This window comes from Kutzneria chonburiensis (assembly GCF_028622115.1).
In the GTDB taxonomy this organism is placed as follows: domain Bacteria; phylum Actinomycetota; class Actinomycetes; order Mycobacteriales; family Pseudonocardiaceae; genus Kutzneria; species Kutzneria chonburiensis.
In genome coordinates, this window is record NZ_CP097263.1 from 4681035 (window position 1) to 4791722 (window position 110688).

107 protein-coding genes and 2 pseudogenes (2 of these 109 running past the window's edge) are annotated in these 110688 nt (G+C 69.9%); 45 read left to right on the top strand and 64 right to left on the bottom strand.

Annotated elements, in window-relative coordinates; all coding sequences use genetic code 11:
- On the bottom strand, positions 1-754 hold the 5' portion of the coding sequence (locus M3Q35_RS20880; protein WP_273943606.1) for an NADP-dependent oxidoreductase. 98 nt of this gene lie to the left of the window's left edge; 754 of the gene's 852 nt are visible here — the first part of the coding sequence; the start codon lies at positions 752-754; the stop codon falls past the left edge of the window.
- Between the two features lie 101 nt (positions 755-855).
- Here M3Q35_RS20880 and M3Q35_RS20885 point away from each other — a divergent pair, with 101 nt between their 5' ends.
- A complete protein-coding gene (locus tag M3Q35_RS20885; protein ID WP_273943608.1) occupies positions 856-1251 on the top strand; it encodes a winged helix-turn-helix transcriptional regulator in 396 nt (131 codons plus the stop codon).
- Here M3Q35_RS20885 and M3Q35_RS20890 read toward each other — a convergent pair.
- Positions 1248-1841 (bottom strand): TetR/AcrR family transcriptional regulator, encoded by a 594-nt coding sequence (locus M3Q35_RS20890; protein ID WP_273943609.1) that lies wholly within the window; start codon positions 1839-1841, stop codon positions 1248-1250. The two genes, M3Q35_RS20885 and M3Q35_RS20890, sit on opposite strands and share 4 nt — an antisense overlap.
- Positions 1842-2045: 204 nt before the next feature.
- On the opposite strand from M3Q35_RS20890, the gene M3Q35_RS20895 reads away from it, so the two are divergent.
- Entirely contained in the window at positions 2046-2735 is a 690-nt protein-coding gene (locus M3Q35_RS20895) for a LuxR C-terminal-related transcriptional regulator (RefSeq protein ID WP_273943610.1), read from the top strand.
- A 174-nt stretch (positions 2736-2909) separates the two neighbouring features.
- On the opposite strand, the gene M3Q35_RS20900 is transcribed toward M3Q35_RS20895, so the two are convergent.
- Positions 2910-4115, bottom strand: a complete 1206-nt coding sequence (locus M3Q35_RS20900; protein WP_273943611.1) for a DUF6986 family protein — start codon at positions 4113-4115, stop codon at positions 2910-2912.
- Positions 4115-5644 carry a malate synthase A gene (gene aceB, locus M3Q35_RS20905; RefSeq protein WP_273943612.1) on the bottom strand — a complete coding sequence of 510 codons (1530 nt, stop codon included), beginning with the start codon at positions 5642-5644 and terminating at the stop codon, positions 4115-4117. The genes M3Q35_RS20900 and aceB overlap by 1 nt, the downstream gene beginning before the upstream one ends.
- A gap of 90 nt (positions 5645-5734) precedes the next feature.
- Here aceB and M3Q35_RS20910 point away from each other — a divergent pair, with 90 nt between their 5' ends.
- Together M3Q35_RS20910 and M3Q35_RS20915 are read left to right on the top strand one after the other, a co-directional pair.
- A complete protein-coding gene (locus tag M3Q35_RS20910; protein ID WP_273943613.1) occupies positions 5735-6490 on the top strand; it encodes an IclR family transcriptional regulator in 756 nt (251 codons plus the stop codon).
- 8 nt (positions 6491-6498) lie between these two features.
- Positions 6499-6987 carry a 2'-5' RNA ligase family protein gene (locus M3Q35_RS20915; protein ID WP_273943614.1) on the top strand — a complete coding sequence of 163 codons (489 nt, stop codon included), beginning with the start codon at positions 6499-6501 and terminating at the stop codon, positions 6985-6987.
- Here M3Q35_RS20915 and M3Q35_RS20920 read toward each other — a convergent pair.
- Complete coding sequence (locus tag M3Q35_RS20920; RefSeq protein ID WP_273943615.1) at positions 6953-7312, bottom strand: YybH family protein; 360 nt, start codon at positions 7310-7312, stop codon at positions 6953-6955. The genes M3Q35_RS20915 and M3Q35_RS20920 overlap by 35 nt on opposite strands.
- A 70-nt stretch (positions 7313-7382) precedes the next feature.
- Here M3Q35_RS20920 and M3Q35_RS20925 point away from each other — a divergent pair, with 70 nt between their 5' ends.
- On the top strand, positions 7383-8264 hold the full coding sequence (locus tag M3Q35_RS20925; protein ID WP_273943616.1) for a LysR family transcriptional regulator: 882 nt from the start codon (positions 7383-7385) through the stop codon (positions 8262-8264).
- Here M3Q35_RS20925 and M3Q35_RS20930 read toward each other — a convergent pair.
- On the bottom strand, positions 8261-9595 hold the full coding sequence (locus tag M3Q35_RS20930; RefSeq protein ID WP_273943617.1) for a beta-propeller fold lactonase family protein: 1335 nt from the start codon (positions 9593-9595) through the stop codon (positions 8261-8263). The genes M3Q35_RS20925 and M3Q35_RS20930 overlap by 4 nt on opposite strands.
- Positions 9596-9776: 181 nt before the next feature.
- Between M3Q35_RS20930 and M3Q35_RS20935 the strand changes: the two genes are divergently transcribed.
- Positions 9777-10919, top strand: coding sequence for a class I SAM-dependent methyltransferase (locus M3Q35_RS20935; protein ID WP_273943618.1), 1143 nt, complete (start codon positions 9777-9779; stop codon positions 10917-10919).
- Positions 10920-10924: 5 nt separating this feature from the next.
- Here the strand turns inward: M3Q35_RS20935 and xylA (M3Q35_RS20940) are convergent.
- Positions 10925-12096: pseudogene (gene xylA, locus M3Q35_RS20940) on the bottom strand (xylose isomerase).
- A 49-nt stretch (positions 12097-12145) separates the two neighbouring features.
- On the opposite strand from xylA (M3Q35_RS20940), the gene M3Q35_RS20945 reads away from it, so the two are divergent.
- Genes M3Q35_RS20945 through M3Q35_RS20955 form a run of 3 tightly spaced genes read left to right on the top strand, consistent with a single transcriptional unit; the run spans position 12146 to position 14698 of the window.
- The gene (locus tag M3Q35_RS20945) at positions 12146-13405 is read left to right on the top strand and encodes a serine/threonine-protein kinase (protein ID WP_273943620.1); all 1260 of its coding nucleotides are present in this window, start codon (positions 12146-12148) and stop codon (positions 13403-13405) included.
- 16 nt (positions 13406-13421) lie between these two features.
- Entirely contained in the window at positions 13422-14027 is a 606-nt protein-coding gene (locus M3Q35_RS20950) for a hypothetical protein (protein WP_273943621.1), read from the top strand.
- Positions 14028-14053: 26 nt separating this feature from the next.
- Positions 14054-14698, top strand: a complete 645-nt coding sequence (locus tag M3Q35_RS20955; protein WP_273943622.1) for a DsbA family oxidoreductase — start codon at positions 14054-14056, stop codon at positions 14696-14698.
- 212 nt (positions 14699-14910) lie between these two features.
- On the opposite strand, the gene M3Q35_RS20960 is transcribed toward M3Q35_RS20955, so the two are convergent.
- On the bottom strand, positions 14911-16332 hold the full coding sequence (locus M3Q35_RS20960; protein ID WP_273943624.1) for an amidase: 1422 nt from the start codon (positions 16330-16332) through the stop codon (positions 14911-14913).
- Positions 16333-16357: 25 nt separating this feature from the next.
- On the opposite strand from M3Q35_RS20960, the gene M3Q35_RS20965 reads away from it, so the two are divergent.
- Entirely contained in the window at positions 16358-16846 is a 489-nt protein-coding gene (locus M3Q35_RS20965; protein WP_273943625.1) for a glutathione peroxidase, read from the top strand.
- Positions 16847-16913: 67 nt separating this feature from the next.
- On the opposite strand, the gene M3Q35_RS20970 is transcribed toward M3Q35_RS20965, so the two are convergent.
- Positions 16914-18455, bottom strand: coding sequence for a serine/threonine-protein kinase (locus M3Q35_RS20970; protein ID WP_273943627.1), 1542 nt, complete (start codon positions 18453-18455; stop codon positions 16914-16916).
- 207 nt (positions 18456-18662) lie between these two features.
- Between M3Q35_RS20970 and M3Q35_RS20975 the strand changes: the two genes are divergently transcribed.
- Both M3Q35_RS20975 and M3Q35_RS20980 read left to right on the top strand, forming a co-directional pair.
- Positions 18663-19913, top strand: a complete 1251-nt coding sequence (locus tag M3Q35_RS20975; protein WP_273943628.1) for an extracellular solute-binding protein — start codon at positions 18663-18665, stop codon at positions 19911-19913.
- A gap of 120 nt (positions 19914-20033) precedes the next feature.
- The gene (locus M3Q35_RS20980; protein WP_273943629.1) at positions 20034-21221 is read left to right on the top strand and encodes an SGNH/GDSL hydrolase family protein; all 1188 of its coding nucleotides are present in this window, start codon (positions 20034-20036) and stop codon (positions 21219-21221) included.
- Between the two features lie 69 nt (positions 21222-21290).
- Here the strand turns inward: M3Q35_RS20980 and M3Q35_RS20985 are convergent, their stop codons facing one another.
- Both M3Q35_RS20985 and M3Q35_RS20990 read right to left on the bottom strand, forming a co-directional pair.
- On the bottom strand, positions 21291-23822 hold the full coding sequence (locus M3Q35_RS20985; protein WP_273943630.1) for a hypothetical protein: 2532 nt from the start codon (positions 23820-23822) through the stop codon (positions 21291-21293).
- A 234-nt stretch (positions 23823-24056) separates the two neighbouring features.
- Positions 24057-24533: a winged helix-turn-helix transcriptional regulator gene (locus M3Q35_RS20990; RefSeq protein ID WP_273943631.1), complete on the bottom strand. Its 477-nt coding sequence runs from the start codon at positions 24531-24533 to the stop codon at positions 24057-24059.
- Between the two features lie 55 nt (positions 24534-24588).
- On the opposite strand from M3Q35_RS20990, the gene M3Q35_RS20995 reads away from it, so the two are divergent.
- Entirely contained in the window at positions 24589-24987 is a 399-nt protein-coding gene (locus tag M3Q35_RS20995; protein WP_273943632.1) for a hypothetical protein, read from the top strand.
- Positions 24988-24991: 4 nt separating this feature from the next.
- Here M3Q35_RS20995 and M3Q35_RS21000 read toward each other — a convergent pair whose 3' ends face one another.
- The 4 genes from M3Q35_RS21000 to M3Q35_RS21015 all read right to left on the bottom strand — a co-directional run bounded on the left by M3Q35_RS21000 (position 24992) and on the right by M3Q35_RS21015 (position 28356).
- On the bottom strand, positions 24992-25912 hold the full coding sequence (locus M3Q35_RS21000) for a GlxA family transcriptional regulator (protein ID WP_273943633.1): 921 nt from the start codon (positions 25910-25912) through the stop codon (positions 24992-24994).
- A gap of 69 nt (positions 25913-25981) precedes the next feature.
- On the bottom strand, positions 25982-26551 hold the full coding sequence (locus M3Q35_RS21005; RefSeq protein WP_273943634.1) for a DUF6886 family protein: 570 nt from the start codon (positions 26549-26551) through the stop codon (positions 25982-25984).
- Positions 26552-26560: 9 nt separating this feature from the next.
- Positions 26561-27217, bottom strand: a complete 657-nt coding sequence (locus tag M3Q35_RS21010) for a response regulator (protein ID WP_273943635.1) — start codon at positions 27215-27217, stop codon at positions 26561-26563.
- Positions 27214-28356 carry a sensor histidine kinase gene (locus M3Q35_RS21015; RefSeq protein ID WP_273943637.1) on the bottom strand — a complete coding sequence of 381 codons (1143 nt, stop codon included), beginning with the start codon at positions 28354-28356 and terminating at the stop codon, positions 27214-27216. Before M3Q35_RS21015 ends, M3Q35_RS21010 begins: the two co-directional genes overlap by 4 nt.
- A 129-nt stretch (positions 28357-28485) precedes the next feature.
- On the opposite strand from M3Q35_RS21015, the gene M3Q35_RS21020 reads away from it, so the two are divergent.
- The 3 genes from M3Q35_RS21020 to M3Q35_RS21030 are packed head-to-tail and all read left to right on the top strand — an operon-like array spanning position 28486 to position 31770.
- Positions 28486-30165 (top strand): hypothetical protein, encoded by a 1680-nt coding sequence (locus tag M3Q35_RS21020; RefSeq protein WP_337960617.1) that lies wholly within the window; start codon positions 28486-28488, stop codon positions 30163-30165.
- A gap of 58 nt (positions 30166-30223) precedes the next feature.
- Positions 30224-31213, top strand: coding sequence for a hypothetical protein (locus M3Q35_RS21025; RefSeq protein WP_273943638.1), 990 nt, complete (start codon positions 30224-30226; stop codon positions 31211-31213).
- Positions 31210-31770, top strand: a complete 561-nt coding sequence (locus M3Q35_RS21030) for a hypothetical protein (protein ID WP_273943639.1) — start codon at positions 31210-31212, stop codon at positions 31768-31770. The genes M3Q35_RS21025 and M3Q35_RS21030 overlap by 4 nt, the downstream gene beginning before the upstream one ends.
- Positions 31771-32082: 312 nt before the next feature.
- Here M3Q35_RS21030 and M3Q35_RS21035 read toward each other — a convergent pair whose 3' ends face one another.
- From M3Q35_RS21035 to M3Q35_RS21055, 5 genes are all read right to left on the bottom strand, one after another.
- On the bottom strand, positions 32083-32928 hold the full coding sequence (locus tag M3Q35_RS21035; RefSeq protein WP_273943640.1) for a 2Fe-2S iron-sulfur cluster-binding protein: 846 nt from the start codon (positions 32926-32928) through the stop codon (positions 32083-32085).
- Positions 32929-33001: 73 nt separating this feature from the next.
- Entirely contained in the window at positions 33002-34087 is a 1086-nt protein-coding gene (locus M3Q35_RS21040; protein WP_273943641.1) for a complex I 51 kDa subunit family protein, read from the bottom strand.
- An 8-nt stretch (positions 34088-34095) separates the two neighbouring features.
- The gene (locus M3Q35_RS21045; protein ID WP_273943643.1) at positions 34096-34656 is read right to left on the bottom strand and encodes an NADH-quinone oxidoreductase subunit NuoE family protein; all 561 of its coding nucleotides are present in this window, start codon (positions 34654-34656) and stop codon (positions 34096-34098) included.
- A complete protein-coding gene (locus M3Q35_RS21050) occupies positions 34656-36572 on the bottom strand; it encodes a molybdopterin oxidoreductase family protein (protein WP_273943644.1) in 1917 nt (638 codons plus the stop codon). The genes M3Q35_RS21045 and M3Q35_RS21050 overlap by 1 nt, the downstream gene beginning before the upstream one ends.
- Positions 36573-37085: 513 nt before the next feature.
- Positions 37086-38069, bottom strand: coding sequence for a 2-dehydropantoate 2-reductase (locus M3Q35_RS21055; protein WP_273943645.1), 984 nt, complete (start codon positions 38067-38069; stop codon positions 37086-37088).
- Positions 38070-38293: 224 nt separating this feature from the next.
- Between M3Q35_RS21055 and M3Q35_RS21060 the strand changes: the two genes are divergently transcribed.
- Positions 38294-39034: a GntR family transcriptional regulator gene (locus tag M3Q35_RS21060; protein WP_273943646.1), complete on the top strand. Its 741-nt coding sequence runs from the start codon at positions 38294-38296 to the stop codon at positions 39032-39034.
- Here the strand turns inward: M3Q35_RS21060 and M3Q35_RS21065 are convergent.
- The 4 genes from M3Q35_RS21065 to M3Q35_RS21080 all read right to left on the bottom strand — a co-directional run bounded on the left by M3Q35_RS21065 (position 39031) and on the right by M3Q35_RS21080 (position 45653).
- A complete protein-coding gene (locus M3Q35_RS21065) occupies positions 39031-40383 on the bottom strand; it encodes an OFA family MFS transporter (RefSeq protein WP_273943647.1) in 1353 nt (450 codons plus the stop codon). The two genes, M3Q35_RS21060 and M3Q35_RS21065, sit on opposite strands and share 4 nt — an antisense overlap.
- Before the next feature lie 153 nt (positions 40384-40536).
- Complete coding sequence (locus tag M3Q35_RS21070) at positions 40537-42675, bottom strand: acetate--CoA ligase family protein (protein ID WP_273943648.1); 2139 nt, start codon at positions 42673-42675, stop codon at positions 40537-40539.
- 10 nt (positions 42676-42685) lie between these two features.
- Positions 42686-43915: a formyl-CoA transferase gene (gene frc, locus M3Q35_RS21075; protein ID WP_273943649.1), complete on the bottom strand. Its 1230-nt coding sequence runs from the start codon at positions 43913-43915 to the stop codon at positions 42686-42688.
- 13 nt (positions 43916-43928) lie between these two features.
- Positions 43929-45653, bottom strand: a complete 1725-nt coding sequence (locus tag M3Q35_RS21080; RefSeq protein WP_379794346.1) for a thiamine pyrophosphate-binding protein — start codon at positions 45651-45653, stop codon at positions 43929-43931.
- A gap of 191 nt (positions 45654-45844) precedes the next feature.
- Between M3Q35_RS21080 and sucC the strand changes: the two genes are divergently transcribed.
- Both sucC and sucD read left to right on the top strand, forming a co-directional pair.
- Entirely contained in the window at positions 45845-46975 is a 1131-nt protein-coding gene (sucC, locus tag M3Q35_RS21085) for an ADP-forming succinate--CoA ligase subunit beta (RefSeq protein WP_273943651.1), read from the top strand.
- Between the two features lies 1 nt (position 46976).
- Positions 46977-47855 carry a succinate--CoA ligase subunit alpha gene (sucD, locus tag M3Q35_RS21090; RefSeq protein ID WP_273943652.1) on the top strand — a complete coding sequence of 293 codons (879 nt, stop codon included), beginning with the start codon at positions 46977-46979 and terminating at the stop codon, positions 47853-47855.
- Positions 47856-47913: 58 nt separating this feature from the next.
- Here sucD and M3Q35_RS21095 read toward each other — a convergent pair whose 3' ends face one another.
- A complete protein-coding gene (locus M3Q35_RS21095) occupies positions 47914-48813 on the bottom strand; it encodes an FG-GAP repeat domain-containing protein (protein WP_273943653.1) in 900 nt (299 codons plus the stop codon).
- A gap of 154 nt (positions 48814-48967) precedes the next feature.
- On the opposite strand from M3Q35_RS21095, the gene M3Q35_RS21100 reads away from it, so the two are divergent.
- The 3 genes from M3Q35_RS21100 (at position 48968) to M3Q35_RS21110 (ending at position 50918) form a co-directional block, all read left to right on the top strand.
- Complete coding sequence (locus M3Q35_RS21100) at positions 48968-49690, top strand: MerR family transcriptional regulator (RefSeq protein ID WP_273943654.1); 723 nt, start codon at positions 48968-48970, stop codon at positions 49688-49690.
- Positions 49687-50214, top strand: a complete 528-nt coding sequence (locus tag M3Q35_RS21105) for a hypothetical protein (RefSeq protein ID WP_273943655.1) — start codon at positions 49687-49689, stop codon at positions 50212-50214. The genes M3Q35_RS21100 and M3Q35_RS21105 overlap by 4 nt, the downstream gene beginning before the upstream one ends.
- A gap of 236 nt (positions 50215-50450) precedes the next feature.
- Positions 50451-50918 (top strand): hypothetical protein, encoded by a 468-nt coding sequence (locus M3Q35_RS21110; protein ID WP_273943656.1) that lies wholly within the window; start codon positions 50451-50453, stop codon positions 50916-50918.
- Here M3Q35_RS21110 and M3Q35_RS21115 read toward each other — a convergent pair.
- Genes M3Q35_RS21115 through M3Q35_RS21140 form a run of 6 tightly spaced genes read right to left on the bottom strand, consistent with a single transcriptional unit; the run spans position 50880 to position 56327 of the window.
- The gene (locus M3Q35_RS21115) at positions 50880-51764 is read right to left on the bottom strand and encodes a phytoene/squalene synthase family protein (protein WP_273943657.1); all 885 of its coding nucleotides are present in this window, start codon (positions 51762-51764) and stop codon (positions 50880-50882) included. The two genes, M3Q35_RS21110 and M3Q35_RS21115, sit on opposite strands and share 39 nt — an antisense overlap.
- Complete coding sequence (locus M3Q35_RS21120; RefSeq protein WP_273943658.1) at positions 51761-52843, bottom strand: MAB_1171c family putative transporter; 1083 nt, start codon at positions 52841-52843, stop codon at positions 51761-51763. The genes M3Q35_RS21115 and M3Q35_RS21120 overlap by 4 nt, the downstream gene beginning before the upstream one ends.
- Complete coding sequence (locus tag M3Q35_RS21125; RefSeq protein ID WP_273943659.1) at positions 52837-53373, bottom strand: hypothetical protein; 537 nt, start codon at positions 53371-53373, stop codon at positions 52837-52839. The genes M3Q35_RS21120 and M3Q35_RS21125 overlap by 7 nt, the downstream gene beginning before the upstream one ends.
- A gap of 41 nt (positions 53374-53414) precedes the next feature.
- Positions 53415-54275 (bottom strand): LysR family transcriptional regulator, encoded by an 861-nt coding sequence (locus tag M3Q35_RS21130; RefSeq protein WP_273943660.1) that lies wholly within the window; start codon positions 54273-54275, stop codon positions 53415-53417.
- 13 nt (positions 54276-54288) lie between these two features.
- Entirely contained in the window at positions 54289-55113 is an 825-nt protein-coding gene (gene fdhD, locus M3Q35_RS21135; RefSeq protein ID WP_273943662.1) for a formate dehydrogenase accessory sulfurtransferase FdhD, read from the bottom strand.
- Positions 55113-56327, bottom strand: a complete 1215-nt coding sequence (locus M3Q35_RS21140) for an MFS transporter (protein ID WP_273943663.1) — start codon at positions 56325-56327, stop codon at positions 55113-55115. Before M3Q35_RS21140 ends, fdhD begins: the two co-directional genes overlap by 1 nt.
- Positions 56328-56569: 242 nt before the next feature.
- Between M3Q35_RS21140 and M3Q35_RS21145 the strand changes: the two genes are divergently transcribed.
- Together M3Q35_RS21145 and M3Q35_RS48935 are read left to right on the top strand one after the other, a co-directional pair.
- Positions 56570-57745 carry a molybdopterin molybdotransferase MoeA gene (locus tag M3Q35_RS21145; protein WP_273943664.1) on the top strand — a complete coding sequence of 392 codons (1176 nt, stop codon included), beginning with the start codon at positions 56570-56572 and terminating at the stop codon, positions 57743-57745.
- 502 nt (positions 57746-58247) lie between these two features.
- Positions 58248-58619 (top strand): annotated as a pseudogene (locus M3Q35_RS48935) (pentapeptide repeat-containing protein); the annotation flags it as partial.
- A 522-nt stretch (positions 58620-59141) separates the two neighbouring features.
- Here the strand turns inward: M3Q35_RS48935 and M3Q35_RS21155 are convergent.
- Positions 59142-60224, bottom strand: a complete 1083-nt coding sequence (locus M3Q35_RS21155; protein WP_273943665.1) for a TetR/AcrR family transcriptional regulator — start codon at positions 60222-60224, stop codon at positions 59142-59144.
- A 100-nt stretch (positions 60225-60324) separates the two neighbouring features.
- On the opposite strand from M3Q35_RS21155, the gene M3Q35_RS21160 reads away from it, so the two are divergent.
- A complete protein-coding gene (locus M3Q35_RS21160) occupies positions 60325-61848 on the top strand; it encodes an acyl-CoA synthetase (RefSeq protein WP_273943666.1) in 1524 nt (507 codons plus the stop codon).
- A gap of 12 nt (positions 61849-61860) precedes the next feature.
- Here the strand turns inward: M3Q35_RS21160 and M3Q35_RS21165 are convergent, their stop codons facing one another.
- On the bottom strand, positions 61861-63060 hold the full coding sequence (locus M3Q35_RS21165; protein WP_273943667.1) for a glycosyltransferase: 1200 nt from the start codon (positions 63058-63060) through the stop codon (positions 61861-61863).
- Between the two features lie 104 nt (positions 63061-63164).
- The gene (locus M3Q35_RS21170) at positions 63165-63785 is read right to left on the bottom strand and encodes a helix-turn-helix transcriptional regulator (RefSeq protein WP_273944413.1); all 621 of its coding nucleotides are present in this window, start codon (positions 63783-63785) and stop codon (positions 63165-63167) included.
- Between the two features lie 164 nt (positions 63786-63949).
- On the opposite strand from M3Q35_RS21170, the gene folE reads away from it, so the two are divergent.
- From folE to M3Q35_RS21185, 3 genes are all read left to right on the top strand, one after another.
- The gene (gene folE / locus M3Q35_RS21175; RefSeq protein WP_273943668.1) at positions 63950-64537 is read left to right on the top strand and encodes a GTP cyclohydrolase I FolE; all 588 of its coding nucleotides are present in this window, start codon (positions 63950-63952) and stop codon (positions 64535-64537) included.
- A 10-nt stretch (positions 64538-64547) separates the two neighbouring features.
- Positions 64548-65417 carry a LysR family transcriptional regulator gene (locus M3Q35_RS21180; protein WP_273943669.1) on the top strand — a complete coding sequence of 290 codons (870 nt, stop codon included), beginning with the start codon at positions 64548-64550 and terminating at the stop codon, positions 65415-65417.
- 68 nt (positions 65418-65485) lie between these two features.
- The gene (locus tag M3Q35_RS21185) at positions 65486-65938 is read left to right on the top strand and encodes an HNH endonuclease (RefSeq protein WP_273943670.1); all 453 of its coding nucleotides are present in this window, start codon (positions 65486-65488) and stop codon (positions 65936-65938) included.
- Positions 65939-65966: 28 nt separating this feature from the next.
- Here the strand turns inward: M3Q35_RS21185 and M3Q35_RS21190 are convergent, their stop codons facing one another.
- Positions 65967-66788 (bottom strand): alpha/beta hydrolase, encoded by an 822-nt coding sequence (locus M3Q35_RS21190; protein ID WP_273943671.1) that lies wholly within the window; start codon positions 66786-66788, stop codon positions 65967-65969.
- Positions 66789-66851: 63 nt separating this feature from the next.
- On the opposite strand from M3Q35_RS21190, the gene M3Q35_RS21195 reads away from it, so the two are divergent.
- On the top strand, positions 66852-67175 hold the full coding sequence (locus tag M3Q35_RS21195; protein ID WP_273943672.1) for a winged helix-turn-helix transcriptional regulator: 324 nt from the start codon (positions 66852-66854) through the stop codon (positions 67173-67175).
- A gap of 17 nt (positions 67176-67192) precedes the next feature.
- On the opposite strand, the gene M3Q35_RS21200 is transcribed toward M3Q35_RS21195, so the two are convergent.
- The 4 genes from M3Q35_RS21200 to M3Q35_RS21215 form a co-directional block, all read right to left on the bottom strand.
- Positions 67193-67399: a DUF6924 domain-containing protein gene (locus M3Q35_RS21200; protein ID WP_273943673.1), complete on the bottom strand. Its 207-nt coding sequence runs from the start codon at positions 67397-67399 to the stop codon at positions 67193-67195.
- Between the two features lie 159 nt (positions 67400-67558).
- Positions 67559-68092 (bottom strand): GNAT family N-acetyltransferase, encoded by a 534-nt coding sequence (locus M3Q35_RS21205; RefSeq protein WP_273943674.1) that lies wholly within the window; start codon positions 68090-68092, stop codon positions 67559-67561.
- Positions 68086-69096, bottom strand: coding sequence for a GlxA family transcriptional regulator (locus M3Q35_RS21210; RefSeq protein WP_273943675.1), 1011 nt, complete (start codon positions 69094-69096; stop codon positions 68086-68088). The genes M3Q35_RS21205 and M3Q35_RS21210 overlap by 7 nt, the downstream gene beginning before the upstream one ends.
- Complete coding sequence (locus M3Q35_RS21215) at positions 69093-69848, bottom strand: MBL fold metallo-hydrolase (RefSeq protein ID WP_273943676.1); 756 nt, start codon at positions 69846-69848, stop codon at positions 69093-69095. The genes M3Q35_RS21210 and M3Q35_RS21215 overlap by 4 nt, the downstream gene beginning before the upstream one ends.
- 118 nt (positions 69849-69966) lie before the next feature.
- On the opposite strand from M3Q35_RS21215, the gene M3Q35_RS21220 reads away from it, so the two are divergent.
- Both M3Q35_RS21220 and M3Q35_RS21225 read left to right on the top strand, forming a co-directional pair.
- Positions 69967-70839 (top strand): helix-turn-helix domain-containing protein, encoded by an 873-nt coding sequence (locus tag M3Q35_RS21220; protein ID WP_273943677.1) that lies wholly within the window; start codon positions 69967-69969, stop codon positions 70837-70839.
- Positions 70840-70857: 18 nt separating this feature from the next.
- Positions 70858-72597, top strand: coding sequence for an FAD-dependent oxidoreductase (locus tag M3Q35_RS21225; protein ID WP_273943678.1), 1740 nt, complete (start codon positions 70858-70860; stop codon positions 72595-72597).
- Here the strand turns inward: M3Q35_RS21225 and M3Q35_RS21230 are convergent.
- Positions 72572-72874: an antibiotic biosynthesis monooxygenase family protein gene (locus M3Q35_RS21230; protein ID WP_273943679.1), complete on the bottom strand. Its 303-nt coding sequence runs from the start codon at positions 72872-72874 to the stop codon at positions 72572-72574. The two genes, M3Q35_RS21225 and M3Q35_RS21230, sit on opposite strands and share 26 nt — an antisense overlap.
- 158 nt (positions 72875-73032) lie before the next feature.
- Here M3Q35_RS21230 and M3Q35_RS21235 point away from each other — a divergent pair, with 158 nt between their 5' ends.
- The 4 genes from M3Q35_RS21235 to M3Q35_RS21250 all read left to right on the top strand — a co-directional run bounded on the left by M3Q35_RS21235 (position 73033) and on the right by M3Q35_RS21250 (position 78795).
- Entirely contained in the window at positions 73033-74145 is a 1113-nt protein-coding gene (locus M3Q35_RS21235) for an SDR family oxidoreductase (RefSeq protein ID WP_273943680.1), read from the top strand.
- A gap of 191 nt (positions 74146-74336) precedes the next feature.
- Positions 74337-76037 (top strand): ABC transporter ATP-binding protein, encoded by a 1701-nt coding sequence (locus tag M3Q35_RS21240; protein WP_273943681.1) that lies wholly within the window; start codon positions 74337-74339, stop codon positions 76035-76037.
- Positions 76030-77760, top strand: coding sequence for an ABC transporter ATP-binding protein (locus tag M3Q35_RS21245; protein ID WP_273943682.1), 1731 nt, complete (start codon positions 76030-76032; stop codon positions 77758-77760). Before M3Q35_RS21240 ends, M3Q35_RS21245 begins: the two co-directional genes overlap by 8 nt.
- Before the next feature lie 108 nt (positions 77761-77868).
- Positions 77869-78795 (top strand): SagB/ThcOx family dehydrogenase, encoded by a 927-nt coding sequence (locus M3Q35_RS21250; protein WP_273943683.1) that lies wholly within the window; start codon positions 77869-77871, stop codon positions 78793-78795.
- 6 nt (positions 78796-78801) lie between these two features.
- Here M3Q35_RS21250 and M3Q35_RS21255 read toward each other — a convergent pair whose 3' ends face one another.
- Complete coding sequence (locus tag M3Q35_RS21255) at positions 78802-79683, bottom strand: LysR family transcriptional regulator (protein WP_273943685.1); 882 nt, start codon at positions 79681-79683, stop codon at positions 78802-78804.
- A 336-nt stretch (positions 79684-80019) separates the two neighbouring features.
- Between M3Q35_RS21255 and M3Q35_RS21260 the strand changes: the two genes are divergently transcribed.
- Positions 80020-80238, top strand: coding sequence for a hypothetical protein (locus tag M3Q35_RS21260; RefSeq protein ID WP_273943686.1), 219 nt, complete (start codon positions 80020-80022; stop codon positions 80236-80238).
- A 66-nt stretch (positions 80239-80304) separates the two neighbouring features.
- Here the strand turns inward: M3Q35_RS21260 and M3Q35_RS21265 are convergent, their stop codons facing one another.
- From M3Q35_RS21265 to M3Q35_RS21275, 3 genes are all read right to left on the bottom strand, one after another.
- Positions 80305-81153, bottom strand: a complete 849-nt coding sequence (locus M3Q35_RS21265) for an NAD-dependent epimerase/dehydratase family protein (protein ID WP_273943688.1) — start codon at positions 81151-81153, stop codon at positions 80305-80307.
- A gap of 93 nt (positions 81154-81246) precedes the next feature.
- Positions 81247-82659, bottom strand: a complete 1413-nt coding sequence (locus tag M3Q35_RS21270; RefSeq protein WP_273943689.1) for a neutral zinc metallopeptidase — start codon at positions 82657-82659, stop codon at positions 81247-81249.
- A 111-nt stretch (positions 82660-82770) separates the two neighbouring features.
- The gene (locus M3Q35_RS21275; protein ID WP_273943690.1) at positions 82771-83922 is read right to left on the bottom strand and encodes a glycosyltransferase family protein; all 1152 of its coding nucleotides are present in this window, start codon (positions 83920-83922) and stop codon (positions 82771-82773) included.
- A 94-nt stretch (positions 83923-84016) separates the two neighbouring features.
- On the opposite strand from M3Q35_RS21275, the gene M3Q35_RS21280 reads away from it, so the two are divergent.
- Positions 84017-84532: a SigE family RNA polymerase sigma factor gene (locus tag M3Q35_RS21280; protein WP_273943691.1), complete on the top strand. Its 516-nt coding sequence runs from the start codon at positions 84017-84019 to the stop codon at positions 84530-84532.
- A 3-nt stretch (positions 84533-84535) separates the two neighbouring features.
- Positions 84536-84961 (top strand): hypothetical protein, encoded by a 426-nt coding sequence (locus M3Q35_RS21285; RefSeq protein ID WP_273943692.1) that lies wholly within the window; start codon positions 84536-84538, stop codon positions 84959-84961.
- Between the two features lie 122 nt (positions 84962-85083).
- Here M3Q35_RS21285 and M3Q35_RS21290 read toward each other — a convergent pair whose 3' ends face one another.
- A complete protein-coding gene (locus M3Q35_RS21290; RefSeq protein WP_273943693.1) occupies positions 85084-85527 on the bottom strand; it encodes a hypothetical protein in 444 nt (147 codons plus the stop codon).
- A gap of 25 nt (positions 85528-85552) precedes the next feature.
- Here M3Q35_RS21290 and M3Q35_RS21295 point away from each other — a divergent pair, with 25 nt between their 5' ends.
- The gene (locus M3Q35_RS21295; protein WP_273943694.1) at positions 85553-86929 is read left to right on the top strand and encodes a pyridoxal phosphate-dependent decarboxylase family protein; all 1377 of its coding nucleotides are present in this window, start codon (positions 85553-85555) and stop codon (positions 86927-86929) included.
- A 174-nt stretch (positions 86930-87103) separates the two neighbouring features.
- Here M3Q35_RS21295 and M3Q35_RS21300 read toward each other — a convergent pair whose 3' ends face one another.
- From M3Q35_RS21300 to xylA (M3Q35_RS21310), 3 genes are all read right to left on the bottom strand, one after another.
- Complete coding sequence (locus M3Q35_RS21300; protein ID WP_273943695.1) at positions 87104-88228, bottom strand: glycoside hydrolase family 99 protein; 1125 nt, start codon at positions 88226-88228, stop codon at positions 87104-87106.
- A 203-nt stretch (positions 88229-88431) separates the two neighbouring features.
- Positions 88432-89811 (bottom strand): xylulokinase, encoded by a 1380-nt coding sequence (gene xylB / locus M3Q35_RS21305; protein WP_273943696.1) that lies wholly within the window; start codon positions 89809-89811, stop codon positions 88432-88434.
- Position 89812: 1 nt separating this feature from the next.
- The gene (gene xylA / locus M3Q35_RS21310) at positions 89813-90967 is read right to left on the bottom strand and encodes a xylose isomerase (protein WP_273943697.1); all 1155 of its coding nucleotides are present in this window, start codon (positions 90965-90967) and stop codon (positions 89813-89815) included.
- Between the two features lie 98 nt (positions 90968-91065).
- Here xylA (M3Q35_RS21310) and M3Q35_RS21315 point away from each other — a divergent pair, with 98 nt between their 5' ends.
- A complete protein-coding gene (locus tag M3Q35_RS21315) occupies positions 91066-92040 on the top strand; it encodes a LacI family DNA-binding transcriptional regulator (RefSeq protein WP_273943698.1) in 975 nt (324 codons plus the stop codon).
- A gap of 100 nt (positions 92041-92140) precedes the next feature.
- Here the strand turns inward: M3Q35_RS21315 and M3Q35_RS21320 are convergent, their stop codons facing one another.
- The 3 genes from M3Q35_RS21320 to M3Q35_RS21330 form a co-directional block, all read right to left on the bottom strand.
- Entirely contained in the window at positions 92141-95086 is a 2946-nt protein-coding gene (locus M3Q35_RS21320; protein ID WP_273943699.1) for a glycoside hydrolase family 3 C-terminal domain-containing protein, read from the bottom strand.
- 350 nt (positions 95087-95436) lie between these two features.
- A complete protein-coding gene (locus tag M3Q35_RS21325) occupies positions 95437-97038 on the bottom strand; it encodes an FAD-dependent monooxygenase (RefSeq protein WP_273943700.1) in 1602 nt (533 codons plus the stop codon).
- 465 nt (positions 97039-97503) lie between these two features.
- Entirely contained in the window at positions 97504-98184 is a 681-nt protein-coding gene (locus M3Q35_RS21330; RefSeq protein WP_273943701.1) for a GntR family transcriptional regulator, read from the bottom strand.
- Positions 98185-98267: 83 nt separating this feature from the next.
- Here M3Q35_RS21330 and M3Q35_RS21335 point away from each other — a divergent pair, with 83 nt between their 5' ends.
- Both M3Q35_RS21335 and M3Q35_RS21340 read left to right on the top strand, forming a co-directional pair.
- Positions 98268-99113, top strand: a complete 846-nt coding sequence (locus M3Q35_RS21335; RefSeq protein ID WP_273943702.1) for a fumarylacetoacetate hydrolase family protein — start codon at positions 98268-98270, stop codon at positions 99111-99113.
- Positions 99113-100036: a VOC family protein gene (locus M3Q35_RS21340; RefSeq protein ID WP_273943703.1), complete on the top strand. Its 924-nt coding sequence runs from the start codon at positions 99113-99115 to the stop codon at positions 100034-100036. The genes M3Q35_RS21335 and M3Q35_RS21340 overlap by 1 nt, the downstream gene beginning before the upstream one ends.
- Before the next feature lie 3 nt (positions 100037-100039).
- Here the strand turns inward: M3Q35_RS21340 and M3Q35_RS21345 are convergent, their stop codons facing one another.
- Positions 100040-100495: an Lrp/AsnC family transcriptional regulator gene (locus M3Q35_RS21345; protein ID WP_273943704.1), complete on the bottom strand. Its 456-nt coding sequence runs from the start codon at positions 100493-100495 to the stop codon at positions 100040-100042.
- Between the two features lie 105 nt (positions 100496-100600).
- On the opposite strand from M3Q35_RS21345, the gene M3Q35_RS21350 reads away from it, so the two are divergent.
- Positions 100601-101056 carry a DUF2000 domain-containing protein gene (locus tag M3Q35_RS21350; protein ID WP_273943706.1) on the top strand — a complete coding sequence of 152 codons (456 nt, stop codon included), beginning with the start codon at positions 100601-100603 and terminating at the stop codon, positions 101054-101056.
- Here the strand turns inward: M3Q35_RS21350 and M3Q35_RS21355 are convergent.
- The 7 genes from M3Q35_RS21355 to M3Q35_RS21385 all read right to left on the bottom strand — a co-directional run bounded on the left by M3Q35_RS21355 (position 101039) and on the right by M3Q35_RS21385 (position 106535).
- Positions 101039-101644 carry a VC0807 family protein gene (locus M3Q35_RS21355; protein ID WP_273943707.1) on the bottom strand — a complete coding sequence of 202 codons (606 nt, stop codon included), beginning with the start codon at positions 101642-101644 and terminating at the stop codon, positions 101039-101041. The two genes, M3Q35_RS21350 and M3Q35_RS21355, sit on opposite strands and share 18 nt — an antisense overlap.
- 120 nt (positions 101645-101764) lie before the next feature.
- Positions 101765-102547 carry an MBL fold metallo-hydrolase gene (locus M3Q35_RS21360; RefSeq protein ID WP_273943709.1) on the bottom strand — a complete coding sequence of 261 codons (783 nt, stop codon included), beginning with the start codon at positions 102545-102547 and terminating at the stop codon, positions 101765-101767.
- 62 nt (positions 102548-102609) lie between these two features.
- Positions 102610-103254 (bottom strand): response regulator, encoded by a 645-nt coding sequence (locus M3Q35_RS21365; protein WP_273943710.1) that lies wholly within the window; start codon positions 103252-103254, stop codon positions 102610-102612.
- Positions 103251-104390 (bottom strand): sensor histidine kinase, encoded by a 1140-nt coding sequence (locus M3Q35_RS21370; RefSeq protein ID WP_273943711.1) that lies wholly within the window; start codon positions 104388-104390, stop codon positions 103251-103253. The genes M3Q35_RS21365 and M3Q35_RS21370 overlap by 4 nt, the downstream gene beginning before the upstream one ends.
- Before the next feature lie 58 nt (positions 104391-104448).
- Positions 104449-104982 (bottom strand): CGNR zinc finger domain-containing protein, encoded by a 534-nt coding sequence (locus M3Q35_RS21375; RefSeq protein WP_273943712.1) that lies wholly within the window; start codon positions 104980-104982, stop codon positions 104449-104451.
- Positions 104979-105890 carry a ketopantoate reductase family protein gene (locus M3Q35_RS21380; protein ID WP_273943713.1) on the bottom strand — a complete coding sequence of 304 codons (912 nt, stop codon included), beginning with the start codon at positions 105888-105890 and terminating at the stop codon, positions 104979-104981. The genes M3Q35_RS21375 and M3Q35_RS21380 overlap by 4 nt, the downstream gene beginning before the upstream one ends.
- Before the next feature lie 39 nt (positions 105891-105929).
- Entirely contained in the window at positions 105930-106535 is a 606-nt protein-coding gene (locus M3Q35_RS21385) for a class I SAM-dependent methyltransferase (protein ID WP_273943714.1), read from the bottom strand.
- 28 nt (positions 106536-106563) lie between these two features.
- Here M3Q35_RS21385 and M3Q35_RS21390 point away from each other — a divergent pair, with 28 nt between their 5' ends.
- A complete protein-coding gene (locus M3Q35_RS21390; protein ID WP_273943715.1) occupies positions 106564-107034 on the top strand; it encodes a GNAT family N-acetyltransferase in 471 nt (156 codons plus the stop codon).
- Here M3Q35_RS21390 and M3Q35_RS21395 read toward each other — a convergent pair.
- From M3Q35_RS21395 to M3Q35_RS21405, 3 genes are read right to left on the bottom strand one after another with little or no spacing between them, the layout of a single operon-like run.
- Positions 107016-107543 carry an ATP-binding protein gene (locus M3Q35_RS21395; protein ID WP_273943716.1) on the bottom strand — a complete coding sequence of 176 codons (528 nt, stop codon included), beginning with the start codon at positions 107541-107543 and terminating at the stop codon, positions 107016-107018. The two genes, M3Q35_RS21390 and M3Q35_RS21395, sit on opposite strands and share 19 nt — an antisense overlap.
- A 48-nt stretch (positions 107544-107591) precedes the next feature.
- On the bottom strand, positions 107592-108548 hold the full coding sequence (locus M3Q35_RS21400; RefSeq protein ID WP_273943717.1) for a DUF1152 domain-containing protein: 957 nt from the start codon (positions 108546-108548) through the stop codon (positions 107592-107594).
- Positions 108545-109027, bottom strand: a complete 483-nt coding sequence (locus M3Q35_RS21405; RefSeq protein WP_273943718.1) for a MafI family immunity protein — start codon at positions 109025-109027, stop codon at positions 108545-108547. Before M3Q35_RS21405 ends, M3Q35_RS21400 begins: the two co-directional genes overlap by 4 nt.
- 78 nt (positions 109028-109105) lie before the next feature.
- On the opposite strand from M3Q35_RS21405, the gene M3Q35_RS21410 reads away from it, so the two are divergent.
- Positions 109106-109303, top strand: a complete 198-nt coding sequence (locus M3Q35_RS21410; protein WP_273943719.1) for a hypothetical protein — start codon at positions 109106-109108, stop codon at positions 109301-109303.
- Here M3Q35_RS21410 and M3Q35_RS21415 read toward each other — a convergent pair.
- Positions 109284-109736, bottom strand: coding sequence for an RDD family protein (locus M3Q35_RS21415; RefSeq protein WP_273943720.1), 453 nt, complete (start codon positions 109734-109736; stop codon positions 109284-109286). The genes M3Q35_RS21410 and M3Q35_RS21415 overlap by 20 nt on opposite strands.
- On the bottom strand, positions 109723-110688 hold the 3' portion of the coding sequence (locus M3Q35_RS21420) for a TetR/AcrR family transcriptional regulator (protein ID WP_273943721.1). 78 nt of this gene lie beyond the right edge of the window; only the last 966 of its 1044 coding nucleotides appear in the window; its start codon lies beyond the right edge, outside the window — the gene reads right to left on this strand; the stop codon is at positions 109723-109725. The genes M3Q35_RS21415 and M3Q35_RS21420 overlap by 14 nt, the downstream gene beginning before the upstream one ends.

Genomic DNA, 110688 nt, shown 5'->3' on the forward strand with positions numbered 1-110688 from the left:
GGAGCCGGCCGGCGGCGTAGGCGGCGATGAGGGTGTCGAGGGTGTCGCGGTCGGGCTTGACCTGGACCTGGTCGACGCGGATGTCACGGTCGGGCGTGGGCTTGGCGGCGGCGTTGACGGCGACGAAGACGCCGCCGGCACGGACGGCGGTGATCAGCCCGGGACCGGCGATGCCGGCGTCGAGTACGGCGTCGAACTGGCCGTCGACCTCGCCGCGGCCGATGACGGACTTGGCGCCGAGGGAAGAGACGTACTCGGCGTCGGAGGCCATGGCGGTGACGTGCACGCCGGCGGCGGAGGCGAGCTGCACGGCGAAGCCGCCGACGGCCCCGCCGGCACCGGTGATCAACAGCGACTGCCCGGGCTGCACGCCGAGCAGGTCGAGGGCCTGCTTCGCGGTCTGCCCTGACAGCGGCACGGTGGCGGCGGCGACGGGGTCGACGCCCTCGGGCAGCGGCACGAACCACTCGGGCCGGACCGCCACCAACTCCGCATTGGTACCGCGTCGCGCCACGAACCACGGAACCATGCCAACGACCGGACGGCCGTCGACGGTGCCGGCGAAGTCCCAGCCCAGCACCACCGGCGCGGCCAGGTTGGGGATGCGCCCGGCCCGGACGGCCCGGTCGACCGGGTTGACGGTGCTGGCCCGCACCCTGACCAGGACCTCGTTCTCGGCCACGACCGGCTCCGGCCGGTCGACCAGGGTCAGGACCTCGGGACCGCCGAACCGCGGCACCTCGATAACTCGCATGACTGCCTCCTTGGTGGATGTGCTGCCACCATTCGGGGCCATGGGTACTGTTGGTAAGTAGGTACCGAAAAGTGCCCAAGGGAGTCAGGAGGAGGCTGGAGATGGCGCGGACGGCTGAGCAGCGGCGATCCGAGGAGAAGGTGGTCTACAACGCCTTCATGGCCACGTGTCCGACGCGCCAGGTGCTGGCCACCATCGCCGAGAAGTGGGCCGCGCTGGTCGTGTCCGCCCTCGCCGACGGCCCGCGCCGGCACGGCGAGCTGATGCAGACCATCCGCGGCGCCAGCCAGAAGATGCTCACCCAGACCCTGCGCAAACTCGAGCGCGACGGCCTGCTCACCCGCACCGTCACCCCCACCGTCCCGGTGCGCGTCGACTACGAGCTCACCGACCTCGGCCGCACCCTCGTGCCGGTGCTACTCGCCGTCAAAACCTGGTCGGAGACGCACATCGAGGCAGTCATGGCCGCCCGCGACGCCTTCGAAGCGCAGCGCTAGGCGGGAGAGCCCTCGCGGGAGAAGCTGCGCGCGATGATGCCCAGTGCCTCGACGATGTCGTCACCGTTCAACGCGGTGGCGGGGTCGATCAGCCACTGGGCCATGATCCCGGTCAGCAGCGCCTGGTTGAACGCGCCGAGCAGCGCCGCCCGCCGCTCGTCCGCCTCGGGGTCGACGTTGTTGAAGAGCAGGCCGAGACCGGGCTGGGCATCGGCATTGTCGGCGGTCAGCACCTGGCGGACGTCCTCGGCGTGCTCGACCTGCGCCAGCACCTCGAACTGCGCGGTCAACAGCGGTTGGTCGGCACCGAACAGCTCGACGACGCGTCCCCAGATCGCCGCGTACCGCTCGCGCGGGCCCAGGTGGTCGACCTCGGCCTCGGCCAGCGTCTTCGCCAGCTGGTCGCCCCACACCCGAGCCGACTGGATCAGGGCCTGGTTCAGCAGGGCCTCCTTGGACCCGTAGTGGTAGCCGATGGACGCCAGATTGGCGCCGGAGGCGGCCACGATGTCCCGCGCGGTCGTCCTGGCGTATCCCTTTTCGACGAGGCAGCGCTTGGCGCCGGCGAGCAGGTCTTCCCGATGTCCCATGGCGCGATTCTAGCGCCTTTCTATACATATGTCATAGACAAATTTCAGGACGACCGAAGGGCTTTATTCGCACCGCGTGACCACCATTTCAGAATCGCCGTCCCGGCGTCACGGAATAGTCACGAACCGGGATTTGAACGGGATATGAACGCCTTGCCCTAGCGTCAACGCCAGCTGAGGACCTTGGGGGTCAGGACGATGGCGATGAGCAACGTGGCGGCCGCGGGGGCCGTCCTCACGCTGCCGGCGCGGCGGGCGGTCACCGATGCGGTGTCGGTCGTCGTGGCCAGCGGCGAACCGGTGGTGAGACTCGGCCTACGGGTGCTGTGCGGGGACTTCGACGTGGTCGGCGAGGCCTCGTGCGCGCGCGACGCCGTGCGGGAGGTGCTGCTGCACCGGCCGGACGTGCTGGTGCTCGACCTGGCCGACAGCGACGCCGTGCTGACCGAGCTGCGGCGGTCGGCGCGGCACGTGGCCGTGCTGGCGCTGACGTCGTCGGACGACGACGACTCGCTGCGGGCGGCGCTGCGCTCCGGGGTGCGCGGCTACCTGCACAAGGACGCGGGACGCGACGAGATCGTGCGGGCGATCGCGGGCGTCGCGGCCGGCGAGATGATCTTCGGACGGGCGGCCGCCGACCGGCTGCTCGGGCTGGTCGGGCGGCCGCTGAGCGTGGCGACGACGCCGTTCCCGGGGCTGACCGGGCGCGAGCGGGAAGTGCTCAACCTGGTCGCGGCGGGGCTGTCCAACCAGCTGATCGCGCGGCAACTGCGGCTGTCGCCGAAGACCGTCAGCAACCACCTGTCGGCGATCTTCGCCAAGCTGCGGACCGGGTCGCGGGCCGAGGCGATCGTGCTGGCCCGCGAGGCCGGGCTGGGCACAATGCAGGCGTGATTCGATCGCGTGAGCCGGGCGATCCGCCGTCGCGGCGACGCCCGGCACTCGCCTGTTCGGCGAATTGGCCGACACGGGTGAGTCAACCTGATCCGCGCCTTATGAATCCTTCGACACAATCCAGCTTTTCGCGCAAGGCCTTTGAACTGGCCGATCAGACCGCTGTCCGCAGTATCAGCCGACCCGCCGCCGGGCGAAGCTGTCGAGGACGGACCGGGGCGCGCCAACGGCCTTCTCGACCTCGGCCGGGTCCAACGCGCCGCAGTCGAGGCCGCGGACGAGGGCGGCGCTCATGGCCTGGGCGGTGGCGGGCTCGTCGAGGAACGTGCCGGAGGTCTTGGACAGGTACGCCTTGAGCCGGGCGGCGGCCTGAGGGAAAGCGTTGCGGTAGAAGGAGAAGGTGGCCAGGTAACGGGTGGGGAGCTGATGCGGGTGCAGGTCCCAGCCCTGGTAGAGGGCATGCTCAAGGGACCGAGTGACGAGACGGGTGTGCAAGCGCCAACCGGCGTGGACGGCGTCGGAGTCGCCGACGGGCAAGATGTTGGTGGAGCCGTCGGAAACGGTGACGCCGGTGCCGGCGGCGGCCAACAGCATGACGTTCTTGGCGTAGTCGGCGACGGGATGGGCCATGGACTGGTGCGCGGCCGTGACACCGCAGGCGGCGCTGTAGTCGTAGGTGCCGTAGTGCAACGACGTGCAGCGGCCCTCGGAGGCGTGGATCATGCGCGCGACGGTGGCGGCGCCGTCGGGACCGAGCACGGCCTGGGTGGTCTCGATCTGGAGCTCGAAGCGGAGCTCCCCGGGAAACCGCTCCAGCTGCGTGCAGAGCCACACCATGGACTCGACCTGCTCGACGGACGTGACCTTGGGCAGGGTGACGACGAAGTTGGGCGGCAAGGGATTCAGCGCCTCGAGCAACAGTGCGAGGGTCCGAACGCCGCGACGACGGCCGGCAGGCTCGAAGCCCTTGATGCGGACGCCACAGAACGGAGACTGAGCAGCGCGAAGGACTTCGGCCGCGGCGAGCACGTGCCGGTCCTCGGTGGCATCGTCGGGAAAGCCGTAGCCGTCCTCGAAATCGATGCGCAGATCCTCGATCGGCTCACGGGAAAGCTTGTCCCGCAACCGATCGTAGACACCGACGGCGTCGAAGCCGGTGGCATCGGTCAGCGCGCCGGCGTTGGGGGCGAAGGTGTCGAGGGCGGCCAGGGCCCGGCCGCCCCACGTGCCGACCAGGTCGGGCCCGACCTGGTCCGCCGGCACGTACACGGTGTGCACGGGCTGGCGGACGCCGGTCGAACCCGGGAACAGCTTGTCCCGCAGGGCATCCACATCGGACAGTTGGCTGTCCAGTTCGGACACCAGCTTGTCGACGTCCATCAGTCGATCTTGGCGTAGGCCGGCAGCGTCAGGAAGTCCACGAAGTCGTCGTCCAGGGCGACCTGCTCGAACAGCTCCGCCGCCTCCTCCAGGTGGTCGCCGGACAGCGAACCCTTGACCTCGGCCAGCACCTGGCGGACCAGGTCGGCGGTGACGACCTGCCCCTCGGACAGCACGGTGCCGTTGTGCACCCACTGCCACAGCTGGGAACGCGAGATCTCGGCGGTGGCGGCGTCCTCCATCAGGTTGTGGATGGCGGCCGCGCCGTTGCCGGAAAGCCAGGACTGGATGTACCGCACGCCAACGTCCACAGCGGACCGAACGCCGGCGAAGGTGGCCTCGCCGGGCGTGGACTTGACGTCCAGCAGCTGGTCGGCGGTGACCTTGACCTCGGGCCGCAGCTTGTCCAACTGGTTGGGCCTGCTGCCCAACACCTCGTCGAACACCTCCTGGCACACGGAAACCAGGCCCGGGTGCGCCACCCACGAACCGTCGAAGCCGTCGTTGGCCTCGCGCGTCTTGTCGGCGCGGACCTTCTCCAGCGCGGCCGCGGTGACCTCGGGGTCACGACGGTTGGGGATGAACGCGGCCATGCCGCCCATGGCGAAAGCGCCGCGCTTGTGGCACGTGCGAACAAGAAGCTCGGTGTAGGCACGCATGAACGGGGCGGTCATGGTGACGGTGTTGCGGTCCGGCAGCACGAACTCCTCGCCGGCGTCACGGAAGGTCTTGATCAGGCTGAACAGGTAGTCCCAGCGGCCGGCGTTCAGCCCGGAGGCGTGGTCGCGCAGCTCGTAGAGGATCTCCTCCATCTCGAACGCCGCCGGCACGGTCTCGATCAGCACGGTGGCGCGGATGGTGCCGTGCGGGATGGTCAGCTTCTCCTGCGCGTAGGTGAAGACGTCGTTCCAGAGCCGGGCCTCGAGGTGGCTCTCCATCTTCGGCAGGTAGAAGTACGGGCCGCTGCCGCGGGCCAGCAGCTCGCGGACGTTGTGGAAGAAGTACAGCCCGAAGTCGACCAGCGCGCCGACCGCGGGCCGGCCGTCCACGTCGATGTGCCGCTCGTCGAGGTGCCAGCCCCGGGGGCGCATCACGATGGTCGCCGGGCGGACGTCGGAGCGCAGCGCGTAGTGCTTGCCCTCGGGCGAGGTGTGCACGATCGTGCCGCGCACCGCGTCGTACAGGTTCTCCTGGCCGGAGACGACGTTGTGCCAGTGCGGGGTGTTGGCGTCCTCGAGGTCGGCCAGCCACACCTTGGCCCCGGAGTTCAGCGCGTTGATCGCCATCTTGCGCTCGGTCGGCCCGGTGATCTCCACCCGCCGGTCCCGCAGCGCCGGCGGCGCCTCCGCCACCTGCCACTGCGCGTCACGGATGTGCGCGGTCTCGGGCAGGAAGTCGAGCTTCCGGCCCATAGCCACATCAGACCGCTTGGCAGCACGGGCGGCGATGAGCTCGTCGCGGCGCGGGGCGAACGTCCGGTTGAGGTCGGTGATGAAATCCACCGCCTCCGGGGTCAGGATCTCAGGCACTGTTTTCCTCATCGTGGAGTTTTTCTTCCAGAACCGTCGGCAGCCACGCTACCCTTGGGGTCCAGCCAAGTACAGGGAGACCCTGATCGCATGACGAACAACGGTGGGGTGCAGTCGGTCGAGCGCACCTTCGAGCTGCTGGAGCTGATGGCCGAGGCCGGCGGCGAGGTCGCGCTCAGCCAGCTCGCGGCCAGCTCGGGGCTGCCGCTGCCGACGATCCACCGGATCATGCGCACCCTGGTCGGCGGCGGCTACGTGCGGCAGCAGCCGTCCCGCCGCTACGCCCTCGGCCCGCGGCTCATCCGGCTGGGCGAGACCGCCAGCCGCACCCTCGGCGCGTGGGCCCGGCCCTATCTGGCCGAGCTGACCGAGGTCACCGGTGAGACCTCCAACATGGCCGTGCTGGACGGCGACCAGGTGGTCTATGTGGCGCAGGCGCCGTCGCGGCACTCCATGCGCATGTTCACCGAGGTCGGGCGGCGGGTCGACGTGCACTGCACCGCCGTGGGCAAGGCCATTCTGGCCCAGCTGCCGGACGAGACCATCGAGCAGGTGCTGGCGCGGGCGACCATGAAGCCGCAGACCGAGCGGTCGATCACCACCGTGGACGCCATGCGCACCGAGCTGACCGTCATCCGCGAGCAGGGCTACGCCGTAGACGACGGCGAGCAGGAGATCGGCGTGCGCTGCCTGGCCGTGGCCGTGCCCGGCTCACCGTCCAACGCGGCGATCTCCATCAGCGGGCCGGAAACGCGGATGGGCCTGATCGCCGTGGACGAGGTGGTGCCGCTGCTGACCAAGGCGGCCAAGGTGCTGTCCCGGGAAATGGACGCTGTCAAGGGATAATGGGCCCTGTGCCCCAACCCGGTCAGTCTGCCCTGATCATTCCCGTGCCCACCGCCGCGCCGCTGCTCGCCCGTGTGCGGGCGGCGTTTCCGGACGTGGTGCGGGAGGGCGACACCGGGCACGTCACGATGCTCTATCCGTTCACCACCGTCAGCCCCTCGCAGCTGGAGGACGTCGCCGCGTCGCTGACGCCGGTCGACGTTGTACTCGACCGTACAGTTCGGGAACCGGGATTTGTGGCGCTGACCTCGACGGCACTGGCGCCGCTGACCGAGCAGGTGCGGCGGAATTGGCCTGAGGTCGTGCCTTATGGCGGCCGTTTCGGGCCGTCGCCGGAGGCTCATCTGACGTTGGCGATGGGCGTGTCCGATGCGGACGCCGCCACCATCGCCGCTTTGGTTGCGCCGGTGCCGGCGAGGCTTGATCAGCTGTGGCTGCTCAGCTTCGCCGGCACGTGGCAGGTCACCGGGCGCTACGCGTTTCGGGGCGGTCGATGACGCGCAGCCAGGAGCCGTCGGCCTGCTTGCGGACCAGCTGAACCCGGCCGCCGGTGTTGTCCGAGGGGATCGTGGAGGTCAGGGCCAGGTCGTCGCCCTGGTAGACGGTGGGCAGGGCCGGCTCGACGGTGAACGTGCCGCCACGGGCGACGAGCTGCGCCATCAGCTCACGGATGGCGGCGCGGCCGACGGTCTGGGAGCCGGGCGGGAAGGCGAGCACGGCGTCGGGCTCGTACAGGTTGGCCATGCCGTCGGCGTCGCCGGCGTTGGCCCGCTCGACGAACAGGCGGGACAGGTCTTCCGGAGTCATCGCTGCGGTTGTCATGGCTCAAGCCTGCGCGGAGTGAAGCCAGAAGTCCAAGAACTAGTCGCGCTTGCTACTAGAATCCGTGGTTATGGAACTTCGCCAGCTGGAGTACTTCGTCGCGGTGGCCGAGGACGCCAACTTCACCCGTGCGGCGGAACGCCTGCACGTGGCGCAGCCGGGCGTGAGCGCGCAGATCAAGCAGCTGGAACGGGAGCTGGGCCTGCCGCTGCTGGACCGCACCGGCCGCACGGTGACGCTGACCGAGGCGGGTGCGGCGGTGCTGCCGTTCGCCCGGGCCGCGCTGGGCGCTGTCGCGGGGTCGAAGCAGGCCGTAGATGAACTGACCGGTATGGTTCGCGGCCGGGTGGCGATCGGCACCATCACGTCCTGCCCGGCGGTGGCCATCGCCGACCTGATCGACGGCTTCCACCGCACGTACCCGGGCATCGAGATCACGTTGTCACAGGACAACTCCGACCGGCTGGTGGACTCGGTCCGGGCCGGTGCCCTCGACCTGGCGGTGATCGCGCTGAGCTCGTCGACCAGCTACCCGGGCGTGGCGCTGAAGATCTTCGTGGACGAGCCGATGGTCGCCGCGGTCGGCGACGGCGACCCGTTCGCCGGCAGGGAATCGTTGCCCATCAAGGCGTTCCGCGACCGCGACCTGATCAGCATGCCGGTCGGCACCGGCATCCGGTCCTGTGTGGACGAAGCGTGCGCGCTGGCCGGCTTCACGCCGCGGATCGCCTTCGAGGCCAACGATCCGAACATGGTGATGCAGCTGGCACGACGCGGCCTCGGCGTCGCGTTCCTCCCGACGTCGATGGCCGCCGGGCCCGGACTCCACCCGATCGCCGTGGCCAGCCCGGCCCTACGGGGCCAGTTGGCGTTGGCGTGGCGGGCAGATGGTCCGATCAGCCCGGCGGCCACCGCGTTGATCGATCACGGCATCGCCGCACTCGTTTCCTAGCAGCTGACCAGAAGCGAGGTCAGCGCCGAGCACGTGACGGTGGAGCTGTCGTTGGCGGCGTTGCCGTCGGTCGGCGTGCTCGCGGTCCGCGTCGCGGTCACCGGCATCGAGCCGGAGATCGTCAGCAGACCCACGGTCAGCCGCAGCGACTTGCTGGCCGACGCCCCGTTGGCGATGGCGCCGAAGTCACAGGTCGCGGTGCGGGCACCGGCGTTGATGGTGCAGCCCGGCGCGTACGGCGAGACGAAACCGTTGGCGTAGCTGAACTTCACCGTGGAACTGGTCGAGATACCCGGGCCGTTGTTCTTCACCGTCGCGGTGAACGTGACCTCGTGCACCAGCAGGCCGGCCGGGTTGGCCGTCAGCTTCACCGACAGGTCGGCGCTGCGTGCGCCGATCGCGACCTCGTACGGCTGGCTGCTGTCCGGCGTCGGGATCACCGTGCTGACGGTGTTGCTGGCCGTGCTCAGCACGCTCACGCCGTTGCCGAAGTAGTTGCCCACGTACAGCGAAGCGCCGTCCGGGGTGGCCGCGATGCCGCCGAGCACGTTGGTGCGCACCGGGATCGTGGCCGTGACAGCGCCGTTGTTGAGCACCGAGACGGTGCCGTCGGCGGCGGTGACGTACAGCAGTCCCTGCGTGTAGGCCAGTTCCTGCGGGCTGCCGGCGATCGGGGTGCTGCCCGTCTGCGCGCCGGTGGCCGTGGCGAAGCGGGTCACGGTGTTGCCGACCGCATCGACCACCGCCAGCTCGCTGCCGTCCGGCGAGACCGCCAGCGCGCTCGGGTGTGAGGTGGCGATCGTCGACGTGACGGTGTTCGTGGCGGTGTCGATCTTGTACACGGTGCCGGCATTGGTGCTGGCCACGTACACGGCCTTGCCCTCCGGCGTGATCACCGCGACGCCCGCCGCCACCGAGCCGACCTGAATCGTGGCCGTCACGGTGTTGGTGGCCGTGTCGATCACGTTCAGCGAGTTCGTGCCGTCATTGCTGACGTACACGTGCTTGCCGTCCGGGGCGCTCGTCACATAGTTCGGGGCCCCGGTGACCGGGATGGTCGCGCTGACCGTGCTGGTGGCGGAGTCGATCACCGAGACCTGGGCGCTGCCGTGGTCGGCCACGTAGACCCGACTGCCGTCAGGAAGAACGGCCAGGCCATGGGGATTGACCCCGACCGGCACCGTCGCGGTGATCGCGTTGGTGGCCGTGTCGATCACGTACACCTGGTTCTGCCGGCTGTCGGTGACAAAGGCGTTGAAGCCGCCACCGGTGGCGGCCGAGGCCGGTGCGGCCAGGCCGAGTCCCGCGAGAACCACCGCGGTTCCCGCCACGACGAGTCTTCGGATCCCCTTGCCCGCACCACTCATAGCTCACTCCCGTCGACGTCCACCGCCGACAGGGCTCCGCCGGCGCATCGGGATTAGCGCGGTTGAGCCCAAAAGGGTTACACGTCACGTTCCGTGGGTGTCGTGCGATAGGACCACTGTTGCGCACCCCACCCAGGAGCTGCCGATGCCGAAGCCGGGAGTCGCCGTGCAGGTCGTGACGGCGATCGAGACCGTGTACGGCCTGCGGTTTCCGATCGGGATGCGCGCGTGGGACGGCAGCCGCGCCGGCGCCCCCGACGGGCCCGTCGCCGTGCTGCGGTCCCCGCGCGCCGTTCGGCAGCTGCTGCTTCGACCCGGGCGGTCCGGGCTGGTCAAGGCGTACGTGACCGGCCACCTCGACATCGACGGCGACTTCGCGGTGGGGCTGCGGCACTGTCGTGAGCTCGTCGCCCATGTGCACGCCCAGGGTCCGCCCGGCCCCGCGCACTGGCCGCGGCTCATCGGGCTGATCGCTCGTACCGGCATCGGTGGCCGGCGCGTGCCAGTCGACACCGAGCGGTCCACTGTGGACTTTCCACCGTCCATTCTGGACGACACCCTGGCCCGGTCGTGCGGGTATTGGACGTCTGACGGGCCCGAGTACCACCTGTCGGACGCGCAGCACGACAAGCTCGACCTGGTGTGCCGGAAATTGGGGCTGGGACCGGGGATGCGGCTGTTGGACGTCGGGTGCGGGTGGGGTTCGCTGGTGCTGCACGCCGCCCAGCACTACGGGGTCGTGGCCACCGGGATCACCGTGTCGGCCGAGCAGCGCGAATTCGTTCGCGCGCGGGCGGTTGAGCACGGGTTGTCGGAGTCGGTGCGGGTGTTGCGGGTCGCTCCTCGGGATATCGCGGACGGTTCGTTCGACGCCGTCGCGTCGATCGAGACCGGTGAGCACGTCAGCGCTCGGGACTATCCCGCTTACTGCCAGACCTTGCGGCAGTTGCTGCGGCCGGGCGGGCAGTTGTTGATGCAGCAGACTTCTGGTGGCGGGATGTTCACCGCGTCGTACATGACGCCGGCCATGGCCACGCGGCCGGTCGAGCACACCTTGGGACAGCTGCGGGATGCCGGGCTGGAGATCAAGGACGTCATGTCGATGCGGGAGCACTACGTTCGGACGATTGACGCTTGGCGGCACGCGTTGGACTTCAACTGGGAGGACGTGGTCGGCCGGGTCGGGTCGTCACGGGCCCGGATCTGGCGGTTGCAGTTGGCGGACAACGCGTTGGCCTTCGCCGACGAGAAGATGAGCGTGCATCAGATACTGGCGGTTCGGCCGTAAGCCGATCACACCGCCCCCACGAGATGCTCCAGCGCGAGCTGCGACAGGCGCACGAAGCCGTACCCCTGGCCCCGACCGCGTCCGGATCGAACTCGGTGTCGGCGGCGCGGAGATCGGCCACGGTCTCGCGGCGGGACAGCGTGGGCAGCAGGATCTCGTCAACCTTGGCCGCCCGCAACGCTTCCTGCACATCCGGGTCAGCGCGGAAAGCGGCCGCGCGTTCCTTGAGCAGCAGGTAGGTCCGCATGTTCGCGGCCGCGCTCGCCCACACGCCGTCGATGTCCTCGGTGCGCAGCGGCTTGTAGTCGAAGTGCCGCGGGCCTTCGTATCCGGCCTGCTCCAACAGGTCCACCAGGAAGAAGGCGGACAGCAGGTCGCCGTGGCCGAAGATCAGGTCCTGGTCGTAGCGGGGGCCGCGCTGGCCGTTGAGGTCGATGTGGAACAGCTTGTCCTGCCACAGGGCCTGCGAGATGCCGTGCACGAAGTTGAGCCCGGCCATCTGCTCGTGCCCGACCTCCGGGTTCACGCCGACGAGGTCGGTGTGCTCCAGCGTGGAGATGAAGCCGAGGGCGTGGCCGATGGTCGGCAGCAGGATGTCGCCGCGCGGCTCGTTCGGCTTGGGCTCGATGGCGAACCGCAGGGTGTAGCCCTGGTCGACGACGTACTGGGTGAGCACGTTCATCGCCTCGCGGTAGCGGTCCAGGGCCGCCCGGACGTCCTTGGCCGCGTCGGTCTCCGAGCCTTCCCGGCCGCCCCACAACACGTACGTGCCGGCGCCGAGCTCCGCCGCCAGATCCACATTGCGCAACACCTTGCGCAGCGCGAAGCGCCGCACCGAGCGGTCGTTGCTGGTGAAGCCGCCGTCCTTGAAAACCGGATGGGTGAACAGGTTCGTGGTGGCCATCGGCACGACCATGCCGGCATCGTCGACCGCCTTGCGGAAACGCTTCACCCGCTCCTCGCGCACGGCGTCGTCGGCGCCGAACGGGATCAGGTCGTCGTCGTGGAAGGACACACCCCACGCGCCGAGCTCGCCGAGGCGGTGAACCGATTCGACGGGGTCGAGCGCCGGCCGGGTCGGCTCGCCGAACGGGTCGTTGGCGCGCCAGCCCACGGTCCACAGGCCGAAGCTGAATCTGTCCGCCGGTGTCGGGTCCGCGGCCACGTCGACCTCCATCTGGCTTAGTTAGTTCGCCGAACTTACGCATCGGCAAGTCGGGCAGTCAATGACAGCCCGATTGCCCGTGGGCGAACGCGGGTACCTGGTCAGGGTGAGTCCTAGCGAAGCTTCGCCGCCGACGCCAGTGGCCGGAAGATACGCACTGGTCAGGACGCTGGGCGCGGGCGGAATGGGCGTCGTGTGGCTGGCCAGGGACCTGCTGCTCGGCCGCGAGGTCGCGGTCAAGGAGGTCACCGGTCAGGGTGAACGGGTGCTGCGGGAGGCCCGCACCGCGGCCCGGATCGTGCACCCGAACGTCGTCACCGTCTACGACGTGGTCGAGCACGACGACCGGCAGTGGATCGTCATGCAGCACGTGGAGTCGCGGACCCTGGCCGACGTGATCGCCGAGGAGGGTCCGCTGTCCCCCGACCGGACCGCGGAGATCGGCCTCGACCTGCTGGCCGCGCTGCGGGCGGCGCACGACAGCGGCGTGCTGCACCGTGACGTCAAGCCGGGCAACGTGTTGCTGGACCCCGCCGGGCGGGCGTACCTGGCCGATTTCGGCATCGCCAGCGCCGACGGCGACGCCAGCCTGACCGCGGCCGGCACGTTGGTCGGCGCACCGGCCTACATGGCGCCGGAGCGGCTGCGCGGGCTGGCCTGCGGGCCGGCGTCGGACTACTGGTCCCTCGGCGTGACGCTCTACGCCGCCGTGGAAGGGATCGTGCCGTTCGACCGCACGGATCCGTTGGCCACCATGACCTCCACGCTGACCGACCCGCTGCCGCCGCCGGTACGGGCCGAGTTCCTGGCCCCGCTGCTGATCCGGCTGCTGGACAAGGACCCGGATGGCCGCCCCGAGCCGGCGGAGATCTTCACGGCGCTGAGCGGCTCCGCACTCGTGCAGGCCACCGTGCCGATGCAGCCCGGTCCCCCGCACCGGCGGCGGGCCCCGATGGCCGTCGGCGCGTTCGTGCTGGCCGCCGTGGTCGGCGTGATGTTCCTGCTGCTCAGGACCGCTCCCCCGGGGCACCAGCCCGGCCACGACCCGGCCGCTCCCCCGTCGGCGACCACGACTTCCCAGCAGCCGGACCGCATCGCACCGGTGGTCGCCACCAACCCTTCGACCAGTAGCACTGGTTCGACCACCGAGTCGACCTCGGCCACGACGACCACGACCGGCGAGCCGACCACGACCGAGCCGCCCACCACGACGCCGCCGACCACCACCGAGCCGCCCACGACGACGGCGCAGCCGACAACGACACCCGAGAGCACCAGCACCCAGATCGAGGAAGAGACTTCCGTTTCGCCCACAGGTTGATGTTGGGAGGACGAGGGTGAAGTGGTACGCGGACCGGCCAGGCCGGTTCCTGCGGCAGGTGCTCGCCGATGTCGTCGCGCTCGCGTGGATCGGTGGCTGGATCTGGCTCGGTGTCCAGGTCCATGACACCGTGCAGCGATTACGGGGCCCGGGTGACGGGCTCGTCAACGCCGGCGGCGGGCTGCGGGACACCTTCCGCGACGCCGCGGCCAGCGCCGGCAAGGTGCCGTTCGTCGGCGAGCAGCTGGCCAACGCGCTCGGGGCCGGCACCCATGCCGGGTCGAGGCTGGTCGACGCCGGCAACGGGGAGATCGACATCGCCGAAAGCCTGGCGTTCTGGGTGCCGGTGGCGCTCGTGCTCGCGCCGGTGCTGTTCGCGTTGCTGCTCTGGTTGCCGCTGCGTGTCCGCTACGCGCGGTCGGCCGCGGCCGTGCGTCGGATCGGCGCTCTGGACGGCGGCGACGACCTGCTCGCGCTGCGGGCGCTGACCCGGCTGCCGCTGCGGACGCTGGCCCGGGTCAGCGACGATCCGGCCGGGGACTGGCGCAAGGGCCGCCGCCGGGTGATCGGCGAGCTGGCCGCCATGGAACAAAACTCGCTCGGATTGCGTCGCTCTACGTAGAGAAAGTCCGAGCTTGAGGAGTTGTGGTGCGCGTCGACGTCTGGTCCGACATCATCTGCCCGTGGTGCTATCTGGGCCGCGCGCGGTTCGAGCAGGCGCTGGCCGGGTTCGAGCACCGGGACCAGATCGAGGTCGTGCACCACTCCTTCCAGCTCGACCCGTCCTACCCGGCCGGGCACACCGAGCTCTCCACGGAGATGCTGTCCCGCAAGTACGGCATGGACGTCGCCGAGGCCGCCGCGATGGAGGCCAAGATGGAGCAGACCGCCGCGGCCGAGGGCCTCGAGTACCACATGGACGGCCTGCACATCGGCAACACCTCCGACGCCCACCGCCTCGTGCACCTGGCGGCTGACCACGGCCTCCAGGACGCCATGGTCGAGCGCCTGTTCCGGGCCCACTTCACCGAGCGGCGCTCCGTGTTCTCCCGGGAATCCCTGGTCACGCTGGCCGTCGAGGTCGGGTTGGACGCCGCCGAGGCACGCTCCGTGCTGGAGTCCGACCGCTACACCGACGCCGTCGCCGAGGACGCCGCCACGGCCGCCCGGCTCGGCGCCAACGGCGTGCCGTTCTTCGTCATCGACATGCGCTACGGCGTCTCCGGCGCGCAGCCCACCGAACTGTTCACCCAGGCCCTCACCGAGGCCTGGTCAACCTCCGCCCGAAGTTGAGTCGTGCTATGCGCATCCCCAATCGCCCCAGCTCACAGCGTCCCCCCGCCGGCCGGCCGTGGCCTCGCCGCCCCGAGGCCCGCACCGTCACCACTCGCTGAACCCGGGCCTGCCAGGTTCGCCGAGTAGAATTGAATCTTGGGGGATCCCAGGAGAAGTTGATCTTCGGGTCGGGAGTTGCCGGTCGGGTCGGGAGTTGCCGGTCGGCTCGGCTAGGCCGTCGGCAGGTCGGCCCGTCGCGGCACCCAGCCGCTGGCCGCCTCCAACTGGGCGCTGAGCGAGATCAGCGTCGCCTCGTCGCCCGGACGGCCGGCCAGCATCGCGCCGATCGGCAGGCCGTCGGCCGTCCAGTGCACGGGCAGTGACACCGCCGGCTGGCCGGTGGCGTTCTGGAGCGGCGTGAAGGCCACGAACTGCATGGTCCGCTCGAACTCGGCCGCCGGGTCGTCGCCGTCGGTGAACCAGCCGGCCGGCCGGGGCGGCATCGACAAGGTCGGGCAGAGCACGACGTCGTAGTCGGCGGTCCGGTCGATCACGAGCCGGGCCGCGCCCTGGAGAGCGGCCAGGATGGTCATCGCCTCGGCGCCGCCGATGCCGGCCCCGAGCTCCCGCAGCATCCGCGTCACGGGCCGGAGCAGCGACTCCTTGCCGGCCGGCACGGGCGCGCCGGCGGCCTTGAGCGCCCAGACCTTCGTGAACAGGTCGGCGAACTCCGGCCCGGCCGGCGGCTTGATCTCCTCCACCTCGTGCCCGGCGCCGGTCAGCAGCTCCGTGGCGACGTCGACGGCCCGCACGCACTCCGGATCCACGTCGACCCCGTTCGGCGCGACGGTGAACCGGCCGATGCGCAGCCGCCCCGGATCCCGGTCGGCCTGGGCCAGGTACGTCCCGTCCGGCCGAGGCAGCGGCACCAACCCGCCCGACCGGTACGCGACGAGGGCGTCCAGGCCGGCGGCGGAATCCCGCACGGTCCGGGTCAGCACGCCCCGTACGGCCAGCTGAGCGGGGTCGGGTGGCGTGGGGCCGCCGGACTCACGCCCGAACGACGGCTTGAGCCCGACCAGCCCGCACACGCTGGCCGGGATGCGGATCGACCCGCCGGCATCGCTGCCCTGGGCGATCGGCACCAGCCCGGCGGCCACCGCGGCCCCGGCCCCGCCGCTGGAGCCGCCGGCGGAGTGACCGAGATCCCACGGTGTCCGGGGCTCCTCGCCGAACTCGGTGCGTGAATGCGCGGTCAGCCCGAACTCCGGCGTCGCGGTCTTGCCCAGGCTGATCAGCCCGGCCCGCCGCAGCCCCGTCACGACGTGGGCGTCCAGGGGCGACTGGAAGCCGACCAGCGCCCGCGAGCCGAACGCCGTCGGGGCGTCTTTGGTGACCGACAGGTCCTTGATCGCCGTCGGCACGCCGTGCAGCGGCGGCAGCTCAGCGGCCGGCGTGCTGACTACCGCCTGCTCGGCTTCCTTGGCCTGCTCAAGCGCCAGCTCCGGGGTCGTCGTGACGAAGGCGTGCAGCAGGCCGTCCAGCCGGGCGATGCGGTCCAGGTGGTGCTCGACCAGCTCCACCGGGCTCACCGTCCGCGACCGGACAGCCGCGGCCTGCTCCAGCGCCGACAGCTCGTGCAACTCGGCCATGCCGATCCCCGTCTAGGCTTGATCCATGAGCATCCTGGATCTTCAGCTGACCACACTCGGCGGCGAGCCGACCACCCTGAGTGCGCTCGGTGACAAAGCACTACTGCTGGTGAACGTGGCCTCCCGCTGCGGCCTGACCCCGCAGTACGCCGGCCTCGAGCGGCTGCACGAGCGCTACGCCGACCGCGGCTTCACCGTGGTCGGGCTGCCGTGCAACCAGTTCATGGGCCAGGAGCCCGGCAGCAACGAGGAGATCCAGAGCTTCTGCTCGACCACGTACGGCGTGACCTTCCCGATGATGTCCAAGATCGAGGTCAACGGGGACGGGCGGCACCCGCTCTACACCGAGCTGACCCAGACCGCCGACGCCGACGGCGAGGCCGGCGACGTGCAGTGGAACTTCGAGAAGTTCCTGGTCGCGCCGGGCGGCAAGGTGGTCGGCCGGTTCCGCCCCCGCACCGAGCCCGAGGACGCCGGCCTGGTCGCCGCGGTCGAGGCCGTGCTGCCGGCCTGACGCCGATGCTGGGAAGGGGGCCTTCCTGCACTCGGAGTGTAGGAAGGCCCCTTCCCAGCATCAGGGGTCAGCTCTCCGGCTTCGCCGCGCCGATCTTGTCGATCTTCTGGATGTAGAGCTGGGTGTTCTCCCACTTCAGCCCGACGCCGATCTGCTGCACCGACTTGACGCCGTCCTTGGTGACGATGTGCTCGGTGGCGCGGATGTAGTAGTTGCCGGGCTGGACGTCGCTCAGCGTCACCGTCTTGGCCTTGCTCATCTCGGCCAGGAAGGCATCCGCGCCGCCCTGGAACCCGGGGAGCAGGTAGGCGGTGGCGGCGTTCTGCGCATTGCTCGGCAGCTGCGCGAAGAAGTCGGTGACCGTCTTCATCTGCACGTCCGGGCCGGGGTCGCCGTCGCCGGACAGCGGCTGCCGGTTGATGACCGTCGCGGCCGGCGTGGTCGACGCGGAGGTCGTGCTGCCGCCGCCACCGGTCGAGCCGCCGGTGCCGTCCGAGCCGCCGGCGTTGTTGTTGCCGCCGTGGTTGATCACCACGATCACGCCGACTATCACCGCGATGACAACCGCCGTGACAATCCCGATCAGCGGCCCACGCTTCATGCCGCCCGACTGCTGCGGCCCCTTCGGCCGAACGGGCGGCATTGCGGTGGTCGAGGTGGCTCGCGGGGCACCGCCGACCGGCGGACGCTGGTCGAGCCGGGTCGCCATCGGCATCGGGCGCTGCGCGGCCGTCGCCACGGTCGGCATGTGGGCCTGCTGCGGCACCGGCATCGGCGGCGCGGGCTGGCCCGCGGCCACCGCACCCAGCGCGTCCCGGCAGCGGACCATCGTCACGCGCTCGGTCGGCTCGGCCGACAGCAGCGACAGCAGCGGCTGCGTGAGCGGTCCCGCCTGGCGCGGCGGGTCGATCTGCCCGGACGCCACCTTGTGCAGCAGCGCCAACGGGTTGTCGCTGAGGCCGAACGGCGGAATGCCTTCCACCGCGGCGTAAATCGTTGCCCCGAGGGAGAAAACGTCGGACGACGGGGTCGGGTCATGGCCCTTGGCGATCTCCGGCGCGAGATAGGCCGGCGTGCCGGCGAGCATGCCGGTGGCGGTCACCGTCGAGTCGCCCTGAGCGCGGGAGATGCCGAAGTCGGTGATCTTCACGGTGCCGTCGTCGCCGAGCAACACGTTGCCGGGCTTGACATCCCGGTGCACGATGCCGGCGGCGTGCGCGGCGGCCAGCGCGTTGGCCACGTGCATGCCGATGCGCGCGGCCTCCTGCGGCGCCAGGGTCCCCTGCTCTTCCAACAGCTGGGACAGGCTGCGCGACGGCACGTACTCCATCACCAGCCACGGCATGCCGTCGCCCTCGTCAACGACGTCGAACACCGCGACCGCGTTGGGATGCTGCAGGCGCGCGGCGATCCGGCCCTCACGCATGGCGCGGCGACGCGCCTCCTCGGCGTCGGCCTCGCTCTGGCCCGGCTGCAGCAACAGCTGCTTCACCGCGACGGTGCGGTACAGCAGTTCGTCGTGCGCCTGCCATACGACGCCCATCGCGCCGCTGCCGATCCGTCGGCCCAAGCGGTAACGGCCCGCGACTACCCGGCCATCGACGGTCACGCCATCTCCTCGTTCATGGGTTCGCGCTGCTGCGCATGCGCCCGCCGAACCATGTCACCAGCCACGCGCGCCACGCTGCTGGCAGCCAACAACGGCAGACCGCCGTAGACAATACCCAGCCCCGCGCGAATGGAGGCATTGACACGGTGTCAAACCGTCTTCACTGTCGTCCCCACGCAACTGGGGTCCCGGCGGGGGGATGATCATATGAGACGGGTGCGCGGCTTCGGTGTGACGGTCATGGCGCTGGCGCTGCTGGCCGCCGGGTGCGCCGCGACGCCGGCCGCGCCGTCCGGGCCGACCACCACGCTCACCGTGTGGTTGATGAAGGAAAGCGCGCCGGACAACGTCATCTCCGAGCTCGACCAGCAGTTCCACACGCTGCACCCGGACGTCGAGGTGAAGCTGACCACCCTGGAATGGCCGGGACGGGACGCGCGCTGGCAGGCCGGCATGGCCGGCGCGACGCCGCCGGACGTGATGGAGATGGGCAACAGCGACGTGCTGGCCTACGCCAGCGCCGGCAAGCTGGCCGATCTCAGCAAGCAGGACTTCGAGAACTCCGACACCTGGCTGACCGGCCTGCGCGACGCCGGCAGCTACCAGGGCCGGCTCTACGGCGTGCCCTACTACGGCGGCGACCGGGTCGTCATCTACCGCAAGGACCTCTGGCAGCAGGCCGGCCTCGGCGATCCGCCGACCACGCTGGCCCAGTTGCAGGCCGACGCGCTGAAGTTGATGAACGCCAACAAGGCCACCGATTTCTCGGCGCTGTACTTCCCCGGTCGCTATCAGTACGCCGCCCTGCCCTTCGTGCTCGACGCCGGCGGGGCCATCGCCACGCAGCAGGACGGGAAATGGGCCGGTGCCCTGTCGTCGTCCAAGTCTCGGGCCGGGTTGCACGCCTGGGCCGACTTCGTGGCGAAGGTCTCCCGCGCGCCGGCCGACAAGGACGAGACCAGCGACGTGGACGCGCTGGGCAGCGGCCGGGCCGCGATGATCATCGACCAGGGCGTGACGGCCGGCGCCGTGGCCAAGAAGTACCCCACCCTCGGCGAGCAGCTGGGCGTGTTCCCGATGCCCGGGGCCACCGGGCCGATGCCGGTGTTCCTCGGCGGCTCCAACCTGGTCGTGCCTACCGCCGGTCACCACGCCGATCTGGCCGCGCAGTGGATCCGGCTGCTGACCGGCACCCAGTACGAGGGACTGCTCGGCCAGAGCGGGCTGGTGCCGAACAGCACCGGCCTGTCCACTTTTGTCAGCGGCATCACCGCGGTGGAGCTGACCGCCGCCGGCAAGTCCTGGTTCACGCCGCTGTCCACGCGGTGGTCGGCGGTGGACAACGCGAACGTGATCCAGGACATGCTCGAGTCGATCTACAACGGCCGGGCCACCGTCACCGAGGCGACGACGGCGGCCGATGCCAAGATTGGGCAGTTACTCAACGCGCCGGGCTGATTGCTCCGATGAATACCGGCTCTCGGGCCAAAAATCCCGCTCGGATCGTGTTGAGATCCGATGTCTGTGGGTATTGTCACCCCACCCGCCACAGTGACGTGCCGAGTGGAGCAGCCCGTGATGAGAAGACCCTTGCTGGTGGCCCTGGTGGCCGCGACGACGCTGACCGCCGGCGCGCTCCCGGCGTCCGGCGCGGCCGCCCAGCGGCTGGCCGCCTGGGCCCCGAGCATGACCATCGGTGGCCCGAACTTCAACGACCAGACCATTCGCATGGTGGTGCACAGCAGCATCGCCGGCACCTCGCCGCGCATCACCCTGTCCAACCTGCGCAGCACCACGCCGTTGGCCGTCGGGGCCGTTGACGTGGCCGTGCAGGGCAGCATGGCCACCGCGGTGGCCGGCACCCACCACACCGTCACCTTCGCCCGGTCGAAGACGCCGACCATCGCCGCCGGCGCCGAGGCGGTCAGCGACCCGATCCCGATGACCGTCGGCGCCGGGCAGAACCTGCTGGTCAGTGTGTTCCTGCCGAAGGCGACCAGCTCGGCCACCTGGCACTCGGACGCCTTCGACACCACGTTCCTGTCCCGCACCGGCGACCACACGCGGGACGACGCCGACGGAAACTACGTCGCGGCAAGGACTTCCTGGTTCTATCTGTCCGGTTTGGACGTCGTGCCGAGCACGGCCCGCAGCACCGTGGTCGCGTTCGGCGACTCCATCACCGACGGCTACAACACGCCGACCGGCGCGTACCAGCGCTGGCCCGACGACCTGGCCCGCCGCCTGGCCGCCGCCGGAACTCCCCGCGGCGTCGTCGATGCCGGGATCGGCGGCAACCGCGTGCTGACCGACGTGCCCAACATCTGGCAGGGCATCAGTGCCCTCAAGCGTTTCCAGCACGACGCCCTCACCATCGCGGGCGTGAAGACCGTGATCCTGTTGGAGGGCATCAATGATCTACACGCCGGCGTGAACACCGCCGGCGGCCCGCTGACCGCTCAAGACCTGATCAACGGCTACCAGCAGCTCATTGCCCAGGCGCACAAGGCAGGCGTGCGGATCATCGGCGGCACCATCATGCCGGACAACGAACCGGCCGACCGCGAGGCCATGCGCCAGACCGTCAACGACTGGGTCCGCACCAGCGGCGCCTTCGACGGCTTCGTGGACTTCGACCACGCGATGGCCGACCCGGCCAATCCGCACAGCCTCAACCCGCCGTACAACTCCGGCGACGGCCTGCACCCCAACGCGACCGGCATGCAGGCCATGGCCGACGCCGTGAACCTGACGCTGATCAGCTAGGAATGCAGGGAAGGACGCCTTACCTGCGTTGGACGCAGGTAAGGCGTCCTTCCCTGCATAACATAACGGTCAGACCGTTATCTGGAAGCCGTCGACGAGGAAGTACGTGCCGTCGACCTTGCTCACGGTCAGCGTGTGCTGGCCGGCCGGCAATCCCGTGACGGTGAACACCTTCTGCTGCACGCCGCGCTGCGCCGTGTTGGCGGTGACGTTCGGCTTGGCCACGCCGTCGAGCGTCACGCCGATCGTGCCCTCGTCGGAGTTGGTCTCGGTGATGAACGAGATTCCGGTGCCGGTGAAGGTGATCGTCGCCGACGCGCCGTCCTGCTGGCTGTAGTGGACGTTGCCGTTGAGGTCGCCGAAGCTGCGCCCGCCCTGGAACGACCAGCTGCCACGGTAGGCGATCCGCAGATCGTCGTCGTCGACCAGGGTGGACTTCGGCGTGTCCGGTCCGGCCGCGGCGAGGATGGCCAGTGCCGCCGGCGGCCAGTTCTGGTCACCGACCACAGTGGACGGTTGGAACGTGATGTTGGTGCCGTTGTTGTTGTAGTTGCCGGTGTCGGTGTAGTTGTCCACGATCTTGTCGTCGTGGATGGTCGGCGTCCACAGGTTCAGCCACAGCGAGCCGCCGATCGACTTCACCACGTTGTCGTGCGTGTACCACAGCGAGCTGCCCTCGTCGTGGTAGATGGCGTTGCAGCCGTTGACGCACTCGCCGAGCACGTTGCCGGTGAACTCGGACTGCGACGCCTGCCCGCCGAGGGTGTAGATCGGACCGCCGTCGTTGAGCTCGCCCATCACGCTGTGCACGTGGTTGCCGACGACGTGGTTGCCGCCGGTGTAGGTGGTGCCGTGCGCGCAGGGCTGCGGAAGTCCTTGCTTGGCCTGGAGATCGCAGCTCGACGCCCAGCCCCAGCCCCAGCCGATGGAGACGCCGGAGTACGGCGTGTAGCCGATGTCGTTGTGCGACAGCGTGGTGTTACGGCTGTGCCCGACGAGAATGCCGACGGAGTCGGCGAACTCCTGGCCGACGTACTGGATCGTGTTGTCGGACACCGAGTTGCCGCTGGTCATCAGCGCGGTCTGGGTCTGGTAGTAGTCGTCGACCTCGCCGACCGCGACGCCGATGCCGGACGTGTCGGTGACGGTCGAGCGGTAGACCGTGGAGTCCTGGGTCTGGTCGGCGAGATCGATGCCGCTGGTGCCCAGGTTGCGCACGGTGTCGTCGGAGAAGGTGATGCGCTGGCCGCGGTGCACCTGCACGGCGGCGGGAATGCGGATCGGGGAGCGGGTGGTCGGGTCCCACAGCACGCCCGCCTGGTTGTCGACGTACCCCTCGGCGGTGGGTGCGTTCCAGGTCGTGTAGGCGAACGTGATGCCGGAGAAGGTGATGTCGTGCACGGTGTTCACGACGTCGGGGATGACCGTGATGCCGTCGACCAGCATGTACTGCCCGCCGGTCTTCACCAGCTTGACCGTGTGCGGCCCCTTGGCCAGGCCGGTGACGCTCACGATCGCCTGCTGGGCAAGGCGTTCCGGTGAACTGGCGTTGACGGTCTGGGTCTTGGCGCCGTCCACGTAGACGTCGATCGTGCCCTCGTCGGAGTTGAGCTCCGAGAGCACCTGGACGCCGGTGCCGGTGAAGGCGTAGCTGAAGGAGTCGCCGTCGGTGCTGGTGTAGTGCACGTCCGCGCCGAGGTCACCGGTCGGCCGGCCGCCCGAGTAGCCCCAGCTGCCGGTGTAGGTGGCGCGCCAGTCGCTGTCGTTGAGCGGCGCGAGGTGGCCCGGCGTGCCGCTGATGTCCAGGAGTTGTTGCGCCGTCGGCAGTTCCACGTCGGCCTTGGCCAGGTTCTCGCCGGGTCGCGGCACGTAGTACAGGTAGCCGGCCGCGCCGTCGAGGTAGAACTGGCCCGGCGTGCCGAGCAGCTGGTAGGCGTTCTCCAGCCAGCTGATGCCGCCCAGCGAGGGCAATCCCGCGCCGTTGAACGGAAAGCCCGGGTTGGGCACGTTGTTGTGGTTGTTGTTCCAGCAGCCCGGATCGACCGTGAGGTCCGAGCCGCCGGCCGCGTTGTGCGTGATCGAGGCCAGCGGGCAGCGCATCTGCTTCCATGCGTTGTCGTTGACCACCTCCACCTGGCTCTGGTTGGTCCAGTTCGCGTACGAGCCGTCGGCCGTGGTGAATCCCGTTGCCGTGGCGGAGAAGCCGCCCGGGTTGGCCGCGCTGCGGGCTCTGAGCGCCCGTTTGCCGTCCACGAACAGATCCCGGCTCTCGGTTCCCTTCGGCACCGTGGCCCGGTAGATGTTCTTGGCCGCGTCGACCTTCGTGAATCCGTGCACCTGGCTCGCACCGCTGAACACCGGCCGCTGCCCCGCCGCCGCCCGGTAGACGACCGCGTGCCCCGATCGGCCAGAATCCTGCGGGCCTAAGGCGAACGGGCTGGTCAGCCGGTACGTGCCGCCGTTCAGCTCGACGACCACGTCACCCTGCTTCTGCCGGGCCTGGTCCCGCGCCGTGGTCAGGCTGCACGGCGCCTCGGCCCGGCACTGCGTGCCGCGCCCATCAGGCGAAACGTGCAGAACGTCCGAGGTATAGCTGGCCACACCCGCAGTGGTAGCGGCTGCTACCAGGTGTGCGGCGACAACAATGGCGAACCGCATCGGACCTCCATCGGACAGACGTCCGATGAATATAGACAGTCCCCCACCCCACGGCGAGAGCCAACTTTCGGTACCCGACCCGAACACCCTCCGCCACACCTCGTGTCACATGCGGTCCGGAGGTGCCGCAGGGAGGCAACAACGACGCTCATGTGACATTTGGGCGAGCTTGCGGGGTCAGGCCGAGGGGAGCAGGCGGGCGCTGGGGCCGGGGGTCGCCGTGACGTCGCGGGGGGCGAGCTGGCCGTGGCCGGCGTCGCAGCGGAGCTCGGCGTGCACGGGGGCGCCGCAGTCGCGGTGCTGGAGCAGCAGGGCGGGGCCCTCGGGGTCGGCGACGTGGCGGTCGCCCCAGTCGAGCAGGGCGACCAGGATGGGGTACAGCTCCTTGCCCTTGGCGGTGAGCCGGTACTCGTGCCGCGACCGCTGCCCGGGTTCCTGGTAACTCTGACGGTCGAGGATGCCGTGCTCGACCAGGGTGGCCAGCCGGGTGGCGAGCAGGTTGCGGGCGATGCCGATGCGCCGCTGGAACTGCTCGAACCGGCGGTTGCCGTAGAACGCCTCACGCAGGATCAACAGCGACCACCGCTCGCCCACGATCTGGAGCGTGCGGGCGATGGAGCAGTTCTCGGCGCTGTACGTGGTGCTGTCGGTCACGCGGGCCAGTGTACTCTGGGTCCCAATCTGATACTCAGACGGAGGATCGGGCGCGATGAAGCTGGCCGGCAAGACCGCTTTCGTTGCACCAGACGCAACCAACGCCGCAGTGGTGGCGGTGCTGCGGCGTGAGGGCGCACGGGTGGAGACCGAGGGGACGCTGGCGGCCGCGGCCGAGAAGTTCGGGGGCATCGACATCGTCTTCACCGGGGCCGGGCCCGACGCTCTCCCCCACCTGCGCGACAACGGCACCGTCATCGTCTACGGCCGCGCCCTCGCCCATCCGCCGGCTGCGCTGCTCGAACCCCGCCGGCTCCGGGTCAACTACGTGGTCGCGGACGCCAGGACCCCGCATCACGAGATCGCCGAGGCGGTGCTGTACCTCGCCTCCGACGACGCCTTCACGACGCAGGGCGAGGAGGTCGTGCTGACCCGCCTCGCCCTGGCGTCGTAACGGTTCAGGCGTTAGCTGCCACCCGCGCCGCAGCTCGCAGGGCCCGCAGCGTCCGGGAGTCGGAGAAGCCGACGGCCCGCGCCGCCCCCTCCACGGTCGTCCCGCTGGTGATCAGGTGCTCGGCCCGCTCCAGCCGCAGCGCCTGCTGGTAGCGCAGCGGCGTGAGCCCGGTGGCGTCCCGGAACCGCCGCGTGATGGTCCGCTCGCTGCAACCGAACTTGCGGCTGAGCTCAGCCAGCCGCAGCGGCTCGGTGTAGCGCTCGTCGATCACGTCCTGCAACCGGTGGACCAGGTCGGACAGGTGGCTGCGGTGCCGCAGCAGCGCGCTGACCTGCTCGTCGGTGCCGTTGCGGCGGGCGTACACGACCAGCGCCCGCGCGATCCGGCCGGCCATGGTCGGCCCGTGCCAGGTGGCCACCAGGTGCAGGCACAGGTCGATACCGCTGGCGATCCCGGCGGACGTGGCCAGATTTCCGTCCACTGTGTACAGAACGTCCCGCACGACCTCGGCCGCCGGGTAGCGTGCGGCCAGCTCGTCCTGGAGCTGGTGATGGGTCGCGCAGCGCCGCCCGTCGAGCAGCCCGGCCCGGCCGAGCGCCTCGGTGGCGGCGCAGACGCTGACCACCATGCCGCCCTGGCGGTGGTGCGAGCGCAGCATGGACAGCGCCCGCTCGCTCGGCGCGATGTCCTCAAGGGTCGCGCACTGTCGCCCCGGGACGATGATGATGTCGTTGGGAGACAACGTGGGCCACGTCGTCGAGGTCCGGACCGGCAGCAGCTCGGCGGTGATCACCTCGGGCTCGTCGGCCACATAGGACAGTTCGTAGGGCAGGCCGTAGTCACGCGCGGTGTGGAACACCTCGGCGGGACCTGCCAGGTCGAGCAGGTACACCTGCGGCTGAACCAGGAACACCACGCGGCGCATCGGACGCCTCCTCAGCTGACACCGGCCGGACTGTCCGGCGATGCTAGCGATGGTGTGGTTTCCGAGCCGTCATGTCGACCGGATGCATCCGCTTTCTGACTGGAAAACCGGGACTGCTTGCCCACGCGGGCAGCCGTTGGCCAGCCTGATGCCGCTGAAGCCCAGCGAGCTGACCGTCACCCGGTCCCAGAACGGCCACAGGTTCGGCAGCACGCGGAGCTGGATGCCGGCCGAGGCGTGCAGGTCGAACAGGTTGCCGACCCGCTCGGCCGGGCCGAGCGGGTGGACGGTGCGCGTCGACACGTGACAGTAGTCACGGAAGGGCTCGAACTCGTCCGCCGGCAGCCGGTAGGCATACAGCTCGACGGTCCGCATGGCCTCCAGCCAGCCGTACTCGACGGCGTGTATCCGCTGCTCATCGCCGATGATCCTCAGGCGGTCGTCCTCGGTGGTGTACTCCTCGGTCCAGGCCATGGCCCGCGGGCACAGCCGCGGGAACCAGTAGTCCGGCGCGCGATCGTGGTCCACGGCCCAGACGTAGGGTTCGGCCTGCTTGGCCGTCGCCGCGACGTGCGGCTCGAAGACGGTGATCGTGGGATCCTCGGAGAAGTGCAGTACCTGCCCAGGTTCAGGTCGCATCCGTCCAGGCTATTGGCCCCGCACAAGTCCGTTCAGGTGCGCGTAGACGACGGCGTGCACGCGGTCGCGCAGGCCCAGCTTGGCCAGGATCCGCGACACGTGGGTCTTCACCGTCTCCTCGCCGACGTGCAGCTTGGCCGCGATCTCGGCGTTGCTGTCGGCCGCCGCGACCAGCTGCAACACCTCGCGTTCACGGGGCGTGAGCTGGGCAAGCGCCGGCGGCTCCGACGGCGGCGCGACGGCCGTGGCGAAGCGGGTGATCAGCCGCTGCGTCACCGACGGGTCGATCAACGCGTCGCCACGGGCGGCCACCCGCACCGCGGTGATCAGCTCCTCCGGCGGCAGGCTCTTGAGCAGGAAACCGCTGGCCCCGGCCCGCAGCGCCCGGTACACGTACTCGTCGTGGTCGTAGGTGGTCAGCACGATGATCTTGGTGCGGTTGCCCGGCGCGGCCAGGATCGCCTCGGTCGCGGCCAGCCCGTCCATCTTCGGCATCCGCACGTCGAGCACGGCCACGTCCGGCCGCAGCCGCACCGTCTCGGCGACCGCCGCACTGCCGTCGCCGACCTCGGCCACACAGCGGAACTCGGCCTGGGTGTCGAGGATCGCGCGCATGCCGGAGCGGAACATCGCGTGGTCGTCGGCCAGCAACACGTCAACACTCACAGCGGGAACACCACCGACGTGCGCCACATACCGTCCTGGGGACCGCTGTCGGCAACGCCGCCGAACATGCCCGCCCGGTTGGCGATGCCGGCCAGGCCCCGGTGCGGGCCGTCGGACCCGCGGGTCTGCGCCGGCAGCGGGTTGGTCGTGGACAGCATGAGCGAGGTCTCGCCGTAGTCGATACGCATGGCGACGGACCTTCCGTCGCCGTGCCGCAGCGCGTTGGTGAGCATCTCCTGCGCGATCCGGTACAGCGCGATGTCCAGGGAATTCGGCAGGTCACGACGCCGGCCGGTGATCTTCAGCTCGGCCTGGAGACCGGCGTTGCGCACCCCGTCGAACAGCTCGTCGATGTTGTCAAGACCGGGCTGGCGGGTGCTGGCCCCGCTGTCGCCGTGCAGCAGGTCCAGCAGGTGCCGCAGCTCGACCATGGCCGAGCGGGCGGCGCTCTCCACCGCCGTCACGGACTTGCCGAGCTGCGGATTGCCCTGGTCGCCGGCCATGATCAGGCGCGCCGCGCCGGCGTGCACGTTGATCGCGCTGACGTGGTGCGCGATGACGTCGTGCAGGTCGCGGGCGATGGACGCGCGCTCCTCGCCGACCGCCTTGGCCACGGCTTCATTGGCGTCACGGCGTTCCTGCTCGGCCCGCAGCTCCAGCTCGGCCAGGTAGGCGCGGCGGGTCGTGGTGTAGCGGCCGACCAGCCACGGCAGCAGCCCGAACTCGACCATCATCAGCGGGATGAGCGGCCAGTTGTGCAGGCCGTTGGCCAGCAACCGGGCCAGGCCGACGCACGCCGTGGTGGCGACCAGGCTCAGCCGGGCCGGCCAGCCACGCAGCCAGGCGCCGGCCCGGTAGCCGGCGATCATGATGCCGGCGGTGTTGCCGCCGGCGCTCGGCGCGATCGCCAGCACGGCCAGGATCCGGACCAGCCCGTGCGCGACGGCGACGTAGCCCGACAGCCGCGCCGGGCCGGCCAGCCACAGGTCGACGCCGATGATGGCCAGCAACGCCACCACCTGCACGATGGTGGCGGGAAAGCAGTCGGCATAGAACACGTAGCCCACGTCCACGACCACGCACAGGGCGCTGACCAGCAACGACTGGCGCGCCAGCGTGCCGCGCACGGTCATGTGCATACGTTCCTCCCCTGGTCCCGGCCCTGATCATGCGTGAGTCACCCCTGAGACCGGATCCCTCCCGCGGGGGACAATGATCCCCGCCGACGTGGTGACCGCGGGGGTTTCGGTTCCCTAGCGTTGCCGACGATGAAAGCCACCGTTCTCGCCCTGCTGCTCGGGTTGCTGCTCGCCGTCCCGGCGTACGCGGATTCCGCGTCCGGCGGCGGGGACGTGCATGTCGCGCAGACACTCGGCGACCGCGAGCTCACCGTCACGCTGCGGCGGATCACCGGAGTGCCAGGACCCCTGCACGTCGACGTGCTCACGCATGCGGGATCGCCGGCGGGCACGCTGCGGCTGTCGATCACCGGTCCGGGGACCGCCGAGGGGACCGCCGTCGCCCTCGGCTCGCGGCCCGGGTCGTACGGCGGTGATCTTTCCGTCGACGCGGCCGGGCGGTGGGAGCTGGCCATCGACGACGGGCAGGAGGTCGCCCGGATCCCGTTCGTGGTGGCGGCGCAGCCGATCAGCCCGCCGGAGATGGCCGTGTACCTGGGGTTTCTCTTCGCCGGGGGCTGTCTGCTGGCGACGTTGGTGGTGGCGACCCGGGCGCGGCGCGGGTGGTGGGCCTTCGTGCCGGTCGGCGGGGCGGTGGCCGGGGTCGCGGTGGCGTTGACCGGCGCCGTGTTGTCGACTTCGCTGCCGTTGCCGCCTTTACCTGGTGTGCAGGTGGATGCGGATGGTGTGAACACCACTTCGCCGTATCAGCTGGCGCAGCCGTTGACTGCGGACTACTCGCGGCAGCCGGTGAATCTGTCGCTGTCGGCCAGTTCCGTGGTCACTGGGCAGAAGTCGTTGCTGTCGTTGGCTTTGAGCGACGGTGCGACCGGGCGTCCGGTCGATGACCTGATGGTGCACGACAGCGCCTTGATGCACCTGATCATCATCGGACCGTCGGGGCAGCTGTGGCACCTACACCCGATTCGGGTTGCGCCGGGGAAGTTCCAGGTGCCGTTGACGTTCCCGGTCGCCGGGCACTACGCCGTGGCGGCGGAGCTGGCCCGCATCGGTGGCGGGGTGCAGTTGGTGCGGTCGGCCACCGGGGTCGACGTCAGCGGTGATTCCGTTGCGGTTTCTGGTGATCCGTCGGGTGCGCAGGTAACCGTGCCGGACTTTGTCGCCGGACAGCCGGGCACCGTTGTCGCCCATGTCGGGTCGGACCTCCAGCCGTGGCTGGGAATGCTCGGGCACCTGATCGCCGTCGGGCCGCTGGGGCCGGGTGGTGCGCAGGCCGCGCCGGTGTGGGTGCACGCGCACTCGATGGGCGGCGACATGACCGGCATGGCGATGGCCGCCGGGTCGATGGGCGGGCTGATGCCGGTGAACGGGGACAGCGCGCCGGACGAAACCGTTGCCGCGTATGGACCGAACGTGGCCTTCACGTACACGTTCCCGCTGGCCGGTGATTACCGGGCGTGGATACAGGTGGAGCGGAACTACCACATCGAGACGATCCCGCTGACCATTCACGTGGCGGCTGCACCCGTTGTCGGGCAAGGGAAGCATTCAGTGCAGGCCCGGCTGGTGGACACCGGGACCGTGGAGCTGGACGTGACGCCGTCGGCCGGCGCGAACGTGAGCGTGCAGGCCGTGCAGCCGACGACCGGGTACTCATCGGGCGTTGTACAGGCCGTGGCAACGGATGTCGGGAAGTTCCGCGTCACCGGGCTGCCGCTGATGACGCCCGGGCAATGGGAGATCGTCACCACCGTACGAGATCAGTCCGGAGTGGACGAACACGTGTCGCCGGTGACGGTGACCGGATGAGGGGAAGGCAATGAGGCCGATAGGGGCCGGATTCGTGTTACTGGGCACGGGAATATCGTTGATCGGGACCTCGTGGGACGTGCAGTGGCACATCGACGTGGGGCCGGACACCTTCTTCACGTTGCCGCACCTGTTCATCTACGCCGGCAGCGCCATCGCCGGCATCGCCGCACTGTCGGTCGTGCTCGCCGTGACGGCCGCGCAGCGCCGCGGCGAGACGCCCGATCCCCGTGACGGCGGCGTGCCGATCCGGGTGTTCGGCGGCGCGTTCACCGCGCCGCTGGGCTATCTGGTCACCGGCGTCGGCGCTGCGGCATTCCTGTTGTACGGGCTCACCGATCTGTGGTGGCATACTGTATACGGCTTCGACGCAGTGCTGAATTCGCCGCCGCACGTCGCCCTGTTCACCACCATCTCCATCACCATGATCGGTGCCGTGATCGTGGCCGCGTCGGCCCGCGAGCTGTTGTGGGGCCGGATCGCCATGGCCATCAGCGTTCCCGTGCTGATGACGTTCTTTCCCATCACCGCCAACGCCTTCCAGGGCTTGCCGGTGCCGTTCGACAGCATCGTCGTGGCCACCGCGCTGATCATCGTGCTCTTGCTGGTGCTCACCCGTGTTGCCATCGGCCGGCCCGGCACGGCATTGGCCACCGCCGCCGCTTTGCTGGTGATGCAAGGGATTCTGTGGGTGTTCACACCGTGGGCCACCTCGCTGTACGCCGACTCCGTCGGGTTGCCGATGCGGGACGGCATGGGCGGTGAGCCGTCGCTCATCCCGTCCGGGATTCCGTTGGCCGGCATCGTCGCCGCCCTGGTGATCGAGCTGCTGTTCCGCCGCGGGGCACTGATCAGCGGCGGGGTCGCCGGCCTGATCCTCGGGTTCACCTTTGTCCTGCAACGGCCTTGGCTCGGCTATGCGGCCCCGGTGACCACCGTGGAGCTGATCGCCACGACCATCGCCGGCTGTGCTTTCGGCGTGGTGGGCGCGTTTCTCGGCCTGCGCTTCGGTGCCACGCTCCGGCTTCGGGAGAAGGTGACCGCGTGATCAAGCGTCTGTTCGCGCTGTTGGCCGCGATCGTGTTCGTGCCGATCGCCACTGCCGCACCGGCGATGGCCTACGAGCCGGTGAACATCGTCCACACCGAGCACGTCCAGGTCGGGCCGTACGGTTTGACCGTCGGCTTCTCGACGTGGCCGCTACGGGCCATGCAGTCGTTGGACTTCACCTTCGCACCCGACGGTGGCCTGGACGGCAAGACCGGGACCTTCATGCGCACCGGGCCTTCCGGCTCCCACACCCGGCCCGCATCAATGGTGAGGCATCCTCGAAAACGGGACGTCTGGGGCTTGGACGTGTTCGCCTTGCCGGTCGAGGGCCCGTGGAAGTTCGACTTCACGATCGACGGTCCGCAGGGCCACGGCACCGGCACCCTCTCCGGGCTCCAGGTGCTCCCCCAGCCCGGCCCGCCGCTCACGTTGAGCTGGATCGTGTGCGCACTGCCGTTCGTCGCGTTGATCGGCTTCTTGGTCGTGGTCTGGCGGCGCGGAAACCCGGGGCGGATTCGGGCATCGGGCGTGCCGACTGGCGTTGCCGCTGGTTGAGGCATGCGTGAGGGCCGGTAGCGGGAAGCTTCCGCTACCGGCTTTTCCTTGCGGTTGTACGGTTTGGTGCCCGCCCGCTGGTGGCGAGCTACCACCACCGCGCGGGCACCGCCGGCCACCGCAACGTCATCAGCCCGGCCTTCGGCATCGCCGGCCCGCCAGAGCAGTGCGTCGAGCGGGTCAAGGAGCTGGCGGCGCTCGGCCTGGACCGGATCGTCGTGCTCCCGGCGCTGAGCCAGGAGCCCACCGACCGCGACGACGTCGCCATCAGCCGGCGACGATGGAGCACGAGATCGTGTCCGCGTTGCGGGACTAGGTGTTCTGCACGTGCTGCCAGCCGAAACGGCCCTTGATGCAGAGGTTGCCGTGGGTCACCGAGCTGTCGTGCGGCGAGGTGACCTTGACGATCTCGTTGTCCTGCACGTGAAGCGTGAGGTTGCAGCCGACACCGCAGAACGTGCAGACGGTCGTGGTGGCGGTCTGGGCCGACTCGTCCCAGGTGCCGTCGGCCCGTTTGTCGAACTCACGGCGGAAGCTGAGGGCACCGGTCGGGCAGACCTCGATGCAGTTGCCGCAGTACACACAGGCGGAGTCGGGCAGCGGGGCGGAGAACTCGGTGGAGATGTGCGAGTCGAAGCCCCGCCCGGCGACGGCGATGGCGAACGTGTTCTGCCACTGGTCACCGCAGGCGTCGACGCACTTGTAGCACATGATGCACTTCGAGTAGTCGCGCACGTAGAGGGAATTGTCCACCAGTGCGGGCTGGGCGACGGTGGCGGCGTCGGGGCCGAAGCGCGCGGGATCGGCGCCGACGTCGGCCATCCAGTCGGCCACCTGGGGCGTGGTGGACAAATCCGTTGCCGAGCCAAGAAGTTCGAGCACCAGCCGACGGCTGTGGCGGGTGCGTTCGGTGTCCGTGTGCACGACCATGCCGGGCTCGACCTTGCGGGAACAGGACGGCACCAGCGTTCGCGAGCCCTCGACCTCGACCATGCACACCCGGCAGGCGTTGGCCGGCTCCAAGGTGTCGCCGTAGCACAGCGTGGGCATGTCCTTGCACGCGCTGAGAATGGTCGAGCCCTCCGGCACCGTGACGGGTGAACCGTCCAAAGTGAACTCGACCAGACGGCGCGGCAGTCCGATGTCGACAACAGTCACAGCCCCACCTCGCTGACGCTCGGCCGGTCTGCGACCGTGGTCTCTGTGCTCATTGGTTCCCTCGCAAGCTCGGTCACAGCTGCACCCCGAGACGGTCGATGGCGGATTCGATGGCGTTCCAAGCGGTCTGGCCCAGGCCGCAGATGGACGAGTCGCGCATGACCTGACCGACATCCCGTAGCAGCACGAGATCCTGGGCATCACCTTTGCGCTGCACGATGCGGTGCAAGGCTTCCTCCTGACGGACAGTACCGATCCGGCACGGCACACACTGCCCGCACGACTCGTCACGGAAGAACTCGGCTATACGCAAGAGGAAACCGCCGACATCAACCGTGCCGTCCAGGACAAGAACGACGCCGGAGCCGAGGGTGGTGCCGGCGGTGCGGGCATCCTCCATGGTCAGCGGCAGATCGATCTCGTCGGGGCGTAGGAACCCGCCGGCCGCGCCGCCCAACAGCACGGCCCGAAGATCGTCGACACCGCCGGCCAACTCCAGGAGCTCACGAAGTGTCGCGCCGAACGGCACCTCGTACACCCCGGGCTTCGGCACGGTGCCGGAGACGCAGAAGAGCTTGGACCCGGTGGAGCCAGCAGTGCCAACCTGTTGGAACGCCTCGCATCCCTCGGTCAGGATGAGCAGCACGTTGGCCAGCGTCTCCACGTTGTTGACCACGGTCGGCCGGCCGAACAGGCCCTTCTCCACCGGGAACGGCGGCTTGCTGCGCGGCTCGCCGCGGAAGCCCTCGATGGAGTTGAAGATCGCGGTCTCCTCGCCGCAGATGTACGCCCCGGCGCCCCGGCGGATCTCGATGTCGAAGTCGAAGCCCGGCTGGCCCATGACCGACGGGCCCAGGAAGCCGCGCTCCCGGCAGACGGCGATGGCGTTGCGCAGCAAGGAGAAGGCCCGTGGGTACTCACCCCTGATGTACAAGTACCCACGGGTGCACCCGGTCGCGTAGGCGGCGACGGTCATCGCCTCGATCACGCCGAACGGGTCGCCCTCCATCAACACCCGGTCCTTGAACGTGCCGGGTTCGCTCTCGTCGGCGTTGCACACCAGGTAATGCGGCCGCACGGGCTGCCCGGCGGTCGCGGCCCACTTGCGGCCCGTGGGGAACGCCGCCCCGCCCCGACCCATCAGCTTGGCGTCGGTCACCTCGCGGATCACGCCCTGCGGCCCGAGCAGGAAAGCGTTGCGCAGTGCCGCATACCCGCCGGCGGCGCGGTAGTCGTCGAGGCTGGCGGGGTCGACCGTGCCGACCCGGCGCAGCAGCCGTAAACCAGGATCCCCTGCTGCGGCAACGGAAGCTCCGGCATCAGGTACTCGGACCCCGCTCCGGCCTCGACGGCCAGCGCCGCCGGCGCGCGTTCGCAGACCCCCAGGCACGGGCTGCGAACGACGTAATCGGTCTGCGCGGCGGCCAGCGCCTCGGCGCCGTTGACCTTGCAGGCCAGGTCCACGCAGACGTGCACCACCTTGCGCGGCCGCTCCTCCATCGCGAACAGCGAGTAGAAGGTGGCCACGCCGTACGCCTCGGCCGGCGGCACGGACAGCCGACGGCAGATGTGGTTCAGCGCGCCTTCGCTGATCCACCCGACGGCGTCGTTGGCCGCGTGCAAAGCCGGCAGCAGCTGGTCACGTCCACAATCGGTGCCCTCCAACGCGGCATCGACGGCGTTCTGCTCCACTGTGGACGGAGCTGCCTCCAGGAAGCGCAGGTCCATCAGTGGTTCACCAGCTTGTCCACACGCACCGCGGCCGCCTTGTACTCGGCGGTGCCGGCGACCGGGTCGGTGGCCTCGATGGTGATCACGTTGGTGTTGATCTCGTCCGGGAAGTGGAAGGTCATGAACACCAGCCCCGGGCTGAGACCCTCGTCGATCCGCACCGGCGCGACGATGGCTCCGCGCCGCGACGAGACCTGCACCATCTCGTCCGCCACGACGCCGAGGTCCAGGGCGTCCTGGGGACACAGGTCCAGGGTCTCGCCGCGCCGCAGCGGGGACTCGAACCCGCCCGACTGCACGCCGGTGTTGTAGGAGTCCAGCCGCCGCCCGGTGGTCAGCCGCAGCGGGAACTCCGCGCTGAGCTCGTCCACCGGCGGGCTGTGCCGCAGCACCGAGAACGGCGCCGGGCGACCCCGCTTGACCGGGTCGGTCTCCCACAACCGGGCGTGCAGGAACGACGGTTCGAGGCTGTCCTCGTCCGGGCAGGGCCACTGGATGCCCCCGAGGTCGGCCAGCCGCGCGTAGCTCATTCCCCGGTGCATCGGGGAAAGCGCCCGCATCTCGTCCCACACCTGCTCCGCGCCGTCGTAGTGCCAGTCGTGACCCAGGCGCCGCGCCAGCTCGCAGAGCAGCTCGATATCGTCTCGCGCGCCATCGGGCGCGTCGACCGCCTTGCGCACCCGCTGCACCCGGCGCTCGCTGTTGGTGAAAGTGCCGTCCGTCTCGCACCAGGCGGCCGATGCCGGCAGCACGACATGGGCCAGCTGCGCGGTCTTGGTGAGGAAGATGTCCTGCACCACCACGTGGTCCAAATTGGACAGACGCTTGACCGTGTGCTCGCAGTCGGCCTCGGACTGCACGGGATTCTCGCCGATGATGTACACGGTGGTCATGTCGCCGCGTTCCATCGCCTCCAGCATCTGCGTGAGGTTCCAGCCCTTGCGGGGCTGGAGCTGCGAGCCCCACGCGGCGTCGAAGGACGCCCGCACGGCCGCGTCCTCGATGTCCTGGAAACCGGGCAGTCGGTCCGGGATCGCGCCCATGTCCCCGCCGCCCTGCACGTTGTTCTGGCCGCGCAACGGGTTCAGGCCGGCCCCGTAGCGGCCGACCTGCCCGGCCAGCAGCGACAGGTTGATCAGCGACAGCACGTTGTCGGTGCCGTTGTGATGCTCGGTGATGCCGAGCGTCCACGACATCTGGGCCCGGTCGGCCCGTGCGTAGGCGTGCGCCAGCTCGCGGATCAGCTCGGCCGGCACGCCGGTCTCCAGCTCCGCCACCGGCAGCGTCCACTCCTCCACCGACGCGGCGAACTCCTCGAAGCCCTCGGTGCCGCGCTCGATGAACGACTTGTTGGCCAGCCCCGAGTGGATGATCTCCCGGGCGATCGCGTTGGCCAGCGGGATGTCCGTGCCCACGTTGAGCCGCAGCCACTTGTGCGCCCACTTCGCCGTGCTGGTCAGCCGGGGGTCGACCACGTACAGCTTCGCGCCCTTGTTCACCGCTTTCAGCACGTGCTGGAAGAAGATCGGGTGCGCCTCGCGGGCGTTGGAGCCCCACAGCACGATCAGGTCCGCGTCCTCGATCTCCTGGTACGAGGACGTGCCGCCGCCGCTGTCGAACACCTTGGCCAGGCCCGCGACGCTGGGGGCGTGGCAGGTGCGGTTGCAGGAGTCGACGTTGTTGGTGCCGATGACCGCGCGGGTGAACTTCTGGGCCACGTAGTTCATCTCGTTGGTGGCCCGCGCGCAGGAGAACATGCCGAACGCGTTGGGCCCACCGGCCTCGATGTTGCGCCGGAACCCCTCCGCGGCTCGATCCAGCGCCTCGTCCCAACTCGCCGGCCGCAACACGCCCGCGTCGCGGACCAGCGGCTGGGTGAGTCGGACGTAGGGTTCCCGCTTCCTCCGGCCCATCACGCCTCCCGTTTCTGGGACCATCGCCTCGACCGGCCAACCCGGTCCGTTCTCCACACGCCGGCCGCCGCACCGGCCTTCCGGTCCAGCCCGACCACCGCAACCGGCCCGACCAACTCAGCCGACCCGACCCGTTCCGCAGCCACCGCCTGCCGACCATCTCCATCGGCCCAGCCCAGCCGCCGCAACCGGCCCGGCCAACTCAGCCGACCCGGCCCGTTCCGCAGCCACCGCCTGCCGACCATCTCCATCGGCCCAGCCCAGCCGCCGCAACCGGCCCGACCAACCCGGTCGACCCGACCCGTTCCACAGCCACCGCCGACCGACCATTTCCGACGGTCCAACCCGGCCACCGGAGCCGATCCGGCCAACCGGTCTCCCGGCCATCAACGGCTTCCCCGCGGCCCACCTGCCCGGCCACTTCCTCTTCCACCAGCCCGTTCACCAGGCCGTTTCTCTCGGCCCACCGGTCCGGCCGCCTTCACCCATCTCCTCGCGAAGACTGTATGCAATCTACGATATTCGCCTAGCCCGGTTCAGGGCAAGCAGGTCGACCGCGGCGTAGACATTGCGCAGGGTCGGGGCGGGGACGCCGGTCAACTCGGCCAGCTCGACGACGGCGCCGATGATGGCGTCGGTCTCCAGGGCCTTGCCGGCCTCGAGGTCCTGGAGCATCGAGGTCTTGTGGTTGCCGACCCGCCGCGCCCCGTCGATGCGCTTCTCGATGGACACCGACGGCTGCGCGCCGGCGGCCCGGGCGATGGCCACGGTCTCGGCCATCATCGACGCGACGACGGCTCGCGTGTCGTCGTGCTCGCAGATCTCGGCCATGGTCGCGCCGGTCAACGCGCTCAGCGGGTTGAAGGCGACGTTGCCCATCAGCTTGATCCAGATGTCGTCACGCAGCCGCGCCTCGACCGGACACTTGAGACCGCCGGCGATCATCGCGGCGGACAGGTCCTGGCAGCGCCGGGAGATCGAGCCGTCGGGCTCGCCGATGGAGAACCGGGTGCCCTCGAGATGCCGGATCACGCCCGGCTCCTCGATCTCGGTCGAGCAGTAGACGACGCAGCCGATGGCCCGGCGCACGTCGAGCACCTCGCTGACCGCGCCGCCCGGGTCGACGGCCTCGATCCGTTGCCCCTCAAGGGGATGACCGGCCAGCCCGTGGAAGTACCACCACGGGATGCCGTTCTGCGCGGCCACCACGGCGGTGTCCGGGCCGAGCAGCGGCGCCAGCAACTTGCCGCACGACGCGTAGGAGTTGGCCTTCAGGCCGAGGAAGACGAAGTCGGCCTGGCCGACCTCGCCGGGATCGTCGGTGACCGGCGGCCGCGCGGTGAAATCGCCGCGTGGGCTGAGCACCCGCACGCCGTCGCGGCGCATGGCCGCCAGGTGCGCGCCGCGCGCGATCAGATGGACGTCGACACCGGCCCTGTGCAGGGCCGCCCCCACATAGGCGCCGATGGCCCCGGCGCCGAGAACAGCGACTTTCATGGCTCACCTCAGTGTCGGCGGAGATTGAATACAGTATGCGATCTGGCGACGTTCGACGGTAGACCCCCGTGAGTGTTACGTCCGGTAGTAGTTCGATTGCACTGTGTGCACGATTTGCGCTAGCATGACCACGCGAGGTGACCCGTCCCACGGGGAGTGTCTTTTGCATACGAAATTCTGTAACCTTTAAGCACCGATCCCACGCTGTGCCCTAGGAGGCCCTGGTGAGCGAGCCCGCGACACCGTTCCCCGGCGGAGCGGTCAACCGGCGCCGGGCGACCCGCGGCACGCTCGGCGACTCGGCCGCCCGCAAGGTTGAGCGCCCGGCCCCGCTGCGGCAGGCCGTCTACGAGGCCCTGATCGAACTGATCGTGAACCGCACGCTCCAACCGGGACAGCACCTCGTCGAGATCGAGCTCGCGGAGTACCTGGGGGTCAGCCGCCAGCCCGTTCGTGAGGCGCTGCAACGACTTCAGACCGAAGGCTGGGTGGATCTACGCCCGGCCCAGGGTGCGTTCGTGCACACGCCGACCGAGGAAGAGGCCGACCAGCTGCTGAGCGTGCGCAGCGTGCTGGAGACCCACTCGGCCAAGCTGGCCGCCGAGAACGCCAACCCGAGCGACGTCCTCGTGCTGGAACATCTCCAGCTGGAGGGGGTCGACGCCCTGGAAAACCTGGATGTCGACCGGATGGTGGCGGCCAACGCGGCCTTGCACGCGTTCATCACCAAGCTGTCCGGCAACGCGGTGCTGGCTGAGCTCATCGGCCTGGTCGACCGCCGCGTGCGCTGGTACTACACGCCCATCGCCAGGCCTCGGGGCGAGGACGCGTGGGCCGAGCACGACCAGCTCATCCAAGCCATCGCCGCCGGCGACGCCGAGCAGGCCAGCCGGATCATGACCGCGCATACGGAACGGACCCGACTGGCCTACCACGAGGAACGTCAAGCTCAGGCGAACAGCTAAGCGGTGGTTGGGGCGCCGAAGCCCGAGGCCGCGGCCGACACCGTGGTCTTGGTCTTCGGACGTCCCGGTTGGTGTAGGAACAGCGTGATACCGGCGGCCAGCAGAGCAATGCAGCCGGCGAGGATGTACGCGCCGGTGTAGCCCCACGCGGTGACCACCATGGCGCCGAGACCGCCGCCACCGACACCGCCCACGAGCTTGGCGCTGTACACCAGGCCGTAGTTGGTGGCGTTGTAGTTCTCACCGAAGTAGTCCGGCACCAGTGCGGCGAACAGCGGGTAGAACGCGCCGCCGCCGAAGCCGACCAGAAACGCGAACACCATGAACAGCGCGATGTTCTCGGTGTTGCCCGCGTAGACCAACCCGAACTGCGCGATGCCGGCGATCACCAGCACCAGGGTCAGCGTCTGCCGCCGTCCGATGTGGTCGGACAGCCAGCCGACGAGCGCCCGGCCGGTACCGTTCACAATGGACAGGACGCCGGCCGAGGACGCCGCCACGAACGGCCCGAAGTGGCTGGCCGTCGCGAACTGCACCTGGAAGTTGATGCCGAACAGCGACACACCGCCGATGATGACCAGCGAGATCCACATCAGCGGCAGCATGCCGCTGCGAATGGCCTCGCCCGGGGTGAACTGCTTCACCGCGGGCGGGTTCTTGGCCAGGCTCTTGTTGGTCTTGGTGTTGCGCACCCACTCCTTGGGGTCGATGTGCTCGGGCCACCAGTTCTTCGGCGGATCCCGGAACATCAGTCCACACACGACCACCACGACCAGCATGTACAAGCCGATCAAGGACAGGATCAGGGTCGTGCTGCTCGGCGTGAGCACCGCGCTGAAGATGTAGATGAACGGCACCGCACCGTAGGCGAAGCCGCCGTTGACGAATCCGGTCCGCGCACCGCGTTTTTCCGGATACCACTTGCCGACCATGTTGATGCACGTGGCGTACACCAGGCCGGCGCCGATGCCGCCGCAGACCGAGTAGCCGAGGAAGGCCAGCCCGAGGCTGCCGCTGTACGCGATCGTGAAGTAGCCGATGCCCGACAATGCCGCGCCCAACAACATTGCCGAACGAGCGGAAACCACGTTCTTCTCGCGTAAGCGCCCCGCGGGGAAGGCGATGGCGGCCTGGAAGACCGCCCACACCGTGGCCAACCAGAACACCTCGGTCAGCGTCCAGCCGTTCTTCGCTTCTAGCGTCTTCACGACGGCACCCCAGCCGTATTCGTAGACGCTGACCGCGATCATCGCGATCCATGGCAGCCAGACCATCCAGGCTCGGGAACGTCCCATGATGTCCTGAGGACTCTCGCCGATCCGGTAGACCCTGCCGTTGTCGTCAGTCAACTCCCTGTAACTGGTGGAACTTGTGGTCATCGGAGCCCTTTCGCGTCATTGCGAGTCCCCAGTTCCCCTGTGTGTCCCTCCGAAGGCGTGTCATCGAGCCGCGAGTGAATCGCTAAGTCTGGACCGGCATCATGCCTCCAATCCGGCTGCTTGTCAGCCCTCCAACAGTCCTGCTTCCCTGGCCCAGCGGTACTTCGCGCCGAGGACGGCGACCGGCTTCTCCGTGGTGTACGGGTAGGCCACGATCCCGTGGCGGTACAGGAACTCGGCCGCCTGCTCGACCTCGACGTCGCCCGACAGCGACGCCACGACCGGCTTGTGGATGCCGTGTTCCCGGTACTGCTCGACCACGTCGACGACGAGCTCGGCGAAGACCATGGGCGGCGTGACGATGGTGTGCCAGTAGCCCAGGATCAGCGCGTGCACCCGCTCGTCGGCCAGGCCGAGCGCGATGGTGTTGCGGTACGTCGACGGCGGCTCGCCGCCGGTGATGTCCACCGGGTTGCCGGCCGCGCCGAACGGCGGGATGTATTCCCGGAAGGACCTGTCCAGATCCTCCGGAATGGACATCAGCGTGAGGCCGTTGTCCACGCAGGCGTCCGACAGCAGCACACCCGAGCCGCCGGCGCCGGTGATGATCACGACGTTCTCACCCTTGGGGGTCGGCAGCAGCGGCACGCCGCGGGCGTACTCCAGCATGTCGTTGAGGCCCGGCGCCCGGATCACGCCGCTCTGCCGCAGGATGTCGTCGTAGACCTTGTCGTTGCCGGCCAACGCACCCGTGTGCGAGCTGGCCGCCTTGGCGCCCTGCGCGGTGCGCCCGGCCTTGAGCACCACCACCGGCTTGGACTTCGAGACCCGCTTGGCCGTCTCCGCGAAGGAGCGGCCGTCCTTGAGGTCCTCGAGGTGCATGGCGATCAGCTTGGTGTTGTCGTCGTGCTCGAAGAACGTCAGCAGGTCGTCCTCGTCGATGTCGGCCTTGTTGCCGACGCCGACGATCGCCGACACACCCATCTGCGCCGACCGGCTGAAGCCGAGGATGGCCATGCCGATGCCGCCGCTCTGCGAGGACAGCGCGACTCCACCCTGCACGTCGTACGGGGTGCAGAAGGTAGCAGACAGATGCTCAGGTGTGTAGTAGTAGCCGTAGATGTTGGGGCCGAGGATGCGCACCTGGTGCTCACGAGCGATCCTCACGATCTCGTCCTGGAGTTCGTGGTTGCCGGTCTCGCCGAAGCCGGACGGGATCAGGATCGCGCCGGCCACGCCCTTCTCGCCGACCTCCTTGAGCGCCTGCGGCACGAACTTGGCCGGGATGGCGAACACGGCCACGTCCACGTCGCCGGGCACGTCGCCGATGCGGGCGAAGGCCTTGCGGTCCAGTATCTCGGTGGCCTTGGGGTTGATCGGGTAGATCTCCCCCCGGTAGCCGCCGCTGACCAGGTTCTTCATCACCGAGTTGCCGATCTTGCCGTCCTCGGCCGACGCCCCGATCACGGCCACCGCGGCCGGCTTCATGATCCGGTTCATCGCGGCCAGGATCTCCTGCTGGGAGAACCGGTACGGCTCGGTGGCGGCCTCGGCGTCGACCAGGATGCGCACGTCGACCGCGGTCGCACCGGTCGGCGTGGCCAGCACCGGGTTGAGGTCCACTTCGGACAGTTGCGGGAAGTCGCCGACCAGGTCGGAAACCCGCGTGATCAGGTCGGCGATGGCGTCCCGGTCGGCCGGCTCGGCGCCGCGCACGCCGCGCAGGATCTCGGCCGCGGCGATGCCGTCGATCATCGACAGCGCCTGCTCGCGATCCGTTGGCGCCAACCGGAAAGTGACGTCCTTGAGCACCTCGACCAGCACGCCGCCGAGGCCGAACGCGACGATCTTGCCGAAGGTCTGGTCGGTGGTCGCCCCGACGATGACCTCCTGCCCGGCCGGCAGCATCTGCTGCACCTGGATGCCGACGATCTTCGCGTTCGGGTTGTAGATCTTGGCATTCGCCGTGATGGTACGGAATCCGTGCGCCACCTGGGCGGCGTCCTTGATCCCGACCAGCACGCCGCCGGCCTCGGTCTTGTGCAGGATGTCCGGCGACACGATCTTCAGCACCACCGGGAAGCCCATCCGCTCGGCCAGCTCGACCGCCTGCTCGGAGTCGGTGGCCAGGCCCTCGTCGGGTGTGCTGATGCCGTACGCGTCGCAGACGATCTTGCCCTCGGGCGCGGTCAGCGAGTCGCGGCCGTCCGCCGCGACCTGCGCGAGCACCCGCTGGACCGCCTCGCGGTCGTAGTTGACCATCGTTGTCCCCTCAGATCACGCCGGCGGCGCGCAGCCGCTCCAGCTGGTCGGGGCCGTACCCCAGTTCGCCGAGCACCTCGACGTTGTGCTCGCCCAGCAGCGGCGAGCGGGTGATCTCCACCGACGAGTCGGAGAGCTTGAGCGGGTTGCCGACCGTCTTGTACGCGCCCCGGCCCGGGTGCGCCACCTCGACCACGGAACCCAGTTCGGCCAGCGTCTCGTCCTCGATCAGCTCCTTGGTCGACAGGATCGGCCCGCACGGCACGTTGACCGCGTTGAGCTGCTCCATGACGTCCCACTTGGTCAGGTTGCTGGTCCAGTCCTCGACCATGGCGAACACCTTGTCCAACTTGGACAGTCGGGCCTCCGGCGTCGCCCACTGCGGGTCGTCGGCCAGCTCCGGCTTGCCGATCAGCTCGGTGATCGGCCGCCAGCCCGGCGGCTGGATGATCACGTAGATGTAGTCGTTGGGCCCGCCCGGCGCGCAGCGCACCGCCCATCCCGGCTGACCGCCGCCGGAAGCGTTGCCGGAACGGGGAACCTCGTCGCCGAAGCTCTCGTTCGGGTACTCGCCGAGTGGTCCGTGGGTCAGCCGCTGCTGGTCGCGCAGCTTCACCCGGCACAGGTTCAGCACCGCGTCCTGCATGGCCACCTGCACCCGCTGCCCGCGGCCGGAGTTCGTACGCTGGTAGAGCGCGGCCAGGATCGCGGCCACCAAATGGATGCCGGTGCCCGAGTCGCCGATCTGGGCGCCGGTCGCGGTGGGCGGGCCCTCCTCGAAGCCGGTGGTGCTCATCGAGCCGCCCATGGCCTGCGCGATCACCTCGTACGCCTTGAAGTCGGCGTACCGGCCGGGGCCGAAACCCTTGATGGAGGCGTAGATCAGGCGCGGGTTGAGCTCGCTCAGCTTCTCCCACGAAAAGCCGAAGCGGTCGATCACGCCCGGCCCGAAGTTCTCCACCAGAATGTCCACTTCGGACACCAGCTTGGCGAAGATCTTGGCGCCGTCCTCGCTCTTCATGTTCAGCGTGATGCTGCGCTTGTTGGAGTTCAGCATGGTGAAGTAGAGGCTGTCCTCGCCCGGGATGTCCCGCAGCTGGCCGCGGGTGATGTCACCGCGGCCCGGCGTCTCCAGCTTGATCACGTCCGCGCCCAGCCAGGCCAGCAGCTGGGTCGACGACGGACCGGACTGCACGTGGGTCATGTCGAGGACGCGCACGCCCTCCAGCGCCTTTCCCATCACGGCCTCCAGCTCACTTGTACATGGTCTGGTTCATGGTTCCGGGGGCGTACGCGTCCGGGTCGACCCAGACGTTGATCAGCGACGGCAGCCCGGACTCGCGGGCCCGCAGCAGCGCCGGCCCGATGTCGGCCGGGTCGCGCACCTCCTCGCCGTGGCCGCCGAGCATCCGGGCGAACTCGCCGTAGCGCACGTCGCCCAGCGTGTTGCCGACGCGTTCCCTTGCCAGGCCGTACTTCTGGGCCTGGCCGTAGCGGATCTGGTTCATCGACGAGTTGTTGCCGATGATGCCGACGAACGGCAGGTTGAACCGGACCAGGGTCTCGAAGTCCCAGCCGGTCATGGAGAACGCGCCGTCGCCGAACAGCGCGACGACCTCCTTGTCGGGGCGGGCCAGTTTGGCCGCCATCACGAAGGAGATGCCGACGCCGAGCGTGCCCAGCGGCCCCGGGTCCATCCAGTGGCCGGGCGAGCGGGGTTGCAGCACCTGGCCGGAGAAGGTGACGATGTCGCCGCCGTCGCCGACGTAGATGGAGTCCTCGGTGATGAACTGGTTGATCTCGTGCATCAGCCGGTACGGGTGGATCGGGTTGGCGTCGGAAAGCAGCTGCGGCAACCGCTTCTGCCTGGCCTGCTCCTCCACCTTGTGCAGCTCCTCCAGCCACGGTTTGCGGCCGGTGGCCCCGTTGTCGACGCGACCGGAGGCGGCGGCGGTGACCGAGGAGAGGATCAGGCCGGGGTCGCCGACGATGCCGAGGTCGATGTCCCGGTTCTTGCCGACGGTGCGGTAGTCCAGGTCGATCTGCACCACCGTCGCCTTGGCGGAAAGCCTTCGCCCGTAACCCATCCGGAAGTCGAACGGGGTGCCGACGATGACGATCACGTCGGCGTTGTCGAAGGCGTAGCGGCGCGAGAGCTGGAGGTGGTGCGGGTCGCCGGGCGGCAGCGTGCCGCGGCCGGCGCCGTTCATGTAGGCCGGGATGTTCAGCGTGCGCACCAGTTCGACGGCCGAGTCGGTGCCGCGCGTCGTCCAGACCTGGCTGCCCAGCAGGATCGCCGGCTTCTTGGCGTGCACCAACAGGTCCGCGAGCTTCTCCACGGCGGCCGGGTCGCCGGCCTGCCGGGTCGAGGCCCGGTAGCGGCCGGCCTGCGGGATGCGGGCCTTGTCCACCGGCACCTTGTTGTCCAGGACATCGCGCGGGATCTCCAGGTACGACGGGCCGGGCGCGCCGTTGAGCGACTCGCGGAAGGCCATCGACACCATGTCGGCCGCGCGGGCGGTGTCCGGCACGGTGGCGGCGAACTTGGTGATCGGGTTCATCATGTCGACGTGCGGCAGGTCCTGCAGCGAGCCCATCTTGTGCTGGGTCAACGCGCCCTGGCCGCCGATCAGCAGCATCGGGCTCTCCGCGCGGAAGGCGTTGGCCACGCCGGTGACCGCGTTCGTGGTGCCCGGGCCCGCGGTGACCACCGCGCAGCCGGGCGTGCCGGTGATGCGGGCGTACCCGTCGGCGGCGTGCGCGGCGACCTGCTCGTGGCGGACGTCGACGACCTTGATGCCCTCGTCGACGCAGCCGTCGTAGATGTCGATGATGTGCCCGCCGCACAGCGTGAATATGGTGTCGACGCCCTCGGCCTTGAGCGCTTTCGCGACGAGATGGCCACCTGAGATCAACTGGGGCGCGGGGGCGGATCCGTTCGCCGTCTGGCTGTCTACCACGGGTTCTGTTCCCACCATGCTGGTCAACTCCTCGCCGGCTCCGCTGCACTGTAGATTGCATACGATATGGAGTAGGCATATGCTTACGCCTGTTCCGGCCCGGTGTCCAGAGCAACGCGACAACATTTCGCGACCTTGGCGCCCAGTGGGAGAACCCGAACTCCGGTAGGCGGAAAACCCGGCAGCCAACAGTCAGAGGAGGGCCGCACGTGGATCTGTTCGAGCACGAGGCCAGGGACCTGTTCGCCCGGCACGGCGTCCCCGTGCCACCCGGCGAGGTCACCACGACACCGGCGGGCGCGTTCGCCGCCGCGGTGGACATCGGCGGGCCGGTAGTGGTCAAGGCCCAGGTGAAGACCGGCGGCCGCGGCAAGGCCGGCGGCGTCAAGCTGGCGACCACGCCGCAGGAGGCGCAGGCCGCGGCCGAGGCCATCCTCGGGATGGACATCAAGGGGCACACCGTGCACAAGGTGCTGGTGACCGCCGCGTCCAAGATCGCCGACGAGTACTACTTCTCCTTTCTGTTGGACCGGGCCAACCGGACCTGGCTGGCGATGGCCTCGGCCGAGGGCGGCATGGACATCGAGGAGGTCGCGGCGACGCGGCCGGAGGCCCTGGTCCGCGAGCCCCTGGTCGACATGGACCTGGGCCGGGCCGCCGATCTCGCGCTGGCCGCCGGGCTGCCGGTCGAAGCGGCGGACGTGATCGTCAAGCTGTGGGAGGTGTTCGTCGCGGAGGACTGCACCCTGGTCGAGGTGAACCCGCTGGTGCGCACCGAGTCCGGCGAGATCATCGCGCTGGACGGCAAGATCACCCTGGACGACAACGCCACCTTCCGGCACTCGCTGCGGCCGTTCGGGGTCGAGGTCGCCGACCCGCTGGAGCGGGCGGCGCACGAGAAGGGGCTCAACTACGTCAAGCTGACCGGGGACGTCGGCGTGATCGGCAACGGCGCCGGGCTGGTGATGTCCACTTTGGACGTCGTCGCGCAGGCCGGCGGGGCCGGGCCGGCCAACTTCCTGGACATCGGCGGCGGCGCGTCGGCGCAGGTGATGGCCGACGGGCTGGAGATCATCCTCGGCGACGCCGACGTGCGCAGCGTGTTCGTGAACGTGTTCGGCGGTATCACCGCGTGCGATGCCGTCGCCGACGGCATCCTCCAGGCGCTGGGCATGCTGGGCTCGCGCGCGACCAAGCCGCTGGTGGTGCGGCTGGATGGCAACAACGTCAAGCGGGGACGGGAAATCCTGATCGAGGCCGGGCATCCGCTGGTGACCATGGTGGAGACGATGGACGACGCCGCGCGCACTGCCGCCCGGCTCGCGGCGCAGGGAGCGTGACATGGCGATCTTCATCGACGAGGGCAGCCGGGTCGTCGTGCAGGGCATGACCGGCGCGGAAGGCAGCAAGCACACCGCGCGCATGCTGCGGTCCGGCACCAACATCGTCGGCGGCGTCAACGCCCGCAAGGCCGGGCAGTCCTTGGCCGTGGAAGGCAAGTCGCTGCCGGTGTTCGGCGGCGTGGCCGAGGCGATGGCCGCGACCGGCGCCGATGTGTCCGTCCTTTTTGTACCGCCGCCGTTCGTCCGCGCCGCGGTGATCGAGGCCGTAGACGCCGGCATCGGGCTGGCGGTCGTGATCACCGAGGGCGTGCCGGTGCACGACACCGCCGCGTTCTGGGCCCATTCCGCCGGCAGCAAGACGCGGATCATCGGGCCCAACTGCCCCGGCGTGATCAGCCCGGGCAAGTGCAACGCCGGCATCATCCCGGCCGACATCACCAAGCCCGGCCGGGTCGGCGTGGTCTCCAAGTCGGGCACGCTGACCTACCAGCTCATGCACGAGCTGCGCGACTTCGGCTGCTCGACCGCCATCGGCATCGGCGGCGACCCGATCATCGGCACCACGCACATCGACGCGCTGCGGGCCTTCCAGGACGACCCCGAGACCGAGCTGATCGTCATGATCGGCGAGATCGGCGGCGACGCCGAGGAGCGGGCCGCCGCTTTCGTGCAGGCCAACGTGACCAAGCCGGTCGTCGGCTACGTCGCCGGTTTCACCGCGCCCGAGGGCAAAACCATGGGCCACGCCGGCGCCATCGTCTCCGGTTCGTCGGGCACCGCCGAGGCGAAGAAGGTGGCGCTGGAGGCCGCCGGCATCGCCGTCGGTCGCACTCCGGGCGAAACCGCTTTGCTGGCAAGGGAACTGCTCACGGCGTGACCCGAGCGCCGAGCGGCGATCCGGTGTCGACCCCGGATCGCCGCTCGGATTCAAGTTGTCAGACCGGGATGTCGCCGGCCGTGCCCCACTGCTGGGTGGCGATGTTGAGCGCGTACCAGACGCCGTTCGACGGCCGCCACACCACGAAGTCGGTGCGGTGGTCGCCGGTGAAGTCGCCCGCCACCGGAACGTCGCCGGCGGTGCCCCACTGCTGGGTGCCGCCGTTGAAGCGGTACCAGACGCCGTTGCTCGGCCGCCACACGGTGAAGTCGGCCCGGCCGTCGCCGCTGAAGTCGCCGATGACCGGGACGTCGCCCGCGGTGCCCCACTGCTGGCTGTAGGCCCCGCCGGTGCTGCTGTCGATCACGTACCAGGTGCCGTTGCCCGGCCGCCAGACGGCGTAGTCGCTGCGGCCGTCGCCATCGTAGTCCGCGGTGACCGGGACGTCGCCGCTCGTACCCCATTGCTGTGTAACGACTTGACCGTTACTCGAGCGGATCACGTACCAGACGCCGTTGCTGGGCCGCCAGACCGCGAAGTCCGTCCGGTGGTCGCCGTCGAAGTCGCCGGTGACCGGGACGTCGCCGGCCGTGCCCCATTGCTGGGTAACGACCTGACCGTTACTGGACTTGATCACGTACCAGACGCCGTTACTGGGCCGCCAGACGGCGAAATCCGCCTTGCCATCGCCGTCGAAGTCACCGGCCACCGGGACATCGCCGCTCGTACCCCACTGCTGGGTAACGACCTGACCGTTACTGGACTTGATCACATACCAGACGCCGTTACTCGGGCGCCAGACCGCGAAATCCGCCTTGCCGTCACCGTCGAAGTCGCCCGCGATCTTCTGCGACGACGGCTCGAACTGCGCCGGCGCCGCGTGTGCCGCCAGCGGCAGCATCGTGGTGGCCGCGATCAGGACGGCGAGCGCCGAACCGAGCTTTGTGCCGATTCGCATTGCTGTTGACCTCCCCTTGGTCGTTGCGAGGAAGACTCTCCCAGTGCCCGGTCACGCCCGTCAGAGCCGTTCACCTCAAGGGTGTCGGGATAATTTCCCGGCCAAACCCCGTAACGCTTGACCTTGTCGCAGCGTGCAGGTGTTTGCTTAGACCATGCGGATCGGGGAGCTAGCCGGGCTGGCCGGAGTGTCGACGAGGACCGTTCGGCACTATCACCGAATCGGTCTCTTGCCCGAGCCTTCGCGACGGGAGAACGGGTATCGGACCTATGAGCTGCGGGACCTCGTGCTGCTGCTGCGAACCCGACGACTCGTCGAACTCGGGCTGTCGCTCGAGGAGGTCGCCGACGCGCTGTCCGACGACCGCGGCCGGGATCTGGTGGAGATCATCCGGGAAATCGACGCTTCCTTGGCTTCGCAGCAGGAGCAGATCGCCCGGCAGCGCGCCGCCATCGCCGACCTGCTGGCCGCCGACGGTGATCTGCGTTCTCCCGCCCTGGTCGACGTGCTGTCCTCGTTGGGCGATCATCCCGCTCGGGAGCGGGAAAGCCTGGTCGCCGAGCTCATCGAGTCCCTGACCGGGAACCTCGACCTGTACGAGTCCGTCGCCGCCGATCCCTCGTTGCGGTCCCAGATCCTGGCCGTCGAGACCGAGTTCGCCGCCCTGGTCGACGTTTCCCCGACCTCCCCCGTCGTCGAGGAGCTTGCCTCCCGGGCCCGGTCGTTCGGCCCTGCCGTCGCCGCCCTGCTGCCGACGGACGCCAGTGTGGACGCCGACGCCGAGACCCTGTTGTCCGCCGTCACCTCCGGCATGTCGCCCGCCCAGGTTCGCTGCCTGCGCCTCATGTTCTCGTACTGGCAGGAGGAGATGACGTGATCCGCTGCTTGGTGGAGTGGTTGTTTCGCCGCCGTTCCCTCGGGTTCCACTATGGACGATCGTTCCGCCCGATCATCTTGGTGTTGCTCGTCCTGACCATTGTGGAGGGTGTGATCGCCGAGCTCGTCCTGGGCTACCTGCTCGCCGGCACCTTCTGGCCTTGGCTCACGCTCGCCCTGCACGTGTACGGGCTCTTGTGGGTGCTCGGCGTGCTGGCTTCGCTCGAAGTCCGGCCGCATGTCATCGAGGACGACGCACTCGTGTTGCGCGACAGCGCTTTCAGCCAGCTGTCGATTCCCCTGTCGGCTGTGCGTTCGTTCTCGAAGATCTCCCGCGCGGGGGTGCTTCGCTCGGGCCTCAAGGTCCAGGGCGATGTGGCGATGTTCGCCTACGGGGACGCCAACATCACCGTGCACATCGAGCCCGTGGACGACCCGCGCTTGGCCGGCGTTCGGCAGATCCAGTTCACAGTGGACGATCGGGAGAGTTTCCTCGCCGCCGTCGAGGGCGTCCGGGCGGCGTGAGGTTCCTGCTCGTCCTCCCCGAAGCCGAGCAGGAACCGCACGGGCGGCCGAGTCGGACCTCTCCCCTGGTCCGCACGCCCGCCCCTCGTCAGGCGCGTGGGCCATTCGACTCAACCAATCCACCCCTCGGACGGCCACCGGTGGTAACACCAGTTGACCGCCGCCGGACCAGTCTATGGCAGCGACCGGGGGTGTCAACTACTCTTGGGTCGGCCGGCCCCTGGGGTCGACATCAGTTGAGCGGAGTGGGGGACGCCATGCTGAGCTTCCGGGACAAACTCAACGCGGCATTCGACGCGGTGCGGCCCAACGGGCCCGACGGACCGGAGTACCGCAACACCGAGGTGGCGGCGGCGCTGGGCGAGCTGGGCGTCAAGGTCACGGGCTCCTACCTCGGCATGCTGCGCGGCGGCGAGCGGGACAACCCGACGGTGAACGTGGTGCAGGGACTGGCCACGTTCTTCGACCTGGACCCCGTGTACTTCCTCACGCCGACGACGCCGCAGGCGGCCGAGAAGGTGGCGGGCATCCACGGCGACCTGATGCGGCTGGCGGAATGGCGGGACAAGGGAGTCCTGGCCTTCGCGCTGCGGGCGATGCTGCTGGAGCAGGACAGCGGCCAGCTCGCGGAGGCGGCGAAGGTGCTGCTGGAGCAGGTGATGGAATTACGACGAACGGACCGCGGCGAGCCGGGTCAGCCATGACCGGCCCAACGCGGGCACGGCGACAGCGAGCTGCCGCGCGGTTCCGACGCTGACCCGCTGGGAAAGCACGTCGTAGTCGGCGCGTTCGATGGCGCCGAGAATGCCGCCGTACAGGTCCATCCCGGCCAGGGCGGTCTGACGGCCGACGGGCTCCAACAGCGGCACGCCGGCACGGGCCTGGCGGTAGAGCTCGCGGGCCCGGGCGATCTCGAACTTGATCAGGGAACGGAACTCGGGGCTCAGGCCGATCTCGGTCACGGTGAAGCGGCGAAGATCCTCGGCCGGCAGGTAGACGCGGCCGCGGCGCAGGTCGTCGCCGACGTCACGCAGGATGTTGGTGAGCTGGAAGGCGATGCCCATCAGGCGCATGGCCTCGGCGGCTTCGGCCGAACGACCGCCGAGCACGGGCACCAGCTGCAAGGCCATGGTGCCGGCGGCGCCGTGCATGTAGACCTCGAGGTCGCTGTAGGTCTCGTACGACGTGACGACCAGGTCCGAAGCCATGGCGTCGAGAAAGGTCTCGACGAGGTGCACGGGAATGTCCCAGGTCTGCAAGGTGTGCAGCAGCGCGCGGCCGAACTCGTCGGCGGTGTCGCCGGCCTTCAGATCGGCGAGGATCTGGTCACGCCAAGGCGCGAACGAAGCGGTGTCGGAGCCGTCGACCATCTCGTCGGCGTGCCGGGCGAAGCCGTAGATGGCCTGCACGAACGGCCGCCGGGCCGGCGGCAGCAACAGCGAAGCCAGGTAGTAGGACTTGTCGTGCGCGGCCAGCAACTCCTTGCACCGCAGGTAGCACGCACGCAGCTGGGGATCGCGGATGCCGGCGGCATCGAGCTCAGAGGTCACGGCTGTCCTTGGTAGGCGGCCAACACGTCGTCGAGCGGACGGGACCGCGCGGCCCGCGCGATCCCGAGCCACCAGTCTATGTCCCCGGCCAGATCGGGCCCGTCCAGCCCGGTCTCGCCGGACATGGTGGGGTGCAAGGCAAGCAGCCCGTCCCACAGCTCGATCACCCGCCGGTACACCAGGGCGTGCTGCTGCCCGGGCCGCAGCCGCAGCCGGTCGTGCCACTCGGACCGCGGCGGATCGAGCGTGACCGTGGCGCCGGTCAGCAGGCGCCACAACGGATATAGCCGCCGACGGTGGCGATAATGCCTGGTAGCGCGGGCAAACGCCTCGATCCGCGGCCCCCAGGCCGGCGCGGTCACGCCGACGAACGCAGTCACCAGACTCACCGCGACCAAGGCGCCCTCGGCCTGGAGCTGCACCCACGGCGGCGTGATCCCGAACGCCTCGGCCAGCTGGTATCCCACCACGTGCACACAGAACAACAGCCCGAATACGCAGCCGATGGTGTGAAGCCGCAGCCCACGCCGCAGCCACGGCAGGTCGGCCTTGGCCGCCCAGCGCCACGACGCCGAGGTGAAACTCGCGATGGTGTAAGCGAAGTAGCTGACGATCACGACGTAACTCAGGGCAGCCACGGGATGCACCGGGCCGGGGGTGACCATCCGACCGGCCGGTCCGCGCAGGAAGTCGACGTCACGGGGCATGGTCGCGAACAGGATCAGCCCGACCGCCAGCGCCGAAACGCCGATCACCGCCGAACGCCGCACCAGCGAGGCAACTTTGGTGCGCTGCAAGGGATCCGCAGTGGCCAGCCAGAAGAAGGTCTGCGTGAAGAAGCCGCCGGCGCAGGCGATCACGTGCAGCAGCGGCCAGGCCAACGCCCAGCCGGCCCAGCGGTCCACGCCCACCGCGAACGACTCGATCTCCAATGGCACGGCCAAGAACCACGCGGCGAAGCCGAGTGCCAGCACGTGCCCGGGTCGCCGGTCGACGGTGACGCGCACGAGCATGCGCAGCCGGAGCATCAGCGCGGCGGCGGCGACCACGACCGTGGCCACCAGGGCGACGGTCAGCACAGTTCGCGGGCCAGGGCGTCCACGATCTGCGCCTCGGCCTCGGTGAGGTTGCGGTGTCCGGCAGTCGGCGCGAGCTCGCCCAGCGCCCGCACGGCGGCGCCGGCGAACACCTCGGCCTCGACCTCCTGATCGTCGGTGAAGCCGCCGCGGCCAAGAATCCGCGACAGCAGCGCCGGGCTGAGATTCGGTACGAGCGCGTTCAGCACTTTCATCAGGACGTCCCGCGTGGCTGGGTCGACGTCGCAGGTCCTCGCGTGCCCGGGCAGCAGCATGTGCCCGATCTCGTGCCAGATGACGTGGATCTGGTACAGCGCGCTGGATCCCACCGATTGGTAGACGATGTAGTCGGCGTCGGCCATGCCCAGCCAGGCCCCGCTGATCGATGTCCGCAGCGGCAACGGGATCAGGTGCAGCGGCCGATCCCGGTCCCGCGACAGCCGTTGGCACACAACGCGAACGTCCGGATGCAGGAAGTCACGACGTCGGAGTTCGCCCAGCACGTGATCGACCGTGGCGCGCCGCCTACCCATGTGGAGGGCACTCCCCTCGGATCCGTGCGTGGTAGACCATTCTAGCGCGCGTGGCGCAAGCGGTTGGCGTCGGCGATGATGGCTGCCCCAAGGGCCCTGGCCGTCTCGGTGCGCACACGGGGCGGCGGCGACAGTACGAACTCGACCTCGCCAAGGGCCGGAAGTCCCTGCTGGGGGCCGAGTTCGACCAGATCGTGCGGGATGAGGCTACGGGTGTGAGCGGTCACGCCGAGTCCGGCCAGCACGGCCGCGCGCAGCCCGCTCAGGCTGGTGCTCGTGCAGGCGATGCGAAACCCTCGGCCATGCCACTGCAGGGTTTCCAACGCTTGCGCACGGCTGACGCTCGGCTCCGGGTACAGGATCAGCGGGACATCGGCGGCGGGATCGATCCGGGTGGTCTCGGTGCCGACCCAGACCAGCCGGTCCCGCCACACCAGCTGCCCGTGGGCCGCGCCCAGTTGCCGTTTGCCGAAAACAAGATCCAGTTGGCGAGCTTCCAACTTGCGGTGCAGTTCGCCGCTGAGCCCCACGGTCAGCTCCAGCTCCACGCCGGGATGGCGCCGCCGGAAGTCCCGCAGCACGTCGGTCAGGTACGTGGCGACGAAATCCTCCGAGGCCCCGAACCGCAGCCGTCCGCGCAGCTGAGGTCCGGCGAAGAAGCTCACCGCCTCCCGGCCGGTGTCGAGGATGGTGCGGGCGAAGCCGACCATGGCCTCGCCGTCCGGCGTCAGCTCGACGGTGTGCGTGTCGCGCAGGAACATCTGCTTGCCGAGGGTCGCCTCCAGCTGCCGCACGTGCTGGCTGATCGTCGACTGCCGGACGCCGAGCTGGTCGGCGGCCTGGGTGAAGCTGAGCGTCTGAGCGACGGCCAGGAAGCTCTCCAGCTGTGCCGGCTTGAACATGGGGCCAGCGTAATCAGAGTCCCAGTCGTCGGCTGCCGGTATAGACGTTCATGGACGTGCCGCGCAGGAAGCCGATCAGCGTCAGCCCCATCTCCGCGGCCAGCTCGACGGCCAGCGAGGACGGCGCCGACACCGCGGCCAGCACCGGGATGCCGGCCATCACCGCCTTCTGCACCAACTCGAAGGATGCTCGGCCGCTGACCATGAGCACGGTTCCGCTCAACGGCAGGCGGTCCTCCCGCAGCGCCCAGCCGATCACCTTGTCCACGGCATTGTGTCGGCCGACGTCCTCGCGCAGGCACAGCAGCCGACCGTCCCGGGTGAACAGTCCCGCGGCGTGCAGGCCACCCGTTCGATCGAACACCAGCTGGGCCGTGCGCAGGGTGTCCGGCATCGTGGTGACGGTGTCGATGTCGACCTGGAGCTCGTCGTACTCGACGGTCCAGCGGCTGGTCGCCCGCACCGCGTCCAGGCTGGCCTTGCCGCACAGGCCGCACGAGGAGGTGGTGTAGAAGTTGCGCTCCACCGACGGATCCGGCGGCGGCACCCCGGCGGCCAAAGTAACGTCCAGGACGTTATATGTGTTGCCGCCGTCGACGGTCGCGCCGGCGCAGTACCGGATCGCGTTCAGCTCGCCGGCCTTGCCGATCACGCCCTCGGAGACCAGAAAGCCCGCCGCCAGGTCGAAATCATGGCCGGGCGTGCGCATCGTGACCGACAGCGGCTGACCGCCGACCCGGATCTCCAGCGGCTCCTCGGCGGCCAGGGTGTCCGGCCGGGCGCTCACCCGGCCGTCCACCACCCGGACGACACGTCGCCGTGCCGTGACGCGGCCCATCAGGCCGGCACCAGCAGTCGCGGGACGCCGGGTTGACGCAACATGGCGGCGGCGACGGCGCCGAGGACGCCCAGGCCCGCCGCGAGCAGGAAGCCCGCCGCGAAGCCGTACATCGCGACCATGGTGGTCGCGAGGCCGATGCCGACGATGCCGCCGACCGCCTTGGCGCTGTAGACCAGGCCGAAGTTCAGCAGGCCCGCCTGGTCGCCGAAGTGGGCTTCGACCAGGGCCGGCAGTAGGGCGTAGCAGCAGCCGGCGGTGGTGCCGACCAGCAGTGCCGCGAACACCATGAGGACGCCCGACTGGTGTTGACCCGCGACGATCATCAGGAGTTGCCCGAGGGCGCCAAGGGCCAGCGCCGCGCGGACCACCCGTCCGACGCCGAACTGCTCGCCCGCCCAGCCCGTCGCCCAGCGGGCCACGCCGCTGGCCAGCGTCAGCACGCAGACCGTGACCGCCGCGAACGCGTAGCCCCATCCGCTGGACGCCACGAACGCCGCTGTGTAGGCAACGTCGAACAGCCACGCCGCCGCCGCGCAGGCGACCAGCACGTACATCACCGCCGAGGTCGGGCAACGCAGCAGTTGGCCCGGCGTGTAGTTGCGGATCGCCGGGCGGCTGTGCCGCAGGCTGAGGTTCACAGTCTTGTCCAGCGCCCACTTCCGCGGGTCCGGCTTCGCCGGCCACCAGTCCGCCGGCGGCTCCCTCAGCACGATGCCGGCCGCCGTGATCACCACCAGTGCGATGATCGGCAGCGGCGTCGCGAACAACACCGCACCCGCCGCGAACGACCCGCTCACCAGGCCCAGATACGTTCGCCTTTCCGGGAACCACTTCGCCACCACGCCGAAGCACGTGCCGTACACCACCGCCGCCCCGAGGCCGCCCAGCACCGCCGTGGCCGGTCCTTGGAACAGGTCTCCCGCCGCCGTCAGGACTGCCCCCGCCGGCATCGCCAGCATCGGCTTCACGTGCAGTCGTTCCCTCAGCCAGGCCATCGGGAACACCGCAACCGCTTGCGTGGCCACCCAGATCGCCAGCAGCCAGTAGTCCCCGCCCACGATCAGGCCGAAGCCGTACTGCCCTGCCCCCGCGACCAGCATCGCCACACAGGCCGCTGCCAGCACCCAGTTCCTGGAGTGCCCCAGCAGCTCACGATCGCTCTCCCCGACCCGGTACCGCCGGCCGTAGAAGTCGGTCACTTCGGTTGCCATCGGTCTCACCTACCCGCAGTCGTCGATGCCGCTCGCCGGCCTTGTTCCCTCGTGCCCGTTCACCGAGCCCGCCGATCCACTCGCCCTGCCACGCCGTCCGGCCAACCGAACCGGCCGGCCACCAGCCCGCCCGTCCCCGCGCTTCGATCACCCGGCCATTGGCCCGTCGACCCTCCGAGCCGGCCTCCTCCACTCGTTCGCCTCACACCAGATTGCATACAGTATGTGATAAGTTGTATAGCATGACCACGGGCTGGACGGAAGCCAGGCAGGTCGCGCGGGACGCGGCCGAGCCGCTGGAGGCGATCACGGTCGATCTGGGCGGGGCGCTGGGGCTGGCGCTGGCCGAGCACCTGCCGGCCCTGGTGTCACTGCCGCTGTGCGACACGTCGGCGATGGACGGCTACGCGGTGCGGGGCACGGGCCCGTGGCAGGTGATCGGCCGCCGCCTGGCCGGAGCGTGCACGTCAGGCGCGGCATTGGAACCGGGTCAGGCGTTGGAGATCGCCACCGGCGCGCCGATTCCCCTTGGCACCTGGGCAGTCCTACCGGTCGAACTGTCCGCACTGGAGGGTTCGACCGTCGCCGGTGAGCTGCCGGGCAAGCACCACATCCGCCGCCGCGGCGAGGACATTCCCCGCGGCCGCCGGGTGTTGCAGGCCGGCAGTGTCGTCACGCCGGCGGCGCTCGGACTCGCGGCGAGCGTGGGCTACGACGTCCTTCGCGTGCACCGCAGGCCCCGAGTTCGCGTCGTGGTGAGCGGCGACGAGCTGCTCACGACTGGCCTGCCCACTCACGGCCAGGTCCGCGACGCCATCGGCCCGCTGCTGCCTGGCCTGATCACTGCGGCCGGCGGCGAGCTGCTCGACACCCAGTTCGTCGCCGACCGCGCCGGCGCGCTGTCCGAATCCCTGGCCTGCGACGACGTGGATGTGGTCGCCGTCTGCGGCTCCACCTCTGTCGGACCCGCCGACCACCTGCGTCCCGTACTCGGCGCGCTGAAGGCTGACGTTCTGGTCGACGGCGTCGCCTGCCGCCCCGGCCATCCGCAACTACTGGCCGCTCTACCCGACGGCCGGCACGTCGTCGGCCTGCCCGGCAACCCTTTCGCCGCCCTCGCCGCCGGCCACACCCTGCTCGCCCCGCTCCTGCACGGTCTCGCCGGCCACTCCCCCAAGGCCCCACTCACCGGCCGTCTCCGCGGTGCCGTCACTGCCCGTGCCACCGAAACACGCCTCGTACCCGCCGTTCGCACCGACGACGCCCTCGTCCCCGTCGGCCGCGACCGCGCCGGCAACCTCTGGGGCGCTGCCATGGCCGACGTGCTGGCCGTCGTCCCTCCACAGTGGACCGGTCCCGAGGTCGAGGTCCTCCCCTCTGAAACCCCCTCCGGCGCCCTCTTCGCGCTGCCAGAATGACTGCGTGAAGTCCCCCGACCCGGACCCCACCTATCGCGTGCTCTCCGTGCGCACCATCGCCCTGGCTGCCGCCGCCTTGGTGCTCATCGGCGTCGGCGTAGCCATCTGGCTGCTCTTTTCCTACGGCGACGGCTCCCCCGAGTCCACCAACCGTCTCGACGCCATCAAGACCGCCGGCACCATAGTCGTCGGCACCGGCGGCGCCGGCGCCCTCTGGTTGGCCGCCCGCCGCCAGCGCACCAGCGAAATCGCCTTGCGCCAAAAGGACCTCGACCACGAAAAGGTCGACCGCGCCTTCGCCCTCCAGGAACGCACCGCCGCCGCCACAGAGGCCGATGCCCTGGAACGCCGAGTAACCGACCTCTACATCAAGGCCGCCGAGCAGCTGGGTTCGGAGAAGGCACCGGTCCGGCTCGCTGGCATGTACGCCCTGGAGCGGTTGGCCCAGTCCAACCCCGACCAACGCCAGACCGTGGTCAATGTCCTGTGCGCCTACCTCCGCATGCCCTTCGAGGAGGACGGCCCCCGCGACGAGCGGGAGGTCCGCCTGACGGCCCAGCGAATCCTGGGTACGCACGTGGCGAAGGGCGATGCTCACTGGCCGGACCTGGACCTCGATCTGACCGGCGCGACCCTGTTCGAGCCGAACATCAAGGGCGCGGCCATTCGCAAGCTGAACTGTACGAGCGCCCGACTGTACGGCAAGACAAAACTCAGCACGACCACTATCGGCCAGGCATCGTTCGATTCCGCCGAGTTCCGGGGAGTCTTGACCTTCACCGATACGACCTTCACCGGGACAGTCGGGTTCACGAACGCCCGGTTCTGTAGGTACGCCGACTTCGAGAGCATTCGGTTCGAGGACGATGCACTGTTCGCCGGAGCCGAGTTTCCAGCCGGGGTGACCTTCCACGAGACGGCGTTCGGTTCAGTAGCGGGGTTCAACCGCGCCACATTCGCCGATGACGCCCGGTTCGACCGCACTCGATTCATGGGTTGGACAACCTTCGCCGGCGCGAAGCCCAGCGGCGCGATGCGTTTCACCGAGGTGGAATTCGCCGGGGAGATCCGGTTCGATCGGGTCGAGTTCCCCGGGCTCACCGACTTCATCGACATCGCGTTCGGCGGCTATGTCGAATTCAGCCAAGCCCGGTTCCACGGCCACACTCGGTTCAGGAACGTGTATTTCGGTGACTGCGCGCGCTTCAAGACGGCCCAGTTCGCTGGTGACACCCGGTTCGACCGCGCCTGGGTGCGGCTGGACGTGCCGGACGCCGTCACACGGGTCTGGCCGACGGTCCAGCGACCGTATCCCGGCACGTTCCAGGTCGTGCCCGAGGCGGGCGGTCCCGCCCGCGATGGCGAGTGGGGGCTGCTGAGGTACATCGGAACGCTGTCAACTCCACAGCGCGGCGTGGGCGAAGGTGGCGATCTCCGGGCGTCCGCGGAGGTCGGGGACCTGGGTCAGGGCGTTGATGATGCCGATGGCGCCGAGGACGCGGGTGCCGGCGAGGTCAACCGACAGCTCGGGGCGGGCGCGCTGGAGGAGGGCGGAGAGCTCGAGGGTGTACTCGCGGCGGGAGCGGTCGAGGGTGTCGGCGGTGAGGACCTCGGCGAGGAGGAGGCGGACCAGGTCGGGATTGGCGGTGGCGAAAGAGAAGTAGGCGTCGAGGGCCCGGGTCAAAGCTGACGAAGGACCGGAAGCGGTGCGGAGGACGTGGTGCAGGGAAAGCCACATGGACTCGGTGCCGCGGGAGAGGGCAGCGACCAGAAGCTCCTGCTTGCTGGCGAAGTGGTTGTAGACGGTGGGGGCGGCGATGCCGGCGGCCTCGCCGATGTCGGCGATGCTGACGGCGGACGAGCCATGGGCGGCGAAAAGGCGGGACGCGGCGACGAGGACGGCCTCGCGGCGGGAAACGACGGGCTGGGGATCGGAACCGTCCAAAGGGGACGGTTCACGGTCAAGCGGCAGGGGGACGGCGATCAAAGCCGAAGCGATGTCGGAGAGCTCGGCAGCGGTGACGTCGTAGCGGTGGTAGGAAACGCTGGCCATCAACGCGGTGATGGCCCGGGCCCGGAGCAAACCCTGATCGGGCAAGGGAAGGGCGACGCGCTCTACGCCGAGACGCAGGCGTCGGCGGACGGCGCGGCGTTGCTCCACGGACAGGTGCCAACCCTCGCGGTCCCACAACACCCCGAACTCCCGACGAGCCAGGACAACCGAGGAAACGGCGAGCAAGGTGCCGGAAACGTCCAACGGGGCGGCGGCGAGAACGGCCTCGAGACGGTCGAGGCTCTCGTCGACGACGGCGGCGAGCAGGTCGTCCTTGCCCCGAAAGTGCCGGTACAGCGCACTGGCCCCGATCCCGACCTCGGCGGCGATGTCGCTCATGCCGACCCGGTGGAAGCCGTGCTGCCAGAACAGGCCGGCAGCGGCGGCCAGCACCTGCTGCCGACGGTCGCGGGGACGGATGACCATGGTCGATAGTGAACCACGCGTCGGTCCATCGGGCTGAGAACATGGCGATCGACGTGCGGTATCGGCTACAAAGTGAATGCCGATACGGAGGGAGCGGGCCATGGAGCTGACCCAGTGCGTGCACCGCGCGGTCCGGCAGACGCCGGACCGGCCCGCGACGATCTTCGGCGACCGGGTCCGGACCTGGGCGCAGAGCGCGGACCGGATCGCCCGGCTGGCCGCCGCGCTCCAAGACCTCAAGGTCGCGCCGGGCGACCGGGTCGGGCTGCTGGCGCTGAACTCGGACATCTACCACGAGCTGCTGCTCGCCGTGCCGTGGGCCGACGCGGTGGTCACGCCGGTCAACACCCGGTGGTCGGTGAGCGAGATCGCCTTCTCGCTCACCGACTCCGACACCAAGGTGCTGTACGTGGACGAGACGTTCGCCCCGATGGTGCCGCAACTGCGCGAGCAGGCCCCGTGCCTGACCACGGTCATCGGCGGCGCGGAGGTCGTGGACTACCTGATCGACACCCACGAGCCCATCCCGGACGCGCGCCGCGGCGGCCAGACGCTGGCCGGCATCTTCTACACGGGCGGCACGACCGGCCATCCCAAGGGCGTGATGCTCAGCCACGCCAACATGATCGTCTCGGCGCTGGGCAGCGCCGCCGCCGGCACGTTCGTCGAGCCGGGCGGCCGCTCGCTGCACACGGCGCCGATGTTCCACCTCGCCGACATCGCCGCCTGGACGGCGCGCAACCTCGTCGGCGGCACGCACGTGATGGTGCCCTCCTTCACGCCCCAGGGCGTGGCCGCGGCGATCGAGCGCCACGAGGTGACCGACGTGCTCCTCGTGCCGACGATGATCCAGCTGCTCGTCGACTCCGGAGAGGCGGCCGCGTATGACCTGTCGAGCCTGCGCCACCTGGTCTACGGCGCGTCCCCGATCTCCGATGCCGTACTGGACCGCGCGGCGAACCGCTTGCCCGGCACGGAGTTCATGCAGGCGTACGGCATGACCGAGCTCGCGCCGGTGGCGACGCTGCTCAGCCCCGAGGCGCACCACAACGCCCGCCTGTGCCGCTCGGCCGGCCGGGCCGCGCCGCACGCCGAGGTGATGGTGGTCGACGAGCAGGACCACGAGGTGCCGCGCGGCACGGTCGGCGAGATCGTGGTGCGCGGCGGCAACGTGATGCTGGGCTACTGGAATCGGCCCGAGGAAACGGAAACCGCGCTGCGCGGCGGGTGGATGCACACCGGCGACGGCGGCTACATGGACGAGAACGGTTACGTGTACATCGTCGACCGGCTCAAGGACATGATCGTCTCGGGCGGCGAGAACGTGTACTCGGCCGAGGTGGAGAACGCGCTGGCCAAGCACCCGGCCGTCGCGTCGTGCGCGGTGATCGGCGTGCCGGACGAGCAGTGGGGTGAGCGTGTGCACGCCGTTGTCGTCCTGGTGGACGGGCACGAACCGAGCGCCGAGGAGCTGCGCGCGCACTGCAAGGAGCACATCGCGAGCTACAAGGCGCCCCGGTCGGTGGAGTTCGTGGCGGAGTTGCCGGTGTCAGGGGCCGGCAAGATCCTCAAGCGGGTGCTGCGGTCCCGGCACTGGGAGGGCCGGGACCGCGGAGTCCAATAAATTGAACACTGCTTAGTTCACAAGGAGATCCGCGGCGATCTCGACGCCGTCACGGACCATCTCCGCCGCCACACCCTTGGCCGCCGACGCAACTTCGGGTCGCAGCGCGCGATCGACGGCCGCGGTCAACGACTCCACGGTCGGCTCGGTGCCGTCGTGCCGAACGCCGATGCCCAGCGCCGCAACACGATCCGCCCAGTAGAACTGATCGTAGCGATGCGGCACGATCACGTGCGGCGTGCCGGAGATCGAGGTGACGGTGGTGGTGCCGGAGCCGCCGTGGTGCACCGCCGCGGCCACCCGCGGGAACAGCGCCTGGAAGTTGGCCTCGCCGATGAGTAGCACGTCGTCGGCCGCGGCGGCCAGCTCCAGATCGGCCCAGCCACTGGAGATCACGGCCCGACGACCGCAGGCCCGCGCCGCCGCGACCATCGTGGCCACGACCTCGGACCGGGTGTCGCCGGTGCTGCCGAAGCCGAAGAACACCGGCGGTTCGCCGTCGTCCAGGAACCGCGCGAGATCGGCCGGCAGCGGCCGGGTGTCCCGCATCAGCCACGCCCCGGTCTGCACCACGTCAAGATCGCCGGGCCACGGCCCGAGCACCGGATCGGCCGCCAGCCACGGGCGTGGCGAGTTCATCTGGCTCAGCACGTCCTCGATCGGCTCAAGCCCGATCGACGCCCGGTTGGAATTGACCGCCGGCCGCCACTGCTCGTTCCACACCTGCGATTCCAGCGCCCACAGCGCATGATTGTCGGCGTCAGCCGGATATACCCGTCCGGGCAGCGGCGCCGGCGGGAGTTGCCCGGAAGGGAGTTGATTCGGGCTGAATGTGGCGTAGACGTGGCGAATACCGAGTTTTTCCGCTATCGAGGGCGCCGCGATCTGCAACGCCGACCAGCCCAGGATCACCTCGCAGCCATCGGCCGCCGGCAGCAAGGTCTCGAACTGCGTGGCCACGGTGCCGTTCATCAGCTGCTGACGGCCCTCAGGCGTCGCGCCGAGCCGCCTGACCTCGGAGTCCGGCTTCGTGCCCGGCCGCACCTCTGGTCCGAGCGGCACGAAGTCGATGCCCAGCCCTTCGATCCATTCCCGGAAATCCGGCGGCGCGCACAACCGCGCCTCGTGCCCGATTTCCCGTAGCCGAAGAGCCAACGCGACCACTGGCTGGACGTCACCGCGCGACCCGATGGTCGACAGCAACACGCGCATGGGAAATACCCCCGTCACTCATCGCTTTACGGAGGCAATTGTGCGCCGATGCGGGGGCCTTGCGGCAAGTCCCCCCATCGGTTATAAGGTGAAGTGGGAGAAAATCACTCCTCCGGGCGCGGCCGCAGCTCGACGCAGCAGCCGCCGGCGCCGCCCGGCGCGAGCACCGCCTCCACGGTCCGGGCCTCCAGCCCGTCGATCACGCCCTCCAGGAACGCCCGGTTGATGCCGCACACCAGGTCGCGGGCCTTGGACGCGAGCGGGTGGAACGGGCAGTCGCGCATGCGGACGGTCGTCGGGGTGTCCCGCAGCGGCTCGAAGCCGTGCCGCGCGAGCAGCCGGCAGGTCATGGTCAGCGCGCGCTCGGTGCCCAGCCGCCCGGGCCGCTCCCCCTCACGCTCGGCCGTCCCGACCTCGCGGCCGCGTTCGGTGGCGATGGGTTCGGCCGAGCCGCGCGGATCCTCCGACAGCACGGCGTCGATGAGGATGTCGGCCAGCAGGTCGTACTGCCGGGCCGGGATGCTGACCTGCACGTCCACGTCCGACGGCTCGTACACCTTGGGGGCACGGCCGACGCGGCCGACGCCCTCGTAGTGGGCCCGCAGCAGGCCGGCGTCGACCAGTTTGTCCAGGTGGAACGCGGCGAGCTTGCGGGAGATGCCCACGGCGGCGGCCGCCTCGTCCCTGGTCACGGGGTGTCGGGCGGCGCGGATGAAGTCGAACATGCCGCGGCGCAGGCCGTCGTCGAGGGCGGCAACGGCGCTGATCGCCCGATCGGTGCTCACCCTACCCAGAATATCGCCTACGACCGTGTCCGCAACCACACTTCTTGACCTGCGACGGTAATAAGACCAACATCTATTGGCGAAACTAGGGCGAAGGAGGGCGCATGCAGGCGTTACGGGTGGTTCACGAGCCCGAGACCGGGGTCGATCTGGCCGCCGCCGAGCGCGCCGCCGGCGACCTGCTGCGCGCACTCGGCGTGGACACCGACAGCGAGAGCCTGCGGGCCACGCCGGGACGGATGGCGCGGGCCTACGCCGAGCTGTTCACGCCGCGCCCGTTCGATCTCACCACGTTCCCCAACGACGAGGGCTACGACGAGCTGGTGCTGGCCCGCAGCATCCCGGTGCGGTCGGTGTGCGAGCACCACCTGCTGCCGTTCGTCGGCGTCGCGCACGTCGGCTACCTGCCGGACAGCCGGATCCTCGGACTGTCCAAACTGGCCCGTGTGGTCGAGCATTTCGCCAGCCGGCCGCAGGTCCAGGAGCGGCTGACCAAGCAGGTCGCGGACTGGCTGAGCACGCAGCTGGCGCCCAAGGGCGTCGGCGTGGTGATCGAGGCCGAACACACGTGCATGACGCTGCGCGGCGTGCGGGCCTCCGGGTCGAACACCGTCACCTCGACGATGCTCGGCATCCTGCGGTCCGACGCGCGGTCGCGCCAGGAGTTCTTCGCGCTGGCCGGGGTCAAATAAGCTAGGCCGGGTGTCGAACCGTCCCGAACTGGTCGCCCTGCGGTCGTTCCTGAGCGTGTACCGGACGGGCGGGGTCGCCCGGGCGGCCGAGGCGCTGCGGCTGTCGCAGCCCGCCGTGTCGCACCACATCAAGGCCATCGAGGAGTCGGTCGGCCGGCCGCTGTTCCGGCGGTCCGGCCGCGGCATCGCGCCGACCGAGGCCGGGCACAGCCTGGCCGCCGAGGTCGCCGAGCACATCGACGCCCTGGAAGGGGCGCTGGACGGACTGCGCTCCGCCACCCTGTCCGGGGCCGGCCCGGTGTTCGTCGGCGCCCCCGTCGACCTGCTGGAACGCTATGTCGTCACCCGGATGACGCCGCTGCTGGCCGAGGGGCTGACCGTGCGGTGCCGGGTCGGGCTGTCGCCCGATCTCGTGCAGGCGGTGCTGCGGGACGAGATCGACGTGGCGCTGCTGACCAAGATCGAGGGCGTTCCGACCCGGCGGATGTACCTCGTGCAGCTGCTGGAGGAACGGTTCATGCTGGTCGGGCCGGCCGGCGACGAGCCGTACGAGCCCGGGCAGGAGCGGCGGTTCGTCGGCTACTCCGAGGAGATGCCGATGGCGCGACGCTATTTCCGGGAGTGTTGGGCCATTCGGCCGCCGGCGCCGGCCCTGATCGTCAATGATTTTCGGGCCGTGGTCGCCGCCGTGCTGGCCGGGGCCGGGCTGACCATCGCGCCGCACTACCTGGTCGAGGAGCACCTCGCTGCCGGCCAACTTTCCGTGCTGCACAAGCCTTCCCAGCCCGTCGTCAACACCGTCCACATCGGAACGCGACGGGGCCGGGAGCACCTGCCGCGGATCCGGGCGGTGTTCGGCGCACTGTCCTCTGTGGACTAACCCGATATACCGATTGACGGCCACCTGCCCCGCGCACAAGATTGTCAGCGTGAGAGGAGGTGCTGGTCATGGGCGTATTAGTGCTGAACGCGAGCTTGGAGCCGCTGCATACCGTGTCGGTGCCGCACGCCGTCCGAATGCTGATACGTGAGGTCGCCGAGATCCACGAGGCCGACGCCGGCACGAAGTTCGGCCACTACCCGCTGCCGCGGGTCGTGCGGCTCGTGCGGTACGTGGTGATGAAGTGGCGCTACAGCCGTCCGCCGAGCTGGACCCGGCGCGCCGTGCTGAAGCGTGACAACCACCGCTGTGCCTATTGCGGCGGCCCCGCCGACACCATCGACCACGTCGTCCCGCTGTCGCGCGGCGGCGCCCGGACCAGTTGGCTCAACACCGTCGCCTGCTGCGGCGGCAGCGCCCGCAGCTGCAACGCCCGCAAGGGCAACCGCCTGCTGTCCGAAGCCGGCATGCGGCTGCTCGTGACGCCGCACGTGCCGACCTGGGCCGAGCTCTGCTCCTGACCGTCCACTGTGGAACCGCCGGCTGTTGTCACAGCCGGCGGTGCAGGAATTCCGCCGCGGCGTCGGCCGCTTGGCTCACGTACGGTTCCACGTCGTAGAGATCGATGTGCTGCTCCGCGTCCAGCCAGCGGATTTCCTTCGGGCCGGCGGCATCCTCGTACGCCGCGGCCGCCAGCTCCGGAGAGCAGTAGTCGTCCTTGCGGCCGTGCACGATCAGCAGCGGCGTCTCGGTCAGCAGCGGCGCCGCGCCGAGGGCGTCGAAGGTCATCAGCGAGTGCAGGGAGCCGTAGGTGACGCGGTTCTCCCAGTGCTCCGCCTTGGCACGGTCCGTGCCGTAATAGGCATACGGCTCATCGCCGGCCATCGCCGCGAGGCCGTTGGCCGGGGCCACCGCCGGGAGTTCGTCGTCGTAGCGGTCGATGAAGGTGCGGATCGCCTCGCGGTAGCCGCTGAAACGGACGGGGCTGTTGTACGCGCCGGCAATGCCCACCACGGCCTTGAGACGCGGATCCGTCGCCGCCGCCTTCACCGCGTAACCGCCGCCCAGGCACACCCCGACCACGCCGATCCGGTCCGTGTGCTCCGCCAGCACACTCACCGCCGCTCGTAGATCCGCCAGCTTTCCCTGACTGTCTTCGTGCACCCGCCGGCCGCCGCTTTCCCCGAAGCCCCGGTGGTCGAAGGCCAGCGTCGTGATGCCCCGCTCGTGCAGCAGGCCGGCGTATGTGCCCACCACCTGCTCCTTCACCCCCGTGAACGGCCCCGTCAGCACCACCGCCGGCGCATTCGTTGCCCTGTCGAGGTTTCCGACCAGCTCGATGCCGTCGGCCCGGAACGTCACGCGTGTCATGGCCCCGACCCTAGATTTCCGTTTTCCCCACGGCCAGAAGGCACTTCGCGGTAACCTTGCCCCGTGTTCGTGCCGGACGTGCTGTTGGAGAGCTGCGCCACTCGGCAGGCGTTGGAACGACTCGCCTCCAAGTGGCGGGTGCTCGTCGTCTACGTCCTGCTCGCCGGGCCGCAGCGCCATGCCGAGCTCCGGCGGCGGCTTCCCGGCATCAGCGCCAAGGTCCTCACCGAGACCCTGCGCGACATGGAGTCCGACGGCCTCGTCTCCCGGCACGTCCTCAAATCCTCGCCGCCGCAACACGTCGAGTACGCCCTCACCGAACTCGGCAAGACCCTCGAACAGCCCCTCGCCGCCATCTGCGAATGGGCCTTGACCAGCTCTCGGTGAGTGAGGGACCGGCCAGGTCAGTCGGCGAAGTCGGCGAAGTCCATGTTGCCGATGCTGAGGTTCGCGGACATGTCGGCGAACCGGTCCACGGGCAGCCGGAACGTCCGTCCGGGCTCGTCGGCCAGGTCGACGGCCAGCAGGCCCTCCCCACCATCGGCCAGGAACAGGTAGAAGATGCGGTCCTCCTCGGCCGCGGCGGCATCGGCGGCGACAAGGGAATGCACGGTGGTACCGGCGAAGGCGGGGTCACTGACACAGGTCGCATGGTTCGCCGAGCCCCGATCGCAGTGTCTCCCACCCGGCGTCGTCGGTGAAATCGGTGCGGAGCACCAAGGAGGTCAGGTCGTCCGGCTGGGGCAGGCTCATGGACGAAGGCTTAGCGGTCAGTCCTCGACGAGTTCGCCTTCGAGCAGGCTCATGATGATGAGGTCGTACCACTTGCCGTCGCGGCGGAAGCGTTCGCGTTCGCGGCCGTCCTCGACGAAGCCCAGTTTCTTGTAGACGTGGCGAGCGGGCTCGTTCTCGGGGACGACCCAGAGGGAGATGCCGTGCAGGCGCATCTGGTCGAAGCCGTAGCGGCACAGCACCCGGATGGCGTCGGTGCCGTAGCCGCCGTTGCGGTAGGCAGCCTCGCCGATGTAGACGTCGAGCTCGGCACGGGCGTTCTCGGGTTCGGCGCCGGTGAGGGCGATGGCGCCGATGGGAGTCCGGTCGGCGAGGGTCTCGACGCACAGGATGAGCTTGTCGTAGGTGTTGGCGGGACGGTCCTCGCCGAGGCGCTTGGTGAGCTGGGCGAGTGACTCGGGATAGGCGTTGACCATCCACTGGAGCACCTCGGGATCGGAGTTCCAGCGGTAGAGGGCCTCGGCGTCGGAGGGTTCCAGGGCGCGCAGCCGCACAAGCTTCCCGGTCAGCATGAGCCGAACGTAACAGCGGCGGGCAATCGATTTAGCTCGACTTCCCGTGGCCTGAACGTCTTCCGATAATCCTGCGGACTGACACCGACGATGCGCCGGAAAGACGGCCGCAACGACACGCCGGCGGTGAAGCCGACCCGCCGGGCGATGACGTCGACCGGCAGGTCGGTCTGCTCCAACATCCGCTGCGCCTGGAGAATCCGTTGGTGCAGCAGCCATTGCAGCGGTGAGATGCCGACGACGGCCCGGAACTGACGGTCGAAGGTGCGACGCGACAGGTGCGCACGGGCAGCCAACACATCCACTTCCAAGGCCTCGTCGAGGTGCTCAAGGGCGAAGGTCATGGCCTGCGCCAACTGATCGCCGTCGGGCATCTCCAGAATGGGGTGGTCGATGTACTGCGCCTGCCCGCCACTACGTTGTGGCGCAACGATCATCCGCCGCGCGATGGCCGTCGCCGCTGACGCGCCCCACAGTCGCCGCACCACGTGCAGGCACGCATCGATGCCGGCGGCGGAGCCACCGCTGGTGATCACGTCGCCGTCGTCGCAGTACAGGACGTCCGCATCCACTGTTACCAAAGGATAAGACGCGGCCAGCACTGGGGCGTGGAACCAGTGCGTGGCCGCGCGCCGGCCGTCGAGCAGCCCGGCGGCGGCCAACACGAAAGCGCCCATGCACTGGCCGATGACCAACGCGCCGTCCTCGTACGCGGCACGAAGGGCCCGCAGCGCCGGCTCCGGCGGCCGCTCGGCGGTGTTGCGCCACGACGGCGCGACGATGATGCCGGCGCCGTCCAACGCGTCCAATCCATACGGCGGCACGACCTGGACGCCGCCGGTGGTGGTCAGCGGCCCGGGCTCGCCGGCGACCGGCCGCAGCGTGAAGTCCGGTGCGCCACTGGAGGTCCGGTCCACGCCGAACACGCTGATCGGCACCGACGTCTCGAACATCGGTGCGCGGTCGAACATCAGCACCGCGACGGTGGCCTTGTCCCGGCTCATGCGCCCAGTATCACCACCTCGCCGGCCGGGGGCATGACCAGCCGGTCGGACAGGCCACGCTTGGCGAACGCCGCCGGAACGGCCGACCGGTCCTCGGTGAAGTGGCCCCAGCCGTCGATGTGGATCGGCACCACGGTCTTGGCCTGAAGGATCTCCGCCGCCCTGGCCATCTCGTCGGCCCCGAGCGTCAGGTAGGCGTCCATCAGCGTGCTGCGGCCGCGCCCGCCGAACAGCACGGCGATGTCGATCGGCCCGAGGTTGTCGGCGATCTCCTGCACGATCCCCAGCGACGCGTTGTCCCCGCTGACGTAGACGCTCGGCAGGTCGGGACCGGTCAGCACGAAGCCGCGCACCTCGCCGGTCAGGTACTCGCTGCCCATCGGCCCGTGCCGCGCCGGCACGCCGGTGACTCGCACGCCGCCCACGTCGATGCCCTGCCAGAGCGGAAGTTCCCGTGCTGGACCGCCGATCCGCTCGGCCGTGCCAGCGGTGCCGAGCACGAGCGGCACCCGCTGGAGGTATTCACGGCCGAGGTCGTCGAGGTTGTCCGGGTGCTGGTCGTGGGACAGCAGGACGGCGTCCACCGGTCCGAGCTCGTCCGGACCGACTGCCGGCCCGATGAGCTTGACCTGGACCCGGGTGCCGATCGGGTGGTCGCCCGGCGGGTCGAAGGTCGGGTCGGTCAAGAAGCGCACGCCACCGAGCTCGAGCAGGGCGGTCGGACCACCGATGAACTGCACCGTTGTCGTCATGAGCAGATCTTGACCGGCCACGCGGCGGGGCCGTGAGTGGCTTGTCGGCTGACCACCGATCGATTCCAGCCACGACAGGTAGTTGTGAGTTCAACTAACACGGCGTAGGCTGGCGACCGTGCGCGAACTCGGCCTTCGTGACACCAACGGCATTCTGAGCCAGCCGTGGGTGCGGCCGAGGCGGTCCAGCGCCGGACTGGGCTGGGACCGTATCTTCGTCTCCACCCAGGCCGAGCGGGCCTACCGGGCCAGCTTCGACGCCGCGCACACCAGCATGGTCATCCTCCATCTGGACGGACCGGTACAGGTGAGCCGCGGCCGCAGCCGCCCGTGCACGGTGCCGGCCGGCGGCCTGTTCGTGCACCCGGCCGGGCACGATCTGACCGTGGAATTGGGCGGCAGCCTGAACACCGTGCACGTCTACCTGACCGACGACGCCTTCGGCGGGCCCGTCCAACTGGCCGAGGAAGTCGGCGCCGTCGACCCACTGGTCGAGCAACTAATGTTGGCGTTGGATGCGGTGCTGCGCGACTGGGAGCCGTCGGCCCGCACCTACGTGGACCATCTGACCGCGCTGCTGGCCAGTCACCTGGCCCGCCGTCGCGAACCGCCACCGGCCGTCGGACTGACCGAACGCCAGCTCGCGGCCGTCCGCGACCTGATCGAGGCCCGCATCGCCGAGCCGTTGCCACTGGCCGATCTGGCCGATGCGGCGGCGCTGAGCATCAGTCAGTTCGTCCGCCAGTTCAAGGTCAGCACCGGCGACACGCCCCACCGCTACCTGGTCGGCCTCCGACTCAAACACGCCCAACGTATGTTGCATACAAGCAGCCTGCCCATTGCCGACATCGCCGTCCGATGTGGATTCAGCCACCAGGAACACCTGACCCGGGTGATGCGGTCACGGCTGGGCGCGACTCCGGGCGCGTTGCGTGCACGTGCACAAAACGTGCAGCCCGGCGCGCATTCCGTGCAGGCGAAGCGGGGTTGACCCGGACATACTCGGCCGATGACCCACGACACGGATGTCCTGGTCGTCGGCAGCGGGCCGGCCGGCGGGTCGGCCGCGCTGCTGCTGGCCACCTACGGCGTCAGGACCACGCTCATCACGAAGTACGGCTGGGTGGCGAACACGCCGCGGGCGCACATCACCAACCAGCGCACCATGGAGGTCCTGCGCGACCTCGGGATCCAGGCCGAGGCCGAGGCCCAGGGCACGCCGCAGCACCTGATGGGCGACACCGTCATGTGCACCTCGCTGGCCGGCGAGGAGATCGGGCGCATCCGCACGTGGGGCACCGGCGACGCGTCCGCGACCGAGTACGGCGCGGCCAGCCCGTGCGGCATGATCGACCTGCCGCAGACCTACCTGGAGCCGATCCTGGTGTCGCGGGCCGCCGAGCGCGGCGCGAAGGTCCGGTTCGACACGGAATTCCTTTCCCTGCACCAGGATGACGACGGCGTCACGGCGACCGTGCTGGACCGGGTGCGCGGCGAGACGCAGACCATCCGGGCCCGCTACCTGATCGGCGCCGACGGCGGCCGCAGCCTGGTGGCCGAGCAGCTCGGCCTGCCGGTCGCCGGCCGCACCGGCAAGGCCGGCAGCATGAACATCGTCTTCGAGGCCGACCTGAACCGGTACGTACAGCACCGGCCGAGCATCCTGTACTGGGTGATGCGGCCGGGCGCCGAGACCGGCGGCATCGGCATGGGACTGGTGCGCTGCGTGCGTCCGTGGCACAAGTGGCTGCTCACCTGGGGCTACGACATCGACCAGGCGCCGCCGGAGGTCGACGACGCGGCAGCCACGGCGATCGTGCGGGACCTGGTCGGCGACGCCGAGCTGGACGTGGCCATCGAGTCGACGTCGCTGTGGACGGTCAACCACAGCTATGCCACGGAATACTCGTCGGGCCGGGTGTTCTGCGCCGGCGACGCCGTGCACCGGCACCCGCCGTCGAACGGCTTGGGCTCCAACACGTCCATTCAGGACTCGTACAACCTGGCCTGGAAGCTGGCCATGGTGTTGCGCGGCGAGGCCGATCCGGCGCTGTTGGACACCTACACCGCCGAACGCGCCCCGGTCGGCCGGCAGATCGTGGACCGGGCCAACCTCAGCCGCGACCAGTTCCTGCCGATCTTCGAGACTTTGGGCATCGCCGGCGGCGGTGACGACGAGGCGATCACGTTGGGGATGAAGGCCTTGGACGCGCCGGACGCGGACGGGGCGGCGCGGCGGGCCCGGATGGCCGAGGCCATCGAGCTGAAGAACTTCGAGTTCAACGCGCACGGCGTGGAGATGAACCAGCGTTACGAGTCGACCGCGGTGATCCCGGACGGTTCGCCGGAAGAGGTGTTCCGCCAGGACAAGGAGCTCTACGTCCAGGCCACCACCCGCCCCGGCGCGCGGCTGCCGCACGTGTGGCTGGTCGGCGCGGGCGGCCATCGACTGTCCACACTGGACCTTGTCGGCCAGGGCCGTTTCACGCTGCTCACCGGCATTTCCGGCGCGGCCTGGATCGACGCCGCCGCGTCACTCCCGCTGACCGTGATCAGGATCGGGGTCGACGGACTGCGCGACGCTTACGGGGATTGGTTGCGGGCCAGGGAAATCGAGGAGGACGGCGCCCTTCTGGTCCGTCCGGACGGCTACATCGCCTGGCGCGCCGCGCGGCTGCCGGAGGATCCGACCGCCGCGCTGGCGCGGGCGTACACCTCGGTGGTCAGGCCGACTTCGGACCCGCGCTGAGCACGACCTCGAACTCCAGCACGCTGGCGCCGGTCCCGACGGGCCGGCCGCCACCGTGGTTGCCGAAGGCCTTGGCCGCCCACGCCTGATAGGCCTCGTCGGACTCCCAGCGGGTGTAGACGAAGTAGCGGGTCTCGCCGGCCACCGGGCGCAGCAGCTCGAAGCCCAGGAAACCGGGCTCGGAGTCGACCGCGCCGGCCCGCGCGGCGAACCGCTTCTCCAGCTCGTCGCCCTGGCCTTCGGGGACCTCGACCGCGTTGATCTTCACGACTGCCATGGCCGCCAGCCTACGCCCGGCGCGGCTGTGGCCCAGCGCACACGGCCGGCCGGCACGAGGCACCTTTGCACGGGCAAGTCGGCCCGAACGTCCGCTGAACCGATCCTCTCCGCTGGCTAGCATCGAAGAACCGCCATGGGGAGGGAAGAGGCATCGCCGTGCACGTCGTCACCGGAGCTACCGGCCTGGTCGGTGCCGCGCTCGTGCTGGAACTGCTGCGCCGCACCGACGCGGACGTGACGTGCCTGGTGCGCCCCGGCCGCAGCGACGCCTCGACCCGGCTCACCGCCGCGCTGACTCATGCCGCACGGGCCTTCGGCCATGGCGAATCGTTCGCGGCCGATATCCGGCACCGCTGTGCGGCGGTGGCCGCCGACGTCGATCTTCCGCTGTGCGGCGTCGATCCGTCACGATTGCGTGGTACGGAGTTCTGGCACTGCGCGGCCGACCAGCGCTACGAGGAGCGGCACTGGGAAGGTTTGCAGCGCACCAATGTGCTGGGCACCCGGCACGCCGTCGATCTCGCGACCGAGCTGGGTTGCCGGTCCTTCAACCATTTCAGCACCGCCTACGTCGCCGGCCGTCGCAATGGGACAGTCCGTGAGCGCGCCGTCACGGATCCGTTGCACAACAACCGGTACGAGGAAAGCAAGATCGCCGCCGAGTGGGTCGTGCTGGCCGCCGACGGGCTGGTGAAGCGGATCCTGCGGCCCGGCATCGTGATCGGGCACAGCGTCACCCGTGCCGTGGTCGGCGGCCATTCCGGCATGTACGGCATACATCGTCAACTCGTGCAGCTGGAGCGCATGCTCTCGATGCTCGGCGATCCGGCGGTGCGCACCCGTCCGCTGCGCCTTCGGGCCGACCGGGCCACGCCCGTCGACCTCGCCCCGGTCGACCTCGTCGCCGCCGACGCGGTGTCGCTCAGCCGCTCCGGGCAGGCCGGCGTGTTCCACCTGACCCACCCCACCGGCATCCGCCTCGGTGACGGCCTCGACCTCATGTTCGACGTTGCCGGGCTGCCGCGGCCGCACTACACGTACTCCGACACCGCCTTCACCGCCGCCGACCGGGAGTTCGACCGCAAGATCGACTTCTTCCGGTCGTACCTCACCGGCCACAAGACCTTCGACCGCAGCCGGCTGCTGGCCGCCGTGCCCGCGCCGGCCGTGTCGGGCTGGCAGCTGGACCGGGCCGTGCTGCGCGAGTTCCAGCTCTGGTACCAGTGCCACGCCACCTCGCGACAGTCGGTGCCGTCGCTGAGCCGCTAGTCGCTGAGCCGCTAGCCCCGCCCGCTCCCCGCTGCTGTCACATGCGGTCCGGATGTGCCTCTGGGAGGCAAGTATGACGCGCATGTGACATTCGAATGTGCGCGAAAGCGGCATTCGGTGTGACTGAGAGCGGGACTCGCGAGGGAATGGGGTTGCGTGGCGCCGCCGCGTGCGGTTCTATGCTCGGCCTCATGGGGGACTTCGCCGGCGCGCTGTGGCGCGCCCATCGCGGGCTGGCCACGGCCTGGTGGATTCTGGTGCTGGCGCAGGCAATGCTGCCGGCGGCCTTCGCGTACGAGGTGGGCTCACTGATCGCCGCGGCGGACAAGACGGGGCCGCTGATCGGCCTCGGCACGGTGTTCCTGCTGATGCAGATCCTGGCCCCGCTGCACGGCCAGGTCAGCACGAACCTCGGCGCCCACCTGTCGTCCCGGCTCCAAGACCGGCTGATCACGGCGGCGACCGGCCCGCCGGGCATCGCCCACCTGGAATCGGCCGCCCTGACCGGTGAACTGGCCGTGGCCCGCGACTTCGACCTGGGCATTTCGGGCCCGCCGCTGGCGCTGTCGATGGGCCTGATCGCCGGCAGCCTGGTCGAGGCGCTGGCCGGCGCCGGCCAGGCGATCCTGCTGGCGACGTGGCACTGGTGGGCCGGCGCGCTGCTGGGCACGGCCTGGCTGGCCACGCACTGGCTGCTGCGGGACGCGGCGCGGTGGAGCCGGGACACGCCTGAGGTGCGGTACGCCCAGCGGCGCGCCGAGTACACGTACCGGCTGGCGGTGGATCCCCCGGCGGGCAAGGAAATCCGGCTGTTCGGCCTGAGCGACTGGACGGTCCGCCAGTTCGTCCACAACAGACAGAAGCTGGTCGATCTGCGCTGGCAGGCCACGAAACTGCGGCAGCGCGGGCTCGGCGTCACGCTGGCCGTGCTGACCGTGGCGAACGGCCTGGTCTTCTGGACGCTGGCGACCGATGCCACGGCGCTGGGCGTGAAGGCGACCTTCGCCCAGGCGGCGATCGGCACGGCGGCGCTGGCCTTCGGCGGCCTGAACTGGGCGTTGCCGCCGGCAATCGAGGCCGTCAAGGCGGCCGATCGGCTGGACCGAAGCATGGCCGAGGTCGGTGCACTGCCATGCGGATCACGCATACCTTCCGGCACGGCCCTGCGGTTTCGGCATGTCCGTTTCAGCTACCCGAACGCCGACAAGCCGGTGCTCGACGGCCTTGATCTGGACATCCCGGCCGGGACCTCGCTGGCCGTCGTCGGGGTCAACGGCGCCGGCAAGACCACGCTGGTCAAGCTGATCTGCCGGCTTTACGACCCGACCGCCGGCACGGTCGAGGCCGACGGTGTCGACTTGAAGACCCTGGACCTGACCAGCTGGCGCGGCAACGTCACCGCGGTGTTCCAGGACTTCATCCGCTACCAGTTGCCGCTCAAGGACAACGTCGCCCCGACCGGAGCATCCGAAGAGGACATTCGCGCCGCGCTGGCGGCCACCGACGCCGAATTCGCCGACCTGGACACCGTGCTGTCCAAGGGATACGACGGCGGCACGGATCTATCCGGCGGCCAGTGGCAGCGGGTCGCGCTGGCCCGCGCGCTGGCCGCGGTGAAACAGGGCGCCGGCATCGTCGTCCTGGACGAGCCGACCGCGCAGCTGGACATCAAGGGCGAGACCGAGGCGTTCACGCGGTTTCTCCAGCACACCAAGGGCTGCACGACCATCCTCGTCTCGCACCGCTTCGGCACGGTGCGCCAGGCCGACCGGATCTGCGTGCTGGACAACGGAAAGGTGGCGGAGTTGGGCAGCCACGACGAGCTGATGGCGGCAAACGGCAAGTACCGCACCATGTTCGACCTCCAGGCGGCGAGGTTCCAGCATGACTGAGCTGCCGGGCTGGCTGCCCTCCCTGCTCCGTTCGCTCCGGCTCGGCTACCGCGCCAGCCCGCCCCTGATCGTGGTGGCCTTCGTGACCACGGTCGCCGCCGCCGTGCCCGATGCCTTGCTGGCACTGGCTTTCTCCCTCCTGGCCACGAACATCGCCCTGTCGGCAACGTTGTTGGCCGTGCTGTCCATCGGCAGCTGGTTGCTGGCCACGGTCAGCGCCCGGGCCAACCGGCGCTTCGCCGACCGCGCGGCGATCGTCATGGAGGAGCACGTCGCGCGCCTCCAGTCGACCGTCACGACCATGGAGCACCACGAACGGCCCGAGATCATGGACCGGATCTCGGTGCTCCGCGATCACGCCGACGCGCTGAGCGAGCTGTACCAGGAACTTTTCGCGGCCCTGGGCGCGCTGGCCCGGCTGGCGATCACCGTGGGCCTGCTGATGGCTGCGAACCCGTGGTTCGGGTTGCTCGGCGTCGTCGCCGTCCCCGCGGTGCTGGTGTCGACCTTGCGGGCCAACGCCGAGCGGCGGGCCGAGGAAGCCGGAGCGCAGCACGACCGGCTGGCCAAGCACCTGTTCGAGCTGGGCACGACGCCCGGCCCGGCCAAGGAGATCCGCGTCTTCGGCGTGCAGAACAAGATCGTCACCCTGAGGCGCGAGGCCTGGCGCAAGCGGCACCGGCCGCTCGCCCGGGCCCGCTGGCAGACGGCCGGTTGGCAGGCCGCCGCGCACGCCCTGTTCGGCCTGGCCTTCCTCGCGGCGATCGCCTCGACCGTGCACGAGCCGCCGACGTTGCTGCTCGTGCTCGCCGCCGGCGGCCGGCTCGCCCAGTACGTCGCCAACACCGTGCAGCAGACGCACTTCTTCCGCACGATCTGGCTCGACGTCTCGCGCCGGCTGGCCTGGCTGGAGGACTACGCCGCCGCCCAGACGCGCAACGCGGACCGCGAACCGCCGGGCCGGCTCGAGCACGGCATCCGCCTGGAGCACGTCACGTTCCGCTACCCCGGCACCGATCGCAAGGTGCTCGACGATGTCAGCATCACCCTGGACGCCGGCACGACCGTCGCCGTCGTGGGCGAGAACGGCGCCGGCAAGTCGACGCTGGTCAAGCTGTTGTGCCGGCTCTACGAGCCGACCGGTGGCCGCATCCTGGTCGACGGCGTCGACCTGGCCACGATCGACCCGGCGCGGTGGCGGGAACGGGTGTCCGGGGCGTTCCAGGACTTCTTCCCGTTCGAGTACACCGCCGGTGAATCCATCGGCATCGGCGACCTGCCGCGCATCGATGATCCTGTCGCACTTCGCACCGCCGTCACCCGCGCCGGCGCCGGCGACGCCGTGCCGGATCTGGCCCGTCAGCTGGGCGTGACCTGGGCGAACGGGGTCGATCTCTCGCACGGCCAGTGGCAGAAGGTGGCGCTGGCCCGCGGCTTCATGCGCCCCGATCCGCTGCTGCTCGTGCTGGACGAACCCACCTCGGCGCTCGACGCCGCCACCGAGGACGCGCTGTTCGAGCGCTACGCCGACGCCGGCGGCCACGGGGTGACGGTGCTGGTCTCGCATCGGCTGGCCACGGTGCGGATGGCCGACCTGATCCTCGTGCTGGACGGCAGCCACCTGGTCGAGCGGGGTTCGCACGCCGAACTGATGGCCGCCGACGGCCGCTACGCGCGGCTGTACCGGATCCAGGCCCGCGCGTACGGCCGAACGGGCAGTTGATCCAGGTCGTGGCCGATCCCGGTTTGGCCACCCCCGGTTAGACGACGATAACCTGACGGTCATGGACGAGTTTGTGGACACCGACGCCGTGTTGCCCGGCGTGACCTGATGCGGCTGCGGGTCTCCGCGTGCGGCGGGGTGTTCATCACCGATGGCCAGGTGGTCTGGGACGACTACCTGGAGCACCGGCAGTTCGTGCTCGGCACCGACACCGACGAGGTGATGCGGTGGTTCCTGCGCTGGCGGGACCGCGACTCGGTGCCGGAGCGGCTGCGGCCGGCCCGGGACGGGCTGCTGGCCAACGCCGTCCTGGTCGCCGAGGGCTCCCAGCGTGACGCCCAGGAGCAGGCCGTGCTGCACGCCTGGGATCGGTGGGGTCCGGTCACGCGGGCGTATCACTACTCGACCCGGACCACCCGCGACACCCCCTTCCTGGACGCGGGCGTGCCGGTCGACCGGCTCCGGTCGGTCGACACCTTCCGTGATGCGGAACGGGTTCCGTTGCCCTCGGTCGAGCAAGCCCAGTGGCGGCACCGAGATCTGCTCGACGTGCTCCGGCTTCGCCACGACAGCCGGGATTTCGGCCGCGGGCCGCTGCCGCTGGCCTCGCTCGGCGCGCTGCTCCAGGCCAGCGCGGTCAACTCGACCGAACTGTACGCGGCAGTACGGGACGTCGAGGGGCTCGAGCCCGGCGTCTACCACTACGACTGCCGCCCGCACGAGCTCGCCCTGGTCGGTGACGCCGTGCCCGACGCCGACCTGGTCGCGGCCTGCGGCGACCAGTCGTGGGTCGCCGGCGCCGCCCTGGCCGTCTTCTACACCAGCATCGTCCGTGATCACGACACGCCGCGGGCCTATCGCGTGCTGCAACTGGACGCCGGGCACATGAACCAGACGCTGTCGCTCACCGCGACCGCGCTGGGCCTGCGCAGCACGTTCACCGCCGCGATCCGGGACGAGCTGGTCGAGGAGCTCATCGGCTGCGACCCGGCCACCGAGTTCGCCATCGGCTGCGCACTCGTCGGCCCCGCCTGAGTTCGATCACGCGAACGCCTCCTGGGCCAACGCCGCGAACTCCTGGATGAGCCGGCTGCGGCGGCCCGCCTCCCAGGCCAGGCACACCTGGTTGGGCGGGATGTCGCGCACCGGCACGTGCACGATGTCCGGCCGGGTGTAGAACGTCGCCGTAGATAACGGCAACACCGTTACTCCGCGCCCGGTGGCCACGTGCTCCAGCTTCTCCTCCACCGCGGCGAAGTGCCCCACCGGCATGCGGGTGCCTTCCCGCAACTCGGTGGCGATGTCACGCCACTCCGGCACCGCGTCCGGGTGCTGGAGCAGGTGCTCGTCAGCCAGATCGGCGATGGCGATCGTCTCCTTGCCGGCCAGCCGGTGATCGGCCGGCAGCACGGCCACCCGCGGCTCGGTCAGCAACGGCCGCACGGTCAGGCCCGACTGGTCCACCGGCAGCCGGATGAGGGAGACGTCCACGCGGCCGTCGTGCACCACCTCGACCTGGTCGTCCCAATTCGTACGGACCACGTTGACCGTCAGCCCCTCGTGCCGCTCGGACAGCGCCCGCACGGCGGCCGTGACGATCAGGCCCGGCATGAAACCCACCGTGAAGGCATTCTTGCCCCTTGCGGCCTGACCCACCCGCAGCCTCAACGCATTCGCACTGGCCAGTAGCGGCCGCGCGTCGGTCAGCAGCTGTTCCCCCGCCGCCGTCAATTCGGTGCGCCGACGGTCCCGGACGAACAGCTGCGCCTTGAGCTCGTCCTCCAGCGCCCGGATCTGCCGGGACAGCACCGGCTGCGCGATGTGCAGTCGCTCCGCCGCTCGCCCGAAGTGCAGCTCCTCGGCAACGGCGACGAATTTTCTCAAGCGCTCCAGATTCAGCGCCGGCCTGCTGTAATCCGTCACAGCCCCTCCTCGACCCGTCGCGGCCAGCCGACGCCCGCGCACGTGTGGGCTGTTGCTCCGCCACTCCATCCTGCCGCGCGACGCCGGCTCCGGCACGTTCGCCCATCGAACCGCGCCGGTCCGTACCGCCGAAATGGCAGACCTTCCCGTAGTTGCTCGATATTCCCCGCGGATTGCCGATAGTGGGTAAATTGGTTGGAAGATCTGTCAATTCCTGCTCGAAGCACCCCCGACGTAAATCGGGCATCGATCCTTGCTCAGCAGGCGCAATGCCGTTGATGCGACGACAAGATCTCCTTACGGTGGTCATCACCGACGAAACCGAGGAGAGTTCGGATGAAGCGAGTACTCATTGCTGTTGCCGCCACGGGAATCTGCCTCACGGCGGCGATCGGAATGACACCCGTTGCGAGTGCCGCGCCAGCATCCAGCCTCACTGTGACGGGCAATCAGTGCACGGCCGGCGGCGGCACGGTCAAAAAGTTCGAAGTTCTTGGACACGTGCGGCTCGTCTGCTCCGGCGGCAGGTACGACCGCCAGTGGATCAAGGGCTGAGAGCCTGGTCCGTAGTGCAACCGCCGATCACCGTACGTGCGGTGATCGGCGGATACGGGGCCACCGCTACAGGGCCAGCTCGGCGACGGCGTCGGTGTGCCGGGGCTGCCAGCCGAGCTCGCGCCGGGCCTTGGCCGCCGTCAGCTGCTGGTCGAGGGCGAACGCCTCGGCGATCGGCCCCATCCGCCGGGTGGCTTCGGCCGTATCGACGGTCTTGATCTGCGCGCCGGTTGCGTGGGCCAGCGAGCGGCTGACGTCGGCGATGGTCGGGTTCTGGTCGTCGACGCCGGCGAAAACGCTGCGGGGCTTGGCGTTCAGCGCCCGCACGTACAGGTCGGCCAGGTCCTCGACGTGCACAAGGGCCCAGTGCGTGTGGCCGTCGCCGATCTGGATCAGCTCGCCGGACTCACGGGCCGGGGCGAGGTAGAACGCCTCGATCAGGCCGCCGTTGTTGCCGTAGACCAGACCGGGCATGACGATCACCGGTCGGCCGCCGTTGGCCAGCACCTGCTTCTCGTTGTCCAGCCGCCACGACGTGAGCGCCGGCGGGGCCATCGGGTGCCGCTCGTCGGCGATCCCGTTGGTGTTGCCGAAAACCCAGGTGCCGCCGGTGTGCACATAGGTGCCGCGGTCGGCCAGCCCGTCCTGCATGGCCAGCGCGGCGGCGAGGTCGACCTCGGCCGTCCGCTCGTCGGCCATGCCGAGGTGGATCACCGCGTCGGCGTGGGAAGCCTGGCCCCGCAACACATCCGTGTCGGTCAGCCCGCCACGGACGGCGGTCGCACCGGCGCTTTCCACGACGGCGACGGACTTGTCGGTACGGGCCAGTGCGGCGACCTCGTGGCCGTGCCGCACCAGCGCCCGGATCGCCGGGCCGCCCACATAGCCCGAGCCGCCGGTGACGAAGACCTTCATGACCTGGATCCTTTCGTTGCCTGACAAGAGCTTCGCCCCGGTCAGGCCACGATGTCCAAGACCCTTTGCCGCGCCTGTGATGCCGTATGGGTATCAGTACTTGCTGGTGCAGATGGCCGGCCCGGTCGAGGTGAACCCGTCCCGGAAGGCCTGCACCCGGGCGAAGCCGGACGGCACGGCCGCGCCGTTCACGTCGGCGGCGATCAGGCTGGATCCCATGAGCATCTCGGCCACGGCCTCGTCCAGGTCACCGGGTGACAGTTGCAGCGCCCCCTGGTGGCCGGGCGTGATCGTGCCGGCCCACATGCCGGTCAGGCACGCCGTGAGCTGGCCGGTCGCCGGACCGTCGACGGGGTGCCCGGTCGCGTGTTCGACGGCGAGTGCGAACCGCGACGCGATCTCGGCGAAAGCGGCGAAGTCACCGATGCCTCCTTTGGCGCCCTGCCGCGGCGACGTGCCGATCCGCGTCAGGTTGGGCAGGTCGAGCGTGATCTGGTCGGTGGTGGGGCAGTAGGCGGCCGGCGAGGTCGCCTTGGCGTCCGAACAGGACGGTGCGCCGGTCACCAGCTGCGCCTTGGCGTCCGGGAAGGCGGCCTTGAGCGTGGTCTGCAGGTCGCGCAGTGCACTGGGGTCGCTGACCCGGAGATTTCCCTTGCCCAGGCCCTGATCCTGGTCCTTGGGGTCGAACTGCTGCTCGGTGATCCGGCCCTGCACCTCGCGTACGTCGATCTGCGCGCAGCGCTTGGCGCCGTCGGAGAAGCCGAGCTGGAACGCGGTCACCCGGTCGAAAGCGTTGCCGTGCGCGCCATCCGCGGCGGCACTGGAGCCGGCGGTGTCGCGGATGAAGAACAGCGTGGCCATGATCGAGTTCAGGCCGGGGCCGGTGGAGAGCTGGAAGTGCGGCGCCTTGTTCTCCGCCACCGCGCGGAAGAACGTGCCGGCGTAGCAGTCGGCCTGCTGCTCCTTGACGATCGTCGGCGTGGCCTGGTTGACGTTGCCGAGCCGGAACTGCACGGCGTGGCCGAGCTCGTGGGCCAGCACCGCGACCACGGACATCGGGCCGAAGGAGTCGTTGAGCCGTGGCAGCAGCTCGGCGCGGTCCCAGGACACGGTGTCGTCCCTCTGGCAGTAGAAGGCGTTGACCAGCCCGGCGGTGCTGGAGTTGCACACCTTCAGCGCCGGCCCGTCCGACCGGTACGAGAGCAAACCCTTGACCGGCTTGAACTCCTTGCCGAAGTCGGCCGGCAACTCCTGCTGCCAGAACGACTGCACGTCGGCGACGGCGTTCGCGGCCAGCCGGTCCACCGCGCTGCCGTCGGTGTTGGCCACCGGCAGCCCGGCATCGGCCACGCCGGGCCGCGGGCCGCTGTCGCCGCTGGTCACGGCCAATCCGGCGACCTGGTTCGGGTCGGGGCGTTCGACCGCGCCGGTGCCGGCCACGACCCGGGCGCACCCGGTCGTCAGCACGGCGAGCGCGGCCAGCACGACGACGGCCTTGCGGATCATCGGGATTCTCCAGCGGGACAAGCGGTTCCGGCGGGTCCGGAGGCCGTTCGCGAGGTACACGGACGGCTCCCGGCACCGGTTCACGCCGGACGCCGGATGTTGCCCGTTTGCTCAGATGGCGTACTTCCAGCCGGTCAGCGCGTAGGCCCCGATCCACCCGCTGAGCAGCGCCGACGCCACGAGTACGGCCAGCACGGTGCCGCTGCGGCGGCGGGCGAGTCCGATGGCCACCGGGATCAGCAACGTGAACGCCGGCACGAGCAGCCGCATCTTGGAGTAGGTCACGCCGCTGGAGCCCGCGGTCATCACCACCAGCCCGATGCCGTACGCGATCAGCGGCCACGGCAGTTTGCGCACCACCCCGACCACGCACAACACGATCGCGCCCAGCACGACCAGCATGTTGGCCGTCTCCATCACCGACGAGTCCGTGGTCAGCACGGTCCGTACGAACTGCCAGGTGTTGGCGCCGAAGTCGAAGGCCGTGCCCCAGCCGGCCTTCTGCACCTCGAACCAGCCGGTCAGACTGCCGGTGCGGTTGGCGACCCAGCCCAGCCACGCGACCAGCCCAAGTGGACAGACCGCCGCGGCCAGCCAGGCTTTCGTCGTCTGGCCGTACACGATCACGGCCACGAACACGATCAGGATCAGCACGCCCGCGCTCGGCCGGACCAGACCCGCCGCCGCGCAACAGGAAGCGGCCAGCCACCAGCGGCGTTCCATCACGCCGACCAGCGTCCACGCGGCCAGCGCGCTGAACAGCGCCTCCGAGTACACCATGGACAATGTGACCGCCATCGGCGTCGAGGCGAACAGGGCCACGGTGATGAGCCCCACTCCGCGGTCTTTGGGCAGCCGCACGATGCCGTAGGCCGCGAACAGCCCGGCGATCAGGCTGGCCACCACGCCGACCAGCGGTAGCGCTGTGTCCGTCAGCCGGCCCAGCATGCCGACGACCAGCGGATATCCCGGGAAGAAGGCCAGCGTGGTGTCCGCGTCGAAGTGTCCGGCCGCGTCCACCTTGCCGGTGAAGTTGACCGCGTAGCCGTCGCGGGCGATCGACAGGTACCAGTCGCCGTCCCAGGCTTTCAGCACGTCCAGAACGTTTCGGTCGTGCACCGCGGCCAGCACGGCCAGTATCGCCACGCCGAGCAGGCGCACCGCCAGGTAGACGCCGGCCGGGGCCAGCACGTGCCGGGCCATGCGGTGCAGCCTGTTCTCGGCCGGCACGGCCAGGTCGGGCGCGAGGAGTTCGGTAGTCAAGTGTCGTCCGGAGGGCAGGCGGACGCCGCCGGTCGGCGCCCCGTTCATGGCTACCTATGCCGCGTGGTGGCCGGCGGGTTGCACGCGATTTTCGATGGCATACTCGGTTCCGGTGGACGACGACTTCAGCGAGTACTTCGCCGCGCGGGCGCATGCCCTGCGGGCGACCGCGTACCTGCTGTGCGGCGACTGGCACCGGGCCGAGGACATCACGCAGGTGGCGATGACCAAGCTCTATCTGGCGTGGCCCCGGCTGCGGGCCGTCGGGCTCGACGCCTACGCGCGCAAGGTGGTGGTGCGGACGTTCCTCGCCGAGAACCGTCGGCTGTGGCGCAAGCGCGAGCACCTGACCCATGAGCCGCCCGAGCTGCCCGTCGGTGCCGGCGACACCGAGGACCGCCTCATGGTGCAGGCCGCCCTCGCGGCAGTGCCGCCGCGCCAGCGCGCTGTGCTCGTGCTGCGTTACTGGAACGACCTGTCGGTCGAGGAGACCGCCGAGGCCCTCGGCTGTTCGACCGGCACCGTGAAGAGCCAGGCCGCCCGGGGCGTCGCCGCGCTGCGTCGGCGGCTCGGCCCCCATTTCGACGTGCTGTCACCGGACGGGAGGTGAGCCGTGGACCCCGATCTCGATGCCGAGAAGGTGCGGGCCCTGCTGGCCCGGGCCGGTGACCAGCCCGGTCCGCCGCTGGGCTTCACCCCGGCGACCATCGCCCGCCGAGGCCGCCGCATCCGCCTGCTGCGCTGGGGCGGCGCCGCCGCCGGGGCGTTGGTCGTGCTCGCCGGCGCCACCCTGTCCGTGCTGCTGCTCGCCACCCGCCCGGCCGAGCCCGCCGCACCTCCCCCGCCGCCCGCCACAGTGCCCGCCGCGACCACCACCGTCACCACGACCACGAGCGGCACCAGGACCACCACCGGCACCGGTGCTCCCGACGACACCGCGGCCGGGACCGGCGCCGCCGACCTGACCACGACCACGTCCCGCCAGCTCACGGCGACAACCACCACGACCTGGCTACCCGGCGACCCGACACCGACGTGAGGTCTTCGGCCGATGTAAGACCCAAGCCGCTTTGAGGTCTTACGCCGGCGCGGCCGCCGTCGACCACGGCCACCGACGCGAGGCCCTCACGCCGATGTAAGACCCATAACCGGTTACAGGTCTTACGCCGGCGGGATATCGGCACTGACCACCGTCGCGCCACGGTCGTCGACCACCGCGACCGAGGCCAGGTCCGAGGGGTCGAGCGTGACCGCGCCGTAGATGGGGAAGGGCGGCTGGTCGCTCTGGACCCAGCCGCCGGCCTCGTAGGCCTTGCCGGCATGGTCGTAGGCGAACAGCCGGCAGCGGGTGCCGCGTGGCACGGTGGCGTCTTCGATCTCGATGCCCAGCCAGCCGTTGGCCGGCGACACCGCCACGCGCAGGGTCGCATTTCCGCTGCGGCCGGTCACCTCGCGGGTGCCGGGCGCGGGCGGGCCGTCGTCGGTGTCGTTGTCGGCGTGGGCCAGCGTGAGCGGCGGCCGGGGCGCGGTGGCACGGCCGATCACGACCCCGGTCGTGACCAGGGCAGCGATCACCGCCACGGCGACAACGGTCCGCACCCACATGACCGGCCACCCTAGTCTTGGCCCCATGTTCGCGAAACTGGCCGAGGACCTGGCCGACCTGCCCGAGCTGCTGACGCAGACCCGCGACTACGCGACCCGCATCCTCGCCGGCCTCGACAACCGCCCGGCCGCGGTCATGGCCGGCTCGGACGACCTCCCGGTCTCGGTCGTGGGTGCGGAACCGGGAGCGGTGGGGCTGCCGGAGTCGGGGGCGGGGCTGCGGGCGGCGATGGAGGCGTTCGCCGACCGGTGGGAGCCGGGGTTCGCGAGCAGTGCGGGCCCACGCTACCTGGGCTTCGTGACCGGGGGCTCGACGCCGGCGGCGCTGGCCGGGGACTGGCTGACGTCGACCCTCGACCAGAATGCGCACGGGTCGGTCGGGTCGTCGGCGGTGGCGCTGGAGCGCGAAGCGGTGGCGTGGCTGGGATCGCTGTTCGGACTGGATCTGCCGGGTGCGTTCGTGACCGGGGCGACGATGTCGAACCTGGTCGGGCTGGCCATCGGCCGCGAATGGCTGGGCACGCTGCGCGGGGTCTCGGTGACCGATGAGGGGCTGGCCGAACCGGTGCGGGTGCTGTCCGGCACGCCGCATTCGAGCATCGGGAAGTCGTTGTCGATACTGGGAATCGGGCGCAAGCGACTGATCTCCGTGCCTACACTGCCGGATCGCGAAGCGGTCGATGTCGGCGCACTGGAACGGGAACTGGCCGAAGGGCCGGCGATCGTGGTGGCCAATGCCGGCACGGTCAACACGGTGGACTTCGACGACATCCGGGCCATCGCGGACCTGAAGGCCCGCTATCAGTTCTGGCTGCACGTGGATGCCGCGTTCGGTGGCTTCGCGGCGGTGTCACCGACGTATGCGGGGCTGCTGGACGGCTGGGAGAGGGCCGATTCCGTGTGTGTCGACCTGCACAAATGGTTGAACGTGCCGTACGACTCGGCGGTGCAGTTCACCCGCCGGCAGGATCTCCAGGTGCGGGTGTTCGAGAACCAGTCGCCCTATCTCGGCACGCCCGGGGCCGTGCCCGACCCGATGCACCTCACGCCGGAGACGTCCCGCCGTCTGCGGGCACTGCCGGCGTGGTTCGCGCTCTTCGCGTACGGCCGCAAGGGTTATCGGGAGATCGTCGAGCGCAACATCGCCTGTGCTCAGGAGATGGGCACTCGACTCGCCGCCAGCGAGGATTGGCGGCTGCTGGCCCCGGTACGGCTCAACGTGGTCTGCTTCGCGCCCGTGGGTCGTGGGATCCCTGAGGTACTGGATGCCTTGTCCCGCAGCGGCGAGGCGTTCCTGACGCCGACCGTCTACAAGGGAGTCCCGGCCATTCGCGCCGCCTTCAGCAACTGGCGCACCACCTCGGCCGACGTCGACCGGGTGTGCCGGGCCTTGGGGGTGTGACGGGGCGCAGGCCGCAGGCCGCCTCCGCCCCGCCTTGATCAACCGTGCTGAGCAGGCCCCCGATTCCAGTGTAGACCTCGAACCTGGCAGCCCGCTCACTCGAAGATCGACTTCGTCAGGGATCCCCCGAAATTCAATTATACTCGGTGAACCTGGCAGTCGAGGGCGGCCGGATCAGCTCGGGCTGGTCGGTCGGGCGGGGGTCAGGGCGATCTGCTTCTTGAGCATGCGGCCGCCGTCGGCGGTGAGGCGCAGGTAGTAGTCCGACGAGCACCAGGTGCCGTCCTCGTCCAGGCCCAGCAGGCCGGAGCCGGCCGGCACCCACGACGAATCCGGGGCGGTCTTGGCGATCTGGTTGCCCTCGGTGAACTCGTCGAACATCGATATGTAGATGCCCTGCGCGCCAACACGAACCATGTTGTAGAACTGCCGCCACATGAAATCGCCGTGCCGGCGCTGACGGGCCGACACGTCGCCGGGGAGGACGCACGGCTGGTAGTCGATGCCGTGGCTGGTGCAATCGGCCTGATCACCGACGTTGATGGTGTTGTAGACGTTGTCGGAACCGGCGGCATCGCTGATGGCGCCGACCATCCACGGGGAGATCATGTTGAAAGCGTGGTAGGTGTCGAGGAAACCGGTGCGGGTGCCGGCGCCGCCGACGCGCCATTCCCGTGGCACGCCGCCCACGACGTAACAGCCCTGCCCCTTGAACCAGTTGATCACGTCGAGGCAGGTGCCGGCGTCCCACGGGTGATTCCCGTCGCTGAAGCCGAAGCCCCAGATGCCGACGACCGGCTTGCCGTTCTGGCGCGCATACGCCGACGATGAGGTGTAGGCGCGCATCTTGTTGGTCCAGTCGGCTTTCATCTCCGACTGCATGCTCGTCCAACCGCTGGCGTCGTACATGATGTAGAACTTCACGCCATGGGTCTCGGCCGCCGACCGCACCTTGGCGGTGATGGCGTCGCGGGTCGGACCCTCGCTGCCGTTGGGGTTGAAGCGTTGCAGGGCCGCGGTGTCGCACCCGTAGGCGCTCATCCACCCGAAGTGCATGTCCACGGTTTGCTGGTCGTACGAAGAGAACAGGGTGGCTGGATTGCCGTTGTTGAGGTTGCCGTACCCGGTCTGGTAGCCCCTAGTGAACTCCCGCATGTCCGGCCACGCCTTGATGGTGTTGTTGTTCGAAGGCGACGGGGCCTGGCCGCCGTTCTGGCTCCAGTGCCACCACGTGTTGATCGGGGCACCGTCGCCGATGCAGGCGTACCAACCCTGGTAGCCCACGGTTATCCTGCCCACGACGTCACCGACCGGACTCGCGGACGCGCTGGGTAAGTAGGCCGTGCCCGCGGCGGCAGCGGCCGCCGCGGCGAGAAAGGCCCGTCGAGACAATCCCATGTCGAATACTCCTTGTCATCGTTGACAAGAAGACCCTTGTGGCGGCAAGGACCTCGCCAGTGGGGCGAGACTAGGCCGAAAGTGGCTGGGGCGCAACGGGTCTGTTATGGACGGTCGAGCACCAGTTCGCGGGCATACGTGTAGCGCTCACGCACGGAAGGCACCGGAAGCGCCTCGTAGCAGCGGGAAGTGAGCGCGCTCCACTGTGGAGGGTCGATCGCCCCGCTCAACGCCCAAGCGGCCTGTCTGGCGGCGCCGTCGGCGACGAATTCGCTCGGCTCGGGAACCACGACGGGGCAACCGAAAACCGTGGGCGCGATCCGACGGACCGCCTCGGATCTGGCGCCGCCGCCGACGATCACCACGCGGGACGCCGGAATGCCCAGCTCCACCAAGGCATCCACGGCGTCGGCGAGACTGCACAGCAGGCCCTCGACGGCAGCCCGGGCCAGGTGTGCGGGCGTGGCGGTGTCCAGCCGAAGCCCGTGCAACGTTCCGGAGGCATCGGGCCGGTTGGGGGTGCGCTCGCCCTCCAGGTACGGCACCAGCACGAGACCGCCGGCACCGGGCGGGGCCGACAGGGCCAACGACGACAGCTCGTCCACGCCGATACGCAGCATTCGGGCCGTGGCGTCGAGCACCCGGGCGGCGTTCAACGTGCACACCAACGGCAGGAAACGGCCTTGCGCGTCGGCAAAGCCGTTCACGACCAGACTGCCGGCCGGCTTGACGCTGGACGCGAAGGCCGTGCCGGAGGTGCCGATGGACACCACGACATCGCCCGGTTCCGCCTGCACGCCAAGGGCTGCCGCCGCATTGTCGCCGGCGCCGGCGGCCACCAGGGCACCGGAAGCCGTGTGGCCGGCGGCGGCCGAGGGCTCGAGCACGCGCGGTAGCTCGAGGGTGCGGCCGAAGGCCTGGGCGAGCAGATCCTCGCGGTACGAACCGGAAGACGGCGACCAGTAGCCGGTTCCGCTGGCATCACTGCGATCCGTGTGCCGATCGCCGCCGGTCAGCCGCTGCGTCAACCAGTCGTGCGGCAGACACACCGCGGTGGTACGGGCGGCGTTGGCCGGCTCGTGCTCGGCCAGCCAGCGCAGCTTGGTGATGGTGAACGACGCCACCGGCACGCTGCCGACGGCGTCGACCCACGCCTCCGGCCCGCCGAGCTCCGACACCAGGTCGGCCGCGGCGGCTGCCGACCTGGTGTCGTTCCACAGCAATGCCGGCCGGACGACGTCGCCGGACTCGTCCAGGCACACCATGCCGTGCTGTTGGGCGCCGACGGCGAGCGCGGCGACGTCGTCAAGCCCGCCGGCGTCCGCGATGGCCGTGTCCAGCGCCTGCTGCCACGCCGCCGGATCGACCTCCGTGCCGACCGGATGGACGGCCCGGCCCGAGCGGACCAGGGCCCCGGTGTCGGCGTCCCGCACGACCACCTTGCAGGACTGGGTGGACGAGTCGATCCCGGCGACGAGCGTCATGTCAGCGGGCTCCCAACGCGTGCTCGACGGCCAGCTGCGACAGCTCGACGAAGCCGTAACCGCGGGCGCCCACGGCATCCGGGTCGAAGTCGGCGTCGGCGGCCCGGAGGTCGGCCACGGTCTCGCCGGGAGCCAGCGTGGGCTCGGCCAGCTCGGCAACCTTGGCCTGCGCCAAGGCTTCCTGCACCGCCGGGTCGGCACGGAACGCCGCGGCCCGCTCCTTGAGCAACAGGTAGGTCCGCATATTGGCGGCCGCGCTGGCCCACACGCCGTCGACGTCCTCGGTACGCAGCGGCTTGTAGTCGAAGTGCCGTGGCCCGTCGTAACCGCCGTTCTCCAGCAGGTCGACGAGGAAGAAGGCGGACAGCAGGTCGCCGTGGCCGAAGATCAGGTCCTGGTCGAACCGCGGCCCCTTCTGCCCGTTCAGGTCGATGTGGAACAGCTTGCCCTGCCACAGCGCCTGCGAGATGCCGTGCACGAAGTTCAACCCGGCCATCTGCTCGTGCCCGACCTCGGGGTTGAGACCGACGAGGTCGGAGTGCGCCAGGGTGGAGATGAAGCCGAGGGCGTGGCCGATCGTCGGCAGCAGGATGTCGCCGCGGGGCTCGTTCGGCTTGGGCTCCAACGCGAACCGGATGTCGTACCCCTGGTCGACCACGTACTGCGTGAGCACGTTCATCGCCTCGCGGTAGCGGTCCAGCGCGGCCCGCACGTCCTTGCCCGCATCGGTCTCGGAGCCCTCACGCCCGCCCCACAGCACATACGTGCTCGCGCCCAGCTCGGCGGCGAGGTCGATGTTGCGCAACACCTTGCGCAGCGCGAAACGCCGCACCGAGCGGTCGTTGCTGGTGAAGCCGCCGTCCTTGAACACGGGGTGTTTGAACAGGTTCGTGGTGGCCATCGGCACCACGATGCCCGTCTCGTCCAACGCCTTGCGGAACCGGGCGATCCGGTCCTCGCGCACGGCGTCGTCGGCGCCGAACGGGATCAGGTCGTCGTCGTGGAAGGAGACGCCCCATGCGCCGAGCTCGGCCAGCCGGTGCACGGACTCGACCGGGTCGAGGGCCGGCCGGGTCGCGTCGCCGAACGGGTCGTTGGCGGGCCAGCCGACCGTCCACAGACCGAAGCTGAACCTGTCTTCCCGCGTGGGCTGCACAGCGCCTCCTTAGTTAGTTCAGTGCCCATACTAAGTGTCTGCCGGCCGGTGTCAACCGCCGCGTGTTGCCCACGCGCGCGGCCAGGTAACGTGAGCTCATGCGGGTCACGATCGCCGAGGTCGCCCGGCGGGCACGGGTGAGCAAGACGACCGTGTCGCGGGTGCTGAACAACAAGTCGGATGTGGACGCGGCGACCGCGATCCGGGTCCGCGAGGTGATCGCCGCCACCGGCTACATCCCCAGCGCGGGCGCGGTCGGGCTGGCCAAGGGGCGCACCAACACCGTCGGCATGCTGGTCCCCGGGCTGACCTGGCCCTGGATGGGCGACGTGCTCCAGGGCGTGGCCGACGTGCTGGAGGCCAAGGGCTACGGGCTGCTGCTGAACACCGTCAACCGCGGCGCCGACTCCATGACCCAGTTCTCCCGGCACGTGTCGGCCAAGGCGTTCGACGGGCTGCTGCTGGTCGAGCCGCCGGACACGCTCAGCTACATCCAGACCCTGCACGAGTCCGGGCTGCCGGTCGTGATGATCGACGACCGCGGGCACCACCCCGGTTTTCCCTCCGTCTCCACCAGCAACCGCGCCGGCGCCGCGTCGGCCGCCCGGCACCTCGTGTCCAGGGGTCGCCGCCGAGTCGCGATGATCACCGGGCCGGCCGGGTTCGGCTGCACGGTGGAGCGGGTGCAGGGCTTTCGTGACGTCATGGCCGAAGTCGCGCTCGTCGAGGGCGACTTCACGCCCGAGGGCGGCCTGGCCGCCATCCGCGAGATTCTCGCCTCCGGTGTCGAGTTCGACGGCGTCTTCGCGCAGAACGACATGATGGCCGTCGGCGCGCTGGACGGCCTGCGCGAGGCCGGCCGCTCGGTGCCGGGCGACGTCGCCGTGATCGGCTTCGACGACATCGCCCTGGCGACCCATTCCGTGCCGGCGCTGACCACCGTCCGCCAGCCTTCGCGTGAGATGGGCGAGGCGGCGGCCAGCCTGCTGCTGGACAACCTGCTCAACGGCACTCCCCTGCCGGACGAGCCGCACGTGGTGCCGACCTCCCTGGTAGTCAGAGACTCCGCCTGACCCCCGCGAGTCCCGCTTAGCGTCACACCGAATGCGTGAAACAGATTCATGCATTTCGGTGTGACTGTGGGCGGGACTCGCGGGGGTTGGGGCTTCGGGGTCAGGTGGCCGTGGTCACGGTGATGGTCCCGGTCAGCGGCAGGTTGCGCGACGAGTCGCCGACGAAAACACCGTAGGAACCGGTGTTCGTCGACCATGTTCCGTTCCAGTGGGCGAGATCCCGTGGCGTCAGGGTGAAGGTGACGACCTGGCTCTGCCCCGGGCTCAGGGTGACCTTCTGGTATCCCTTCAGCTGGTGCGGCGGCTCGCCGTTGGCGGCGGGCTGGCCGACGTAGAGCTGGGCCACCTCGGCGCCGGCTCGCGTCCCGGTGTTGGTCACGGTCGCCCGCACGGTGGCGGAACCGTTGGCCTGCGCGGAAACCGTCAGGCCCGAGAAGCCGAACGTGGTGTACGACAGCCCGAATCCGAAGGGGAACAACGGCGTGATGTTGCGGGAGTCGTACCAGCGGTAGCCGACGTTCATGCCCTCCGAGTACTCGATCCGGTCGTTGGCCCCGGGGAACTGCTGCGTGGACGCGGTCGGCATGTCGACGATGCTGCGCGGGAACGTGACCGGCAGCTTGCCGGACGGGTTGACGTCGCCGTACAGCAGCGCGGCGATGGCGTTGCCGTTCTCCTGCCCGGGATACCAGCCCTCGATCACCCCGGCCACGCTGTTCAGCCACGGCATCGTCACGGCCGAACCGGTGTTGAGCACGACGATGGTCCGCGGATTGGCCGCCGCGACCGCGCTGATCAGGTCGTTCTGCGAGAACTGGAGGTCGATCGAACTCAGGTCGTCGGTCTCGCTCTCCCCGTACGAGGCGAAGACGACCGCCACGTCCGACTTCTGCGCCAGCGCCACGGCGGCCGGAATGTCCGGCGTCTGCACGTGTTCGCCGGCGCCGGCCACCCACTGCACACTCACACCGGCACCCGCGCGCTTAGTGATTCCGTTGATCGGATTGACCGCGGCGGGTGAAGGATTGACCTTGGCGCTGCCGCCGCCGATGTTCTGCGGGTCGATGGCATCCCCGCCGAGCAGCGCGATCGACTTCACCGACGACGCCAGCGGCAGCACGCCGTTGTTCTTCAGCAGCACCGATCCCTGCGCGGCCACGTCCTGCGCCACCTGGGTGTGCGCGGCGCTGGTCACCACCGCGCCGGTGTTGCCGGTGGGTCCGTGGTCGAACAGCCCGAACCGGAACATCTGGGTCAGCACCCGCCGGGTCATGTCGTCCACAGTGGACTGTGACACCCGGCCCTGGTTCACGGCGTCGATCAGCGCCTGCCCGAAGAACGCACCGCCGGGCATCTCCATGTCCAGCCCGCCGTTGGCCAGCTGCGGCGCGCCGCCGGTGGCCGAACCCCAGTCGGAGCCGATGAATCCGCCCCATCCGGTGTCCTGCTTCAGGGCGGTGTTCATGACGGCCGAGTCCTGGCAGGCCGGGGTGCCGTTGATCTGGTTGTAGGCGCACATCACCGACGCGGCCTGCCCCTGCGTCAACGCGGCCTGAAAGGCCGGCAGGTAGATCTCGTGCATCGTGCGGTCATCGATGATCACGTTGTCCGACGGGGTTCCCCGTGACGCGCCGCCCTCGACGTTGTAGGCGGCGGCGTGCTTGACCTGCGCCATCACGCCCTGGCCCTGGATGCCCTGCACGGTGCCGACGGCGGTCTGCCCGGCGTGGTAGGGATCCTCGCTGTAGGTCTCGAAATCCCGGCCCCAGCGCGGATCCCGGACGATGTTGATCGTCGGCCCGAGCACCACGTTCGCGCCCTTGCCGGCGAACTCCTGTCCCATCACGGTGCCGTACTGCTTGGCCGCGTTGACGTCCCAGGTCGCGGCGACCGCGGTCGGGTCGGGCAGCTCGGTCACGCCGTCGAGGCTGTCGCCGACGCCGGCCGGCCCGTCCTGCAACCCCATCGCCGGCACGCACAGCGCCGGGATCGGGTCGGTGTTGCCGATGTACGGCCCGGTGGCCCCATTTCCGTGCAGCACGACGACCTTCTGCGCGTTGGTCATGGCGGCCATCAGCTGGTTCACCCGGTCGGCGACCGGCGCGGTCGAGTTCGACCACGGGCAGTTGCCCGGTGGCTGGGTTGTCGTGGTCGGCGGCGCGCCGACGGTGTGGATGATGAACTCCCACAACGAATAGCCCCACTGGGTGGCCCGCGCGGTGCCGAGCATCCGCACGTAGCGGCCGGATCCGTTGACGGTCAGGACCTGGTTGCCGGCCACGCCGGCCATCGGCTGGGTCAGATTGCTCCAACTGTTGCCGTCATTGGAGATCTGCACCTGGAACGACGACGCGTAGGCCGCCTCCCAGTCCAGCTCGACACCGCAGACCTGGCGCACGCTGCCCAGGTCGACGCGAAGCGACTGCGGATCGGAGGCGGCGCTGGACCACCGGGTGCCCGAATTTCCGTCTACGGCGGCGGTTGCCGGGAACGCGCCGGCGTCCTGTGTGGACGATGCCAGCACCGGCTGGTTCAGGGCCGAGTTCACGCCGGTGTTGCAGGCCGCGGCGACATCGTCGCCGTAGACCTGGAACTCCCACAGCGAATACCCCCACTGGGTAGCGCGCTGGGTGCCGTACATCCGCACGTAGCGGCCGGTGCCGGACACCGACAGCGTCTGCACGCCGACGACACCCGCGGTCACCGGGGTCAGGTTGGTCCAGTTGACGTTGTCCGAGGACACCTGGAGCTGGAACGCCTTGGCGTAGGCGGTTTCCCAGTTCAGCACAACCTGGGTCAGCGTGTGCGGGCCGCCGAGGTCGACGGCCAGCCACTGCGGGTCGGCGGCCTGGCTCGACCAGCGGGTGCCGGGGTCGCCGTCCACGGCCGCCGAGGCCGGGAAGGCGGCGTTCTCGGTGGTCAAGGCGGTGGCGGTGTGCCCCTGGGAGAGCAGGGTGGGCGCGGCGTGGCCGACGCCGGGCACGGTGAGCAGGGCGGTCACGATGACGGCCGCGAGCGCGGCCACGAGCAGATGGATGGATCTCACGGGGCCAGATCTCATGGGGCGGCGAACCCTTCGCACGGTGGGCAGGGACGTGCGGCTCGCGGATCGCCCGGCCGGGAGGTGGGCCCGGCCGTGGGAACGCTCTCACCCTCAGGCTACGAACGCTGTCAACCGTCGCTCTTGACGTGGGCGTCACACCGTTGTTAACTGCACCACACACCTTCGGAACCGGTTCCGGAGCCTGCCCGATCCGTCGGCCCCGCTCTCGGCTCGCGGGGGTCGGCGGGATGAAGCTCCTGCTCAGACCCCGTACCGCGGGCAGTGGGGCCCGCGCCGGGACACACGGACAGGCCGGGTCGCCGTGGCGGCGGCGACCCGGCCCCCAAAAACCGTCAACAGGCGCCGCGCACCATGTCCGCCAGCAACAGCGGGTCGTCCGGCAGCTGCCGGCCGCGCCAGGCGACGTGATCGTCCGGGCGGACCAGCACGTACGGCTGCCGGTACAGCTCGGCGACCGCCGGATCGGCGCACTTGAGGATCTGCAGCGGCACGCCGCGCCGCGCGAAGGCCCGCACCACGGCGTCGAGCCGCTCGTTCGGCGCGAAGCACAGCAACACGAAGCCGTCCCCGAAAACGTCCAAAGTGGACACTCCGGGCCGCAGCCAGGCATGGGCGGCCCGGAACCCCGGATCGCTGCTCGGCCGCCACGGCGCGACCATCTTCACCTCGTCGCCGATGACCAGCGACGAGGTGTAGCCGTGTCCGAAGTGGACCTCCGGCGCGTCCACGTCCCAGTGGGCGACGCTCTCGGCCAGCTGCAATCCCAGCTCGGTACGGGCCAGCACGCCGTCCGAGTCGTCGTCCCGCAGCCGGCTCGACAGGTCGTCGGAACCGCGGGTGCGCAGGGCGATGCCCGCCGCCTCAAGGCCTTCGAGCGCGACCGGCCGCCGCTCGGCGTCATAGCTGTCGAGCAGCCCGGCGCCGGCCCAGCCGTCGTGCTCCGCGGCCAGCTTCCAGCCCAGGTCGGCCGCGTCGGCGATGGCGATGGTGCGGCCGAAGCCGCCGGGCGCGGACAACGTGTGAGCCGCGTTGCCGACCAGGAACACCCGCCCGGACCGGTAGCGGTCGGCCACCATGTGCGGCACGTGGCTCTGCTCGTCGGACAGCACCTCGGTCGGCGTGTCGAAGGCGATCGCGTCGCGCACCAGCGTCGCCGCGTCGACCGCGCCGACCTCACTGCCCGCGATCAGCTTGAACGTGCCGCAGTTGTCCATGGCCTGCAACGGAAAGCGTGAGCCGCCGGACTGGAGCAGGAAGTACGTCAGCGCCGGCCGGTGGCCGCGGGCGGCCAGTCCCTCGGCCAGCCGCGGCGCGCGGAACACGATGCTGCGCAGCAGTTGCGGCTCGAACCGCGGCGTGGACTGGATCCCGCAGGCGCTGCGGACCAGCGAACACGGCCCTTCGGTGCTGACGAGATAGTCGGCGCGGATGGTGGTCGTGTCGCCCTCGCCCAGCCGGCTGACCCGGGCGGTGACGCCGGCGCCGTCCTGGGTGAAGCCGTCGAGCCGGTGCCGGAACAGGATCGCGCCGCCCGGATGGGTGCCGACGGCGGTCTGGAGCACCGGCAGCAGCCAGTCCTCCGGGCAGATCTGCTCGGGCTCGGGCGTGTGCGTGTCGTGCGTGAACCGCTCGAACCGGTGGATCTCGTGTCCGCCGACCTGCGTGACCCAGGCGATGTCGGCCGGCCGCCGGCCGGGGAACTCGGCGCAGCGGATCTTCTCGGCCACCCCCCAGCGCCGGAACAGCTCCATCGAACGCGGTCCGATCGGGCTGACCTCGGGTGTCTCCACCCGGCCGTCGCCCGTTTCCAGCACGAGGCAGCGCACCCCGCGCCGCTCGAGGTCGAGCGCGAGCGCGAGGCCGGCCGGGGTGGCCCCGGCGATCAGCACATCGGTCTCGTCCACGTCGTCCCACCGCTTCCGCGTCCCGGACATCTCGTTCACACCGCCGCCACGCGCGCACCGCCGACACGGAACGGTGGATCGAATTCCCGCACTGCCAACCCCCCATCGCGACGTGTGCCGCATTCACGTCAATTCTGCGCACGGCCCCGTCGAACCGGTCAAGTCCGCGTGCCCGATCGGCCTTGCGTTCGATGCCCGAATTGATGCGGTGGCGAAAGCGGTCAGCGGTCCGGAATTGTATACATTGACGCGGTCATGAATTAATGTAACGGGCCCGCAGTCGGAAAACCTTTGCCAGACACCGACTTCACCAGGGCATTCTCCTGGATTCGCACACGCGTGCGGTTCGTCATGCCGTCATACATTGTGCCGCCGATCCAAAACCGGATCGGCGGCCGAGATCGTCCGCGGACGGGCCGGCCGCCGGCAGCGGCCGGACGGGAACCGGTTCGATGCCGGAGCAGCTGGCCCGGCCCGGGTGCGCTGTGGGCGACGTCACTGCCCGGGCTCGGCCGCGTCCTTGAGCAGCTGCGTGGTCAGCGAGATGTGCTCACCCAGCAGCCGCACCGCCAGGTCGGTGTCACGGGAGATCACGGCGTCGAGGATCGCGCGGTGTTCGGCAGCGACGTCGCGCCCCTTGGCCTGGGCCGGCGTAATGGACCACTGTCGGTAGAGTTCGGCCTCATCGCGCAGACCATTGGCCACGTCACGAAGTCGGCGATTGCCGCAGCCGGCCAGCAGCGCCTCATGGAAGGCGGTGTGGGCGGCCGACCATTCGGCCGTTGATCTGGCCGGATTGTCGGGGTCGAGGTAGGGCGCGCGTTCCAGCAGGTGGTGCGCGGCAATGGCATCGGCCTCCCAGCGCACGTCGCCCTCGGCGATGGCCATGCGCAGCACCAGGCATTCCACCTCGACGCGGGCGATGGTCAGCTCGGACAGGTCCTCGACCGACAGCGGCGTCACGACGTAGCCCTGATGGGCCTGGCTGCGGACCAATCCGGCGGACGCGAGCCTGGTCAGCGCCTCGCGCGCGGCCCCGACCGAGGTGTCGTAGCGCCGGCACAGCTCGGGGAACTTCAGCCGCTGCCCGGGCGGCAGCACGCCGCCGAGGATGTCCTCGCGCAGTCGCGCGTGCACGCCGTCGGTGCGGGTGGCCCCGGTGCCGGTGGTCGCCATGCACAGAAACTACCTCAGTGCGAACGTTGACTCAACTTTCGAAAGTTGCTTCAATCAGGTGACGACCCGAGGGAGGCACCACCATGAGGCTGGCCGACATCAACGGCCGCGCGGCCGTCCTGACCGCGCCCGACCGCGCCGTGGACCTGGCCGACGCCAGCGGCGGCCGGTTCTCGCCGGACATCCAGCTCGCCTACGAGCAGTGGGACGAGGTGACGGCGTTCGCCGCGACGCTGGACGACAGCTCGGCGGTCGCGGTGTCGCCCGCGGACTACGGCAACCCGGTCCCCCGGCCCCGGCAGATCTACGCCATCGGCCTGAACTACACCGAGCACGCCAAGGAGTCGGGCTTCGCCGTGCCCGACTCGCCGACCGTGTTCACCAAGTTCGTCACCTGCCTGACCGGCCCGACCGGCGAGATCGCGCTGCCGCCGGGCAGCGTGGACTGGGAGGTCGAGCTGGTCGCGATCATCGGCAGGGCCGCCGACCACGTGGCCGTCGCCGACGCCTGGGACCACGTCGCCGGCCTGACCGTCGGCCAGGACCTGTCCGAGCGCGAGCTCCAGCGGACCGGCCCGGCGCCGCAGTTCAGCATGGCCAAGTCCTACCCCGGTTTCGGGCCGCTGGGCCCGGTCGTGGTCACGCCGGACGAGCTGCCCGACCGTGACGACCTGGAGCTGGGCTGCCTGATCGACGGCGAGCAGGTGCAGAAGGGCCGCACCGACGACCTGGTGTTCTCGGTGGCCGAGCTGGTGTCCTGGCTGTCGGCCATCACGCCGCTGCTGCCCGGCGACATCATCTTCACCGGCACCCCGTCCGGCGTGGGCATGGGCCGCAAGCCGCAGCGTTTCCTCAAGCCGGGTGAGGAACTCGTGACCTACATCGAGGGCATCGGCACCATGCGCCACACGTTCAGCGGCGGTGCGTGATGGCTCTGCACGGTCTGGCGGCCATCACCATCGGCGTCCCGGACGTGGCCGCGACCACCGCCTACTACACGGAATTCGGCCTCACGCCGTCGGATGACGGCTGGCTGTCCACTGTGGACGGCGGTCGCCAGCTGCGGATCGTGCCGGCGCCGACGCGGCGGCTGGTCGAGGTCGCCGTACGGGCCGATGACGCCGACGACCTCGGTGCCGTGGCCTCACGGCTGGCCGGCATCGACATCTCCGTGGACAAGAACGTCGAGAGCGTGACGGCGGTGGAGCCGGCGACCGGCGTGCGCGCCGTGGTCCGGATCGCGCCGCGTATCGCGCAGGAGCCGACCATCCCGCCGCCGTTCAACGCCCCCGGCCACGTGGTCCGCGTGGGCGCACGCACGCCGGGCATCTTGCGTACCAACAAGGTCAAGCCGCGCAAGCTCGGGCACGTCGTGATCGGCTCCACCGACTACGGCGCCACCCGCCGGTTCTTCACCGACGGCCTCGGCTTCAAGCTGAGCGACGAGATGAAGCACGAGGGCGCGTTCCTGCGCTGCTCCACCGATCACCACAACGTGTTGGTGCTCAAGGCACCCGTCACCTACATGCACCACAGTTCCTGGCAGGTCGACGACATCGACGAGGTCGGCCGCGGCGCGTCGGCCATGCTGGAGGAGCACCCCGAGCGGCACGTCTGGGGCCTCGGCCGGCACCACGCCGGCTCGAACTTCTTCTGGTACCTCAAGGATCCGGCCGGCAACTTCTCGGAGTACTACTCCGACATGGACTGCATCGTCGAGGACGCGGTGTGGAAGCCGGAAGTCCTTGAGGGGGCCAAGGGTCTGTTCAACTGGGGGCCGAAGCCGCCGCCGTCGTTCATCAAGCCCGAGGACCTGGCCGAGCTGATGACCGGCTCGCACCAGCCCGGCTGAGGTCTACGCCGGGGCGATCCTCGGGTTGCGGATGTGCTCGTACACCACGCTGGTCCGCACGTCCGCGACCTCGGGGCGCTCGGTCAACCGGTCGATGACGAAGCTGTACAGGCTGTTGTTGTCCGGCACGGCCACGTGAATGAGGAAGTCCTCGCTGCCGGAGACCACAAAAACGCCAATGGTCTCGGGCAGCCGGGCGGCCCACTGCCGGAACGCCTCGATGTGGCGGCGGGACGGCGGCCGGATGCGCACCGCGATCAGCGCCTGCACGCCGCGGCCGATGGCCGGCAGGTCGACGTCCACCAGGTAGCCCTTGATCACGCCGCGTTCGCGCAGCCCCCGCACTCGCTCCAGCGAGGTGGACGGCGAGACACCGGTCGCGGCGGCCAGGTCGCGGTTGGTCTGCCGTGCATCGTGCTGCAGGGCCAGCAGCAGCGCCTCATCAAGTTCGTCCAACATCCGTATTTCCGCTCCAGTGCCGAACGAAGTTCGGCACTCATGGTAAGTGCTAGTGACTCCGCCTAGCATCTCGGCCATCCACCGCACGTCATGAGGAGCTTGGCCATGCTGCCCGCGTTCGCCCCCGACGAGATCCGCATCGACCAGCCCACCCGGCAGGCCCGGCTGAAGTGGGTGATGGTCGTGGACCGCGACCTCAACCCCGGCCTGATCGCCAACGCCGTCGGCTGCCTGGCCGCCGCGGTCGGGCACGCCGTGCCCACGCTGCTCGGCCCCGGCGGCGCGGACGCCGTCGGCCAGCACCACCCGGGCCTGCCCTGGACCGGCTGCTCGATCCTGGCCGCCGACCGGGCCAAGGTCGCCGCGGTGCGGGCCAAGGCCATCGGCAAGATCGGCGTGCACGTGGTCGACATGCCGGAACCGGCGCAGACCAGCCGGGTGTACCAGGAGTACCTGGACACCCTGGCTTTGTCCGACGACCTCCGTTACTACGCGATCAGCCTGGTCGGGCCGCGCAACGTGGTCGACAAGCTGGTCGGCGGGCTACGCCTGCTGGGCTGATGCGTGCCACCGGCGGCGCATCAGGAAGATCACCAGCAGGCCGGCGGCGATGATGCCGAGGCCGATCGGGTTGGACACGGCCAGGAACACCGGGGTCGGCAGCAGCAGCGCGAGGGCAACGGCGACCACGGCGTGCAGGGTGAACATGCCGCCGAACACGAGGGTCAGCGCCAGCGCCCGGCCCTTGGTCGGCACCCGCATGCCGGGGTTGCGGCGGGACAGGAACTGGAAGATCACGCCGACCAGCGGCCGGCCGATCAACGCCGACAGCAGGAACAACACCCCGATCGGGCCGGTGATGATCACGCCCTGGACCTTCACGATCAGCCCGTCGCCACCGGTCAGCAGCTGCGCGGCCACGGCGACCACGAAGCCGACCACCGAGATCGCGCCGACGATGTCCAGCTTGCGGCGCACCAGGAAGCCGACAAGGGTGACGGCCAGCGGGATCGCGCCGGCGATGATCAGCGCGGTGACGTCGTCGGCGAAATACGGCCGCACCAGCGTGTACACCACCAGCGGCACCACCGCGTTGAGCACGATGCTCGGCAGGAACCGGCGTAGCTGGACGGGTTGCGGCGTGGTCATTGCTCTTCCTCCCCAGGTCGGGTTTCGACGCCGTTCAGCGTCCCGCCGACCGGGGTGGGGGTGCGTCGGCTCCGGGATGGAAGCCGGGTGGAGGTTCGTCTCCACCCTGGGGTCGACGCCTCAGCAGGCGAACTTCGCCCCGTCCCGGCTGACCAGGCCGCCGTCGAAGTGCGTCGGCAGCACCCGGGCCCCGCGATCGGCGGCCCAGCCGAGGATCTGTCGCCTCGACCGCCGCGCCCGCGCCCCGTCCAGGCAGAACATGCTGTCGGCGTCGGGCTCCAGGATCTGCGCCGGGTTGTGCAGCAGATCCCCGACGAACACGGCCTCGTCCCGCAGCTTGAGCACGCTCGACCCGGGCGTGTGGCCGGGCGCCGCCTCCAGCAGCAGCCCGTCGGCCACGCGGTGCGAGTCCCGCCACAGCACCGCCTGCCCGGCCTCGACCACCGGGCGCACGCTGTCGGCGACCACCTGGTCGTCGGCGAAATGCGCGTAGTCGGCCGCCGGGATGAGATAGGTGGCGTTGGGGAAGGTCGGCACCCAGCAGTCGTCGACCAGCCGCGTGTTCCAGCCGACGTGATCGGCGTGCAGGTGGGTGTTCACCACCACGTCCACCATGGCCGGCACCACCCCGACCGCGGCCAGCGCGATCAGGAAATCGGTCTCCAGCTGGTGGAACGACGGCATGTCCGGCCGGTCCTTGTGGTTGCCGATACCGGTGTCGACCAGCACGACCCGACCGCGGTCGCGGATCACCCAGGTCAGGGAGCTGCTGACCAGCCGGCCGTCGGCGGCGTCCCACAGGTCCGGGCGGTCGTCCCAGAACCGCTGCGGCAGGTCGGCGAACACCGCGGTCGGCGGGCGGGTCGGCCACGCCTTCTCCAGCACTCGGTCAATCTCGGCCATCCGCCGATGCTGACCGCTCGGGGCCGCCGGCGAATCAGTCATGTGACTGCCCCGGTGTCTGCCTACCGTACGGTTCCGGTCTCCCACGCCCAGATCGCCACTTCGGTGCGGTTGCGCGCGGCCAGTTTCCGTTGCACCGCGCCGAGGTGCGTCTTCACCGTGGACAGCGAGATGACCAGCTCGGCCGCGATCTCGGCGTTGGTGCGGCCGCGGGCCACCAGCCGGATGACGTCGAACTCGCGCTCGGTCAACGGCTCCAGCGGCTTGCGCTCGACCCGCGCCTCGGCGAAGTGGGCCAGCAGCCGGGTGGTGATCGACGGCGACACCAGCGCCTCGCCGTTGGCCGCCGCGTGCACGGCCTCGATCAGCAGGCCCGGCCCGGCGTCCTTGAGCAGGAAGCCGCAGGCCCCGGCGCGCAGCGCCGCGTGCACGTTCTCGTCCAGGTCGAAGGTGGTGACCACGACGACCCGCAGCGGATCCCGCACGTCGGGGCCGGCCAGCAGGCGAGTGGCCTGGAGGCCGTCCACCACCGGCATCTTGATGTCCATCAGGGTCACGTCGGGCCGCAGCTGCCGGGCCAGCGCCACGGCCTCCCGGCCGTCCGCGGCCTCGCCGACCACCTCGATGTCCGGTTCGCCGGTGAGGATCAGCCGGAACCCGGTCCGCACCATGGCCTGATCGTCGGCGACCAGGACCCGCAGGCTCACACGGTCCTCCCCAGTGGCAGTCGCGCGCACACCCGCCAGCGCTGTCCCGGCGCCGCGCCGGCCAGCAGACTACCGCCGAGCGCCTCGACCCGCTCCGCCATGCCGACCAGGCCGTACCCGCGATCGCCGGTCGGGGCGGACCGCACGCCGTCGTTGACGATCTCGACCACCAGCCGGTCGGCGTCGATGTGCACGTCCACCGCCAGTTCCCGGGCCTGCGGGGCATGCCGGTGGGCGTTGGTCACCGACTCCATGATCACGCGATGCACGGTCGTCGCGGCCTCGGGCGTCACCGCCAGCACGTCCAGTCCATCTTGGACGGTCAGCGTCACACCCGGCGGCACGGCTTGTTTCACGGCGTCGAGCAGATCGTTCGGCGTGGCCCCGAGATCGTTTGCGGTGCGGAGCATGCCGACCAGCCGGCGCATCGCCGCCAGCGCCTCGGCGCCGGCCTGCTCGATCTCGCCGAACACCTCGTCCCGTTCGGGCGCGACCCGGCGGCCGGCCTGCGCCAGCACGACCACGCCGGTGATGTGGTGCGCCACCAGGTCATGCAGCTCGCGGGCCAGCAGCAGCCGTTCGCCCGTGCGGACTTCGGTCAACGCGCTGCGGCGTCGGGAATCCGCGTCCCTGAGCACCAGGCCGACGGCCACCGCGCCGCCCCACAGCACGGCGACCGGCACCGCGAGCAGGCCGCCGAGGCCGTAACGGAACAGCGCCTGGACGATCATCGCCACCGCCCCGGCGGTCACCACGATCGCCGCCGGTACCGGGTTCAGCCGCCGGCTGGCCGAGCCGATGAGCAGCGCCAACGCCATCAGCGCGGTGACGTCGAGTTCCACCGGCAGCGGCTGGCCCAACTCGGCCGTGATCAGCAGGGCTCCCGTGCCGACAAGGGAAAGCGCCGCGACCACGCAGCCGAGCAACAGCACCCGGTTCGGAAACCGCCGGCGCAGCAAGGCCAACACCGCCACCGCCAGCGCCTGCCCGGGCACGAGCTCGAACGCCAGCGAGCTCGGCAGCTGCGTCGGCACGCCCGCGCGCACGGCCCAGCCGAAGTCCACGGCCAGCAGTAGGCCGAGCACCACGCACTCGGCCACGAGCGGACCCCGTCGGCCCGTCCAGCCGTGACTCATAGCGATGATCCTGCCGCCGATCGCCTGCCGCCGCCTCGACCGAAAGTCTGATTGCCAGTCACCACAACGGGGAATGCGGGGCGGCGGTGACCTGCCGGGACCGGTGGGCCCGCACGTTGGCGGCGTTGCCGCAGGTGGCGACGTCGCACCAGACCCGGCTGCCGTTGCGGGAAGAGTCGTAGAAGGCGATGGCGCAGCCCTCGTTGCGGCACACCTTGAGGCGAGGCCAGGTGCCGGTTGCCCGGGCCAGCAGGCATTCCGCGGCGACCGCGGCCTGGAACCACGACGCGCCGGCCGGCACGGCCACGGCGGACTCGGCGTCGATCCTGATCTCGACGGCGCCGACCAACGTCGCCGGCTCGCCCTTTACCAGGCGCCGCAAGGAATCACGGAGTTCCAGGAGGTCGAAGAGGTCCTCGTAGGTCAGTTCCGGCGCGCCCGGGATGCCGGCGAACCACGCCCGCGCGGTGTCCATGCCGGACAGCAGGTCCCAGTCCGGATACTTATGTGTGCCAACGGTGTTGAGCAGTTCCTGGGTGAGCCGGAGCTCGGCCGGGGCCGCGGCCAGGCCGTACCGGTCGGTGGCGGTCATCGGGTGCTCTCGTACACCCGCATGCTGATGGTGGCCAACTCCAGCAGCGGCGTCGGCACGTCGAGCTCGCGGGCCCGCTCCAGCAGGTCGCCGAGCAGATGCTCGGCCTCGGTGGGATAGCCGCTGCTCAGGTCGCGGAACATCGACGTGGCCGCCGGCGAAGCCGGATCGCCCACACCGGCCCGCAGCCGCTGATGGGCGGCCTCGGCCATCGGATAGCCGGCGGCCGTGGCGACGGCGGCGCACTCGTCGATCAGCGCAGCGGAGAACTGCGCGCCCCCGGCGGCGGCGATCTGGCCGATGGTGCCGCGCATCAAGCACGTCGCCCCGCCGTACGAGGCGATGAGCACCCACTTCGCCCACATGTCGGCGTCGATGTGCTCGGACAGCTCGGCCGGGAAACCGGCGCCGCCGAGCGTCGCGTGCAGCTCGGCCAGCCGCCCCGGCGAGGTGCCGACCCGCGCCCCGTAGGACATGTCCTCCAAGGGCCCGACCCGCAGGATGTTGCCGTCATCGTCCACAGTGGTCTGCACGCGAACCACGCCACCCAGCACCCGGTCCGCCCCGAACCGCTTGTCCAGCACGGCCAGGTGCCGCATCCCGTTCAGGAACGGCATGATCAGCGTGTCCGGGCCGACCGCGGGCGCGAAGTCCTCGATCGCCTGCTCGAGACCGGCCGCCTTGACCGACACCAGGATCACGTCGAACGTCTCGGCGATCTCACCGGTGACCAGCACCTTCGGCGTGATCACGAAGTCCTGCCCGGCGCCGTGCACCCGCAGCCCCCGCTCGCGCAGCAGCTCGGCCCGCCGCGGCCGGACCAGGAAGGTCACGTCCCGGCCGGCCGTGGCCAGCCTCGCGCCGAACAGCCCGCCGGTCGCCCCCGCGCCGATGACCAGGATGCGCACCCGTTTCCCCTCTCGTAAGACCCGTTCCCGTTTGACATCTTACGCGTCGCTGACCAGCAGGTACCGCTCGTCGTCGATCGGGCCGCCCCACAGCGCCGGATCGGTCAGCATCCGCACGTCGACGTGCCGGCGATGGCTCAGGACCAGCCGCCGGCACTGGTCGGCGGTGAGCCCGGCGCCGGTCGACCACCGACCTTCGACCAGCAGCAACCGGCCGCCCGGTCGGAGCAGCGCGACCCATTTCCGGACGGCCGCCGGCGGCAGCGTCCACAGCACGTGCCGGGCGAAGACCAGGTCGTAGGAGCAGGGTTCGAGCGGCGGATCGGCGGCGTCGCCGAGCAGCAGGGTCACGGAACCGGCGGCGGCGTCACCGGCCCGCAGCCTCACCGAATCGATGGTGTCGGCGCACTTGGTGCGGGCGATCTCCAGCATGCGGGGCGACTGGTCGACGCCGTGCACGTCGTGTCCGGCCTGCGCGAACAGCGCCGAGACGCTGCCGGTGCCGCAGCCCAGATCGGCGATCCGGGCGTGCGGGGAAGGCACCATCGGTGCCAACAGGGCGACCCAGGCCGCTTTCACCGCGGGGTCGCGCAGCCCGTGGTCCGGTTCGTCGTCGAAATTCGCCGCCGCCTCATCCCATGACATGGGCCCATCCTGGCGCTTGAATGGCGTGATGATCGTGCGAACGGCCACGCCGGCCGAACTGGCCGAGGTCGGCGAGCTGCGGGTGGCGGCCTATCACGCCGGGCACTTCCTCGACGCCATCCCGACCTACGCGGATCGCCTGCGCGCGCTGGGCGAGCACGGCGTGGTCCTGGTCGCCGTGGACGACAAAGAACTTCTCGGCACGATCATGCTGGAGCGCTGGCACGAGGACAGCGACATGGCCACCGGGCCCGAGGAGGCCGAGGTCCGGGCCCTGGCCGTCGCCCCGTCGGCGCAGGGCCGCGGCGTCGGGCGGGCGCTGGTGCGGGCCGTGGTCGACCTCGGTGTGGAGTGGCAGCTGCAACGGCTGGTGCTGTTCTCGCAGCCGGCGATGGTGGCCGCCCATCGCCTGTACGAGAAGGCCGGCTTCGTGCGGACCCCGGACCGCGACCATCTCAGTCCGACCTTCTCGTTGCTGGCCTACGGCCTGGAGCTGTAGCCGAGCCAGCCGAGCTTGTCGACGATCTCCCTGGCCGCGTCCTCCTCCGACCTTTCGTGCGTGGAGACGAGGAAGTCCCGGATCCGGTGCCGATCGTCGCGCGCGTGGAAGACGTCGACCCAGCGCCGCAGACCCTCCCGCCAGAACTCGTTCGGCTCGCGCGCCGTCACCCGCTCCTTGAGGACCGCTTCCGGCGCCGTCAGCTCGCACACCGTCAGGTTCGCGCCCGGGAGGGCGGCGCGCAGGAGCACCAGCTCCTGCTCGTCCGCGAGGACGGTCGGCAGCAGCAGCCGCAGGCCGGGAACCGCGGCATAGCGGGGCCAGATGGCCGTGAGGTTCTCGCGCGCGAAGGAACGGCCCGGACTGGGATGCACGATGGAGATCTCATCCATGTCGATCACCCCGTAGGCCAGGTCGGCCTCCCGCAGGATCTCGGAGATGACCCGCGCCAGCGTCGTCTTCCCGGCGCCCGGCGATCCGTGCAGCACGAGCACGTCCACGTTGTCCACCGGCCGAACCTAGCGTCGGCAGCCGGAACCGCTCAATCGCGTTTCGGTCTAGTGCGGCAGGCTGCGACGCGGCCGGCGGATCACCAAGTCCCGGTAGTCCTCGATGGCGTAGGCGATCTCGGTCATGGTGCGGGTTCGTTCCAGCTGGTCGAGGTATTTCACCGTGCGGGCCAGGCACATCAGGTCGACCGTGAAGTAGACGGCCATGAGCGGGTTGACAAAGAGCTCGCTGTCGCCGGTTCGGGTCGTCACGTGCACGTTGCCGAACTCACCCCGCACCGCCGCCGCGATCTGGCCGTTGACGATGCTCGGCCGCAGCGGCGTGGACGCCTGCGCGTGCGCCACGGCGTCGAGATAGGCCAGCGCCTCCGGCGAGTCCGGCGGGATCGACAGGGCGCCAAGGTAGCCGCCTTCCCGTTGCAGGGCAGCGAGATTCTCCAGCACGTCGGCGTGACTGACACCGTGGAAGGCGTCGATCCCGAAGCCGAGGCTGACCACCACACGGTCGACTCCGGACAGTCCCGCCACCGCCGCCAGGCTGGCCATGTCCTCCTCCGGCGTACCGACGCCGGCTTCGTCGCCTCGCATCAGGATGTCCGTGCCGCCATCGACCAGCACGATCGCGTCCAGCTCGTGCCGCCGCACCAGCGTCTGATACGCCGCTCGCAACGGTTGCACCCCGATACGCGGGAACGCATACACGGTCGACGGAATCCCTTGCGCCGCAAGCCAACGCGCCAACGTTCGCTCCGGGAAATAGCCCTCCCCGCCAGGGCTGTCCGGCGTCACCGCAGCCAGGCTCGGCTCGATCCAGTCGTCGATGTCCAGGCCGTCCAGGTCGCTGAAGGACAGGTTGGCCAGGTGCACCTCTTTTCCCATACCTCGCAACGCCATCGCCAGTGGTAGGCCGGCATACACGTCGAACCCGCCGCCCGCGCCGGCCAGCAGCACACGCTCCGCCCCAGCCAACCGCGCGAACAGCGGCGGCACCACCAACGAGCTCACAGCCAACACCTCTCCAACCGATCCACCCCGCGCCCGACCACCTCTTCAACACCGCCGTCCGCGAGGAGAATGCCTTGCCGATACGGGACCTTCCCCATCAGCGCGGCCTGCGAGTCGTAGCGGAACAGCACCTCGGGGCATCGGTTGCAGGCCAGCCAGGCGACATCGACCGGACTCGGCAGGCGCTCCCCGATCTCCAGGCCCTCCATGGTGTCCTCGACCTTGCGCCACCGCGGCCGGTCGACGTCCGGGCAGTACGGCAGGCTGTCCAAGACCCGCTTGCTGGACGCGGCCGCCTCGGCGATGCGGCCGCGCAGGGCGGCACTGATCGGCACGGACTCCTCGGACAGGTGATCGACGGCGGTCTCGAAGGCCAACGCGGACTCGTTGTGGTCCAGGTAATCCCGCGCATCGGCGGCCTGCTCGGCGGGCAGCAGCGCGCACAGCTCGTCGAACACCGTCTCGTCCCACGGCTGCATCAGATCGGCCGAAAGTCTGAGGCGGAACCACTCGCCGGGCCGAGGTGGCGGGCGGCGAGGGAGCCGAGGATCGGTGTCATGACCAAGGAGCTTCGCACCTCGTGGCTGCGCACCGCCAGCGGATTGGTGATCGCCGGGCTGACCGCCGTCGGATACACGCAAGGCTGGTACGGCACCGGCACGGAACAACTCGTCATCCAGGGCATTGTCTTCCTCTGTGGCATCGCCATGATCGTGCAGGGCGTGGCCGGTCTCGTCACGCAGCGGCGGCAGTAACACGGACCACCAGTGTGCGGGCGACGAGGTCGCCGACGCGCTGGTGGCGCGGGCTGAGCAGCATCACGATCAGCCCGGCCAGGCCGAACGCGAAGCCGTCGACCACCATGAGCAGCCACCGGAACGCGTACATGCGCAGTGTCGGCCTACCGCCCCACTCGGTGACGATCCGCAGGCCGAGCAGCCGCATCGCCGGCGTCCGGCCGCCGGTGCGGTTCGGCACCCACACGTCGACCACCAGACCTCCGATCAGCAGTGCGACAAGGAAAACCGTGGGCGGCAGGAACAGCAGGGACTGGTTGCCGTACACCACGAACACCAGCACGACGAGCAGCACGGCTGACGGCACGAACACGAGCAGCCGGTCGAGCAGCCACTGCGCGCAACGCCTCGACACCACACGTGTCTGGTCGTAGGTCTCAGCAGACGGCATAGCTGGCACCGAATCCCTCGGCCCGCCGGACGATCCGCCCGCCCCGCACCCGGATCCCGACCTCGGTTCCGTCCACTGTGGCCGGTACGCCGGCCGCGGCGGCCAGCTCGCCCGCGTCGTCGACGACAATCTGCACACGCGGCCAGGCCGGGACGGGAAACGCCTGGCGCAGATGCCAGCGGAAGTCCGCCAGCACCAGCCGGGCCAGCGCCGACAGCTCGGCCGGCTCGCCCGTGACGATCGCGATCGTCACGTCGTCCGACGGCGACGCCGCGCGGATCATCTCCTCCGCCGCCGACAACCGGTGCAGGCCAAGGACCGCCACCACGCCCTTGGCCGCCCGGATCGGCTCCCCGGTCAACAGGTCCACCGCCGCCGGCGGGCTCCAGGGTTCGTCCACGCCCCGAACCTGGGCCACGATCGGCGGCCGCGGCGGCCAGCTGTCGTTGAGCGCCAGATCGGCGAAGGACTCGCACGCCGCGATCACGTTGAACGGCTCAACGAAACCCGGCGCCGCCACCGCCAGCTGGCTCGCCCCGTGCAGCATGGTCAGCGCCGACTCCGCCACCCGCACCAGCCGGCCGCTCAGCGGGCTCAGGCTTTCGAGGGCCAGGCCGAGCAGGCTCGCCGTGAACCGGCTGAGTTGGGCATAGGGACGGCTCGTCTGCTCCGACGCCAGGACTTCCGGCATCAGATCCAGTCCCAGCCGCGCCGCTTCTCGGTCGTTGACCAGCGGCAGCCGCGTCACCCAGGCCCGGGCGAACGCCGCCAGCGCTTCCCGCGGCGTCAGCCCCACCTCGAAGTCACCCGGCAGCTCCGCGTTCTCGGCGTCCTCGGCCAGCACCGCGAAGTACAGCGCCCGCTTGCCCGGGAAGTTCGAGTACACCGCCCCTCGGGTCAGCTCCGCCCGCTCGGCAATGGCGTCGATCTTCGTCTCACGGAAGCCCCGTTC

What these genes read in the sequence shown, in the direction of transcription:
- M3Q35_RS20885 (WP_273943608.1), top strand. Translation starts at nt 856, where the DNA reads ATGGCGCGGACGGCTGAGCAGCGGCGATCCGAGGAGAAGGTGGTCTAC.
- M3Q35_RS20890 (WP_273943609.1), bottom strand. Translation starts at nt 1,841, where the DNA reads ATGGGACATCGGGAAGACCTGCTCGCCGGCGCCAAGCGCTGCCTCGTC.
- M3Q35_RS20895 (WP_273943610.1), top strand. Translation starts at nt 2,046, where the DNA reads ATGAGCAACGTGGCGGCCGCGGGGGCCGTCCTCACGCTGCCGGCGCGG.
- M3Q35_RS20900 (WP_273943611.1), bottom strand. Translation starts at nt 4,115, where the DNA reads ATGGACGTCGACAAGCTGGTGTCCGAACTGGACAGCCAACTGTCCGAT.
- M3Q35_RS20910 (WP_273943613.1), top strand. Translation starts at nt 5,735, where the DNA reads ATGACGAACAACGGTGGGGTGCAGTCGGTCGAGCGCACCTTCGAGCTG.
- M3Q35_RS20920 (WP_273943615.1), bottom strand. Translation starts at nt 7,312, where the DNA reads ATGACAACCGCAGCGATGACTCCGGAAGACCTGTCCCGCCTGTTCGTC.
- M3Q35_RS20925 (WP_273943616.1), top strand. Translation starts at nt 7,383, where the DNA reads ATGGAACTTCGCCAGCTGGAGTACTTCGTCGCGGTGGCCGAGGACGCC.
- M3Q35_RS20935 (WP_273943618.1), top strand. Translation starts at nt 9,777, where the DNA reads ATGCCGAAGCCGGGAGTCGCCGTGCAGGTCGTGACGGCGATCGAGACC.
- M3Q35_RS20945 (WP_273943620.1), top strand. Translation starts at nt 12,146, where the DNA reads ATGACAGCCCGATTGCCCGTGGGCGAACGCGGGTACCTGGTCAGGGTG.
- M3Q35_RS20960 (WP_273943624.1), bottom strand. Translation starts at nt 16,332, where the DNA reads ATGGCCGAGTTGCACGAGCTGTCGGCGCTGGAGCAGGCCGCGGCTGTC.
- M3Q35_RS20965 (WP_273943625.1), top strand. Translation starts at nt 16,358, where the DNA reads ATGAGCATCCTGGATCTTCAGCTGACCACACTCGGCGGCGAGCCGACC.
- M3Q35_RS20975 (WP_273943628.1), top strand. Translation starts at nt 18,663, where the DNA reads ATGAGACGGGTGCGCGGCTTCGGTGTGACGGTCATGGCGCTGGCGCTG.
- M3Q35_RS20980 (WP_273943629.1), top strand. Translation starts at nt 20,034, where the DNA reads ATGAGAAGACCCTTGCTGGTGGCCCTGGTGGCCGCGACGACGCTGACC.
- M3Q35_RS20995 (WP_273943632.1), top strand. Translation starts at nt 24,589, where the DNA reads ATGAAGCTGGCCGGCAAGACCGCTTTCGTTGCACCAGACGCAACCAAC.
- M3Q35_RS21000 (WP_273943633.1), bottom strand. Translation starts at nt 25,912, where the DNA reads ATGCGCCGCGTGGTGTTCCTGGTTCAGCCGCAGGTGTACCTGCTCGAC.
- M3Q35_RS21005 (WP_273943634.1), bottom strand. Translation starts at nt 26,551, where the DNA reads ATGCGACCTGAACCTGGGCAGGTACTGCACTTCTCCGAGGATCCCACG.
- M3Q35_RS21015 (WP_273943637.1), bottom strand. Translation starts at nt 28,356, where the DNA reads ATGCACATGACCGTGCGCGGCACGCTGGCGCGCCAGTCGTTGCTGGTC.
- M3Q35_RS21020 (WP_337960617.1), top strand. Translation starts at nt 28,486, where the DNA reads ATGAAAGCCACCGTTCTCGCCCTGCTGCTCGGGTTGCTGCTCGCCGTC.
- M3Q35_RS21045 (WP_273943643.1), bottom strand. Translation starts at nt 34,656, where the DNA reads ATGGACCTGCGCTTCCTGGAGGCAGCTCCGTCCACAGTGGAGCAGAAC.
- M3Q35_RS21050 (WP_273943644.1), bottom strand. Translation starts at nt 36,572, where the DNA reads ATGGGCCGGAGGAAGCGGGAACCCTACGTCCGACTCACCCAGCCGCTG.
- M3Q35_RS21055 (WP_273943645.1), bottom strand. Translation starts at nt 38,069, where the DNA reads ATGAAAGTCGCTGTTCTCGGCGCCGGGGCCATCGGCGCCTATGTGGGG.
- M3Q35_RS21070 (WP_273943648.1), bottom strand. Translation starts at nt 42,675, where the DNA reads ATGGTCAACTACGACCGCGAGGCGGTCCAGCGGGTGCTCGCGCAGGTC.
- frc (WP_273943649.1), bottom strand. Translation starts at nt 43,915, where the DNA reads ATGGGAAAGGCGCTGGAGGGCGTGCGCGTCCTCGACATGACCCACGTG.
- M3Q35_RS21080 (WP_379794346.1), bottom strand. Translation starts at nt 45,653, where the DNA reads ATGGTGGGAACAGAACCCGTGGTAGACAGCCAGACGGCGAACGGATCC.
- sucD (WP_273943652.1), top strand. Translation starts at nt 46,977, where the DNA reads ATGGCGATCTTCATCGACGAGGGCAGCCGGGTCGTCGTGCAGGGCATG.
- M3Q35_RS21095 (WP_273943653.1), bottom strand. Translation starts at nt 48,813, where the DNA reads ATGCGAATCGGCACAAAGCTCGGTTCGGCGCTCGCCGTCCTGATCGCG.
- M3Q35_RS21100 (WP_273943654.1), top strand. Translation starts at nt 48,968, where the DNA reads ATGCGGATCGGGGAGCTAGCCGGGCTGGCCGGAGTGTCGACGAGGACC.
- M3Q35_RS21125 (WP_273943659.1), bottom strand. Translation starts at nt 53,373, where the DNA reads ATGGGTAGGCGGCGCGCCACGGTCGATCACGTGCTGGGCGAACTCCGA.
- M3Q35_RS21130 (WP_273943660.1), bottom strand. Translation starts at nt 54,275, where the DNA reads ATGTTCAAGCCGGCACAGCTGGAGAGCTTCCTGGCCGTCGCTCAGACG.
- fdhD (WP_273943662.1), bottom strand. Translation starts at nt 55,113, where the DNA reads ATGGGCCGCGTCACGGCACGGCGACGTGTCGTCCGGGTGGTGGACGGC.
- M3Q35_RS21140 (WP_273943663.1), bottom strand. Translation starts at nt 56,327, where the DNA reads ATGGCAACCGAAGTGACCGACTTCTACGGCCGGCGGTACCGGGTCGGG.
- M3Q35_RS21145 (WP_273943664.1), top strand. Translation starts at nt 56,570, where the DNA reads ATGACCACGGGCTGGACGGAAGCCAGGCAGGTCGCGCGGGACGCGGCC.
- M3Q35_RS21155 (WP_273943665.1), bottom strand. Translation starts at nt 60,224, where the DNA reads ATGGTCATCCGTCCCCGCGACCGTCGGCAGCAGGTGCTGGCCGCCGCT.
- M3Q35_RS21160 (WP_273943666.1), top strand. Translation starts at nt 60,325, where the DNA reads ATGGAGCTGACCCAGTGCGTGCACCGCGCGGTCCGGCAGACGCCGGAC.
- M3Q35_RS21165 (WP_273943667.1), bottom strand. Translation starts at nt 63,060, where the DNA reads ATGCGCGTGTTGCTGTCGACCATCGGGTCGCGCGGTGACGTCCAGCCA.
- M3Q35_RS21170 (WP_273944413.1), bottom strand. Translation starts at nt 63,785, where the DNA reads ATGTTCGACTTCATCCGCGCCGCCCGACACCCCGTGACCAGGGACGAG.
- folE (WP_273943668.1), top strand. Translation starts at nt 63,950, where the DNA reads ATGCAGGCGTTACGGGTGGTTCACGAGCCCGAGACCGGGGTCGATCTG.
- M3Q35_RS21185 (WP_273943670.1), top strand. Translation starts at nt 65,486, where the DNA reads ATGGGCGTATTAGTGCTGAACGCGAGCTTGGAGCCGCTGCATACCGTG.
- M3Q35_RS21190 (WP_273943671.1), bottom strand. Translation starts at nt 66,788, where the DNA reads ATGACACGCGTGACGTTCCGGGCCGACGGCATCGAGCTGGTCGGAAAC.
- M3Q35_RS21205 (WP_273943674.1), bottom strand. Translation starts at nt 68,092, where the DNA reads ATGCTGACCGGGAAGCTTGTGCGGCTGCGCGCCCTGGAACCCTCCGAC.
- M3Q35_RS21210 (WP_273943675.1), bottom strand. Translation starts at nt 69,096, where the DNA reads ATGAGCCGGGACAAGGCCACCGTCGCGGTGCTGATGTTCGACCGCGCA.
- M3Q35_RS21215 (WP_273943676.1), bottom strand. Translation starts at nt 69,848, where the DNA reads ATGACGACAACGGTGCAGTTCATCGGTGGTCCGACCGCCCTGCTCGAG.
- M3Q35_RS21225 (WP_273943678.1), top strand. Translation starts at nt 70,858, where the DNA reads ATGACCCACGACACGGATGTCCTGGTCGTCGGCAGCGGGCCGGCCGGC.
- M3Q35_RS21230 (WP_273943679.1), bottom strand. Translation starts at nt 72,874, where the DNA reads ATGGCAGTCGTGAAGATCAACGCGGTCGAGGTCCCCGAAGGCCAGGGC.
- M3Q35_RS21240 (WP_273943681.1), top strand. Translation starts at nt 74,337, where the DNA reads ATGGGGGACTTCGCCGGCGCGCTGTGGCGCGCCCATCGCGGGCTGGCC.
- M3Q35_RS21245 (WP_273943682.1), top strand. Translation starts at nt 76,030, where the DNA reads ATGACTGAGCTGCCGGGCTGGCTGCCCTCCCTGCTCCGTTCGCTCCGG.
- M3Q35_RS21250 (WP_273943683.1), top strand. Translation starts at nt 77,869, where the DNA reads ATGCGGCTGCGGGTCTCCGCGTGCGGCGGGGTGTTCATCACCGATGGC.
- M3Q35_RS21260 (WP_273943686.1), top strand. Translation starts at nt 80,020, where the DNA reads ATGAAGCGAGTACTCATTGCTGTTGCCGCCACGGGAATCTGCCTCACG.
- M3Q35_RS21265 (WP_273943688.1), bottom strand. Translation starts at nt 81,153, where the DNA reads ATGAAGGTCTTCGTCACCGGCGGCTCGGGCTATGTGGGCGGCCCGGCG.
- M3Q35_RS21270 (WP_273943689.1), bottom strand. Translation starts at nt 82,659, where the DNA reads ATGATCCGCAAGGCCGTCGTCGTGCTGGCCGCGCTCGCCGTGCTGACG.
- M3Q35_RS21280 (WP_273943691.1), top strand. Translation starts at nt 84,017, where the DNA reads ATGGCATACTCGGTTCCGGTGGACGACGACTTCAGCGAGTACTTCGCC.
- M3Q35_RS21290 (WP_273943693.1), bottom strand. Translation starts at nt 85,527, where the DNA reads ATGTGGGTGCGGACCGTTGTCGCCGTGGCGGTGATCGCTGCCCTGGTC.
- M3Q35_RS21295 (WP_273943694.1), top strand. Translation starts at nt 85,553, where the DNA reads ATGTTCGCGAAACTGGCCGAGGACCTGGCCGACCTGCCCGAGCTGCTG.
- xylB (WP_273943696.1), bottom strand. Translation starts at nt 89,811, where the DNA reads ATGACGCTCGTCGCCGGGATCGACTCGTCCACCCAGTCCTGCAAGGTG.
- M3Q35_RS21315 (WP_273943698.1), top strand. Translation starts at nt 91,066, where the DNA reads ATGCGGGTCACGATCGCCGAGGTCGCCCGGCGGGCACGGGTGAGCAAG.
- M3Q35_RS21325 (WP_273943700.1), bottom strand. Translation starts at nt 97,038, where the DNA reads ATGTCCGGGACGCGGAAGCGGTGGGACGACGTGGACGAGACCGATGTG.
- M3Q35_RS21330 (WP_273943701.1), bottom strand. Translation starts at nt 98,184, where the DNA reads ATGGCGACCACCGGCACCGGGGCCACCCGCACCGACGGCGTGCACGCG.
- M3Q35_RS21335 (WP_273943702.1), top strand. Translation starts at nt 98,268, where the DNA reads ATGAGGCTGGCCGACATCAACGGCCGCGCGGCCGTCCTGACCGCGCCC.
- M3Q35_RS21340 (WP_273943703.1), top strand. Translation starts at nt 99,113, where the DNA reads ATGGCTCTGCACGGTCTGGCGGCCATCACCATCGGCGTCCCGGACGTG.
- M3Q35_RS21345 (WP_273943704.1), bottom strand. Translation starts at nt 100,495, where the DNA reads ATGTTGGACGAACTTGATGAGGCGCTGCTGCTGGCCCTGCAGCACGAT.
- M3Q35_RS21350 (WP_273943706.1), top strand. Translation starts at nt 100,601, where the DNA reads ATGCTGCCCGCGTTCGCCCCCGACGAGATCCGCATCGACCAGCCCACC.
- M3Q35_RS21355 (WP_273943707.1), bottom strand. Translation starts at nt 101,644, where the DNA reads ATGACCACGCCGCAACCCGTCCAGCTACGCCGGTTCCTGCCGAGCATC.
- M3Q35_RS21360 (WP_273943709.1), bottom strand. Translation starts at nt 102,547, where the DNA reads ATGGCCGAGATTGACCGAGTGCTGGAGAAGGCGTGGCCGACCCGCCCG.
- M3Q35_RS21370 (WP_273943711.1), bottom strand. Translation starts at nt 104,390, where the DNA reads ATGAGTCACGGCTGGACGGGCCGACGGGGTCCGCTCGTGGCCGAGTGC.
- M3Q35_RS21375 (WP_273943712.1), bottom strand. Translation starts at nt 104,982, where the DNA reads ATGACCGCCACCGACCGGTACGGCCTGGCCGCGGCCCCGGCCGAGCTC.
- M3Q35_RS21385 (WP_273943714.1), bottom strand. Translation starts at nt 106,535, where the DNA reads ATGTCATGGGATGAGGCGGCGGCGAATTTCGACGACGAACCGGACCAC.
- M3Q35_RS21390 (WP_273943715.1), top strand. Translation starts at nt 106,564, where the DNA reads ATGATCGTGCGAACGGCCACGCCGGCCGAACTGGCCGAGGTCGGCGAG.
- M3Q35_RS21405 (WP_273943718.1), bottom strand. Translation starts at nt 109,027, where the DNA reads ATGCAGCCGTGGGACGAGACGGTGTTCGACGAGCTGTGCGCGCTGCTG.
- M3Q35_RS21410 (WP_273943719.1), top strand. Translation starts at nt 109,106, where the DNA reads ATGACCAAGGAGCTTCGCACCTCGTGGCTGCGCACCGCCAGCGGATTG.
- M3Q35_RS21415 (WP_273943720.1), bottom strand. Translation starts at nt 109,736, where the DNA reads ATGCCGTCTGCTGAGACCTACGACCAGACACGTGTGGTGTCGAGGCGT.